The 115,343-nt window shown below is 47.8% G+C and carries 118 protein-coding genes and 1 riboswitch (2 of these 119 running past the window's edge); of the genes, 38 read left to right on the top strand and 80 right to left on the bottom strand.

The window, feature by feature from the left end; genetic code table 11:
- Positions 1-572, top strand: partial view of an MDR family MFS transporter gene (locus tag GI364_RS22600; protein WP_233095917.1) — the final stretch only. It extends 1,069 nt beyond the left edge of the window; only the last 572 of its 1,641 coding nucleotides appear in the window; its start codon lies beyond the left edge, outside the window; it ends in the stop codon at positions 570-572.
- A gap of 21 nt (positions 573-593) precedes the next feature.
- On the opposite strand, the gene GI364_RS22605 is transcribed toward GI364_RS22600, so the two are convergent.
- The 8 genes from GI364_RS22605 to GI364_RS22640 form a co-directional block, all read right to left on the bottom strand.
- Complete coding sequence (locus tag GI364_RS22605) at positions 594-1,376, bottom strand: aspartate dehydrogenase (protein ID WP_198851422.1); 783 nt, start codon at positions 1,374-1,376, stop codon at positions 594-596.
- A 17-nt stretch (positions 1,377-1,393) separates the two neighbouring features.
- Positions 1,394-2,062, bottom strand: coding sequence for a GntR family transcriptional regulator (locus GI364_RS22610; protein ID WP_198851423.1), 669 nt, complete (start codon positions 2,060-2,062; stop codon positions 1,394-1,396).
- A gap of 195 nt (positions 2,063-2,257) precedes the next feature.
- Entirely contained in the window at positions 2,258-3,352 is a 1,095-nt protein-coding gene (locus tag GI364_RS22615) for an ABC transporter substrate-binding protein (RefSeq protein WP_198851424.1), read from the bottom strand.
- 214 nt (positions 3,353-3,566) lie between these two features.
- The gene (locus GI364_RS22620; protein ID WP_233095918.1) at positions 3,567-4,403 is read right to left on the bottom strand and encodes an ABC transporter ATP-binding protein; all 837 of its coding nucleotides are present in this window, start codon (positions 4,401-4,403) and stop codon (positions 3,567-3,569) included.
- Positions 4,404-4,464: 61 nt separating this feature from the next.
- Entirely contained in the window at positions 4,465-5,298 is an 834-nt protein-coding gene (locus GI364_RS22625; protein WP_198851425.1) for an ABC transporter permease, read from the bottom strand.
- Positions 5,299-5,372: 74 nt separating this feature from the next.
- A complete protein-coding gene (locus GI364_RS22630) occupies positions 5,373-5,918 on the bottom strand; it encodes a chromate efflux transporter ChrA (RefSeq protein WP_304503169.1) in 546 nt (181 codons plus the stop codon).
- 257 nt (positions 5,919-6,175) lie between these two features.
- Positions 6,176-6,511 carry a 2Fe-2S iron-sulfur cluster-binding protein gene (locus GI364_RS22635; RefSeq protein ID WP_198851426.1) on the bottom strand — a complete coding sequence of 112 codons (336 nt, stop codon included), beginning with the start codon at positions 6,509-6,511 and terminating at the stop codon, positions 6,176-6,178.
- Positions 6,512-6,647: 136 nt separating this feature from the next.
- Positions 6,648-7,268, bottom strand: a complete 621-nt coding sequence (locus GI364_RS22640; protein WP_370541872.1) for a chromate efflux transporter ChrB — start codon at positions 7,266-7,268, stop codon at positions 6,648-6,650.
- A gap of 271 nt (positions 7,269-7,539) precedes the next feature.
- Here GI364_RS22640 and GI364_RS22645 point away from each other — a divergent pair, with 271 nt between their 5' ends.
- Positions 7,540-8,202, top strand: a complete 663-nt coding sequence (locus GI364_RS22645) for a GntR family transcriptional regulator (RefSeq protein ID WP_198851428.1) — start codon at positions 7,540-7,542, stop codon at positions 8,200-8,202.
- 69 nt (positions 8,203-8,271) lie between these two features.
- Here the strand turns inward: GI364_RS22645 and GI364_RS22650 are convergent, their stop codons facing one another.
- From GI364_RS22650 to GI364_RS22675, 6 genes are all read right to left on the bottom strand, one after another.
- Complete coding sequence (locus tag GI364_RS22650) at positions 8,272-8,904, bottom strand: GntR family transcriptional regulator (protein WP_198851429.1); 633 nt, start codon at positions 8,902-8,904, stop codon at positions 8,272-8,274.
- A gap of 120 nt (positions 8,905-9,024) precedes the next feature.
- Positions 9,025-9,405 (bottom strand): 2Fe-2S iron-sulfur cluster-binding protein, encoded by a 381-nt coding sequence (locus tag GI364_RS22655; protein ID WP_198851430.1) that lies wholly within the window; start codon positions 9,403-9,405, stop codon positions 9,025-9,027.
- A gap of 18 nt (positions 9,406-9,423) precedes the next feature.
- Complete coding sequence (locus GI364_RS22660; protein ID WP_198851431.1) at positions 9,424-9,903, bottom strand: GlcG/HbpS family heme-binding protein; 480 nt, start codon at positions 9,901-9,903, stop codon at positions 9,424-9,426.
- 31 nt (positions 9,904-9,934) lie between these two features.
- A complete protein-coding gene (locus tag GI364_RS22665) occupies positions 9,935-11,404 on the bottom strand; it encodes an aldehyde dehydrogenase family protein (protein WP_198851432.1) in 1,470 nt (489 codons plus the stop codon).
- Positions 11,405-11,490: 86 nt separating this feature from the next.
- Positions 11,491-12,213 (bottom strand): iron-containing redox enzyme family protein, encoded by a 723-nt coding sequence (locus tag GI364_RS22670; RefSeq protein WP_198851433.1) that lies wholly within the window; start codon positions 12,211-12,213, stop codon positions 11,491-11,493.
- Positions 12,214-12,338: 125 nt separating this feature from the next.
- Positions 12,339-13,109, bottom strand: coding sequence for a creatininase family protein (locus tag GI364_RS22675; RefSeq protein WP_370541810.1), 771 nt, complete (start codon positions 13,107-13,109; stop codon positions 12,339-12,341).
- A 173-nt stretch (positions 13,110-13,282) separates the two neighbouring features.
- Between GI364_RS22675 and GI364_RS22680 the strand changes: the two genes are divergently transcribed.
- Positions 13,283-13,840 carry a hypothetical protein gene (locus GI364_RS22680; protein ID WP_233095919.1) on the top strand — a complete coding sequence of 186 codons (558 nt, stop codon included), beginning with the start codon at positions 13,283-13,285 and terminating at the stop codon, positions 13,838-13,840.
- Positions 13,841-13,941: 101 nt separating this feature from the next.
- On the opposite strand, the gene GI364_RS22685 is transcribed toward GI364_RS22680, so the two are convergent.
- A complete protein-coding gene (locus GI364_RS22685) occupies positions 13,942-14,391 on the bottom strand; it encodes a hypothetical protein (protein ID WP_198851435.1) in 450 nt (149 codons plus the stop codon).
- Positions 14,378-14,890 (bottom strand): RNA polymerase sigma factor, encoded by a 513-nt coding sequence (locus GI364_RS22690; RefSeq protein WP_198851436.1) that lies wholly within the window; start codon positions 14,888-14,890, stop codon positions 14,378-14,380. The genes GI364_RS22685 and GI364_RS22690 overlap by 14 nt, the downstream gene beginning before the upstream one ends.
- Before the next feature lie 147 nt (positions 14,891-15,037).
- Here GI364_RS22690 and GI364_RS24990 point away from each other — a divergent pair, with 147 nt between their 5' ends.
- Positions 15,038-15,229: a hypothetical protein gene (locus GI364_RS24990; RefSeq protein ID WP_233095920.1), complete on the top strand. Its 192-nt coding sequence runs from the start codon at positions 15,038-15,040 to the stop codon at positions 15,227-15,229.
- A gap of 107 nt (positions 15,230-15,336) precedes the next feature.
- On the opposite strand, the gene GI364_RS22695 is transcribed toward GI364_RS24990, so the two are convergent.
- The 3 genes from GI364_RS22695 to cydD are packed head-to-tail and all read right to left on the bottom strand — an operon-like array spanning position 15,337 to position 20,434.
- Positions 15,337-16,680: a mechanosensitive ion channel family protein gene (locus tag GI364_RS22695; protein WP_233095921.1), complete on the bottom strand. Its 1,344-nt coding sequence runs from the start codon at positions 16,678-16,680 to the stop codon at positions 15,337-15,339.
- Positions 16,681-16,715: 35 nt separating this feature from the next.
- On the bottom strand, positions 16,716-18,518 hold the full coding sequence (gene cydC / locus GI364_RS22700; protein WP_198851437.1) for a thiol reductant ABC exporter subunit CydC: 1,803 nt from the start codon (positions 18,516-18,518) through the stop codon (positions 16,716-16,718).
- Complete coding sequence (cydD, locus tag GI364_RS22705; protein ID WP_198851438.1) at positions 18,515-20,434, bottom strand: thiol reductant ABC exporter subunit CydD; 1,920 nt, start codon at positions 20,432-20,434, stop codon at positions 18,515-18,517. Before cydD ends, cydC begins: the two co-directional genes overlap by 4 nt.
- A gap of 535 nt (positions 20,435-20,969) precedes the next feature.
- Between cydD and GI364_RS22710 the strand changes: the two genes are divergently transcribed.
- Positions 20,970-21,920, top strand: a complete 951-nt coding sequence (locus GI364_RS22710; RefSeq protein ID WP_198851439.1) for a glycine betaine ABC transporter substrate-binding protein — start codon at positions 20,970-20,972, stop codon at positions 21,918-21,920.
- A gap of 674 nt (positions 21,921-22,594) precedes the next feature.
- On the opposite strand, the gene GI364_RS22715 is transcribed toward GI364_RS22710, so the two are convergent.
- The 5 genes from GI364_RS22715 to GI364_RS22735 form a co-directional block, all read right to left on the bottom strand.
- Positions 22,595-23,167 carry a hemerythrin domain-containing protein gene (locus GI364_RS22715; RefSeq protein WP_198851440.1) on the bottom strand — a complete coding sequence of 191 codons (573 nt, stop codon included), beginning with the start codon at positions 23,165-23,167 and terminating at the stop codon, positions 22,595-22,597.
- Positions 23,168-23,281: 114 nt separating this feature from the next.
- Positions 23,282-23,845 (bottom strand): RNA polymerase sigma factor, encoded by a 564-nt coding sequence (locus tag GI364_RS22720; RefSeq protein WP_233096212.1) that lies wholly within the window; start codon positions 23,843-23,845, stop codon positions 23,282-23,284.
- Between the two features lie 5 nt (positions 23,846-23,850).
- The gene (locus tag GI364_RS22725) at positions 23,851-25,458 is read right to left on the bottom strand and encodes a hypothetical protein (protein ID WP_198851442.1); all 1,608 of its coding nucleotides are present in this window, start codon (positions 25,456-25,458) and stop codon (positions 23,851-23,853) included.
- A gap of 69 nt (positions 25,459-25,527) precedes the next feature.
- Positions 25,528-25,824 carry a hypothetical protein gene (locus tag GI364_RS22730; protein WP_198851443.1) on the bottom strand — a complete coding sequence of 99 codons (297 nt, stop codon included), beginning with the start codon at positions 25,822-25,824 and terminating at the stop codon, positions 25,528-25,530.
- Between the two features lie 168 nt (positions 25,825-25,992).
- Positions 25,993-28,275, bottom strand: a complete 2,283-nt coding sequence (locus GI364_RS22735) for a putative bifunctional diguanylate cyclase/phosphodiesterase (RefSeq protein WP_198851444.1) — start codon at positions 28,273-28,275, stop codon at positions 25,993-25,995.
- Between the two features lie 445 nt (positions 28,276-28,720).
- Here GI364_RS22735 and GI364_RS22740 point away from each other — a divergent pair, with 445 nt between their 5' ends.
- Positions 28,721-30,049, top strand: a complete 1,329-nt coding sequence (locus GI364_RS22740) for an LCP family protein (RefSeq protein ID WP_198851445.1) — start codon at positions 28,721-28,723, stop codon at positions 30,047-30,049.
- Between the two features lie 168 nt (positions 30,050-30,217).
- A complete protein-coding gene (locus tag GI364_RS22745; RefSeq protein WP_198851446.1) occupies positions 30,218-30,505 on the top strand; it encodes a hypothetical protein in 288 nt (95 codons plus the stop codon).
- Positions 30,506-30,991: 486 nt separating this feature from the next.
- On the opposite strand, the gene GI364_RS22750 is transcribed toward GI364_RS22745, so the two are convergent.
- The 6 genes from GI364_RS22750 to GI364_RS22775 form a co-directional block, all read right to left on the bottom strand.
- Positions 30,992-32,173: an MFS transporter gene (locus GI364_RS22750; RefSeq protein WP_198851447.1), complete on the bottom strand. Its 1,182-nt coding sequence runs from the start codon at positions 32,171-32,173 to the stop codon at positions 30,992-30,994.
- A 90-nt stretch (positions 32,174-32,263) separates the two neighbouring features.
- Positions 32,264-33,268 carry an ArsR/SmtB family transcription factor gene (locus GI364_RS22755; RefSeq protein ID WP_198851448.1) on the bottom strand — a complete coding sequence of 335 codons (1,005 nt, stop codon included), beginning with the start codon at positions 33,266-33,268 and terminating at the stop codon, positions 32,264-32,266.
- A gap of 331 nt (positions 33,269-33,599) precedes the next feature.
- Complete coding sequence (locus GI364_RS22760) at positions 33,600-34,184, bottom strand: DUF3501 family protein (protein WP_198851449.1); 585 nt, start codon at positions 34,182-34,184, stop codon at positions 33,600-33,602.
- Positions 34,185-34,287: 103 nt separating this feature from the next.
- Positions 34,288-34,722, bottom strand: a complete 435-nt coding sequence (locus GI364_RS22765) for a rubrerythrin family protein (protein WP_198851450.1) — start codon at positions 34,720-34,722, stop codon at positions 34,288-34,290.
- A 221-nt stretch (positions 34,723-34,943) separates the two neighbouring features.
- Positions 34,944-35,396 (bottom strand): Fur family transcriptional regulator, encoded by a 453-nt coding sequence (locus GI364_RS22770; protein ID WP_198851451.1) that lies wholly within the window; start codon positions 35,394-35,396, stop codon positions 34,944-34,946.
- 248 nt (positions 35,397-35,644) lie between these two features.
- Positions 35,645-36,892 carry a YeeE/YedE family protein gene (locus GI364_RS22775; protein ID WP_198851452.1) on the bottom strand — a complete coding sequence of 416 codons (1,248 nt, stop codon included), beginning with the start codon at positions 36,890-36,892 and terminating at the stop codon, positions 35,645-35,647.
- 234 nt (positions 36,893-37,126) lie between these two features.
- Between GI364_RS22775 and GI364_RS25195 the strand changes: the two genes are divergently transcribed.
- From GI364_RS25195 to GI364_RS25200, 3 genes are read left to right on the top strand one after another with little or no spacing between them, the layout of a single operon-like run.
- Positions 37,127-37,249: a hypothetical protein gene (locus GI364_RS25195; protein WP_255524520.1), complete on the top strand. Its 123-nt coding sequence runs from the start codon at positions 37,127-37,129 to the stop codon at positions 37,247-37,249.
- Between the two features lie 11 nt (positions 37,250-37,260).
- The gene (locus tag GI364_RS22780) at positions 37,261-37,494 is read left to right on the top strand and encodes a hypothetical protein (protein WP_198851453.1); all 234 of its coding nucleotides are present in this window, start codon (positions 37,261-37,263) and stop codon (positions 37,492-37,494) included.
- Between the two features lie 32 nt (positions 37,495-37,526).
- On the top strand, positions 37,527-37,661 hold the full coding sequence (locus tag GI364_RS25200) for a hypothetical protein (protein WP_255524521.1): 135 nt from the start codon (positions 37,527-37,529) through the stop codon (positions 37,659-37,661).
- A gap of 136 nt (positions 37,662-37,797) precedes the next feature.
- Here the strand turns inward: GI364_RS25200 and GI364_RS22785 are convergent, their stop codons facing one another.
- The 4 genes from GI364_RS22785 to GI364_RS22800 are packed head-to-tail and all read right to left on the bottom strand — an operon-like array spanning position 37,798 to position 39,258.
- Positions 37,798-37,992 carry a sporulation protein Cse60 gene (locus tag GI364_RS22785; protein WP_198851454.1) on the bottom strand — a complete coding sequence of 65 codons (195 nt, stop codon included), beginning with the start codon at positions 37,990-37,992 and terminating at the stop codon, positions 37,798-37,800.
- A 25-nt stretch (positions 37,993-38,017) separates the two neighbouring features.
- Positions 38,018-38,740 carry a hypothetical protein gene (locus GI364_RS22790; RefSeq protein WP_198851455.1) on the bottom strand — a complete coding sequence of 241 codons (723 nt, stop codon included), beginning with the start codon at positions 38,738-38,740 and terminating at the stop codon, positions 38,018-38,020.
- Entirely contained in the window at positions 38,733-39,146 is a 414-nt protein-coding gene (locus GI364_RS22795; RefSeq protein ID WP_198851456.1) for an RNA polymerase sigma factor, read from the bottom strand. The genes GI364_RS22790 and GI364_RS22795 overlap by 8 nt, the downstream gene beginning before the upstream one ends.
- Positions 39,100-39,258 carry an RNA polymerase sigma factor gene (locus GI364_RS22800; protein WP_198851457.1) on the bottom strand — a complete coding sequence of 53 codons (159 nt, stop codon included), beginning with the start codon at positions 39,256-39,258 and terminating at the stop codon, positions 39,100-39,102. Before GI364_RS22800 ends, GI364_RS22795 begins: the two co-directional genes overlap by 47 nt.
- 177 nt (positions 39,259-39,435) lie before the next feature.
- Between GI364_RS22800 and GI364_RS24995 the strand changes: the two genes are divergently transcribed.
- A complete protein-coding gene (locus tag GI364_RS24995) occupies positions 39,436-39,828 on the top strand; it encodes a hypothetical protein (protein WP_233095922.1) in 393 nt (130 codons plus the stop codon).
- A gap of 202 nt (positions 39,829-40,030) precedes the next feature.
- Here the strand turns inward: GI364_RS24995 and GI364_RS22805 are convergent, their stop codons facing one another.
- From GI364_RS22805 to GI364_RS22820, 4 genes are all read right to left on the bottom strand, one after another.
- Positions 40,031-40,774 carry a GNAT family N-acetyltransferase gene (locus GI364_RS22805; protein WP_198851458.1) on the bottom strand — a complete coding sequence of 248 codons (744 nt, stop codon included), beginning with the start codon at positions 40,772-40,774 and terminating at the stop codon, positions 40,031-40,033.
- Positions 40,775-41,181: 407 nt separating this feature from the next.
- Positions 41,182-41,676, bottom strand: coding sequence for a GNAT family N-acetyltransferase (locus tag GI364_RS22810; RefSeq protein WP_198851459.1), 495 nt, complete (start codon positions 41,674-41,676; stop codon positions 41,182-41,184).
- Positions 41,677-41,776: 100 nt separating this feature from the next.
- Complete coding sequence (locus GI364_RS25545; protein WP_198854171.1) at positions 41,777-41,977, bottom strand: DUF4829 domain-containing protein; 201 nt, start codon at positions 41,975-41,977, stop codon at positions 41,777-41,779.
- A 361-nt stretch (positions 41,978-42,338) separates the two neighbouring features.
- Entirely contained in the window at positions 42,339-42,728 is a 390-nt protein-coding gene (locus GI364_RS22820) for a VOC family protein (protein ID WP_198851460.1), read from the bottom strand.
- Between the two features lie 74 nt (positions 42,729-42,802).
- On the opposite strand from GI364_RS22820, the gene GI364_RS25205 reads away from it, so the two are divergent.
- The 6 genes from GI364_RS25205 (at position 42,803) to GI364_RS22845 (ending at position 47,886) form a co-directional block, all read left to right on the top strand.
- Positions 42,803-42,934, top strand: a complete 132-nt coding sequence (locus tag GI364_RS25205; RefSeq protein WP_255524523.1) for a hypothetical protein — start codon at positions 42,803-42,805, stop codon at positions 42,932-42,934.
- A 1,526-nt stretch (positions 42,935-44,460) separates the two neighbouring features.
- Positions 44,461-45,330: a glycoside hydrolase family 113 gene (locus GI364_RS22825; RefSeq protein WP_198851461.1), complete on the top strand. Its 870-nt coding sequence runs from the start codon at positions 44,461-44,463 to the stop codon at positions 45,328-45,330.
- A 167-nt stretch (positions 45,331-45,497) separates the two neighbouring features.
- Positions 45,498-45,953 (top strand): hypothetical protein, encoded by a 456-nt coding sequence (locus GI364_RS22830; protein ID WP_198851462.1) that lies wholly within the window; start codon positions 45,498-45,500, stop codon positions 45,951-45,953.
- Between the two features lie 13 nt (positions 45,954-45,966).
- Positions 45,967-46,722, top strand: coding sequence for an NAD-dependent epimerase/dehydratase family protein (locus GI364_RS22835; RefSeq protein WP_198851463.1), 756 nt, complete (start codon positions 45,967-45,969; stop codon positions 46,720-46,722).
- A 130-nt stretch (positions 46,723-46,852) separates the two neighbouring features.
- Positions 46,853-47,446, top strand: coding sequence for a YdeI/OmpD-associated family protein (locus GI364_RS22840; protein WP_198851464.1), 594 nt, complete (start codon positions 46,853-46,855; stop codon positions 47,444-47,446).
- A 65-nt stretch (positions 47,447-47,511) separates the two neighbouring features.
- Positions 47,512-47,886, top strand: coding sequence for a hypothetical protein (locus GI364_RS22845; RefSeq protein ID WP_198851465.1), 375 nt, complete (start codon positions 47,512-47,514; stop codon positions 47,884-47,886).
- A 426-nt stretch (positions 47,887-48,312) separates the two neighbouring features.
- Here GI364_RS22845 and GI364_RS22850 read toward each other — a convergent pair whose 3' ends face one another.
- Positions 48,313-48,834 carry a P-loop nucleotide/nucleoside kinase family protein gene (locus GI364_RS22850; RefSeq protein WP_198851466.1) on the bottom strand — a complete coding sequence of 174 codons (522 nt, stop codon included), beginning with the start codon at positions 48,832-48,834 and terminating at the stop codon, positions 48,313-48,315.
- Positions 48,835-48,913: 79 nt separating this feature from the next.
- Entirely contained in the window at positions 48,914-49,510 is a 597-nt protein-coding gene (locus GI364_RS22855; protein WP_198851467.1) for a TetR/AcrR family transcriptional regulator C-terminal domain-containing protein, read from the bottom strand.
- Positions 49,511-49,668: 158 nt separating this feature from the next.
- On the opposite strand from GI364_RS22855, the gene GI364_RS22860 reads away from it, so the two are divergent.
- Positions 49,669-50,376, top strand: a complete 708-nt coding sequence (locus GI364_RS22860) for a class I SAM-dependent methyltransferase (RefSeq protein WP_233095923.1) — start codon at positions 49,669-49,671, stop codon at positions 50,374-50,376.
- Positions 50,377-50,414: 38 nt separating this feature from the next.
- Here the strand turns inward: GI364_RS22860 and GI364_RS22865 are convergent, their stop codons facing one another.
- Entirely contained in the window at positions 50,415-50,618 is a 204-nt protein-coding gene (locus tag GI364_RS22865) for a helix-turn-helix domain-containing protein (protein ID WP_198851468.1), read from the bottom strand.
- Positions 50,619-51,023: a sigma-70 family RNA polymerase sigma factor gene (locus GI364_RS22870; protein WP_198851469.1), complete on the bottom strand. Its 405-nt coding sequence runs from the start codon at positions 51,021-51,023 to the stop codon at positions 50,619-50,621. It lies immediately after the preceding gene.
- 699 nt (positions 51,024-51,722) lie between these two features.
- Between GI364_RS22870 and GI364_RS22875 the strand changes: the two genes are divergently transcribed.
- Both GI364_RS22875 and GI364_RS22880 read left to right on the top strand, forming a co-directional pair.
- Positions 51,723-52,004 carry a hypothetical protein gene (locus tag GI364_RS22875; RefSeq protein WP_198851470.1) on the top strand — a complete coding sequence of 94 codons (282 nt, stop codon included), beginning with the start codon at positions 51,723-51,725 and terminating at the stop codon, positions 52,002-52,004.
- A 188-nt stretch (positions 52,005-52,192) separates the two neighbouring features.
- The gene (locus tag GI364_RS22880; RefSeq protein ID WP_198851471.1) at positions 52,193-52,621 is read left to right on the top strand and encodes an ATP-binding cassette domain-containing protein; all 429 of its coding nucleotides are present in this window, start codon (positions 52,193-52,195) and stop codon (positions 52,619-52,621) included.
- Here GI364_RS22880 and GI364_RS22885 read toward each other — a convergent pair.
- The 6 genes from GI364_RS22885 to tenA all read right to left on the bottom strand — a co-directional run bounded on the left by GI364_RS22885 (position 52,618) and on the right by tenA (position 56,898).
- Complete coding sequence (locus GI364_RS22885; RefSeq protein ID WP_198851472.1) at positions 52,618-53,091, bottom strand: YcxB family protein; 474 nt, start codon at positions 53,089-53,091, stop codon at positions 52,618-52,620. The two genes, GI364_RS22880 and GI364_RS22885, sit on opposite strands and share 4 nt — an antisense overlap.
- A 139-nt stretch (positions 53,092-53,230) precedes the next feature.
- Complete coding sequence (locus GI364_RS22890; protein WP_198851473.1) at positions 53,231-53,587, bottom strand: hypothetical protein; 357 nt, start codon at positions 53,585-53,587, stop codon at positions 53,231-53,233.
- Between the two features lie 131 nt (positions 53,588-53,718).
- A complete protein-coding gene (locus tag GI364_RS22895; protein ID WP_198851474.1) occupies positions 53,719-53,931 on the bottom strand; it encodes a hypothetical protein in 213 nt (70 codons plus the stop codon).
- 535 nt (positions 53,932-54,466) lie between these two features.
- Entirely contained in the window at positions 54,467-55,189 is a 723-nt protein-coding gene (locus GI364_RS22900; RefSeq protein WP_233095924.1) for a thiamine phosphate synthase, read from the bottom strand.
- A gap of 42 nt (positions 55,190-55,231) precedes the next feature.
- Positions 55,232-56,071, bottom strand: coding sequence for a hydroxyethylthiazole kinase (thiM, locus tag GI364_RS22905; protein WP_198851475.1), 840 nt, complete (start codon positions 56,069-56,071; stop codon positions 55,232-55,234).
- 137 nt (positions 56,072-56,208) lie between these two features.
- Complete coding sequence (gene tenA, locus GI364_RS22910; RefSeq protein ID WP_198851476.1) at positions 56,209-56,898, bottom strand: thiaminase II; 690 nt, start codon at positions 56,896-56,898, stop codon at positions 56,209-56,211.
- Between the two features lie 73 nt (positions 56,899-56,971).
- Positions 56,972-57,071, bottom strand: a riboswitch (TPP riboswitch).
- Between the two features lie 125 nt (positions 57,072-57,196).
- Between tenA and GI364_RS22915 the strand changes: the two genes are divergently transcribed.
- Together GI364_RS22915 and GI364_RS22920 are read left to right on the top strand one after the other, a co-directional pair.
- On the top strand, positions 57,197-58,543 hold the full coding sequence (locus GI364_RS22915; protein WP_198851477.1) for a hypothetical protein: 1,347 nt from the start codon (positions 57,197-57,199) through the stop codon (positions 58,541-58,543).
- A 1-nt stretch (position 58,544) separates the two neighbouring features.
- Positions 58,545-61,355: an AAA family ATPase gene (locus tag GI364_RS22920; RefSeq protein ID WP_198851478.1), complete on the top strand. Its 2,811-nt coding sequence runs from the start codon at positions 58,545-58,547 to the stop codon at positions 61,353-61,355.
- Here the strand turns inward: GI364_RS22920 and GI364_RS22925 are convergent.
- Positions 61,322-62,203, bottom strand: coding sequence for a hypothetical protein (locus GI364_RS22925; RefSeq protein ID WP_198851479.1), 882 nt, complete (start codon positions 62,201-62,203; stop codon positions 61,322-61,324). The genes GI364_RS22920 and GI364_RS22925 overlap by 34 nt on opposite strands.
- Positions 62,203-62,523, bottom strand: coding sequence for a PadR family transcriptional regulator (locus GI364_RS22930; protein ID WP_198851480.1), 321 nt, complete (start codon positions 62,521-62,523; stop codon positions 62,203-62,205). Before GI364_RS22930 ends, GI364_RS22925 begins: the two co-directional genes overlap by 1 nt.
- Positions 62,524-64,062: 1,539 nt before the next feature.
- Between GI364_RS22930 and GI364_RS22935 the strand changes: the two genes are divergently transcribed.
- The 4 genes from GI364_RS22935 to GI364_RS22950 all read left to right on the top strand — a co-directional run bounded on the left by GI364_RS22935 (position 64,063) and on the right by GI364_RS22950 (position 67,139).
- On the top strand, positions 64,063-64,650 hold the full coding sequence (locus GI364_RS22935; protein WP_198854174.1) for a DUF3238 domain-containing protein: 588 nt from the start codon (positions 64,063-64,065) through the stop codon (positions 64,648-64,650).
- Between the two features lie 67 nt (positions 64,651-64,717).
- Entirely contained in the window at positions 64,718-65,638 is a 921-nt protein-coding gene (locus tag GI364_RS22940; RefSeq protein ID WP_198851481.1) for a GNAT family N-acetyltransferase, read from the top strand.
- A gap of 12 nt (positions 65,639-65,650) precedes the next feature.
- The gene (locus GI364_RS22945; RefSeq protein WP_198851482.1) at positions 65,651-66,577 is read left to right on the top strand and encodes a TPR end-of-group domain-containing protein; all 927 of its coding nucleotides are present in this window, start codon (positions 65,651-65,653) and stop codon (positions 66,575-66,577) included.
- Positions 66,578-66,650: 73 nt separating this feature from the next.
- Positions 66,651-67,139: an NUDIX domain-containing protein gene (locus GI364_RS22950; protein ID WP_198851483.1), complete on the top strand. Its 489-nt coding sequence runs from the start codon at positions 66,651-66,653 to the stop codon at positions 67,137-67,139.
- Between the two features lie 60 nt (positions 67,140-67,199).
- Here GI364_RS22950 and GI364_RS22955 read toward each other — a convergent pair whose 3' ends face one another.
- From GI364_RS22955 to GI364_RS22965, 3 genes are all read right to left on the bottom strand, one after another.
- Positions 67,200-68,243: a DUF6270 domain-containing protein gene (locus GI364_RS22955; RefSeq protein ID WP_198851484.1), complete on the bottom strand. Its 1,044-nt coding sequence runs from the start codon at positions 68,241-68,243 to the stop codon at positions 67,200-67,202.
- Positions 68,244-68,377: 134 nt separating this feature from the next.
- Entirely contained in the window at positions 68,378-68,935 is a 558-nt protein-coding gene (locus GI364_RS22960) for a helix-turn-helix transcriptional regulator (protein ID WP_198851485.1), read from the bottom strand.
- Positions 68,936-69,237: 302 nt separating this feature from the next.
- The gene (locus GI364_RS22965) at positions 69,238-69,696 is read right to left on the bottom strand and encodes a DUF2231 domain-containing protein (RefSeq protein WP_198851486.1); all 459 of its coding nucleotides are present in this window, start codon (positions 69,694-69,696) and stop codon (positions 69,238-69,240) included.
- Between the two features lie 289 nt (positions 69,697-69,985).
- On the opposite strand from GI364_RS22965, the gene GI364_RS22970 reads away from it, so the two are divergent.
- From GI364_RS22970 to GI364_RS22990, 5 genes are all read left to right on the top strand, one after another.
- Complete coding sequence (locus GI364_RS22970) at positions 69,986-71,020, top strand: LacI family DNA-binding transcriptional regulator (protein WP_198851487.1); 1,035 nt, start codon at positions 69,986-69,988, stop codon at positions 71,018-71,020.
- Between the two features lie 23 nt (positions 71,021-71,043).
- On the top strand, positions 71,044-72,309 hold the full coding sequence (locus tag GI364_RS22975) for an ABC transporter substrate-binding protein (protein ID WP_198851488.1): 1,266 nt from the start codon (positions 71,044-71,046) through the stop codon (positions 72,307-72,309).
- A 57-nt stretch (positions 72,310-72,366) separates the two neighbouring features.
- On the top strand, positions 72,367-73,227 hold the full coding sequence (locus GI364_RS22980) for a carbohydrate ABC transporter permease (RefSeq protein WP_198851489.1): 861 nt from the start codon (positions 72,367-72,369) through the stop codon (positions 73,225-73,227).
- Positions 73,227-74,048 carry a carbohydrate ABC transporter permease gene (locus GI364_RS22985; protein WP_198851490.1) on the top strand — a complete coding sequence of 274 codons (822 nt, stop codon included), beginning with the start codon at positions 73,227-73,229 and terminating at the stop codon, positions 74,046-74,048. Before GI364_RS22980 ends, GI364_RS22985 begins: the two co-directional genes overlap by 1 nt.
- Positions 74,049-74,167: 119 nt before the next feature.
- Entirely contained in the window at positions 74,168-75,847 is a 1,680-nt protein-coding gene (locus GI364_RS22990; RefSeq protein WP_198851491.1) for a glycoside hydrolase family 13 protein, read from the top strand.
- A 28-nt stretch (positions 75,848-75,875) separates the two neighbouring features.
- On the opposite strand, the gene GI364_RS22995 is transcribed toward GI364_RS22990, so the two are convergent.
- The 6 genes from GI364_RS22995 to GI364_RS23020 all read right to left on the bottom strand — a co-directional run bounded on the left by GI364_RS22995 (position 75,876) and on the right by GI364_RS23020 (position 83,918).
- The gene (locus tag GI364_RS22995; protein WP_198851492.1) at positions 75,876-77,606 is read right to left on the bottom strand and encodes a methyl-accepting chemotaxis protein; all 1,731 of its coding nucleotides are present in this window, start codon (positions 77,604-77,606) and stop codon (positions 75,876-75,878) included.
- Between the two features lie 418 nt (positions 77,607-78,024).
- Positions 78,025-79,311: an IS110 family RNA-guided transposase gene (locus GI364_RS23000; protein ID WP_198853839.1), complete on the bottom strand. Its 1,287-nt coding sequence runs from the start codon at positions 79,309-79,311 to the stop codon at positions 78,025-78,027.
- 557 nt (positions 79,312-79,868) lie between these two features.
- Complete coding sequence (locus GI364_RS23005; protein WP_198851493.1) at positions 79,869-81,065, bottom strand: 5-oxoprolinase subunit C family protein; 1,197 nt, start codon at positions 81,063-81,065, stop codon at positions 79,869-79,871.
- Positions 81,066-81,127: 62 nt separating this feature from the next.
- Positions 81,128-82,297 (bottom strand): class D sortase, encoded by a 1,170-nt coding sequence (locus GI364_RS23010; RefSeq protein WP_198851494.1) that lies wholly within the window; start codon positions 82,295-82,297, stop codon positions 81,128-81,130.
- 83 nt (positions 82,298-82,380) lie between these two features.
- Entirely contained in the window at positions 82,381-83,148 is a 768-nt protein-coding gene (pxpB, locus tag GI364_RS23015) for a 5-oxoprolinase subunit PxpB (protein WP_233095925.1), read from the bottom strand.
- Complete coding sequence (locus GI364_RS23020; RefSeq protein ID WP_198851495.1) at positions 83,145-83,918, bottom strand: LamB/YcsF family protein; 774 nt, start codon at positions 83,916-83,918, stop codon at positions 83,145-83,147. Before GI364_RS23020 ends, pxpB begins: the two co-directional genes overlap by 4 nt.
- Before the next feature lie 214 nt (positions 83,919-84,132).
- Between GI364_RS23020 and GI364_RS23025 the strand changes: the two genes are divergently transcribed.
- Together GI364_RS23025 and GI364_RS23030 are read left to right on the top strand one after the other, a co-directional pair.
- Positions 84,133-84,831, top strand: coding sequence for a CpsD/CapB family tyrosine-protein kinase (locus tag GI364_RS23025; protein WP_233095926.1), 699 nt, complete (start codon positions 84,133-84,135; stop codon positions 84,829-84,831).
- A gap of 19 nt (positions 84,832-84,850) precedes the next feature.
- Positions 84,851-85,531, top strand: coding sequence for a YveK family protein (locus GI364_RS23030; RefSeq protein ID WP_198851496.1), 681 nt, complete (start codon positions 84,851-84,853; stop codon positions 85,529-85,531).
- 165 nt (positions 85,532-85,696) lie between these two features.
- On the opposite strand, the gene GI364_RS23035 is transcribed toward GI364_RS23030, so the two are convergent.
- Positions 85,697-85,957: a hypothetical protein gene (locus GI364_RS23035; RefSeq protein WP_198851497.1), complete on the bottom strand. Its 261-nt coding sequence runs from the start codon at positions 85,955-85,957 to the stop codon at positions 85,697-85,699.
- A gap of 438 nt (positions 85,958-86,395) precedes the next feature.
- Between GI364_RS23035 and GI364_RS23040 the strand changes: the two genes are divergently transcribed.
- Together GI364_RS23040 and GI364_RS23045 are read left to right on the top strand one after the other, a co-directional pair.
- Entirely contained in the window at positions 86,396-87,409 is a 1,014-nt protein-coding gene (locus GI364_RS23040) for an LCP family protein (protein WP_198851498.1), read from the top strand.
- A gap of 301 nt (positions 87,410-87,710) precedes the next feature.
- The gene (locus GI364_RS23045; protein WP_198851499.1) at positions 87,711-90,482 is read left to right on the top strand and encodes a glucosaminidase domain-containing protein; all 2,772 of its coding nucleotides are present in this window, start codon (positions 87,711-87,713) and stop codon (positions 90,480-90,482) included.
- A 290-nt stretch (positions 90,483-90,772) separates the two neighbouring features.
- On the opposite strand, the gene glf is transcribed toward GI364_RS23045, so the two are convergent.
- From glf to GI364_RS23090, 9 genes are all read right to left on the bottom strand, one after another.
- Positions 90,773-91,927, bottom strand: coding sequence for a UDP-galactopyranose mutase (gene glf, locus GI364_RS23050; protein ID WP_198851500.1), 1,155 nt, complete (start codon positions 91,925-91,927; stop codon positions 90,773-90,775).
- Position 91,928: 1 nt separating this feature from the next.
- Positions 91,929-93,188, bottom strand: a complete 1,260-nt coding sequence (locus GI364_RS23055) for a flippase (RefSeq protein ID WP_198851501.1) — start codon at positions 93,186-93,188, stop codon at positions 91,929-91,931.
- Positions 93,189-93,283: 95 nt separating this feature from the next.
- The gene (locus GI364_RS23060) at positions 93,284-94,201 is read right to left on the bottom strand and encodes a glycosyltransferase family 2 protein (RefSeq protein ID WP_198851502.1); all 918 of its coding nucleotides are present in this window, start codon (positions 94,199-94,201) and stop codon (positions 93,284-93,286) included.
- 25 nt (positions 94,202-94,226) lie between these two features.
- Positions 94,227-95,402: a glycosyltransferase family 4 protein gene (locus GI364_RS23065; RefSeq protein WP_198851503.1), complete on the bottom strand. Its 1,176-nt coding sequence runs from the start codon at positions 95,400-95,402 to the stop codon at positions 94,227-94,229.
- Positions 95,371-96,411: a glycosyltransferase family 4 protein gene (locus GI364_RS23070; RefSeq protein WP_198851504.1), complete on the bottom strand. Its 1,041-nt coding sequence runs from the start codon at positions 96,409-96,411 to the stop codon at positions 95,371-95,373. Before GI364_RS23070 ends, GI364_RS23065 begins: the two co-directional genes overlap by 32 nt.
- On the bottom strand, positions 96,408-97,826 hold the full coding sequence (locus GI364_RS23075; RefSeq protein WP_198851505.1) for a hypothetical protein: 1,419 nt from the start codon (positions 97,824-97,826) through the stop codon (positions 96,408-96,410). Before GI364_RS23075 ends, GI364_RS23070 begins: the two co-directional genes overlap by 4 nt.
- 175 nt (positions 97,827-98,001) lie before the next feature.
- Complete coding sequence (locus tag GI364_RS23080) at positions 98,002-98,811, bottom strand: WecB/TagA/CpsF family glycosyltransferase (protein ID WP_198851506.1); 810 nt, start codon at positions 98,809-98,811, stop codon at positions 98,002-98,004.
- A gap of 1 nt (position 98,812) precedes the next feature.
- A complete protein-coding gene (locus GI364_RS23085) occupies positions 98,813-99,925 on the bottom strand; it encodes a glycosyltransferase family 4 protein (protein ID WP_198851507.1) in 1,113 nt (370 codons plus the stop codon).
- Between the two features lie 142 nt (positions 99,926-100,067).
- Positions 100,068-101,468, bottom strand: coding sequence for a sugar transferase (locus GI364_RS23090; RefSeq protein WP_198851508.1), 1,401 nt, complete (start codon positions 101,466-101,468; stop codon positions 100,068-100,070).
- A 339-nt stretch (positions 101,469-101,807) separates the two neighbouring features.
- On the opposite strand from GI364_RS23090, the gene GI364_RS23095 reads away from it, so the two are divergent.
- Positions 101,808-102,476, top strand: coding sequence for a YigZ family protein (locus GI364_RS23095; protein WP_198851509.1), 669 nt, complete (start codon positions 101,808-101,810; stop codon positions 102,474-102,476).
- 195 nt (positions 102,477-102,671) lie between these two features.
- Positions 102,672-103,559 (top strand): UTP--glucose-1-phosphate uridylyltransferase GalU, encoded by an 888-nt coding sequence (gene galU, locus GI364_RS23100; protein ID WP_198851510.1) that lies wholly within the window; start codon positions 102,672-102,674, stop codon positions 103,557-103,559.
- 103 nt (positions 103,560-103,662) lie between these two features.
- Here galU and GI364_RS23105 read toward each other — a convergent pair whose 3' ends face one another.
- Complete coding sequence (locus GI364_RS23105; protein ID WP_198851511.1) at positions 103,663-104,337, bottom strand: hypothetical protein; 675 nt, start codon at positions 104,335-104,337, stop codon at positions 103,663-103,665.
- A gap of 303 nt (positions 104,338-104,640) precedes the next feature.
- Here GI364_RS23105 and GI364_RS23110 point away from each other — a divergent pair, with 303 nt between their 5' ends.
- Complete coding sequence (locus tag GI364_RS23110) at positions 104,641-105,264, top strand: sigma-70 family RNA polymerase sigma factor (RefSeq protein ID WP_198851512.1); 624 nt, start codon at positions 104,641-104,643, stop codon at positions 105,262-105,264.
- Positions 105,265-105,328: 64 nt separating this feature from the next.
- Here the strand turns inward: GI364_RS23110 and GI364_RS23115 are convergent, their stop codons facing one another.
- From GI364_RS23115 to GI364_RS23160, 10 genes are all read right to left on the bottom strand, one after another.
- Positions 105,329-106,168, bottom strand: coding sequence for a YheC/YheD family protein (locus tag GI364_RS23115; RefSeq protein ID WP_198851513.1), 840 nt, complete (start codon positions 106,166-106,168; stop codon positions 105,329-105,331).
- A gap of 100 nt (positions 106,169-106,268) precedes the next feature.
- Entirely contained in the window at positions 106,269-107,918 is a 1,650-nt protein-coding gene (locus tag GI364_RS23120) for a C40 family peptidase (RefSeq protein WP_233095927.1), read from the bottom strand.
- 111 nt (positions 107,919-108,029) lie between these two features.
- Positions 108,030-108,251 carry a hypothetical protein gene (locus GI364_RS23125; RefSeq protein WP_198851514.1) on the bottom strand — a complete coding sequence of 74 codons (222 nt, stop codon included), beginning with the start codon at positions 108,249-108,251 and terminating at the stop codon, positions 108,030-108,032.
- On the bottom strand, positions 108,248-109,318 hold the full coding sequence (locus GI364_RS23130; protein ID WP_198851515.1) for a hypothetical protein: 1,071 nt from the start codon (positions 109,316-109,318) through the stop codon (positions 108,248-108,250). Before GI364_RS23130 ends, GI364_RS23125 begins: the two co-directional genes overlap by 4 nt.
- 2 nt (positions 109,319-109,320) lie before the next feature.
- On the bottom strand, positions 109,321-110,016 hold the full coding sequence (locus tag GI364_RS23135) for a cytochrome b N-terminal domain-containing protein (RefSeq protein ID WP_198851516.1): 696 nt from the start codon (positions 110,014-110,016) through the stop codon (positions 109,321-109,323).
- Positions 110,013-110,255 carry a hypothetical protein gene (locus GI364_RS23140; protein WP_198851517.1) on the bottom strand — a complete coding sequence of 81 codons (243 nt, stop codon included), beginning with the start codon at positions 110,253-110,255 and terminating at the stop codon, positions 110,013-110,015. Before GI364_RS23140 ends, GI364_RS23135 begins: the two co-directional genes overlap by 4 nt.
- Before the next feature lie 2,600 nt (positions 110,256-112,855).
- Positions 112,856-113,377: a 3-hydroxyacyl-ACP dehydratase FabZ gene (gene fabZ / locus GI364_RS23145; RefSeq protein ID WP_198851518.1), complete on the bottom strand. Its 522-nt coding sequence runs from the start codon at positions 113,375-113,377 to the stop codon at positions 112,856-112,858.
- A gap of 249 nt (positions 113,378-113,626) precedes the next feature.
- Entirely contained in the window at positions 113,627-114,166 is a 540-nt protein-coding gene (locus GI364_RS23150) for a CDP-alcohol phosphatidyltransferase family protein (protein WP_198851519.1), read from the bottom strand.
- A gap of 190 nt (positions 114,167-114,356) precedes the next feature.
- Positions 114,357-115,196, bottom strand: a complete 840-nt coding sequence (locus GI364_RS23155) for a flagellar hook-basal body protein (RefSeq protein ID WP_198851520.1) — start codon at positions 115,194-115,196, stop codon at positions 114,357-114,359.
- A 17-nt stretch (positions 115,197-115,213) separates the two neighbouring features.
- Positions 115,214-115,343: the 3' portion of a flagellar basal body rod C-terminal domain-containing protein gene (locus GI364_RS23160; RefSeq protein ID WP_198851521.1), read on the bottom strand. 1,085 nt of this gene lie beyond the right edge of the window; only the last 130 of its 1,215 coding nucleotides appear in the window; its start codon lies off the right edge, out of view; its stop codon occupies positions 115,214-115,216.

Consider the following 115,343-nt stretch of genomic DNA (forward strand, 5'->3'; position numbering starts at 1 on the left):
GGATGACCATTCACACCACGTGGCCTGATGTCATCTTGAACATGGTAGTGCTCGGCCTCGGTATTGGAGCGCTCATGCCGATGATGAACGTCGCGGTCCAGAACGCGTTCCCATACAAAATGATGGGTACCGTCAATTCGACACAACAATTCGTCAGTTCTTTGGGCGGCGTTATTGCGTCTCCTATTTTCGGTTCGATTCTGGCGAAGGCCTTTGCAAATAAGCTCTCACATACGATTCCCAGTTCTCTGAAACAGTTCCAGAGCAAACTCAAAGGCATTAACCCTCAGTCACTGCTGACAACGCAGGCACAACATAAGATTGCATCAGAGTTCGACAAATTTGGAGCTGCAGGACACCAGATGTATCTGCAATTGATGGATTCAGTGAAAACATCCCTAACTTTTGGTATCCATCGTCTGTTTGAATTTAGCTTGATTTTTGCCATCCTGTGCTTTGTAGGAACGTTCTTTCTCCCAGAAACGAAATTGCAAGGAGAAGAGTACTATAAAGCCAAGGATTCGGAAGGCGATGCAAAACCGAAAGACAGAGATGCCGTAACACAGAACTGAGACTTTTCGCGGAAGTCTACATCATATCCCAATCACAAACGGGTCGTGCAAGTTGCGAAGAAGCTTCATAATGCTCATCGCGACAATCACACCCGTTTTTGGGTTTTCAGATGGAGCATTTCTGATTTCAAATGAGAACAAACCAGAGTCCCCTTGCACCGACACAACATGTACGTTTTGATGAATATCCGGATCTACCCACACTTCCACCCTGGTTTCGTCCAGCCCCCCGCCAGCGAGACCGAGTGCCGCCGAGACATTCGCGTTCTGGGGGTATTTTTGCGCCGCTTGCCTGGCTGTCCCCGTAAAGACCCGTGTTGGTACAGACAGTTGTTCCAAATCCAGGCGACTTTCCACCTCCGTTCCATACCAGGATGTCGGAGGCTTTCGCGTCTGCAACTGAACTGTCTGTAGACTGCCTTCCTTTGCCGCGCAAATGCGGTCTAATCCGCCGAGAGCACAAGATGGGAAGTATATTTTGGCGTTGTGTCTTAAAGCCTGTTGGTGCATCTGTTGTTCGAACGCCTTGTCTGTAAAAGCCCCCACACTGCAAACCGCCACTGAGATACCCCTTTGAACGAGTTGCGGGACAAAAGTACGGACCGCTGCTTGGCCTGCTGCTTCAATAACGAGATTTGGCTTTAGACTGAGAAAATGGGAGAAATCCGTCGTCATGATGGGCACGTGACTGGATCTCGTGCGACTGAATATTGAAATGAGCTCTAGACCAGGTAATTTAGCCGATTGAATCCGCTGTGCAACGTCCTTCCCAATGGCCCCATAACCTATCAATCCCACCTTCATGTTGTGTCACCTCCTATTCACTCTTGTCCCTCTGTCGGATAGAGTTTTAAGTAAGCTGTCTTTGCACCTTCTATGTGCTTCTTCGCGACGGAGATTGCTGCCTCAACATCCTGCCTGCGAATTGCGTCGACCAAAAGCCGGTGCTCTTTCATAGCTTGTGCACTTCTCCCAAAAGCCTTGTAACCCTCTTGGGCAAACAGTTGAATACTGTCAAGCAAGCTAGACAGCATCTCCAGCAGACGTTTTCTGTTTGCAGCTTCATAGACCGCGCAGTGAAACGCAATATTATAGCCAGACACCGCCGTATCGTCTCCTTGTTCCAGCGCAAGTTCCATTTTCTCCGCCAGGTCTGCAAGCTTATCAATGACTTCCCGTGACGCATTGCGAGTGGCAAGTTCGACTGCCATTGGTTCAAGGGCGAAGCGTAAATCAAAGATTTCAAAAAACTCCTGGGGGCTGATGACGCTTACAATAGGCCCCTTGTGAGTGATGTTCTTAATGAGCCCTTCGGTCTCCAATCGAATCATTGCGTCTCGGATTGGTGTTCTGCTAACACCGAGTTCTATTGAGATGTCTTTTTCAACCAACTTTTCACCGGAACGATATGTACCATCCAGGATTCGCTGACGAAGAATCATACGCACCTGTTCCCCGATGGATTCTGAAGAGATTAATACGTTTTTCATGGCAATGGCTCCTTCAGCGGCACAGTTCAAGCAGTTAGTGCAAAGAACCCAGGATGGGCCGGAATACATTCTGGTAAACACCAACTCCCCAAGCGCATTCCAACCCATCCTTGTTACCCTAATAAGCTGTTACCTCAATAAGCTGTTCTTACTTCAATAAAGTGTTACCTCAATCAAATGTTGCCTCAAGTAAACCTACGGCTTCTGGAATTTCCCAATCTTTTTCAGTGCAGCTTTGGCAAAACTCATGTTTACAATTTTTGACGCCTTCAAGCCGGTCTGTACAAACCCATGTTTGACATACCAGTTAATTTGGTTTTGGATACTGCTTGTATAAACGGTGCCATTCGGGTCCAGTTCAGGCTGGTTTTCGGCCTCAAGGATAGACACAGATGTATTGGTATCCTTAGCCATAATTTTGGCAATCTTAGCCTGATTTTTGCTTCCATAGACAAAGGCGTTGTCAAAGGCGCGTACACCTTTCAAATATGCAATCATATACCGTGTGGCGAGGCTCTTGTTTTTGAGGAGATTTTTCCCGAACTCTAGAACGGAGACTTCTTCATGGGGTGCGTATACCTTTGGTCCAATCGGGAAGGGAACGAGGATGTTTTGCTGTTTTCCTTTCGTAATCAAAGGTTCCAACTGCATTGCTGCATCCATCGCACCGTGCGACATTGCGGTGTTTAAATCCGAAAAACTGTCGATCACTTTGATATGAACGTCCTTTTCCGTCAGGCCGCCCTTTGCCAATGCTTCGTCAAGCATGAGCTCATTGATGTTTCCTTTTGAGACGACACCGATGGTTAAGCCTTTTAGGTCCTTGAATGTTTTTACTTTATTCTGAAGTTTCTTTCTAATCGTGAGTGCAAAATACGGTTTACCCGGATAGTTCCGTCCCGCGTCGGCTACAATCTGAATGCCGAAATTCTTGTGTTCCAGGTTAATTAGGCCGGCGCTGACCAGACCCTGCGCTACATCAATTTGACCGGAGGCTAACCCAGTTAATTCGTCCGATCCGCTTGAAAATTTGGTCGACTCTATCTTAATTCCTTCCTGCTTAAAGTAACCCAAGGCTTCTCCGAGGAACAAACCGGCATAAGACGGTGATCCTTCTGCAGTTGCTACTTTCACGACTTGAAGTTTTCCGGATGACCCTTTGCTTCCACCACCAGACTGTGCGCTGCCCGAACTGTTGGCAGATGCTGTGCCGCAACCCGCTATCAGTCCAGTCACAAGCAGCGGTGCTGCTGCCCACATCACGAAATTTTTCGACCTTTTTCCTATCATTACAATACCCCCTGTTTATTCTTTTCTTAGGTTGCATTGTGAGGTTAAATTCCAGATATGTAGAGCAAGCAACCCCTTCCTGAATCGGAGAACAGAAGCACCATCACCTCCCTTTCGTTAAAATTTCAACCGCAACTCTCTCAGACCACAGACTTGTTGCAAATCACCTATTGGTCCGCCGCCTGGATTCCCCTTCCCGGGCGTGTGAACGTACTTAGTTCGACAGACCTTGCTCACGTTTTGATTTATCCACTTCTTCCTTCAACAGGCCCCAAATTTCCGTGAACAATTCCATAAATCGATGACTTGCTCTCACTTCTTCGATTTTACGGGGCCTTGGGAGATCAATACTGAACGACTCCTTGACAGTGCCCGGGTGAGCCGTCATTACGTAAACCTTGTCAGAGAGAAACAATGCCTCGTCAATGCTGTGCGTGATGAACACAACCGTTTTACGCGACTCCTCCCAGATTCGAACCAGCTCCTGCTGCAACAGTAACCTGTTCTGCTCATCCAGTGCTGCAAACGGCTCGTCCATCAGGAGTATTTCCGGGTCATTGGCGAAGGCACGCGCGACACTGACACGTTGGCGCATGCCGCCGGACAGTTGATGCGGCAAAGCGTCGCCAAAGGGGCGTAACCCTGTTTTCTCCAGGTACAAGTCGACAATCTCATTCGTCTTTGCCTTCGGAACCTTTCGCATTCTTAGGCCATAACCAATGTTCTTACGCACGGACATCCAGGGAAAAATGGAGTGTTCCTGAAATACCATGGAGTTTAGCGGTTGGCTCAAGTCATCGTGCTGCATGTCCATCGTTCCCGTTGTGGGTTTCTCTAATCCGGCCAAGATACGAAGAAGGGTCGTTTTACCGCAGCCGCTTGGCCCGACAATGCACGCAAACTCTCCTTGCTTAATATCGAGATTGACCGCATCCAATGCCGTTACAATCTTCTTCTTCACTTGAAATTGCTTTCCCAATCCCCGAATAGAAATTTTATTGTTCCGATGTTCATCAATTATGGCTGCGTCACTATTCAGCACCTTACTCACAAGGCTTCACTCCTCTGACAGTTTCATAGACTTGGATTCCAAGCCAAAGTGCGTCATTACCTTATTTTTGTTTCCACGGCACAACACGGGCTTCAATTTCATCCAAAATAATGCTGAAAATATAGCCAAGGAGCGACATCAAAATGAAGTAGACAAACATGTCTCGAATATCAAAGACATCATACGAAGTCCATATGCGGTAGCCAATGCCAGCCGTGGACCCTTCCATTTCAGCCGCAACAATCAAGAGCAGCGCCATCCCGGAGCCAAGCTTGAGTCCTGTAAAGATCATCGGCAGAGAACCGGGTATAGCAACTGTTTTGTAGTAGTTCCAACGTGAGGCTCCAAAGTTCTTTGCAACGTCCATGTACGCTTTCTCCAAATTTAAGACACCTGCTGCAGAGTTAATGAGCACTGGAAATACAACACCCAAAAGAATAATCATGATTTTCTCCAGATTACCCAATCCAAAGATCAACATGATGAGTGGCAACAGAGCCAACTTGGGGATGGGATAAGTGGCAGAGACAACGGGATCGAAAATGGCACGGACGATGGGAAACAAGCCCATTGACACACCTATAATCACGCCCGGTACAGCCCCCCCAATAAATCCCCAGAAAATGCGGTACAAACTCACAACCAAGTCATGCTGCAACTGCCCCGTCTGAATGTCACTAATACCTTTTGCAATAATGGACGTTGGTGTTGGGAAGAACCTCGTATCAATCAGGTGAAATTGAGACAGGAACTGCCAGATAACCAGCAAGATGATAGGAGAGACAACAGCGAGAACTCGGCGCCTTTGGTTTTCCGTCATGCCGATTTTCACCTTTTCAACGTCCGTTCCTACCACTTTAATTGCGTGTCCAGACTCCGTCATTGGAGAACTCAAATCTCTCACCCTTTCTCAGTTTGAATAATGTATGTTGTATACCAAATCAACCAAAAATTTTTTGGTTGTAATAACTAAACCCCAAACCGAGGCAATACAATGCCTCCGTAGACAAAGGCTGCAACAATGACGAAAGCTGGGTGCCACTTCTTAAAATGAATGACCCACAACGCTACGGCTGCAATAATAACTGATTGCAAAACTCCAATGCCGTGCACTGCGTCCCGGCCAATTTCCCAGGTCAAAAGCACCATCAAAATAGCGATGACAGGTTGCACAAGGGCCGTCATCCCTTTCACCACTGACGAAGTGCGGTATTTATTGAGAATTTTCAACAACACGATGAGCCCCAAGCAGGATGGAAGAACAGTTGCTGCAATTGCGATGAAAAAACCTGCCCATCCACTGGCTCCATACCCGACAAAGGCAGCGATTTTTGTCGCAATGGGACCCGGTAAAGCATTTCCCAACGCTAATACATTTGCAAACTGCGTATTGTTCATCCAGTGATAGTGATGAACAATTTGGACTTGCATCAAAGGAATGGACGAAGGACCTCCGCCGTAGCCAAGAATATTGGCCACAAAGAAGCCCCAAAGCACGTGCAGCAAGTTCATCATATTTCCTCCTTCCATGTACATCCTGTACTTCACTGGCGTTAGGAAAGCCAAAAGTTTGACAATATGGATTGGGCAACTACTATCCATTCCCATGTTCCACTGAATATTGTATACAATATACCATTTCAATAAGTAGTATACTGTCCGCCAACACTCTGTGTCAACGCAAAATTCAGTATCTTGTCACAATTATATCTGTTTGCTTATTGACTGCTGCAGGCAGCCTCCGCAAACATTGGTGCTTTAAAATACTCATATTAAGATTTGGACTGTTCTATTCTTTTCCATGCTGGTTTAAGGGGGACAGCATCTTGCTGAATTTCAATATCACTTGTAATTTCAAGCTGGCAGAGCAAACGGTACCCTTCTGCGAGTTTGTCCTCACCAACCATCTTAATCTCCTTCCAGTTTGGTTCTGGAAGGAACTCAAGCCCTGCTAAAATTCGTGACGCGCATCGAGTACACCTACCCATTCCACAAGAATAGCGGAGCCCTTTGAACTTCCTTAGTCCGGCCAGTACAACCAGGTTACTTCCTGGTCTTACCTTCTGTTCGTACAGGCCGTCCACCCCGTGCAGGATGACGTTCACCATATGCATGCCTCCGTTGTATCCGACTTCGCTGACGACTGTTTTACGACTTCACTTGCTCCATTTACCATTTCGTTGCTGTTTCATTTCGTCATTACTTCATTTCGTTACTGCTTCATTTCGCTGTTACCTGATTTCGTTACTGCTTCATTGTGGGATTCTGCGACTCCGTTGTGCCCTTTGCCACAGACTGACTCCTGTTTTTTGTTAGATATTTTGTGAACCTAAAATGCACTGTGCCGTAGGCCAAAAACGCCAGGACAACAATCGCTGGATTCAAGTTCAGAACGGCCAAGAGCAAAAGAGCTGTAAGGGCAAATCCCGTTCCAGCCGCTTTCCCCAAGCCTTTCCAGGATTTCTTGGTAAAATCGTAGGCCATCAGGCCTAACATCACCACAATGACTGGGTTAACTGCTGCAATCATGCCGTGAACGATTGGTGATTGGCGAAACCATGTCAACGCGTTTAGCAGCAAAACCATGGCCAGGGTAGTAGGAAGAATATGAATAACCACAGCGCTAATTGCCCCTGCTGCACCCTTGACGCGGTATCCTAGGTATGCGGCCATTTTTGTGGCGATAGGACCTGGCAGAGTATTGGCGACGGCTAATATCTCACCAAACTCAGTGTCGTCAATCCACTGGTACCGGTCGACTGCCTCATAACGAAACAACGGTATAATCGCGGGTCCTCCTCCGTACCCAAGCATTCCGGTTCGCAACATGGCCAACGCGATTTCTCGGTAGGCTTTTGGATTGATACAAATCCCCCCTCTACACGCTGTGCTGTAACGTACTACCTTCGCATCATCCCCTCCCATTTAATTTGGTATACAATATACAATACAGACACAATTTTTTCAATTATTAATTTTCTTAAGTGTGCCAAGAGTTTTTCGCAGTGAGATAACTCAACCACTGGGATGGCGCGTTCTATGATGACTGAAACAACTATATTGACACGCGGATAGATGGTATACTCCATACAAAACACGACATATGGAAATCTAAGGGCAAGGGAGTTGGTGAGGAGTGGCACTTTCAACAGATTCCATCAGTGAACAAATTCGTCAGATTTTACGCGATAGAATTTTGGACGGAACGTTTCATCCAGGACAACGACTCTTAGAGCACGCTCTGGCTGAGGAATTTATGGTCAGTAGAACGCCTATCAGAGAGGCCGTTTTGAGATTGGAAGTGGAAGGACTCGTAACAACAAATCCAAGGCGGGGCATTTCAGTCAGTATGGTTAGTAAGGAACAGGTTTTGGAACTCTTTGAAATTCGGCTGTTACTCGAACCGATGGCTGTGGAACTCGCTAGTCAAAGACGCACCCAAGCTGAATTGGAGCGTTTAAGAGAAGCCCTGCAGGCAATGGACGAGACACTGTCGTCTTTGGACGACACAAAACTGGACGAACACCATGCGCAGTTTCATAAGACGATCTACCAAGCAGCCCATAGCCCAAGACTGCTTGAAATCTTATCAGGATTGCTAGGCGACATTCGACGCTTTGCACGACAAAGCTACACGTTTTTCGGACGCGATAAAGAAGCCATGCGGGAACATTGGGCTCTCCTGGACGCAATCAGCCAAGGCGACGGCCAGAGAGCCTTTCAGTTGTCAAGAATCCATATAGAACAGTCCAAGAAAGTGTATATGAAAGTGTATCAGACGCAGACAACGCAACAGTGACTCGGCGGCGGTGCCTTGCGTCCGGGTACCAACGCTACGTGGGCATCATGATTGACGAGGAGAGCGTGATTAAGACTGCTTCTTCAACTGATGACGGTAGGCATTCACTGATTGTTGGACATGCAAATGGATGTACTCTTCCGCTGCGTCCCCGTCTCCAGCCTGAACAGCCTTGATAATCTCTCTGTGCTCATGTGCAGCCTCTTCAGCGCGCCCAGGTTGCTCTCGTCCCAACCTTGCTGTAGCCCGAATCATGTCCAAGAGGCTCCTGAGCATATCGGTCAGTTTCTTGTTCTTGGCAACTTCACAAATCGCCGCAATCATTTGGGACGCATCTGTGACATCTATCTGATTCAACATGTCCTGTTGCGAAGGTGTGATTCGTTCTGCTGCCTGTCTCACCGCAAGTACTTCCAACGTTTCAAGGATGCGAAACATATCAAGAATGTCCTTGTCGGTCAATTCTACAACGATTCCGCCTCGACGAGGAATGATTTCAATAAATCCTTCAGAGTCCAGCTTTCGCAGTGCTTCCCGCACGGGTGTACGGCTGATACGCAGCCGTTCGGCCAGTTCCCGTTCAATTAGGCGTTCGCCAGCCTTCAACTCCCCCAACAAAATCTGCTCCCGAAGAATTTGATAAACTCTTACCTCAAGCGGGCGAAAATCCTCATCGAACAAACCTCCTGCATCCTTACCCACGTTTTTGTCACATCCCATTCCATTCATAATCAGCGAATCTGTCGTATGGTGTATACCTTTGTAGATTCGCGCTGCTCATATACTAGCAATGTGACAACCGAACTGCAAGAGAAAACCTTGTTACGTACCGCCAACTTGACTCTTATAACCCGTGTTTGCTCCTCTTTTCTCCCAAAATTCGCGCAGTTTCGGCAGGGGCGGGAGCTTTGACTGTTCGGGATCCCATGTCAACGTACAATCGCCATACGCATAGGTCTGGCACCCTAACCGGTACCCTTCTTTTAGCATGTCCCCCAACCTGTCGATTTCCGCTTTTCCTACGGGAGAGATGTTGTCCATGCCCTCTTCCACGTAGACTCTGCAAGTTCCGCATCGGCCGCCCGCACAGCGGTAGGGCAACCCTCCCTCGTAGCGAATCGAAGTACGAAGAATGTGTGCTTCTCCCTCGGGCCCAATTTCAATTTTGCGGCCTGATGTCTTGAAGTAGATGCGTCCAGCCATGGTTCGACGACCTCCTCTCTACATTTTTATGTCCGCTTCTGCAGTAACCTCGTAACCCTCTGATGCCAAGGATTCTGCCAAAGCCTCGAGTGCCGCGAGACCAACAGCGGTGTCCTGCTTACCATTCCCGCCACTGATGCCAAGTCCGCCAACCACCTCATTGTCAATGACAATTGGAAAACCTCCCACAAATACAGCGAACCGTCCCGGAAACATGAGTTGAATCCCATATGCTTCGTTGTTAGGGAGAACAGGGCCGTTCGGCGGTTTATTGAACAGGTGTGTAGCACGCCTGTGCCCTGCTGCTGTAAAAGCTTTTGCAATGGCGATTTCCGGTCCCGTAATTCTCGCACCGTCCATGCGCTCCAGTGCGATGAGATGCCCTCCTGCATCCACCACAGCGATGGTTTCTGCCACTTCAATTTCACTAGACTTTTCCTCAGCCGCGGCAATCAGTGTGCGAGCCTCAGCGGTTTCCAGTTGAATCGTCTTCTTCATCACGCGCCCTCCCATTGGCTTATTGAGACCCTTATTCACCGCCGTAGTACACGGTTTTGATCTGTGTAAAGAACTCCAGCCCGGTTCGACCTGATTCGCGAAATGTAGTTGTACTTGAGCGTTTGAGTCCTCCGAACGGAGCATTTATCAAGTTTCCCGTGGTTGTGCGATTAACTTTCACAGTTCCTGCTTCAATCTCTCTAACGAACAGATTCGCCTTGTTGATGTCCCTTGTCACCAAAGATGCCGACAAACCGTATTCCACGTCATTGGCCGCTTCAAGGGCTTCTTCAAGACTGTCAACCGGAATAACAGAAATGACCGGACCGAAAATTTCTTCCCTGGAAATGGTCATAGCCTGCGTTGCATCCGCAAAAATAGCCGGGGTTACGTAATATCCCTTCGCATACTCTCCACCGGTCAAATGCTCGCCCCCATAGACCAGTCGTGCGCCTTCTTTCTTACCAAGTTCGATGTATGATAACACGGTGTCCAATTGGGACTGATTTGCCAAAGGACCCATCTCAACACCTTTGTCCAGTCCATTTCCTATTTTCATGGATTTTGCGGCCTCAATTAATAATGGAAGAAACTCGTCATAGACCGACCGCATGACAATAACTCTGCTTGTACCCGTGCAGGCCTGCCCTGTAAGTCCATACCCACCTTTAATCGTCAGGTCAACCGCCTTTTCCAGATTTCCATCTTCCATCAGAATCAGCGGATTTTTACCTCCGAGTTCCATCTGAGTTCTGGTTGTCAGTGAAGCCTTACTGTGAATCGCTTCCCCCGCTCGGGTCGATCCCGTAAATGTAATGGCCCGAATTCTCACATCTGTCGTCAGTGCGGCCGACACACGCGAAGCCTGCCCCGTTACGAAATTCAATACACCCTTTGGCAACCCGGCATCATACAAGCATTCGACCAACCGCAGTGCTGTGAGCGGTGTGTCTGATGCAGGCTTAAAGACAACCGTATTGCCAGCAGCCAAAGCGGGCGCTATTTTTCGAGAGGGAATAGACATAGGAAAGTTCCACGGAGTAATGACAGCCACCACGCCCAATGGTTCACGATGGCTGAACACAAAGGCATCTCCATCGTCGCTTGGGAACGTTTCTCCCGTAAACGACAGAATTTCCTGGGCGTAAAAGCGGAGTGTGGAAGCAGACCTGGCGACTTCCTTACTTGCGGCGCCGTACAGCTTCCCTTCCTCTCGGCACAATTCCTCTGCATACCTCTCTCTGCGTTCGTCCAGCAGTTGGGCAGCTTTGATGAGGATGGATGATCTCTTGGTTGGGGACGTTTTTCTCCAATCAGCAAAGGCCAATGCCGCGGCATCCACCGCACGCACTGCATCTTCATGATTCATATTGGGGAACTGCCCCAATATGTCAGATGTGTCCGCCGGATTTATGCTTTGAAACCATTCCGACGATTGCGATTCTACCCATTCTCCATCAATCAGGCTCTTAAACTTTTGCACATCATGCACCGTCTCCATTTCCACGCCTCACTTTCATCCTCCAGTAAGTTCTTGTGGAGCGGTACAAAGCACCGCTCCACAATGTCTCATTGCCTTCGTCCCCATCAGGCGGTGACTGTTGACTCTACATCTGGTTGAACATAAGCCCGGTATAGTCCATCCATATACGCCCAGCGCATCGCAGCTCCATCGCGAATCACTTTTAGGCAGCGTTGTTGAAGCTCCGGTGTGTCAGCGTGATCGAGCACAATCTGAAATCCTCTCTCCCCGTGGATTTCATCCGAAACGATATGCAGCGAGAAAAACTCTGCCTCTTCTTCCGAAAATCCGTATTTGTCTAATAGAGGAGGAAGCTGCTTCTTGTAAATCGCCGGCACCTGCGACTCGAGTCCGACAATCAGAGCAGCACTTGCAACAACAAAGTGTTCCCGCATTGCCAGCGCATAGCACCAACTTTGCAGACCTCGAGTCGTCGGCAGCATGTTGTTATCGTCCTTCACACGGTCCGCAGTAGTGCCGCAGGCCTCAGCAAAGCGAATGAGCAAATCCGTATGACGCACGTCACTAATCTCTTCTTCGTACATGTTTTGCAGGAGAAAGTCTTTTGCCTCTTCGAATTTGTCAGATGTATTCCCGTAGATATAGCCCAAGTAGTCGGCAAAAGGACCAACATAGTGGTAGTGATTTTCTGCCCACCTTGCAAAGTGCTTTCTCTGCAGTTTCCCCTCTGCCCAAGCCACACTAAAGGGAGCTGCCTGGGAGTGGCGGCCCTTGATAGCCTCTTCCATTTGCGTCCGAAACTCTTCCTTAGAAAGCATCTCCGTCATACAACCTACCTCCTTGAATTCTTTTCAACTTGCTGGATTCCAAAATACTTCACACAGCATAAGGTATACTGTATACCAAATTGGCCCTATTATATCAATTACACACGAGCAAATCAACAGATAATTCAGTTTCTTGAAATGAAATTGGGATTTAAGTCGAAGATCTTCCTTGCCGCCTCAGCAGTATTTTTTACAGCTTCCTCCACAATCTCGCGCCCCGCTTCATAGGACCCTGCCGGCGCATTCCCGATAGCACCATTCTTCGTCATTTCGTCATAGTAATAAAACCCCTGAATCGCTTGCCCTGGACGGAGCCAGCGCCAAGGCCCCTCCTGAATCTCACCTTTGGCCAAATGGTCCTCTCGAACAATTTCCGGAGCTACATACAAGGATTCAGATACTTCACGTTCACAACTGTGACCGAACAAGTCTGAGTGAACGTGTTTCTTAATACTCTCCTTAGCAGACGCTGTGGTCTTGGTATAAGTAACGTTTACTTGAAGCTCCTGAGAAATCTGCGCTGACGCAACACTTAGCAGCGACTGGTTTCCCCCGTGACTGTTTACAATAAGGAAGTTTTCCAAACCGTGTTGCTTGAGGGACCAAATGATATCTTCCAGCACCTGCAGCAGCGTCTCCGCACGAAGGGTGATTGTCCCAGGAAAGTGAATGTGGTGCATCGACATCCCGAATGGAATGGTGGGAGCAACCAAAACACTTGGGTGAAGTTCATCGGCAATTTTCCTGGCGATTCTTTCAGCGAGTACAGCGTCACAAGATTCATGGAGATGAGGTCCGTGCTGTTCGTGTGCGCCGATTGGCAGCAGGGCCAATTTGACAGTCTCCATAGCCTCTTTCACTTGCGGCCACGTCATTTCACTCAAAACATACGCCACTATCTCAACTCCTCCCCCTCAGATTGTATACACTATACAATATAACGCTATTCTCATAGATATACTACATCTGATACGAATCCAGCGAACGAATTAACATTTTTATCTTTTTTAACCTAAATAACGAAATTGTTGTGGTATGATTCAAGTGAAAAAATACGAGGAATGGTGTGATGAGAATGAAGAAGCTGTTCATGTGGTCTGTTTTCTCTTTGTCAGTATTAGCCATGCTTGTCCCGTCTACTGCATATGCGTCACCCTCTTCATCAAGTACATTCAGTGCACCAAAACGTCTCACTAGGGTTCAGGTAGAACATCTGCAACAGAGCGGCGTGACGCCAAATCCTGTTACACATTCTCTCAATAGATTTTCTCCCATGTTCGCTGTACCAGCTCCGGGCGGTGCTAACTCATACTGGTATCATTTTGCCTCAATGAATCCGTACAGCTTCATTACGACGGAAAGCAGCAAAGACTTTGTCATAGGTAACACAGAGCCGGTTACAATCCAACTCGTTCAGTATCCGGCAACATCGGGATCGATAAATCTAGCTTACACGCTCTACCCAGTTGGAAATGGGTATGCTTCAGAAACCATCCATGTGACGAAACGCTTCACGTCCACCGATGATTGGATAACCTTCCCGAATGTTCAACCAGGTACATATTATCTAGAAGTAGACAATCTCGGCAGTGCGTATATGGACGGCAATGGTATTGTCTATTGGTAGGACACTACGGCGACCGCCGCGTCATCTCAGCCATAACGAGCAAATAAGGCAATTGCGTACGTTCACGCAGTCAAGTGACTCAGTTACTTGACTCAGTTAGCTCAGTGGTGCTGTTTGTAGAGGTCATATGTTACAAACATCCCGTCCTTCGTGATGACTTCTTTTGTCTGTGAGTTGACATTAGCAATGCCCTGCGCAATTTCCGATTTTGGAAGTTTGACAAAATGGCTAGTTTTATAGAATGTCCCGAAATTCGTATAGAGGGCACTTGTGTTCAGGTTGTCCTTTCTATTTTGTGCTTTTGTTAATGGTTTTGGAGTGGTATGCATATTGGATGTAAAATAAGCAACGGACGCGTACCCGGCTCCCATTAAAAGCAATACTCCAGGAATACTGAACCAAAGGGATTTTTTCGTTAGAAAGAAATGCCTTCGAGATGGCGGCGAAGTTTGCTCCAGAGTTGCATAAAGTTGTTGTCTAAAATCATCAACATTTACAACGTTCTGTTTATAGTGTGGCTTCGCCGAACGAATCATTCTATCCACGTTCATGCCAATCACCTCGCTTAGATAATTCCCTTTTCAAGTGCTTTCGCCCGCGAAATATGCGCACTCTGACAGTGCCATTGTCTACATTGAGCACATCCGCAATCTGTTTCGTTGAGAGGTCTTCAAAGTAGTACAGTATAATTGGTGTACGGTAAATGTCCGGAAGAGACAGGACGCAGTCGTAGATCTCCTCAGATTCGATGCGTCGCATATAGGTGTCCTCTGAACTCCTGGAGGTGTTCTCCGGAATGGACCTTGTCAGAACTTCCCGCCATCTCTTCCCTCTGAGTTTCGTTTTGCTCTCATTCATCACCATCCGCATCAGCCACGATAACTCTTTACTTTCATCTCGCAATGGACTATTGGTTCGGAACGATTTGATAAAGACGTCCTGCACGATATCCTCCGCAGTCGACCAGTTCCGAACGTATGAATAAGCAAGTTGAACAAGCTTGTTGGTATATCTGTCTATCCATAATTCTAGTCGTTCTTCCGGAGTCACTTGCTGTCCTCCCATTCAATCTCAAGACGTAACGAAACCCAAAAATGTTTCGTATCATGTTTACCAACTAACAACTATAACTCTCTGCATATGGAATTGTCATGTTCGTACGCCAAAAAAGCAGAGAAACTTCTGAGAGAAATGATGATGGAAGAGAGAGACGTCGTCGCAGAAGACTATCTGAACAAACTTCGTAGAGGCTATCGCAGGTTTATCCCGGTTTTGTCGTGGATGAATCCAGGCTCCTATAAAAGCGGCAGTACTTCAAGCAGAGCGTCTTCCAGCTTGGCTTTTGCGGAGTGCAACGTATCTCCGGAAAAGCCTGGCGTCCATTCATGAAACAACTCGTCACTCACTACCAATGCATTACACACGCGAAAAATGAAAGGACACTGGTTGACCTCTTCTCTATTGGCAAAGTTGGCTTACAGATATGGGAACGGATGTTATTTGCTCGACGATGTGTTCTTATCCGGCTCATGATGATCGGTCTCGTCCCCGGACCTGGACCTAGACATCCTTGTTCTGGACGCTGCTGCTTCTTCAGAGTGCAGTGCATCAGAGTTGGCAGTCTGAGGTGCTTTGCCAGGGCTTTGAGGTGAGTCAGAGGGAGATGAAAAAACGGGATCACGCCGCGAATGCTGTTCGCTCTCGACTTGAGTGTGCCCAGTATTCTCCTGATTCTCTTCATGACCAGCAGCCTCAGGTTGACTCTGATTCGTATGCAGCGGAGTTTCAAAGTAAACGGATTGGCTGGGAAAGGCGACCTGAACGTCCAGCTCCTCCAAAATCTCCATGATTTTAAAGTTGATGTCCTCTTTCACGACCAAATACTCAGCCCAAACTGTAGTTTTAGTAAAAAAGTACAAGAAGATATCAAGGCTACTGCTTCCATAGGTATCAAAGGCAACCATGATGGTCTCTGGATGCACACCGGGATGGTTCTGCAGCAAATTTCGAATCGCTTTGACAACTTCCTCGAGCTTATCTCTACTGGTACTGTAGGTCACACCCAGTTGAAAAGAGACTTGCCTCTTGCCCATCTTCGTCCAGTTGGTGATGGGTTCATTGGCCAACAGAGAGTTCGGTACAATCACAAGTGCTTGAGCAAAGGTGCGTACCTTGGTACTGCGAAACGTGATGTCTTCTACCGTCCCCTGCACACTGGGTGTCTTAATCCAATCATCTATTGAAAAGGGGCGTTCTGTAATGATGACAAAACCTGCAAACAAGTTGGCTAAGGAATCTTTGGCCGCAAGCGCCAGAGCCAAGCCGCCAATTCCCAGGCCAGCAACAAATGTGCCCACATTGAAGCCCCAGATATCCGCAATCATCGCAACCGCAGAAGCAACAATGATAAATCTCAAAAGTCTTGTCAAAAACGGCTTTACAATTCTGTCAAACTGCAAACGAAAACGAGTCCCAAGATTCGTAAACAAATATGCCACTTTATAGAGACCCGTGGCTACAACAACAATAAAGACACTTTGAAGTATCCGTCCAAATGCCTGTGTCGCGGCAGCGTTAAATCCAAGCGCCATCAATGCGAAGTACAAGCCTATGGCAACAATCAACCAACCAAGAGGAGCTTGAAATGCCCGCAGCAACTCATCGTCCAGTTGTGTCTTTGTTTTGCTGGTAAAGCGCAGTGTAAAACGTAGTATATAGCGGCTGAACAAGCGCCGAAACGCCAGTGCTAGCAATAAGATGACAACACTGACACCGACTCTGTGCCAGGGGATAACATGAAGAACATAGTATTGCGTTTCATGCCAGTACTGCTGCCACACGTCTTTTCCTCCGTTCAGAGAGTGTTCTCCTTATTCTAGCGGGAGGACTGAATTGTATCAACATGCAAGCGGTCGGTCTCAACCTCCCACATAGCACGATAGACTCCACGCTTTCCAATCAATTCCTCATGCGTACCTCGTTCAACAATTCGCCCCGCATCGAATACCAGAATCTCGTCAAAGGCTTCCAGCCCGGTGAGGCGATGGGTTATGAGCAAAAGAGATTTGTCTTTTGCTACGCCCTTCAGAACGCTGAGAAACTGTCTCTCTGTCAGCGCATCGAGTCCATTTGTGGGCTCGTCAAGCAGCAGAACAGGTGCTTCTTTGAGCAGTGCCCTGGCTAATGCCAAGCGCTGCTTCTCACCTCCAGAAAACCGTGTTCCAAATTCCCCTACCACAGTTTGATAGCCTTGTGGCAGTGTCCGCAGTAAGCCGTCAATCTGCGCCTGCTCGGCCGCCGCTTCCATTTGTGCATCCGTCGCATCAATTTTGCCCAACCGAAGATTCCCAGCAACCGTATCGTGAAAGAGATGCGCCGACTGTTCAACCAATGCAAAGTTGGCTCTTACTTCTTCAGCGGTCAGACCCTCCACATCCACCCCGCCGAGTTGTATGCTGCCGGCAGAAGGCTGCCACAACCTCATAATGAGATTGATCAATGTACTCTTGCCTGCACCGCTTGCACCAACAACCGCAATGTGCTTTCCTTCTGGCAAGGTAAACGTAATGTCTGTCAAGACATTCTCAGCCTGATTGGGATAACGAAAATGAACGTGATTGAGGGAGACATCAGCAGAGGCAGGGTGGTGCAAAGACTCCCCGTCCAGCAGCGGGCTGCGTTCATCTGCCAGAGCGAAAATTCTTCTTCCGGCTTCCACACATTCTCCTATTTGCTGAAAGGCGGTCGGGATTGGCATTAACGCTTCAAATGCAGACAGAGCCGCCAGCATCATCGCAGCCAACACCACCCCTTTGACCTGGCCCAAGCTGACAGCAGCCGCACCAATCCACAAAACACCCCACATGGCAAGGTGATTCAAGCCAAGCAACAAAGCACTGCTGAGGCCTTCAATGTTTGTCAGGCGAACCTGTTGGCGGTTAAACGCAGACTGCTCCTCCTCGTAGTGGTGCAGCCATTTCTTTACTTGGCCAAAGCTGATGATGTCTGCCATTCCAGCCATAGTGTCCGTCAGGCGGGTGTGAAGGCGACTTTTGCTCCTTACCAACTCGGCTCCGGCCTTCGCACTGAATTGGTGAGACAGCCACGGCACACCAATTCCAGCCAACAAGTACAACAGAACAAATGTAACAGCGGACCAGAAGTTAAAACTCCAAAGGATAGCTGCGGTAAGTATCATAATCAGCAGTGCTACTGCAAGAGGTGCTAAACCGCGCAAATATAAGTTCTGAAGAGTGTCGATGTCCCCGACAACCGCAGCCATTACGTCTCCGCTCTGTCGACTTTGCCACAGCCAAGGGACCAATGGTTCAATCTTGGCATATAACCACACGCGCATCTGTTTTAAAATGCGAAAGGTCAAGTCGTGAGACAGATACCGCTCACCATAGCGAAAAGCGGCCCGTGACAAACCGAAAAACCGCACCCCGACAATTGGCACCCATATCAGCAAAATTGTAATGGGGTGCAGGGCCGCTTTCGAAATCAGATAGCCCGACGTGGCCATCAGACCAACACTGGCACCGATTGTGGCGAATCCAAGCAGTACAGAAAGAAGTGTCTGCCCAGGATAAGGTCGCTGGAATTTCAGCAATCGCCAAATGATGGTGGAGGTTTTCAAATTCGGCTGTAAACTGTTTGAGATGTGTTCCTGCTTCACTGTGCGGCACCCCCAACGTGAGCGCGATGCAATTCACGGTACAGTCCCTCTTCATTGATTAAGTCGCCGTGCGTCCCTACTTGGACGATGCGTCCGTGTTGCATGACAACAATTCGATGGGCCTTTCGTACCGTGCTTAACCTGTGCGCGACCACAATGGCGGTCCGATTTTCTATGAGCCGCCCAAGCCCAGTCTGCACTAAGCGCTCCGTCGCTGCATCCAAGTGAGCCGTCGGCTCGTCCAACAAGACAAGCGGTGCATTTTTTAGCAATGCCCGAGCTACTGCAATACGCTGCTTCTGCCCGCCGCTTAGTCCAACGCCACCTTCGCCAATGACCGTTTGATAGCCGTGGGGCAGTTGCAAAATAAAGTCATGTGCTTGCGCAGCTTTGGCCGCCTCCTCCAGTTCTGCGCTCGCCGCATCCGGCCGCGCCATTAACAGGTTGGCCAAGACCGTGTCGGAAAAGACATGGGACGCCTGTCGCAAAGCCGCAACCTGGCTCCGCCACCGGGCGGTGTCCCACCGCTCCAGCGCTGTACCATTGGCTCGAATCGTACCCTCTGTAGGAGTGAGGAATCCTTGAATTAAATCAAGAAGGGTACTTTTGCCCGATCCGCTTGGACCCACAACAGCGACCATCTCCCCTGCCCCCACCGACAAAGTGACACCTGAGAGTGCGTTCAAGCGGCCCTGACTGTCTCCAGACGAATCGCCAGCACGGCCGTATGAAAATGAGACACTGTCCAGTTCGATGCTTATCCCCCGCACCGCTCCAGCAGGCATCATGGGATGTGCCGGAAGTCTGTCACCCTTGACTTCAACCTCATTGACGTGATTGGCTTGACCTACCCCGTCAACTTCATTCTCATTCACCTCGTTGATCTCGTTGATCTCGTTGATCTCGTTACCGATACCTTGAGGCTCAGCATCCAAAATTTCGAATATAGAACCGGCTGCCACAACTCCGTTCATGCCTGCATGGAACTCACTTCCAAGCGATCGAATTGGTTGATAAAAATCGGGAGTCAAAAGGAGAACAAAAAAGGCAATGAGGAACGAAATATGGCCCGAAATGAGTCGCAGGCCCAGAGATACAGCTACTACAGCTGTTCCGAGGGTCGCGAATAATTCCAGTAAAAATGACGACAGAAATGCAACACGCAACGTTTTCATCGTGGCAGTACGGTATGCTTCGCTAGCCTTTCCCATCCACTCAATCTGCTGACGGCTACGCCCAAACACTTTTAACGTTGTCATTCCTTGAAGAACATCCAAGAACCATGCAGCCAAAATACTCAGTTGCCGCCATTGCCGCTCGCTTGCAGACTCCGCCAACCGCCCCACCAGAATCATAAACATGACAATCAGAGGACCTGTAACAGCCAGTATCAGTGCAGTTATCCAATCCTGCGTCAACACCACAACCAAAAACGCCAAAGGCATCAGTACTGCCAAGGCCATTTGGGGAAGGTACTTCCGAAGAAAGTCCTCCAATTCTTCAATCCCATTGACAACTGTGTTCATGATTTCACCCCTTCTTATACCTGAGGTATAAGAAGGTCCTAGTCTCATCAGATGCTGAAGCACTTGGCGACGCAAATCAGTTTTGACCCGGATGGCAAGACGCGCAGCCGCTGTTTGACTCAACCAAGTCAGAAGTGAACGAATTATAATTAAACAAAGAATCACCCATAACCAGGGTCTTACAGATGAAAAGGACACATGACTTAAAAAGATGCCATTAACAACACGAGCAAGACCGTAGGCTTGTACAATCAGCAACGCTCCACTGAGAACACCAATCGAAACCGTTGCCACGAGCAGCCAGCGTACAGCTCCGACTCGATTTATCAGACGTTTTGTCAACTCATTTACACTATTAGGTGTTGCTTGGTTTTTAGATGCTTTTTCCATGCCATTATCCTAGCACTGCGAGGAACCAAACAAAAGCTGCACCGGAAACGCAGATTTCGAGTCGGCATCAAGTTGTTTAAAAGAACAAGCAACATGCATGTTCAGGGTGTGAGTCCATTCTGACGCGAGGCAAGCGAGCGACCGATAAGACGCAGTTAACCACAAACACTTTTGTGGAAATGGGGCCCAGTATGTCATAATGATTTATATTTGTCGCAATTCTGTTGCAACTACGATAGAATTGTGAGAAAGTTACATTTTTAAAGAACAAACAACAATACCCAGACAAAAGAGTTGCGGTTTGCTTTGCAGACTGACAGAGGTCTGGTGCCGCTTATAAGACAATAATCTGTAACCCAGAACCATACAGGCCAAAGATGCAAGAGTATTGAAGAACGATTTAGGAGAATGATTTAGGAGCACCCATTTAAGAAAGCCGTTCAGGACAATGATCCAGGAGAACGGCCGGAAGAAAATGATTTAAGCGATTGATTCAAGCGATTGATTCAAGAGAATGAGGAAGGGAGTCTTCTACGTGAAACGCACTATGGGGGTTGTAGCTTCAGTCACAGTACTGGCTACATTAGCTGTATCGGGTTGCGGTACGAGCACCGGAAACAAAAACCAAAACACAAGTAGTTCCGGCGCGGGCAACACCGCCAATCAGGCAACGACAAATACGTCGTCAAGTTCAAGTACCGGCGACAAAAACAAGCAGATTACAATTGGCTACATGAATTGGACGGAAGATGTTGCAGCAACGTTCTTGTGGAAGCGGTTGCTGGAGCAGAAGGGATATAAGGTAGACTTGAAACAATTGAGTCCTGGTCCCGTCTGGGAAGGTCTGTACGGAAACCAAGTCAACCTGTTTCTCGACACTTGGATGCCGTATGCTGACAAACATTATATGAACAAATACGGATCACATGTGAATGTGCTCGGACGTTGGTACGCAGGGAATACAAAGGAAGGCTTCGTCGTACCGGACTACATGAAGAATATCAAGACAGTAGCCGACCTCCGGACTCATGCCAAGGAGTTTGGCGGGAAGATTGTGGGTATATCACCGGGATCGATTGAAATGGGCCAAGCCAAAACAGCCATCCAAAAATACAACCTCCCGTATAAGCTTCAATCAAGCTCGTCCGCGGCGATGTTGACAGCGCTGAAACGCGCCTATGATAACAAGCAGCCCATCGTTGTCACATTGTGGAGTCCGCACTGGGCGTTCGCTAAGTATCACTTGCACTACATTCCTGATCCGAAAAATGTATTTGGCAAGCCTGGCGTCATCGAAACCGTAGCCACAAAAACGTGGAGCGCGAGCCATCCTACGGCCATCTCCTGGCTCAAGAACTTCCATTTAAGCGTCAAACAGCTGGGAACGCTGGAAGAAGACATTAATAATCATCCGCAAGACAAGATGGCTGGCGTCGATCAGTGGATCAGCAAGAACAAACAGCTAGTCGACGCATGGTTTAAGTAGGGTTTAAAAGACTATCGAGTAGCGCAGCGCTGCAGGCAGAAAGGGCCTGCAGCGTGGGTTGCGTGGCGCGGATTGCGCGGCACAGTGTGCCGATACCTCGAGGCGCATACCACGGCGAATGGATGTTTGGGGGATACTCGGCTGGGCGCAGACCGGCAGACCCAAATGCGGGCCGTCGGATACCCGGGGGGGTGGTATCCACAAACTGAATAAGCTCCTCTCACGCGCTTATTCCTCCATTTGTCACACCAAACCACTCAATAAGCGCTTCCCAAGCGCTTATTATCCGATTTCCATACCCCGTAGCGGTATCTACAAGCTAAATAAGCTCCTCCCACGCGCTTATTCCTCCATTTGTCACACCAAACCACTCAATAAGCGCTTCCCAAGCGCTTATTATCCGCCACTATACCTAGGGGTGGTATCCGGCGGACTCAATGTCGGCAAATTTATACCCCGCAGCGGTATACAGGAGGGTTAATGCCAGTCATCGAATACGCGGTGGGTGGTATCATCAAACTCATTAAGCTCCTCAGTGCACTTCGGAGACTCCCTCCGCCAGTCCTGTCAGCTGTCGATTCAGGCCTTCCGTGCATGCCGATTATCTGTTCACGATGCCTGGACGCGGTCTTCTAGGGTCATCCAACAACACACGATCTCATTCCCAGTTCCATTTACATTTCGTGAAAAAAGTGTTGGATAGCAAACAAATCAGGCTCGGGTACAGTTTCCTGTATCTGTGTAAAGATGACTTGTTCCTCCAATTGGACATGTCCCTTTAATAAACCGCCCAGCTTATGAAAGGTATTTAAGCTTATATTGTCTACCGATGGCTTGGGAACGGGGGTGGGTGCTGTTTGAGTACCGTGATCGCCATTTGTGTCGGCTTGATCTCTACTTTTTAGTCCCCGATCAGCCCGTTCCGCATCATCACGCACTTCCCCTTCATCACCCATACCATCTCTGATGGTCTGTACAAGCATTCGAATCTGTACGTGCTCAATGAGCATTCTGATGACATTTTCGTCATCCTGTAAATCCTTATACTTTGCGTATGTGGGTAACAACACGTCTTCTTCTTCGCGAAAGTGATGGTTGCCGCTGTCATCCCAGAATTGAATAACCTCTTGCCGCAGTTTGGTTACGTCCTCAATTTGGGCGCGTTTCAGATTCATCGCAACCACCAATGCATGGTGGTGATGACGAGATAATTCCTGAAGTGCTTCATGCCTCTTAATGCCAGCCACAGGCCGCCCCTCCTTCACTCTCTGCCTTCCTATGTACCTCATATTGTAGTCAAGTCCAGGCTGTTCCGCCAAAATGCCAAAATGCCAAAATTCCTACTACAACTATATATGACATCAAACTATCTCTTCACGTCCGGGCCACACGGTACGGAGTTTACGCAAAGCGCGGCTATAGGTGACGCGCACACGTGCCTGACTCCAACCGAGAATACGGGCGGTTTCGAGCACACTGAAACTTTGGTAAATCCGACAGAGAACGACAAGACGCATATGTTGCGGTAATTTGTCGACAAACATCCTGATGCAGGTGGATTCGTCTTGTTTGACGGTGTAGTCCAAGGGATCGACGGCTGTTTCGCTGCTCATTTTTGCAATGTCTTCCCCTTCGACATCGTCCGCCCGATACTTGGCACGACGTGACTGCTTTCGCCAATAATCTGTTATGACATTGCGCGCAATGGCAAGCACCCAAGTGCGCACACTGGATTTGCCATGAAATTGATGATAGTTTCGAGCTACCTTCACGAAGACATCCTGGACAATTTCTTCGGCATCCTCTTCTGTTTGCGCCGCACTTCTGGCAAATGCCATCACAGCAGCGTAGTGTACGTCGTACAATTCTCGAAAACAGGAGTTGGACATGGGGGTGTTCGTGTTCGATATATCAGATGATGACATATGCGTCACTGGCTGCCCCCTCCAGTCAATAGTCCTGTCAGCGACTTTCTATAGACATGAGCCGATCCCGTTACCATGACGTAAAGGGAATTATCTTTCGCGTCATACCACCACGATGTAGCATCGCGATGTAACAGTTGCATGTCCTTGCCCTGATTGACAAGCCACAAGCCAGCCGTCGTTTGCACCAAAGCACGACCGGCACCCGCCCGGCGAATGTCGATAATTCGTCCGCTCACAGATGGACCGGCGGAAATTGACGACGCGTTCACTCCAAACCAAGCGGCCACGCTGAGTTTCGTTGCTGTTTCACTGCTGGCCGGAACGTTTGCCGGACCACTGGTGGACATATGTTTATAATCAGCGGCTAGCACGTAGTACTGATTCAGCCATACGTAAGGGCCGCGGAGCTCAGGAAAAGAGCCCCAGCCCTTTGCAGCCCGTCCCGTCGTTGAAAACGCAGCCAGCCCTCTGGTTGTGACGACAGACACTTCGAACCCGTCTCTTGACCACTGCAGCACATGCCGTGCGCCGCCTGAGACATTCAGCGAGACACCTTGCACCACTGTATGCAGTTTTTTTGTCAACACATTGTACGTTACGATGGTATAGTTTTGAGGTACTTTCCCGGAATCTACAGAATTTGTGTCTGGCAGGACCGCAGCCAAGACGTCTCCGTTTGTCGGCGACCACTCGGCCGCAACCGCTTTTGCCAACCGGGGAACGACCTGCCTGTTGATGCGAACCGATGCACGGGACTTTGACCATATTTTCTCGATCCAGTTGCCGCCCGTACTTTCCTTAGCCCAAACAGTCATCGGCACGTCCGATTCATTTTGGTTGGCTGCATACTTTTTACTGTTCACTTTACTGTTTATATGGCTGCTCGCACCACTGTTTCCGTCAGGCTTTATGGAAGTGGTTTGGGGCAAGTGATGATGGGTACTTCCATAAGTTACTGCGGATTTTTGCAAGTGTTTGCTAGTTACGCCCGAAGAATTTGGTCCAATTGGGAAGTAGCGCACTTGCCCTGCACGCAGGGTGACCCTTCCTGCCTGTACATTCTTATCTACTTGTGCTGTCGCGGTATTTCTATTGCTCTCAGATTGAGATACATTACCCTGTGAGACTGCCTGACGGGCGGCGGACTGATTGGATTTTTGTGAAGTTCTCGGACCTTGAGTCGGCAAATAGGCGAGTACCACACTGCCATTGAGATCCTTCATCACAACCGCACTCGTTGGTGTGGAAGCTGCAATCCTCAATTTTCTGTCAGAGACTTTAATTTCTTGACCGCTCATGTTTTCAAGAAACGTTCCCGTCCCTGGTTTATAAAGTGCCAACCATTGTCCATTGGGAGAAGCCAGCGATTTGTGAACAGATGTATACGCAGGTGAAACGGATCCCAGTGTGGATACCTTCGTCAGTTGGAAACCCTTAGGTACCCCATTTGTCTTGGTTGTGTCTGCTTTGGACACGTGTAGGGAAGCAAAGTGACGAACATTACGTAAAGAAAACCATTTAGCAAAAACAGACTGTTTTGGTGACCCGATATAAGTCAGCAAGCCGGCAGCGACGACGACTGCCGCGACAATGGCCACAACCGGCACCACATTTCTTATCCTGCGCCGAAGCGTGGAATACAGGCCGTTGTAATTTGGAGCATGATAAAACCGGCTCTCCTAAAGTGGCGCATTTTGACGGCCGGCGTCTACAGCCTTTCCATCAGGCAATCCGCTTTCAGGTGAATCTGCATCGAGCGAAGTTGTCCTATTGTCACGAATACCGGTGCTGGAGGATTGGTGATTGGCTGATTCGTGCTCCAACTGCCTCTGAATGTTTATCCATACCCGTTCCTTTTGCATCTGGAAATTACTAGAGTATGCTGTCGTGCTGTCCTCATCAGACAATTTTTGACGGGCCTGCATCGACTTCCTGAGTTTGGCCTCCCATTCAGACGCTTTCAGCTTTTTCCTCACGTCGATACCCCTCCCGCACAAGTCTATTGTATTAGACGGTATTTGGAGGAAAAGCGAAACAACATTTTTCATCATGACTGCATCGCAGTCATCGCAGTCATCGCAGTCATCGCAGCGGGGCCAGCAGTCTCAGCCAGCGCAAGAGCTGCCATGGTCGCCCCCCAGAAATCACAGCAGAGCTTCAATTTCCTGAGGGGTTTTTGGCTGCGAAATCAAATATCCCTGAATCATGTCACAATGATGAGATTGAAAAAATACCCGCTGACTTTCATACTCGACGCCTTCTGCAATCACCTGCAGACCTAGGTTGTGAGCCAGTTGAATCATGGCCATGACGATTTGTCGGTTTGTGGCGTCAGTGTCCAAGTCTTTGACGAACGACTGATCAATTTTCAACACATCAATGGGAAACCGCTTTAGATAGGCGAGAGAGGAATAGCCAACGCCGAAGTCGTCGATAGAGAAGCTGACCCCTAAATTGCGCAGTTGGCGCATTCGGGTGGATGTACTCCGTGTATTGTCCATCAGGCTTCGCTCAGTGATTTCAAACTCAAGAACCGTCCCTTGGAGATGGCAGTTATTTAGTGTTTCCCGTACCACGGAAAAAAAGTCTTCAGACCGAAATTGCCTTGGAGAGAGATTTACCGCAACCGGAACCACACTTATCCCCTTGGTATTCCACTCCTCCAGTTGTGTACAGACGCTTCTGATGACCCAGTGGCCAAGCGGAACAATGAGTCCGTTCTCCTCAGCAATGGGTATGAATTCATCTGGAGACACTTCTCCAAATTCGGGACTCGTCCATCGCAGCAGTACTTCCAGCCCTGCGATGCTGCCTGTCCTTGTATTTACCTTTGGCTGATAGACCAGTGAAAATTCACCGCGGTGGAGTGCTCGATACATGCTGCCTTCCAGTTTCAAACGCCGCATGGGCAGTTCAATTGTATTTTGGGATTTATACCAACTCACATTGTTGCCACCCTGCCTCTTTGCCTCATACATTGCTACATCGGCCTGTCTCAGCAAATCCGCATCAATTTCGTCCGAAAATGAGAACTGGGTCGCACCTAGACTGGCTGTGACCAGAATTTCCTGACCATGAACACAAAACGGCTTGGTATTCAGCCCAGTAATGATGTCCCGCGATAACTGTTCCATCCCATCTCTTGGCTGCCTAAGCAGAATGGTGAATTCGTCCCCGCCAAGACGTGCTACAAACGCTGATGACGGCGTCAACTCACGCAACCTGTCAGCAACCTGACTTAAAAGTTCATCCCCTGCTGCGTGACCAAATGTATCATTCACAACTTTGAACCTGTCGATGTCGAGGAAAAATAGCGCTAGTTCTTCTGAGGGAGAGGCCGATTCCGTCAGACCGTTCGACTGCAAAGCTTCTTGCAGTTGTTCCACGAAGGCGCGGCGATTATACAGATTTGTAAGCTGATCGCGATAGGCCATATTCCAAATTAACTGCTGCGATTGCCTGCGCTCAGTGATGTCCTGAATAACCGCAAGAATAGCCGGTCGATTTCCATACTGAATCAAGCTTGTACGTGACTCAACGTGTATAATTTGCCCATCCAAATTTACGAGTTTCGTCTCTACCGGCGGATTAATACGCCTGCTTGAAGACAATGCACGAAGACGAGGGCGCAGACGGTCATGTTCCTCTTGCGCAATAAAATCCCACATTGACCTGCCCACCAATTGTTCCGGTTTGCTTCCGCCAATGATTTGCGCACCCGTCTGATTGACAAATACAATCCGTCCATTAACGAGGACGGTAATCAATAATGGAGAGGTTTCAACCAACGTTCTGTATAGTTGTTCACTCTCTTGCAGCTTTGCCAAAGCCGTCTTCTCTTGGGTAATATTCCTCGCAAAGGACACAACAAGAGTCTTTCCATGAACATTCAGTTTTGTTGCACTAAACTCCAGTGGTACCGTCTCTCCGGTCTTCCTAATATAGGCACCTTCGAACCTCAATTTCTCATCAGCATAGATACGGGCTAATAAATCAGGAATCCCGCTGTGCCGGCTCGTGGGGGTGATATCGACAGGACTCAATTGCAACAACTCATGTTCCGTGTATCCGAGCAGTTCACACGCGGCCGGATTTACCCGTACATAAGCACCAGGACGACCATCGTCCCCTATAGGAAAAACAAAAATGGCTTCATTGGCAAGTCTAAACATCGATTGATACAATTCGTTGTCAAACACGGAGTCCTCATCCAGCAGTTGAGAGCCTGCGTCAAACACCCTTGAGTCCTTATTGAGCAAGTTTGACGCTGCGTCAAACACTCTTGATCTGTCGTCTCCAAGTGTGAGATTGTCTACGGTTTCGTCATTTTTCTCAATGTGCAAAGATTTATGTAATTTGGTGTCCTCATTACCCTTCTTGTCTTTGGGAGGCTTACCGTTACTAAACTCGCCGTGCGTCACGACCACGCCATTCACGCTCCTTGCACTTACATTTCTGTCCGCAAAGCATTCCTCCTGCACACAAGCGAAAATAAATGATCTATACTGTAAATAGACAAAATCAAACAAATTATGCAAACATCGCGTCAACCTTCTACAATTCTCACTGTGTGGGACAACGTGGCGCAATGATGAAATCCCTTTCAAAGTGCCGGTCTGACAGCCAAACACCATGAGTAATGGAGCCCAAGCAATTACCATATATAGGTTATCAAGAGGTATGCTAAACCTCAGGCAGATAACACATGCTAAAGATGAGCCATATGAAAGAATAAACGGGATGAACGTGGCACAAGTGTATACGCCTGTGGTTCCGTCCAAACTAAACAGTGTGAAAATGTTGGCGGTAACGACTGATTGCAATGACAACTGATTGTTACACTACACAGATATACATAAGGGGCATGGGGATTTGATATTTAAACGAAGTCGCAGTCATGCTAAGAGGCAAGATGGGATAAAGCGGTGGAAATGGAGAAGCTTTTTTAAGTACAGTGCCTTGGCCTTTGCAGTTCTTGTCGGAGGAGGGCTGGGCTTTGGTACTTATCAGTATCAGCAGTTGAGTGCCGCCACACATTTTAGTAACCTGTCGGTTGTCGGCGAGCCCTTGGCCGGGAACAGCGTTGCCAACGGCACAGCAAACACCTCTACAAATGATACCGCGTCGAATCCCGTTCCGACGGTGAACCTTCCGGGAACATTTAACATGCTTCTGATTGGGTCGGATGCAAGACCCGGCGACAAAATCAGCCACTCCGATACCATGGTGTTGGTTCATGTCGATTTAAATCACCACGTGTACAACATGATTAGTTTACCGCGAGATTCACGGACATATTTTCCAGGTTACGGATATACGAAACTCACGACAATCCAGTTCATGGATGAAGACAAATATGGTGTAAACAAGGGGATTGAGCAGACCGTCAAAACCGTATCTGAAGTGACCGGCGTCCCCATTAACTTCTATGCGGAGACCAGTTTCTGGGGTTTGCAGGATATGGTGAATGCGCTGGGAGGTATTAATATTGACTTGCCCTTCACCATCAAACTCACCCATCCATGGCACAAACAAATGAAAGGTGATGTGTTTCAAAAGGGTGAGCACTTCCTTACCGGTGCACAGACAATCGAAGTTGTTCGGGAACGAGACAGTGTACCAGGAGGGGACTATGGGAGACAACAAATCCAGGAACGAGCCTTAATCGGCATTGCGAAGGAAGTGCTTAAACCCCAGAACATACCGCACCTTCCGGCTCTAGCCAAAGCGCTGCCGAAATACTTGATTTCTACGAATCTTTCCACTGAAGATTTGCTTTCGCTTGGATTAAATGTAAAGGCTGATTTTCACCCCGATGAACAAATTCACTACTTTCAGATTCCCAGCACCACAAAATACATCCGCGATGACGTGCTGAAAGCACCGAACGATGAGTTGATTCTAAACCAAAAAACGCTAAAGCAAGTCATACACAAGTACTTCCTCAGTGCGAACGACGTGCCGCCCCGTCAGAAGTCTCCTGGTCCAAACACCATCAGCAGCCCTCGCAGTGAGATTGGCAGGGCAGGAGGCATGACGGCTGGGAACACTGCAGGCTCACCTGGCAGTGCGGGCAGTACAGCTAACATCTTCCAAGGTGATGACCCGGGAAATGAGATTGTAAATCCTGGGTCAAACCCCGCTGATTTCGGACCTCTGGGGGCACCTGCACCAGGTGGAGGTGTGAAGCCTTCACGGTGAATTGACAGCCAGCCCCCATGCCGAGTCAATGCTGCAGCAGACACCACAGGTTCCCCTTACATCACAAGTGTGTCCCACAGAACATCGCGTTTACACAACCGTGCTTGACGGAATACCTGACAGACTGAGTGACGGAATGCTAGACAAAATGAGAGGAGTGCTTTAGACATGCAAGTGAACAAGGAGAACAGTCGAAATTCTGCGATGCCTATCGGTTTAACTGATAGTTCCAGGGTAAGTAACAATTCAAGCAAAGTCCATTTGGACGTGCGTGTTCAGACTTACCTTCCAACTACCTGGATGGTTGCCTACTTTGCGCTGCTTGTTGGTCTCTTTGCGCTCGCCTTATTTTGGATGGAGCGTCTCTTCCATGGCAGCATACCCCCGAATACGTGGTGGTATTATGATATTCCTTGGATTGCCCTAACTGTGGCCTCTTGGTTCCCTACATTTTAATCCCTATACTTTCGTAAAACCTTTTTGTCTGCCGATATGGACCGAGACGCAAAAACCTGTCAGCTTTCTGGTCAGCATTTTGGAGGTTCATGGAATATAAGGGATAAGGACCCGCGCAGAGCCGGTTCATCGCAGGCTGTCTCAATTACTTTAGGGGTTTTCATTCTGATTATGTTCCTCGTCGAAAGTGGAGTCAGTGTATCCACTTGGCTGATGCACTCCCCCGGCCCAAGTCCAGCAGTCAAAGCGAATGTTGTGCAGCAACTGTGTATCCCCTGGATTCTAGCCGGAATTTTCGTTCGATTTCTTCTGAGTTGGAAGTACCCTAATATCATGCTGCTGCGTCGAAACGGCAAACGACTGTGGGTACAGTTCAAAGATTAGATTCACTAAATCTGTCTCTCATATTACTCATTGTTCACCCTACCCCCCATTGACGTAACACTCGAGAGAAACCCTTTTTCTGCATCTTGCCAAGATAACTTATTACGCCTGTCGATAAACCGATATCAAGAAGGAACTCATGACACCAATCGCCGCTATTAACAGAGAAAGTCCGAAGAGAGCACGCTCCATCTGATATCCAATCAGCAAGCCGGCTATGGTTGGACCAAGGAAGAATCCAACAAAAGCGAAGGTTTGCATTACACCGTTCGCAGTACCGCGTTTGTCCTTAGACATCAGTTTGTTGATTTCTGAGGGAATTCCTGCGGTCAGGCACATAAATCCGGCGAGACTCAAAGTCGTCCCCAAAATAGTGAAGACAAGCCCATTTACTGCAAGCAGAATCCATCCGAACAGCGCGGCTGTAAATGCGGCAGATGACACCTGTACGTAGTAGCCTCTATCAGCAAGGGTTGTCGTGATTCTCATCGCAACCATGCCAAGGAGTATTGCGGGTAAAAATACAATCCACATATTCGCAGCGCCAATATCCTGGTTTAATCTCGGGGGTACAACCAGAAACAACTCCGCGTTTAAATAATTGATTGAAAATCCTGAGAGAGACAGCAATTGCACCTGCCTATTCATTAGTATTTTTGTTATTGGTGAAGCCGCTGCTGGCGAGAGCGTCTCTTTGTCAGATTTGGTTTCTGGGACAAATAGAAGAATCAATACAATGGCGGCAAAGATGAGTATAGCGCATCCCAAAAACATATCCTTTACCGATATAATTCGATACAGCAGAGGACCCGCGATGAACGCGGCGACAGCGCCTACGGCGACCATAACTCCTACAATCCCCATTGCTTTGCTCTTTTGACTGTCGTCTTCAATTCCGTCGCCAATCCACGAGTAGGCAATCGCCATTAATGCACCGCTTCCTTGTAGAGCTCGGGCAAGAATGAGCGTGAAGATATCATTTGCAAAAAAAGCAAGAACGAGTCCAGCCGCGAGTTGTGCAAGCCCCGTTAAAATGACTGGCTTTCTTCCAGAAAAATCACTCCATCTACCGTAGGGCAACTGAAAAACAGCATTTGTGAGGCCGTAGATCCCAAGTGCTATGCCGCATAAAAGTGGTGTACTCCACTTTAAGGTTTCCCCGTAAATATTGATAAAGGGATTTAACATCGTCATCGACAGTTCACGCAGTGCAGCTGCGAAGCCCAAGATTACAAGAAATTTGACCTGTAGCTTCGAAAATCTCCCTCTTTGAGGTATACCCATAATGAAAGCCACCTATATAAGATGTATATCTAATAAGATGACTATATTATATCAATGAACAATTTGATTTGGCAATATCTCGAGTTATTCCTATTTGTTGTATAAATAGCCCTTCAAGTCCGCTATGATTTTCTCAAGATTGTCTTCACTGACGCTGAAGTACTTCGTGTTCTTGTCTTTACTCTCAGTAACTAAATGTGCAGAACTGAGGACTTCCAAATGATGCGAAATGGTAGCTGTTGTGAGGTTCAGCCGATCGGCAAGAATTTTCCCATATGTAGGCTGAAGGATTAAAAGCCTGAGGATTTCGAGCCGCGTCTCATCGCTTAAAACCTTTAAAGAAGCGGAGAGTTTCTGTCGGGTTATAGCAGTGTCCCGGCTTTCTCGTCGCATGTCGTACAAGAGCAACCGAGAAGACTCATTGTAGGCCATTACATAATGTGGGTTGATATAGTGAGACGGAGCAAACAGATATTCCTCGATTGTGCCTTCCGTTCTGATACTGCGATTCATAATTTTCTCAGCTAATTCACGAGGTGAGTTTTTGGCCAAACTATTTCTCAGGACCTCCAGTGAAGCCTCATAATCCGATTTTAAATTCTGATACATTTCAGCAAAATACACCTGGTAAAGTTCTGTAATCAGTCCTGCAAAGTCCTCTTTAAATTTTTGGGTGTCATACAGAACGCTCTCAAATGCCTCATGTCCGCCGCGGTATACCCATGGAAAATTATGCAGCAGCTCACTCAGTGCTTGTCTGTCCTCCATGAGTCGAACAATTTCACTGTTCTCTAACTCTCCTCCAGTTAAAACATGAATGAATCTTCTATTATCAAAGTCGCAAACCACCTGTGTAAACTGAGATACATCATTAAAAATACGGCAGTCCAGGACAATCTCGAAAAATTCCAGCCCCTGAAACGGCATCTGCGCCATTTTTTGCAGAAACAAGCGGCTGTTCGAACTCAGTTTTTCGATCACATCCGACAGCTCATCCTGTACAGAGACATGATGTTTTGGGTCGGCTAAAACATTTGCAATCGAAATTAACTCCACAACACTGGAGTAAAACACGGAAACTTTAGGTTCTGACACATCGGCAGACACCGAAAGAGACATTTCAACTCACCGCTCTTTTCCCACAGGATTCATCCTGACTCTGAATACTCCCTGCTGAATACTCTCTTACCCTACTTACCCCAAGTTTGATTGGACGTCAAGTTGCTGTAGCAATCCACTACCACCCCATGCGGACTAAAGACTGCCAAAGCGGCCCTCCCACAGAAACAAGGAACGCAAACGCAATAGCAACATAAAAGACACCCGTTTTGCTGACAGATTTGTCAGCCGTACCAACCCGGGTGTCTTTCACTATCTTTCATAAGGCTTCTTAAGGCTTCGTAAGGCTTCGTAAGGCCGTTACAAGTTATGCCTGCAGGTCTTTGCCTAAGCTGGCAATCGTTGCAGGGTCAAGTTTCATGTCAGCCTGCAGCTCCGGATGATCCAGCACCAACTTCACAACAACGCCTGTATCCGAAGTCATAGCTTTAGCGGCAGACGGAGTTAAGGGGAACTTGAGGTAATGAACACTGGTTGTGAACTCCCTGTCATCGTGTTCTTCTTCGAACACCGCCTGTATTCGCTCATTACCAATCTGCATGTATAGATGATTTTCAATGCCTTTAAGGCGTGCGAGCATTTCCTCAAGTTTCTCTTGATTGTCCATTTCAATGAACAGGGTGCCTGAGAGCTCGTTATCGCCAGGAAGCATGGGGCTGTATATGTCGATATACTCTGCAATTTCGGATTCATTTTCCAAGTCTTCACCAAAAATCAATTCCTGTATCTGGTACAGAACCGTATCTTTGTTTTCAAACAGCAGCGATACATCTGGGGCCAGACGTACACGGCGCTGGTTTTTCTTTTCAATCATGTCCCGAATATACTGTTGCCTCTGGTTACCGTATTCTTGTAAAGATTGCAGGTCGTCACGGACAATGGTGTGTGCCACTGTATCTCCCCCTTTCATGTGGTGAAAAATGTCTGCGAAGGCACCAGAGGACAGCGGGTCCTCTGGCTCTGCCTCGCTCGACGGTTCTTTCATACAACTCTATTTAGACGGTTTCGCCTAGAGAATCAAGGAGCCGTTGGAAACGCTGTGCGTGCACGCGCTCCGCCTTCGCCATGACTTCCATCCATTCTCCGATTTCATCGAAGCCTTCGTCACGAGCAGACTTCGCAAATCCAGGGTACATTTCTGTGTACTCGTAAGTCTCCCCCGCAATCGCGGATTCTAACATTTCACGGGAGGTTTGAACCGGGTAGCCAGTAACGGGATCGCCTTCACCGTGCAAACGAATCCGGTCAAAATGGCCAAATGCGTGCTTCGTTTCACCTTTGGCGATGCTGCGGAATAAATTTGCGACATCTACTGCGCCCTCTTCGTCAGCGCGCTCAGCGAAGTATAAGTAGCGACGATTGGCTTGAGATTCACCTGCAAACCCAACCTTCAAATTTTCTGCGGTCTTTGTTCCCTTTAGTTCTCCCACTTCAAATCTCCTCCTTGTCTAGAGTAACGGATTTGGTGGACACACATCCGTCATATTTGATAATAACTATTATATAATAGTTATTCTACACAACTCAGATAGTGATGTCAACACAGTTCGTTTGAGAGGTAGACGAACTTCCAAGCATAATAAAAGAGTGCAGAAAAGGATGCGCAAATATGCAACGCATCCTTGTCATAAGACTGATGAGATTCTTCCTTCTACTGAGCTGCACAGTCGCTGCACAGGCCCGTCAACTCGATGTGCACCTCTTCCAGCCGAAAACGCGCATGTGAGGCTGCATCATCAAGATTCAATACATTTGCGGGAACGTAGAAGTCAATCCGTTTGCCGCACTTTCGGCACACCATATGGTGGTGAGGCTCAGTGTTTCCGTCGAACAAACTTGCTCCGTCACCGTTTCGAATCTCCCGAATAAGCCCTGCTTCCGTTAGACTTCTCAAGGTCTTATACACTGTCGCTACACTCATACTTGGATGTGTAGTATGAATGGATTCATAGACCTGTTGTGCGGAAAAGTGTTCTCCGGCAAGGGATTGCATCAGCTCCAAGATGGCAGACCTTTGCGGAGTAATACGCAGTCCAGCATCTTTAAGCAGTCCGGATACATCCGGTTTCTCTGCAGTATTATCCAAGTTTCTTGATGGTGCCACTTGTCTTCCCTCCCGGTCCGCAAAGTAGTTCACGGTAATTAGGTAATAATTATTATTACATAAAAACAGGTAAAAGACGACCTCTACAATCAAAAAAGAGGTCGTCAATGCTACTTAATTTAACACATTACGCGGAAATTTGCTACATTTGTCAATGTTGGCGAGCGAAAAGTTGCTACAATACGCCAGTCGTGAAAGAGACGGCAGGACGGAATTTGTCAAAGTTCGCACGGTAACTTGACCAGAACTCATTGCTTGACCTGGTTCGACAAGGCAGCCACCGGCCGAATCAACACACCGACTACGCTTCCCAACATGCCTCCAACGAGCCACTCCCATCCATGCAGGCTGAAGGAGGCAATACCGGCAAAATAGGCACCGATGTTACAGCCAAACGCAATCCGAGCACCGTATCCCATGAGTACACCGCCAACAAATACAGCCGCCAACATCCTGACAGGAAACTGGCGAAAGTACGGCCGGGGGAATCTCCCGGCCAGTCCGGCGGCCAAAAGCGATCCCAGGATGATTCCAATATCAAGCACAGTCGTAACGTCGTGAAACAGACCATGCTGAAGAGACAGTGCATGCGGCCTCAATTGCCAGTAGCCCCAGCTCGTAACGTGAATTCCCATGGCCTGTGCAATTCTGGCACCCCACATTGCAAAAGCGGACGTGACACCCCACGGTCTCCCCGATAACAGCAACACTGCGGCATTTCCTACGGCCAGCACAACGCTGCCTGCCACCCACGACCAAGGGCCGCGAAATATTGTCCTCATGGAGAAAGGCTGTTTCATCCGAATTGAATCCACGTTGCCATTCCGTCGTTTTTCAACCGCTGCCGTGATGAAGTAAACCATGGCCAGCAACAAGGCATTAAACAACAAACCCCCAACAGCACCGAAGCTCTTCACAAACGACACAGGTTGAAAATGAGGGGTGCTCATCCACCAGGTAAAGTTGACTGTACCAAGGACTGACCCCACAACGAAGCCAACCAAAGTGAGTACCCCGCGGGCGTCTCCGCCGCCTGTGTGGTATAAGGTACCGGAAGCGCAGGCATCGCCTAACTGCATTCCGATGCCAAACATGAACGATCCCGCCAGCACCGAGATCCCGACAGGAAATACATACCCGGACACACTGTGACCAAAAAATGTGCCATGAAGGATGATGGGCAGAAATAGCAGATTGGCGATGAGAAACATGACCATCTGAGCTCGTAATCCGGCTCCACGTCCTGCCACAATAAAATTACGATAGGAGGTGGTAAAACCATATCGTGCATGATACAGGCCAACGCCAAGTACCCCTGCAATCAAATACAGTACCGCCTGAGTCAGTGAAACTGTCTGTAACAAAAATACAAATCCTATGGCAAATAGAGCCAATGTGATGAAGACTCCAGGGCTCTGAATCTTGCGGTCTGTACCGCTGGGCACAGATTTCGGAGAACTCTCCAGGTTCAGAATTTGACTCTCTGTTGTGGCCATTTATGTTTCCTCCTTAAAAAACAGAATGAATGAGATAGAAATCCTACGCACACTATAATAACAGTTATCTCATCGATTTACTATGTTTTAGTGAAGAACATGCAACTCGTTGACCTCGCAGAAAAAAATGTACTGTAAAATGAAATGGTGGTGATGTAAATTGGAAGGGACTACCCTGTAGTCTTTGTTGGTCATGCCCTCTACCGGGGCCGTAAGAATATGGGAGGTGGAGAAATGGCACGCCGAGTTGAAATTGAAGGGGATTCAATTAGTGTCCATCTCACCGGACTCACAAGTCTGGCATCATTCAAGAGGCACTTCGTCATTCCGTTCGCATCTATTGTAAGGTGGCCGTAGGTCCTCCTAATTTGAACTCCCTGATACGGCTGGGTGGAACTGCAGCAGGCGACATACAGGAGGGGCATTATTGGCACGGTGATGACTGGTACTTCCTGTCGTATGAGCACCCCGATAAGGTGATTTGTCTAACGTTAAACGATTACTATGTCGGTGACAGACGATATCAAGTCGTAGCGCTCGGAGTCGATGACCCTCACGGTCTGAAACAGACAATTGAACAACGACTGAATCCTGTTGAATAGCGTCTGATCTAACAAAGAGGAGGCGAGGTATAATGTCCCAACTGATAATTGATGCGATTGTGGGATGCTGGCTCGGCACGACGGCTGTCATCACATTCATCGTAATACGGTCTCGGCGTGCGGGTCATGCAAATCCCACATGCAATTCCCGTCTGCAGCGTAAATAGCAACACACTTCAGGGTTGAGTGTCTTGAGGCGACTCGGTCATTTGCTAAGCACAAACCGAGCAGCATAATGCTAATGCCGAAAAGAATCCACCGAATTGACAACATGTAACATACGTCCCCTAAAAAGGTGATTTGTTAATCCTTCTGAACATAAATGACGGAAGCTACAAATAGATTGCCGTCAGTCGTTGATACCTTAACATCTCTAACGTTGTGAGGTTCCAGCCGTTTCAAAAATTCATTCACCTTTGCGTCCATATCTTCAGACGAACTGGATGTGAAGGTCCTTACTGTAACTGATATTCCCGTCTTAGGTCTTACAAAATCCATGTTTACTCACCTTTCTTATGCGTATTCAGTGAAGATGTTTGTTGATTCTAAACTTGACAATCGTATTACCTTTAGAATCCAATGTCTTTTGTACTGCTTCTACTGTGTCACCTTGCAGTCTCCATGTGAAGTGCATTCCACCCCAATTTTGTCCCGATGCAAATGCAGCGGGTCTTTGATTTTGTGCATTCACCTGAATTGCAAAAAGGCGTAAGGCAACAGGTTGAGTGAACCCCTTTACCCCCTCATCTAGTTCAAGGATTGCCCAGGAGTTATTTACTTTCCATTTGGAAAATTCATATTCAGTTTGATAGACTTTGTTCCCCTTGAACTTACCATATAAAGGACCAGATGCAATGACTTGATTCTGTGCATTCCTAACTTGCCATTCCCTATCTTTCCTCGCCGCCACAAAGTTAAGGCTTGTTCCGTTGGGTAAGGTGACAGAGGGTTTTAGGGATTGAAGAGTTACTAGAGCAGGCTTCGATGGAGTCTCTTTGGAGTCATTCGTCGTCAATATGAAACTGTGTTTTGACAGGGCGTAGAGACCTCCTGCGAAAACAGCCATAGCAGCTACCGCTGCCGTACTCGTTTTCACAGCATGGAAACGCCTTCTATGTCTCTTGGCAGGGAAGGATTGGGATATTCGCCGTTCTACATCCATCCAAATTTGGTTCTGTTCCTTACTGGAGAGTTCCATTTTGGATAGCAGAGCATATCTTTCAATGGGCTCATGTTTTTCACTCACTGTTGAAGTTCGCCTCCTGAGCATCTGTCGCCATTAACTCCCGTAATCGACGAATCGCTCTGTAATCTGTGGTACGAACCTTCCCTTCTGAGCATCCCAAAACTCGTGCTGTCTGCTGAATCGATAACCCTTCGACGTGTCGAAGCACAAACATCTCGCGATACGCTGTCTTGAGTTGATGCAACGACTCTTCTAAAATCATCATCGTTTCAATGGATACCTCCTCCCCGGCTTGAACCGATACTGGTATGTATTTATCCATAAACTCTCGTTCCCTGCGTTTTTTGCGCAATAAATCAAACATATAATTTCTGGCGATGCTAAACAGCCATGTCTTGGGATTCGATTCACTGCGAAAGCTATTCCAAGAACGAAATGCCCGAAACGAAGACTTCTTGAACGACATCCTTCGCATCTGTATGATTACCAAGCGTGAGTCTGGCATAGCGAAACACATCGTTTGCATAGATACAAAATAACTGTGCAACTTCCTTGCGGGACTCGTCTTGATGAGTCATGAGGTGTTCACCTCTCTACCCCCTTCGCTGGATTAGACGCTCGCCAGAGCCTTCTGTCACAGTCATGAATAAATTTTTCGTTACTACTCAATTCAGATTCGGACATCGGCGTTTACGAAGAAATATCACTCACACACGTAAAAACGTGATAACATGGGTATATATGGAAGTGATTTGATGAGAGTAAAGCTATTTTTACCAGTAGTTGCAGTGGTTCTTACCTTGACTGCTTGTTCAAGTCATAAGACGCTTTATTTTTCAGGGAAAACTAGACACTGGCAGATAAAATACCAAGCTAATATAACTTCACAAACCAGTGAATCTGACGATACTGAAATCCGGTATATCGGCAGTGGCCACCCTCCAAAGCATATCCAATTTAAAATTGGTGGGAGCAGCGGATCCATGAGTTTGCATAATGGTGTTCTCATATTATCCGGTAGTGGTTGCTCTGGATGTTCGGTGACCAGAAAAGCCGATAAAATAAGCGCAAAGATTCAGTGGGATGGCAAGAGCGAGCTGACAACACTAAAGAATGAACCTAGATTTAAGAAACCGATACCACTCTAAACACCCTAACATAATGCGTTGTAGCAACGTGGGTGGGTTCGTAGTATTTGCTTATCATAATTTGAAAATGCATAAAAATGCGGCGTTCAAATATACTCCATTCCGCGTATTCAAACATCTCTGCGCCGTGTTTCGTGCTGAATTAAAGCCCCCAATAGGTCAAGAGCGGGATGCCCGCAGACATCCGGTTGACCTCCCAGATTTATTGCACTTTATGGTTAATCCACACGTTAGGTTCAATGTATAGACCATTGTCATTCTGCAGGTCAATTTCAACGGGATTGAATGCTTGTGGAACAACGTATTGCCCAGTCTCGGGAAAAGACATATTAGTCCAATCTTCCCACTCCCGTATCGACCCGGTTACTGTCATAGAGTATTGGGCAACACAAAGATACGAGCCACCTAATCGGAAGTGTACCCGAATCCAAGGATCAAAGGATGAGCCATCATTCCTAATCCATCTCACGTATTTTTCCATCGGCGTGAGAGGGTATTTACCTTTCCACGTTGGGCGCACTGGTGCTATCAACGTCTGCAAATCATACATTTTTGCCAGATATTTCATTGTGTTAATGATTTGATAACTCAATCCAACGCTTTTATATTTTGGAGAGGTTACCGCCGCCAATGCACACAGAGTATTAGGTGTACGCCGCTGATTTAGAGATTCAAATCCATCTTCCAAAACACCGTCATAGCCAGAAGGAAGGTGTTCAACGTCCCCATCCCACTGAAGCGGAATGGCGTGACCACAGGCTGCGACACTACCATTCGAGTCACACAACGTAAACTGAAACTCTGGGTAGTATCGATATAGATTACGCCAGTGTTTCCGACTGGTTCTATCTCCTCCCAATATGAATTGAGGAAATTGATGATGCAAGTGTCCAATATCAGTTTCCAACTCCGGTCGTTCTCGAAGTGTAACGCAATCAAATTCCATATAGTAGACCACCTTTCAAATGTAGCAATACAAAAAACCGCAACAGAACCATCTCTGCCGCGGTCGGGGGGTTCCGCTCAACCTCTTAAGCACCAGTTTCGGTGTCTTTACCGAAAATGGGCATACTATCCCCCTCCCCAAATACGACACTTAAAATCACACCATACGTGAGCCAAAGGGACATGTATGCCACACCTCCCGTTCAAATAAGATAAAGTCAATATATCACATGGCGAACAGTTCCGAGACATGGTACATCTCGGTTGCCTCTAAACTCTGCTGCCTCATAAGCGTCATAAAGTCAGCGTCCTATAAACGCATGTTTATGCAAGCCACAGGCAACAACTGCCTCCGAATAGCTCACGTTTGACAGAACTCGTCCTTTCGAAACGATCTTTCATACTTACTCAAAGACTTTTTAACATGGTCACTGCTGGCAATATAGCACCATTCCAATTCAGTGATATATCTTCAGATTTATGGAATCCATTTCTAGTCCAAAAACTCAATACCTTATCGGTATAGCTGGTCACCACATCTAGTTTTATCTGCTTGCTGCCTCTGAAACTGGCGTACTCTTCAAATGCTTCGTAAACCTGTTTTCCAAGCCCTCTATTGGCATAATGCGTATGGATCATAAGCAGGGAGAGATAGCTTTCCTCATCTACTTTGAAGTCAATTATCCCAACGATCCTGTTTGTATCTTTTGCAGTGACCTTGCAGGAAGTGAATCCTAGCTTCCTCATGGATTCCAGTTCGTCGAAGACGCATTGCGCTGTAACACTGTCAGTACGCATATGTTTTACTAAAAAGTCCCTGTTTGAATTATACACCTGCACAACTGCCGATATCTCAGTTTGGCTTATATCGTCTACATAGAGGTATTCTGACTCAAAAAGCAAAATATTCCTTCCTTCAAGACAAGTCGTTGCTCAACTCTACTGCCCAAGAGGTGAAGAAGTCTTACCTAGAACAATATAGGATATTTATGCACACGACATGTTACGGTCCAGTTCCAATGGAAATGATCTTCCAAGCATCATTTTCTTTGTTCCGCCCCAAGTAAATAAATCTCGTTTGCGGTCCACTGCCTTCGGTAATGACTTTGCGATATTTAGCGTTGTAATTTACGTCTACTTGAACTTCGTATTGTACTGATTGTTTAAACGGATTTTGTGTGCCTCGGATACTTTGACTACTGATATGTTCTGTACATTGTTAAAGTTAGAATCAGACTCCCAGCGAAACGCAGAAGTGAGTTTAGAAGTAAGAAATTGCGCTGCAGTTGCATTCTTCCCGTGTTCAATGTACTTGTAGTAATCACTCACAACCTGAACAGGAGTTAAAGACGCTTTGTTTAAATTGACTTGAGTTGATTCTGACTCCTTAAGTTGAGATGTTGGACTGCCACACGCAGATACGAAAAATAAGGGAAGACATGATGTCAGTGTGAAGCCTATCGCCCAAGAGCTGAACAAGTACCACAAAACACTGACGGATGTTTGTGCACCCGTCAAATTCCATGGCGACTGTACTTATGTATTCGTCTGTCCGACATCCTCGATTATCGGTTGCGGACTCTTTTAATGATTTGTGCCTCTTCCGCTTTATCCAGATATTCAAAGAAACCAATGCGATTTCCCCACGGGTCCGAAAAAGTACCCCATTTTACATTTACTTCCTGACGGGAGTAAATTTCAAATGGTTCAACCGCCAATTCATCTATCACCCGATTTCGTTCGGCTTCAAGGTCCGTTACTCCGAGCCGAAGAGGTCCATTCCCTTCTGTGGGTGCACCTTCGGCAACCTGTAACCAGCTGCCTGGAATCAACTCCCACTCCGCAAAACCGTCATGAGGAGCGTAATCTGCTTCTCTCCTAAGCAACGTCCTATACCAGTCAAAACCCTTTTCGAAATCCGAAACTCGAACCTGTACCGTCACCTCAATGACCATGCCAACAGACTCCCCCTCAAACGAGATGTGATTTGTTATAGTATACCTAATTATCATAATTTAGGAGGGTTCAAATGATACCGCAACGTACTACTTTGATTGCGATTGGAGCTTGGGGTGTTTCAAAACTGCGAGCGTTCTACAAGGGACTGGGTTGGAAGGAAACTGATTGGAGTTCAGACAGCTACGCCGTATCCAGAAATTAAGGCTGCATGTTGAAGAAACTCAACACAAGTACCATGCATGATTCGTGCGATGAAGTTCGTTCGTTTCTTGCGGTCCGCCCTACGCGTCACCTGATTTTCCCACTACTAAATTAGTGCCAACATTTTAATTCATTGAGGCAATGACATTTCCAGCCTTGTTATAGGCCTTTATAGAGTATCCTTTATATGTAATTTTGGAAAACTTATATACCCAAATCGGTAAGGACCCTACCTTAACGAAGGAAAATGGAATTCTTTTACCGGATTTAGTGAATGCTTTGTAGCTTGTAACAGCAGCAATGTCAACCCCGCTGGTCAATCAATACTATCGCATAGCCAATTCTAAACTGTTTGCTCGGTACTCTGCTTGGTATTTCTACGAGTTTTCTAAAGGTTAGCTTACGGCTGCTTCCCTGAGTATTTTTCGCATGTATCTTTGTAACGAGTTGAGCCTGCCATCGTCCACCTTTTTGCTGGACGTAAAAAAATTCAAATTGATTGTAGGCAGTAAGAGTCTCCGTCACAATGACATACCCGTCACCTATTGCTGCTTTTCCTGGTGCTAAGATTGCACTGTCCAGCCCTTGGTTCTTATGCGTTTTTATGAAACGCTCAACAGCCTTTTTCTGGCGTATTGTTAATTATTTCTCGGTGATAGGCGATGGAGTATGTTCCCATTGTCCAAGCAAATAGCCCAATTATGAAAACTACCGATAAGAGAACTCTCCGTTTCCTACTCATTGACTCCTCCCAATAGGTTGAAGTTAACTAGCGGATTTCATAGATGACCTCTCTACCCGCTTGTCTATTGTAACTCTGTCAAAAGTTCCACTCGTAAGCATGTGAGTTTTAACTATGCCTGCGGTTCAATATTCCAGCTTTTTTACCTATAAAGCCCAAAAGCAGTATAGTGAGGCATAGACACTGCGCAACAACGACAACTTGTCCTACAGGGATGCTTTCCACGGCTCCCTGCATTGTCGATATCTGCATAGCGTGGTAAAAGCCTGAAGCGTGCACGCGTACTACATGACCGATTATTATGCTTAGAATAAGCGGACCCCAACAGACCATGTTTGCACCGAAATTCCACCATCCGTCTATTTCTCTGGGCTTTTGTTGGTATATGATATTTAAAAAGAGGAGTGGAAAACCAATTAGATTAACAAGTCCTGTCAACCACCAAAATTGATAACCTGCAACGCCCACGAGATGCCAAACCCACCCGATAATAAGTTGATAAACAATCAAAATCAGGACAATGACGCTCAGCGGCTTAATTAGACTTTGCCCACCTTCAATCTAAGTCCGAGCTCTTTTTGAACCATCGCAATTTCTTGTGGATCAGACCATACTTCCCTTTGCTTACATAAGTGTAGCACACTGGTAACGTATGAATATGCAATCTCTCTGCATAAACGGATGCGCGTTTTTGTGTGGATTTCAACCGAGAAATACAATTTCCTGTGTATTATATTGATGATGGTTACAGAATTGTAATTCAAAAAGCAATGAGGGGGCGGGGTATGGCCTTGAAAGTTAGGGGAGTCACGTACGACGTTGGTATGCCTGTCATAAAAGGTGGAATGACACGTGAGAGTTTGAGTGCAGATGCAGTCCATCGGGAAATGCAAACCATTACGCATGAGCTACATTGCAATGCCGTGCGCATCACGGGTCAGGACCTTGATCGACTGAAAATGGCAGCGGATATTGCCATACATCACGGGCTGGATGTTTGGCTGTCTCCTTCTTTTCACGACGCCAGCGAAGAAACAACCTCGAATCGGATTGTTGAAGCGGCTCGTATATGCGAAGGACTACGAGGAGAGTGTTCCAGGCACATCGTTTTGGTTCTTGGGTGTGAACTTAGCATATTTATGGCTGGAATAATACCAGGGAAGAACGGACTGGAACGTTTGGCGCTGCTGTCTGATCCGTCACGATGGACCGAGGAACTCTTTGCACTGGGATCACCCGTTGAACGATTGAATGACTTTTTGAAACAAACAGCCATCGAGGTAAGAAAACATTTTTCGGGTCCTCTAACGTATGCTGCAGGATTATGGGAAGACATCGACTGGGATGTGTTTGACTTTGTTGGCATCGATGCTTATCGTGACGCAAACAATTCCAGTCATTTTCGAGATTTAATTCAAAAATACAAGCAGATTGAAAAGCCAATTGTTGTAACCGAATTTGGATGCTGCACGTACGTGGGCGCTGATAGTCAAGGTAGTATGGGATGGCTCGTCATTGACCGAGAATCCCAACCTTGGCGCCTAAACAAATCAATTACAAGGGATGAAAACGTCCAAGCAGAGTATCTGACAGATATGCTCGCTTTGTTCGAAGATGAAGGAGTGAAAACAAATGATTTATTTTGTCGGCAGTAGGCAAGACGTGAACAATAACTATTCGTGTAATTGCACACTGGTATTTTGTATGCCTACTCACTTCGAAAGAACAGCGCTTGCCGATCTTTTCGGAATGCACGTCGAGAGTTCTGCTTTGTAGAGAAAATAAGCGCGTTCAAGTGTTCAGAAAGGAGCGAAGGTATCAAGTGAAACGAGTAACAGCTCTATTGGGATTTGTTTCAATTTTAGTACCTATCGTAACTGGATGCGGTACCCCGCATTTCGCGGTGTTGGGACCTAATCCATCGTCGATAGTAGTGAAAAGTTATATAGATCCGAACAGTACCGTACATCGACCGCAACACACTTATATTCTAACGGGATCAAAAATGACAACGCTCTACAAGTCTCTTCAACAGGCGGCCAAGCATGTGTTACCGAAACACTGGTCAGCTAGTTGTCCAACTTACACCTCAAATACGGTCGTCTGGGATTACCACATCGTTGTTCACTATGCCAATCATAATCATCGTTCTTTTAATCAAACAGACACTGGATGTAGTATCCTCAAAGACGAACAGACTGGAGCGATGGAACTGGGAGCACTGCCAGAGCTAAAACCATTTGGCAACAGCTCGCAACAGTGGCTAAACGGCGCATAGATGTTTAGTCTTCATGCACAGACATTTGGATTTAATCATAGGGGATGGTCAGCGTGAACGTGCCTTGACAGAACCTTCACGTCCTCTCAAAGAAATTGATGCGACTTTTGATGAACAAGTGCCAAAGAGAAACCTCAACAATGCTCATGATAGCTACGTCTATGATAAACAGCGCATGGAACACTGGTTGCGTCATCATCAAGAAAAGTATGGTGTCAAAATCACCGTTATTCGACCGTTGCTTCAGATGGTAGGACCCAATACAGAAGACGGGCGCTTTGCTTGGTTCTGGCTGCGGGTAACCGATGGCGGACCAATATGGTTGCCTGGTACTGCCAGACACAAGGCTGGTCCGTGTCAACTCTCCTTTTCAGGCGATGTCGCCAAAGCAATTCATGGTGCAATGAATCATGCTGCGAAAGATTATGCTGTGTATAACACTGGACAACCAGAATTGTGGACCTATGAAGAATATATTGGCATGCTGGCAGCCGAGGCTGGGCGACACACAGAAGTCTATTACGCTCCCGCAGAAACCTTGAATACGTGGGCGGGTGGATTTTATCGGATTTCACTACCGTACCCAGTAGCATTTGATGTCTCAAAAACTGAACAGGAATTGGGAGTTAAACCAACTCCGATGAAAGAATGGGTGCGGGAAACTGCAACATGGATGACGAATCATTACAGAGGTATGTCACCACGGTGGTACGAAACCAGAGAGAATGAAATCCAATGGTCGTCGTTGAATATGACTGCAAGGGGCTAGTCATTATACATAAATATGTATCACCGTTTGTCATGTTAATCTCGGACTTGGGGGCAGGATAAGCGTACTGCAAACTCCCGATAATCTTTCAAGACTGTCTCAACCAAAAAACCGAAGCGGGGTGTCCTTGATGAGAAGTAGTAAAACGAATCCCAAGGTTGATGACTTTTTGGCCAAATCCCAAAAATGGAAGGAAGAATATGAAAAGCTCAGAGAGATTGTACTGGACTGTGAACTGATTGAAGAGTTTAAGTGGATGCATCCTTGTTATACGTTTGAGAAGAAGAACATCGTTTTGATACACGGATTTAAAGAATACTGTGCACTGCTGTTTCACAAAGGTGCTTTGTTAAAGGATCCCCAGGGGATACTGGTCCAACAAACGGAGAATGTACAGGCGGCGCGCCAACTTCGGTTCACCAATCTTGAGGAAATTGTAGAGATAGAGTCGACCGTGAAAGCCTATATCTATGAAGCCATTGAAGTAGAGAAAGCCGGTCTGGAAGTGAGCCTTAAGAAGACGCGAGAATTCATGGTTCCTGAAGAACTTGAAAGTAAATTTAGTGAATTTCCTGCCTTGAAGACAGCTTTTGAAGCCTTAACACCAGGACGGCAACGAGCATACATCCTCCACTTTTCCAAGCCCAAACAATCGAAAACGCGCATATCCAGGATTGAGAAATACACCCAGTACATTCTTAATGGAAAGGGATTGAATGACTAGTTTAGCCTCTCCATCAAAGCGCGCATCAAACTTGCGAATTTTAGCAGTATAGAGGAGCGATATATGTGTCAAGGAATGTTGAGTTGACTGCAGTTGAATTGGTTCTCAAATTGTCAGGACTAACGTCCCTCGCAGCGTTGCATGGGAGCATTCATATCCCTTTTAGAGAAATTCGTGAAGTATCCACCCTTCCCTATCATCATCCCGCCGGAGCCGTAAGATTTGCAGGAACCGCGGTACCGGGAACGGGGATTATGGAAGGGAGTTTTGTACACGGCACCTCGCAATTCTTTTTGTCATTCGAACACCCGGATAGGACCATCACACTTGATGGAACTTTCCACATTGATAATCAGGCCTATGAAAAGATTGTATTTGAGGTTCCGAACCCTGAGCAACTTCAGAAATTATTGGTTCAAAAATGCCCTCATCTTCAGTGATGGGTGGGTAGAGTTGAGCTTGTCGATCTCGTTCGTCAAGATGTCCTCTGTGTTCAAGATGAGTTGAGCGATAAAGGTGTCGTTTCAACGCTTCACTCCCCCTAAAGGAGGAACTTGTTTATGAGTGGATCACGAAAGTGGGTCGGTGGTTTTGCAGTTATCATTCTTCTTTATGCGATAGCCCTTGCCTTCTTCCGACACTTTTATGGCGTGCGTGTGGCCGTCAATATTGTTTTTGTCTTGGTCTTAGTGGGGTTCGTTATATACAAAGCAACTCACATGACAGTAAAGGATTTTTTTGGCGTTCAAACGAGAAGCTGGATGGTGATTCTACTGAGTTTCTACTATATGAGACTCCCTTTTATTAGGACCTATTTTGCTGAGTCTCATCATTTCACTCCCAAAATCGAAAGTTGGACCTCAAGCTCATTTCCCCACTTGCCCTCCAGCCGCCCTTTGAGCCAACTCTTCGCGCAACGTCGTTAAGCTCTCTGATGCAGAGTGATGGGCCGTATCGATGACAATGTGGTTTGTATCCCAGCTGTCATAGTGCCTGCTCTCGACCTCATCCCAGGAGGGGAGGTTCAGTCCGGGAATATCGGAGACTCTGGAACGAATTCGAGACTTGTGTTCTTCTACATCAGAACAAATAACTTCAATTTCTACAAACGGCGCGTTAAGCGACTCAGCGACCTGGCGCCAATCCTGACGCGACTGTCCAATCGGATTGACTGTGTCAGCAACCACATCAAGTCCCAATTTGAGGTTCTGTGCCGCAAGTTCATAACAAACCATGTACCCGGCCGGTCCGTCAACCCAGAGACCCGCAGTTCGCATCGCCTGTTCGACAACATCGACTCGGATGTAAGTCGCCCGCAGCTCTTGCGCCAAGGACGATGATAGTGTTGATTTTCCTGTGCCTGGCAGCCCTCCAAAGATATACAGCATGACTTACCTCCCATCTTATAGCGACCCATGTTACGACGATGCATCTTATGGTGAACCAATAAACTCTCGTGTCAAAGCTCTACTTTTGTGCTTCTGGTGATTCCAACCCGGCAAATAGAACTCGCAAACCGTATAAAAACTGACCATCATAATCAATATTAGCAAACATCCGCCTGTCGAATGGCCCCAGGGTTTCGGCAAAGTCAGCGAATGCTTCCGGAGATGTGTTTTTAAACCGCACCTCATCAGCCACAAAGGACAGCACATAGTTATTCAGCAAATTCCCGATTGTAATAAGGTTTTTGTCTGGTATGCCCATGACCGAAAGAGCGTCAATCGTAGCCGTGATGAGTTCCATCCTCCTAGGTGTGTTGGGGATAGAATCTTCAAAGACAGGAACGGCATCCCGCGTCGAAAGCAGCATAGTTCGGTATGACCTATACATGTCTTCGAGAAAGGACTTCTCATCGACTTCTCTCTTCGGCATCTGGTACTGCGAACACAGGTACTCAGCAATTTCACTATACAACTCCGACTTCCCCCGCACGTGCCAGTAAAGAGAGGCCGCCTTTATCTGAAGTTCGTTAGCAATCGTGCGCATGGTTAAATTGTCAATCCCATCGCGATTCAGTATTTTTATCGATGCTTGAACGATTGCCTGTTTCGAGATAGCCATGTATTCTCCTCGCATTCTTGAGAAAGTCCGATAATAGCAATTGACTCAAACACCGTTAGGTGATAGCTTCTATCTAACGTTGTTAGTTTCCTGTCTTAGTCCACTGTAGCACAACCAATTTGGATCAACAATTCCGATTGAAAGTCGAGGTACGACCTATGGCCCTCATGAAAAATGCACGGAAGAAGAAAGATGTGGGGATTTATGGCCCGATGGCGAAATGGTATGACAAGAACAGCCGCAAGTCGAGACTTCAAGAAATGCACCGCTATGCAGACCTTGTGGAGACACATACGGATGCTGGTTCTGCCGTTCTGGAAGTGGCTCCTGGTCCCGGTTATCTCTCCATTGAACTGGCACGTCGCGGCTATCTTGTCAGTGGCATAGAAATCAGTGCAGATTTTGTTGAAATTGAAAAACGAAATGCACAAGAAGCGAATGTCGCTGTCAATTTCGAACAAGGCAATGCGTCCGCTCTCCCCCAACAGGACGGTACATTTGACTTTGTCGTGTGTTCCACCGCGTTTAAGAATTTTAAAGATCCCCTCACCTCGCTCAATGAAATGTACCGCGTGCTCAAGCCAAATGGTAGGGCATTGATTTTGGACATGAACCACGATGCGACAAACGAGGACATTAACAACGAGATGGAACAGTCAGGCATGAGAGGCTTTGATCGCCTCTTTGTCAAGTTTTCATTTAAGACCTTTCTTAAGAGTGGAGCGTATACAAGAGAAGGCTTTGAGGCCCTCATCGCGCAGACGGAGTTTTCCAATTATGAGATTGCCAAGCAAGGCATTGGATTGCAGGTATGGCTTACGAAGGACGAGTCAATGGTGCGACGCAGCATTCACAGTGAAAAGTAAAAGATGACACGGAAGACTAGAACTTGAGGCCCTTCGTTCTAGTCTTCCGTAAAATTCTCTCTGATGGCTATAATCAGTTTCTCTCTGATGTCCTGGGCTACGTCTTCATTGATACTGTCGCCTAAATATGCTTCTGAACGGATGACTTTTTCTAGTCTCTTCACTAGCTCTCCTATAGCTCGATTGTCCCCGTCATAAATTCTAGCCAACAGTTCGTCATTACTTAACGATTCTGGCTCCATTTATCCACTCATTGCTTTTTCACTCATTGCTTTTTCACTCATTGCTTCGCGAAGTCTCTTTATGCCCCTTGTTTTAAGGCGACTCACACTTTGCTGGCTTAAATCCAGGTTCTTCGACAACTCTGACTGTGTTAGACCTCTTACAAACAATCCGTAGATTACCCTTTTTTCCTTGGGAGGCAAATTCTCAATTAGCAACATGACGTCCTTGTTGCGTTCGTCCTTTTGAGACTTTGGACATGCTAATAAGTCCCCCCATTCACTACCGTCATCAAGTGTTCGATTTATGACTAATGCGTCACGACTCCAGCGAATGTATCGACGCTTGGCATTGATTGCTTCGCGATGTATCACTTTGAGACACCAATTAATCGCCTGTCCAGTCGTATACCTTTGCCGTGTCATAGTGACCTCTCCTACTTCCTTTCTTCCTTCAATTACGTAGATTCAAATTTCCACTGCACATCCGCTAGCGCAGACATCATATTTTCGTCAAGCGTTCATCAACTGTCTTACTCATCAATAACACCATGCCGATCACGCAGATACACCACGGCCCCGCCCTCACGGCCAGCGGGCTTTACCCAGCCGGCTTTATATTGATAGTTTGTATCGTATGGCATTTCCTTTCCGACTTGCACGACGCATGTCACTGCGATTTCAATAGAAGAATTACTTGGACTCATGCAGCGAATATGAGCACCTATGAGTGAAACAAGCTGTTCTGTGTGTTTCTTGTTATTGTTCAATCCTCTGTGCGTTGATAGGCAAGACAGCCAAACCCGGCCATAGAGCGTTGAACAATAAGATGCAAAGGATGGTTGTTATGAGTAATCGATTTGATGTTGTGTGCTCAAAGCAGGATTTAGGAGGTGGGCTGACCACTAAGGTATGCACAGGTCACCCACGATATCGATACAGGCGCAGGTATTGAGTGGGATGACACGTATATCTACCATTTTCAAGGCAGTACCTTTGAATCAGAAAGCCCACTGTCTGAATATGGAATTTCTGCGTCCATTGCGAACAGGGTCACAAATCTAAAACGCCGTCTTTGGCAGTGAGTATGTCATTTTTGGGGCCAAGGTCAACGAGTCATGGAACATGAGTTTCAATTCTAATGGCATTGATTTTTCTGTCTCCATCAGTGCAAACCTAACTGGGTGGAGCGGACAAGCGACCCCTGCTTTAGGTTGGTATAACTTCGAGGAGATGCAGGTCACCGAGACACTAGACTCAAGCACGGATAACCTCAGCGCAGTGCCACAGGAGGTACTAACCTTGTTAGCAATTGGTGTCATGGTTGCACTAGTGATTGAGTACGGAGGGGAAGTTGTCGGGGCCCTGGACGTACTCAGCGGAATTTTGTCAGCTGCCGGAGCTTAATGGACAATGAGTAGAGTGGTTCAGCAGGACCTATTTAAGGGGTTGCTTCGCGAAAATATCCAAGTTGCTGCGGACTGCTGCTAGCCTGAATGGGCTCTCCTGCTGAACCCAGTTTTTTCACCTTTACAAGCTGATTGACTGGAAATTATTATCTGTAAATATGTTATAGTCTTTTAAATCGCGCGGCCATGTCCTTACTTCGCAACCACATTGGGTACGTTTTTCAAAACTATGCTCTGATTGACGACGCCACAGTGGATGACAATCTGGACATTTCTCTTATGTATAACCGGGCGGCCAAACGCGACAAACTCGCCCTAAAACAATCTGCACTGGCGCAAGTAGAACTGCCGGATATTGATGTTTCGAGAAAGATCTATACGTTATCTGGAGAGGAACAACAGAGGGTAGCACTGGCACGCCTGTTGCTAAAGCCTTGCGATTTAATTCTAGCAGACGAGCCCACAGGTTCGCTTGACGCTGACAACCGTGCTGGTGTCATCCGTATTTTGAAACAACTCCATCAGGATGGACGAACGATAATCGTGGTCACACATGATGAAGTCGTTGCGAATGCCTGTGATAGAGCGGTTGGGCTCAGTAGTGTTTCGACTTAGTCATGTGGTTTTGGAAGCGCATTGACAAACTCTGTATACTCATCTTGGGTACTAAAAGCCCGTTTCGGAATGACCAACTCCTGGGAATTCCCTACAACGATGATGAGAAATTTGTCAGTTTCATTAACGTCTCGCACTTTGCTTAGTTCTATTGAGGTTTTTACATTGTTCGTGGTCACCAAGATGAATTCTGATTGGATTTCTATTGTTCGGGGCTCTTTAAGATTGCTGCGACCGTACGCCTTTTTAAGAAATCGGTTCCATGCAAACCTAATGAAAAGACCCACGATGACATCAAATACAACGACTAGAAAGATACTTCTGCTTTCCAGCCAAAAAATCAGGGATACGATAATGAAGAACAGAACCAGTAAAGTGACTCGTTTTGCCCGCGACTTTTGATTACTCTTCATCTTTAATGATACGTAGTCCTTAACATCCCGCTCTGACAATAAAACGTCAATCTTCACAAAATCACTCCCGCATCAGGCACTTCTCGTTCCAGTGCTTCCTCGTTTCAACGCTCCTCAGTTCCCACACTTCCCAGTTCCCACACTTTCCAATTCTTGTCCCTGCTGCCCAATTCCTATGCTGCTCGCTTCACATTCGTTAGCTTAGCTGGCTTTGATTCAAGACAGCAATATCAGACTGAGCTGAAGGTAGGTTGACTGAGTTCAAGTAAGTGAGTTTAAATAGATGTTTGTTGGAAATCCATTCAAACGTGCTGTAACTTTGCTTTGCTGTGTCAAAGAGTGCGTTGACTGTCGCACCGTCTACCGTCATTTTCTTCACAGCTTGCTTTTTGGTGTTTGTATGCCCTGATTGGGTCCAGTCTTTAGAGGAGGCCTTTTCATTATTAATGCTCTCTTGCAGGCCTTGTTGCGCGGTTTTCTTGTACCCTCCGCCATTGCAAATTCGTAGTGTGGATGTGAGAGAAGATGTCTTTACGTTAAGGTTTTTCAGCACCTGATACATCTTCTTGTTTGAGTCTGTAGATAAGGATTGAGCTCCATTCGCATCCTTATTGGGCGTAAATTTTATATACACAGACACCGGATGTTGACTTAGCCGCTTCACCGTCCCTTTGGCGGCAGAGGCTACAGGGTATTTTCTCGCATATATGAAATGGTCCACTTGTGCGGGATGACGAGACTGTTCAGCCCAAAACCAGGATTGACTTGACTGGCTATACTTGTCCTTTTTACAGAAGCTTGAGTCTGATTTTGGCTCTGATGTTGATGGGATGTACCACAACCGTAAAAGAACACCGTCCCCAATAGCAGGGCTGGAATATAAAGCTTTTGGTGCATGTTTTAAACCCTCCAATAAAGAATGACAAAATCCACTGTGCACTAGACCTCAGGCAAACTCACAAACTTAGAGCAACTGGCGACACTTCTCGATGCCGTACTGTACGTATTGATAACGACAACCAGACGGAATGTCGTGAGGAAACAGCATGAAGATACGCCGACACTCAGTTAGCAGCATGTCTACCAACCGATATCGCGTACCGCTTTTTAGTTTCGTTTACGGAACATATTTTATTCAGGCATAGCCAATGGAATACTCAAGAATAATCGTAACACATTATCCTTGGAGGCTGTTGGTGAACAAACAGGCGTTTACTGGAAACCTGCCCATCACTTTGGCGTGTAGACTTCAGTCTTGGCGCTGTGTATCCAATGAAATAGAACGCTCTGAGCGGGAATATGCCTTCGCCCTTCTTCGTACCGTCGTCTAAAGGTTCTCGAATCCACTCATCCGAAACGACAGCATGTTCCACTCAAGGACTTGATCCGCGACGGGATCCCGCAGTCATTACGAGATCCCCTTTAGACAAATTTACAATTGAGACTTTTGCGTCTCCACCTCGTGCTGATGCGATTTCCATTCATCAACCAGTTTACGGGCTTCCAACTTTGGATCATCAGCCTCTGACACTGCAGTCACCACGAAAAAACCATTGACGCCGGTCTTGGCAAGCTCTGAGATATCAGCGAGTTTAACACCGCCGCCGATGACAACAGGAATTGGACTGATTCTAGCCAGCTCGGCAATTTCGTCAAAGCTCCTGGTAACCACTTTCCCGTCTATATCAAGTCCACAGTCCGGTTTGGTTTTTGTTTCATGCAACGGCCCCGCCCCAAAGTAATCCACGTGAGTTACATCCGCCGTTTTGATATACTCAAGCAATTCATGGGTTCTGGCTGACAACCCGACGATAGCATCTGCTCCTAAGTACTCCCGACACACTTCGACCGGAATGTCTGTTTGCCCGACATGAATGCCGTCCACTTTTATTCCGCTACTTCTGGCGGCAAGAACCACATCAAGTCTGTCATCCACAAGCAGCGTGACTTCGTCCGACTTGCCAGTTTGCGCAATGACGTCGGCAACCTCACGGGTTAGCTCTATCAGTTCCCGTGCTGAGGCTGTTTTTGATCGGATTTGCACACATGTAAACCCGGCCTCAATGGCATCGCTGACAATCGGTGCAACTGGACGCCCCTTTGTATTCTCGGGCCCCACGACAAAGTAGGCAGAAATATCAAGGCGCTTCCTCATCTTGATTTGACCCTCCTAAACTCCCTTAATTTTCGAAACTCCCTAGACTTCTTCAATTTCCAAAGGATTCTCGGCAATCTCCTCTGCAGCGGCTTTATATAGTTCATCAAGGAATGCTATTTGAAAACTCGCCGGAGCGTTCGCCTTACATTCAGCTCGGCTCGCTGCAAGGTTATACACCGCAGTACCTGTAAGTGCCGCAATAAAAGGCGAGGCAACAGTTGCATAGACAGCGACGACTCCGCCCAATGAACAGCCCGCACCAGTAATCTTCTCCATAAAGTGAGAGCCTCCCAGAGAGAACGCCACTATGGAACCATCTGTGACTAAGTCTGTTTCTCCGGATACAGCCACAGCCCCACCTGTCCATTTTGCTAGTGCCACAGCCGCTGTTTTCGCTGTACTCACTGAATCTGTGGAATCGACGCCGCGAACATTAGACTCTTTCCCCCCGTCTAATCCCCATAGACCAGCAAGCGCAATGATTTCTGACGCATTGCCTCTGATGACACTTGGCTTGTAAGATTGAAACTGTTGCAGCAGCTTTGTTCTGAGTGAGCCGATGCCTATGGCAACCGGATCGAGCACCCATGGTTTCTCAGAATTGTACAAAGCTTTGGCTGTACGAGGCAGAGTCTCTTCATAAATGGGAAACAGAGTCCCTACGTTAATGTAAGTAGCCCCTCCAGCATTTGCCAGAAGTTCACCTTCATCAGGCAAATAAACCATAGCGGCGGACCCTCCGACGGCAAGTTGTGCATTGGCTACAAAATTAATTGTGACAGTGTTTGTTATGGACCCCGTCATGGGATTTGTCCGGCGTACAGTCTCAACGGCTTGAATTATCTGGCTTTTGATATTGTCCTTATTGACGGCTGCCATGTTTAACTTCCTCCCAAAATACTAGTTTTAAAAAGGCGCCAGCAAGATATCTATCCAACTAACACCACAACTGCCGATGCGATAAACAAACAGATACGCACTCAGATAAATAAAGAGTGAGTCATTTCTTGCGGCGTTTACTGACTTGTCCTTCGAAGCGCCCAATCTTCAACTTGAAATGCCATATCAAAGAATGCATATTCAAGCCAACAACTCTTCCTATAGGCAGATTGCATCGCACAGAGATACGTCTCATCTGCTGACTCGGCAAGTTCATCAACTAAGGAAGTTAATACCGACAATCCGGATACCATAGATTCACTGGAATAGAACGTGAGCCACTGGTAGAAAGGATGGTCTTCGGTTGGACGAATATCCCGCATCATCCGTTGAGCAATATCCACATAGACTTGGTGGCATGGAAGAACCGCGGCAACGATCTCCCCAAGAGTACCTGTCTGTGCAATAGACAGCAGGTGATTCGAGTAATGATATGCGGTTGGGGCTAATTCAACAGGACGGCGGGTAATTTCCGAATGGACAACACCAGCTGCTGTACAGAGGTTTTGATGAGGGATGGTCTCACCTTCCAGGAGAACTCCAATGCGGTTGAAAAACAGACGCAGTTGGTGTGGAGTGCGTGATTTGGCTAAAGCCAGGCCATAGACTCTACAATACGTATCTAAATACTGCGTGTCCTGTTGTACGTAATGAATTATTGAATTTTGCGGGAGTTTTCCGTCAGCAATCCCCTGCACAAAGGGGTGTTGATAGATTTCGCGAAAAATGGACTGTTCTTCTTGGCGAAGATAGTTAGAATACGACATAAGAATAGCCTCCTTTTGTGGTGGAGGCCGCTTCGGGGAGGTCGAACATCAAAGAAACCCATGACGATCTCTTTGGTGTACGCCGCCACTTTCCTCCGCTGGTATTATCCAGGTCAGGTACGAGGGTTCAAGGATACCTCCTTGTCTCAGCTACTGCTCCCCTAGTGGCTCCATATTCAATAATGTTCAGTCACAATTAATATATCATAGACGACACGTCTGGCATACCATAGAAAGTTTGAGTGAATCCCAAAATAGACTATAGTGGTGATAATACGTTGTATGAAAGGGACATCTCATGCAAATCACTTTTAGCATTCAAGGTGAGAAAGCCGACCTCGTATCCTACTTTTTTGGGAAACATCCTGACCATCCTTATCATCGGGATACAGAATTTGGAATCGTTGAATTTAAATTCATTGAATATACCGATGCGTTTGTAAAAGGCTTTGTTGCTTTTCATGCCAATGGACTGGCGATGACACAAGACAGCGGCTATAGAGGGCTGGAGCAATACATTACCGACAGGGAGTTTTCTCTGTCCACCATTTTTCTCACCAGCATTCGCAACAGTATTGGCCATGTGCTGAGTCCGGACTACGATAACATCGACAGGCTCTATAACGTCACTCTCGAATTTGGCCCCGTATCCACCAAGTTGTCGGACGAAACGGTGCAGGAACTTCTGACCCCCCTTGGATATGAAGTTTCTATTGAGCACATTCAATCACATTACGGATTTGTGTCAGACAGCGGTCAAGTCATGGCCATGACCCTTACCAAGGAAACGGACATTGTCTCTGTCTTCAGGCACCTGTATGTCTTAATTCCTGTCATGGACAACTACAAGCACCACCGCATTGCAACGAATGAAGTAGAAAAACTCGTCCGGTATGGCAGCGGATGGCTTGAAAGCCACCCTTTGCTTGACTTTATCCTGAAACGATATCTGCGTTATAAGGCCAATCTCATTGAAAGCACAGTTCAGCAACTTGGGGTGCCTGCCGCACAGCAAGGGACAGATTCGGCGCTCAAATCAGCCTTAAACGACCTTCGCTATGAAACGTTTTTGCGGGAAATTCAAAAGCTTGGTGTCCAGCAGGTGGTAGATATGGGGGCCGGCGAAGGCAAACTGCTTCGCCTGCTTGTGCAAAATCAGAACTTAACCGAAATCATCGCGACCGATCCCGCCGAACAAGCCCTCACCAGCATACACTACCGCCTGGCTGAATGGCACAAGGATGGATCTGGCACTGTGCTGGTGGAACCGAAAATCCTGCAAAGCTCCCTCTTCTACCGAGACGAGCGGCTCGTTGACAAGGAGTGCATTCTCTTGTGTGAAGTCATCGAACACATTGACCGCAGCCGGATAGATGAGACGATGAATCTGTTACTGACCTTTTACCACCCGCGCGTTCTGCTGCTCTCGACGCCCAACCGGGAGTACAACGAGGTGTATGGGATGGGGAGTGAGTTGAGGCATCGGGATCACCGGTTTGAAATGAGCCGACAGGAATTTCACGATTGGATAAGGATGCACAGCGAACAATCCGGATACGCCTATGAAATTAAGGGAATTGGAGATATGGACCGTGACTGTGGTCAGCCCACACAAATGGCCGTTCTCATCAGGGAGGTGAATTGACATGGAATTGGACTTTCAATATAACGAAATCATCATCTTGTCAGGGCCGTCCAGCACGGGCAAAAGCTACTTTGCCAAGTCACACTTTACGCCTTCGCAAATCTGCAGCAGCGACGAGTTCAGGCTGGCTATATCCGACGAACCCTTTCAGGCTCAAGCCCCGAGAAGCACTAGGGAAAATGACGGCGACCCCAACCGCGCCCGAACCACCTCCGCCAAAAGGTTTCAAGCCATGTCACAAGATGCCTTTTGGCTGCTGCACCAAACTGTGGCCATTCGTGCCAAGCACGGGCAACTCACGGTTATCGACGCGACCAGCCTGTACCTTGAGGACATCGAATCCTATGTGAAGATAGCTCAAACACAGCATATACCTGTCTCTGTCGTCGTGTTTAACACACCGCTGGAAACTGCCCTGAAGTATGACGCAACGCGACAGTTCCCACGGGGCGAAAAAAAGCTCAAACAACAGTTTCGCGCAATGAAGCAGCTTCTAAAACGAAAGCGAGACATGAATCAACTGGGTGTGCGGAACATTTACGTCGTGACAGATGCTGCTCACACCAGCCTGCATATCCAGCCAAACCGCCTCTATGTAAACCTGGCATCAGGCCTCGACGTGATGGGCGACGGCCACGGCTTGCTGGCATCACGAATTGCCCTAATCAAACAGGCTGGATACGTGCAGGGAGAAGACGGACTGTACCGTCACCCAGACGGACGGAAACTGGTTTATCTGAACGATGAGACCAGCCGCGGGTCGGAACCTGTCGATGCAAAAAACGTCGAATACGGGCAGTATCCATCCATTGCGATGATAAACATGATGAAGAAACACGTCGAATCAGGCTTGGCGTATGCTGTCGACTCCAACCATAACTACAAAATATGGCGCTGGCTTGAAGGCAGAAAAGTGTCCATGAAACATGGTGACGAAGTGTTTGTGAAAGAGATGGAGGCGTTCGAACAGGAGTACGGAGCAGATAAGACTGCCGTAGTAAAGAAGGAGTGGGCTCAGTTCTTAAAGTCCTTGCCGTCTCACCTGGTCATTGAGGATGACGGTCATGTTCGTGCTGTGGTTGTCCACGCGGGCATTCACGACGACATGATGGGCAAAGAGGATGAGACCGTTCGCGATTTTTGCCGGTTTGGACCGACAGATGGATTGTTGGAGAACGGGAAGCCCAACCGTCTCGATTGGACCCAAAACCACCACAACGGTGTGCTGGTTATTTGGGGACATGTCCCTCATCCTGAAGCACAGGTCGTTGGCAACACCATCAACATTGACCAAGGCGGCTACTGCGGCCATTACCTGACGATGCTCCGCTACCCGGAGATGGACATCGTCCAGGAAAAGGTTGCACAGAGTTTTGTCCCGGATGAAGATAATCCAATTTTGCAGTATTACCAAAACCGATTTGATGTACCTTTGATCCAGAAATACAATGAAGGCTTCGAGGTTGCTACCAGGTGGAAGAAACTCCGTGCTCACCCGGATTACGTAAAGTCTGCTATTGAGACCGTGAGCACACACAGCGCAAGGATCGAAGAAATGTTCTATATACCGCCAACCATGTCTCCCCCGCCAAAGACGTCTACGTTGGAGGACTATCTGGAACATCCGCAGGAAGCCTTCGATTACTTCGAATCCTTGGGCGTGAAACGCCTTATTGTAGAGAAGAAACACATGGGAAGCCGGGCAGTTCTCGCATTGTTCCGCACAGAACAAATTGGGAAACGCTACATCAACCGAGCTACACTGGGGACTATTCTCACTCGCACGAACGCTAAGTTTTTCAATGACGAAGATGAGCAGCGGATTGTTCATAAACTGGTTGCGGATTTTGCACCGTACTTCGCTGAAATGAACACGGATGTACTGCTGCTTGATGCGGAAATACTGCCGTGGAACTTGAAAGCAGCTCATCTCATTGAAAACCAGTACGGCCTTGTTGCAGACGCAGCACTGTATACACGTGAGAAGCACCTGCAGTCGCTCTCGGAGTTTAAGGAAAAACACCAGTCAGACAGGGCGCCGAACGCAGGGGCTGGTCTGGATGACAGTGGAAGGGACGGAGTGCAGAGACAGCAGGATCTGCAGGATGGGCCACAGGGCGTGCAGGGATCGCTCGGAGTGCCGAAAGGACCGCAGGGTCCGCAAGGCAGGCAAATTGATGTGGAGATTGCTGCCGCTGAGCAAAAACTGGACAACGCCCGCCGGTTTCAACGGGCCTTCACCTACTTCTGTTGGAACCTGGACAAGCCTGACGCCATTCAGATTGCCCCGTTTCACATACTGGGTTTCGACTCGACGTCACACTTCGACAAGACCCACGAATGGCATATGCAGCAAGCACAGCGGTTGGCAGCTCTGAGTGATCTCGTCATTGACACGCCATACCGTGTGGTCGAAATGTCGGATGAAAAAGCGAAAGCTGACATAATTGACTGGTGGGCGGAAACCACGTCTGAAGGACACGAAGGCTTTGTGTTCAAGCCGCTCAATTTTATCGCAACCTCTGCACATCGCGATGGCAATAAGGCTGATGAATTGATTCAACCTGCCATCAAAGTTCGCGGACGTGAGTATTTGCGTATTATCTATGGCATGGATTATTTGGAGCCGGAAAACCTCGAAAAATTAAAAAAGCGCTCCACCAAGAAGAAAATGCGGAACGCCTTGAACGAATTTATGCTGTCTATAGAGAGTGTCGAGCGTTTTTTAAAACTGGACAGAGTGGACAGAATTCACGAGTGTGTCTTAGCGGCGATGGCTTATGAAAGTGAACCCATGGATCCCCGGCTTTGATCTGTCAGTCGACCACTTTTTATGGCAATCCAACCCAGACCCGTTCCGATGGCCATGAGCACTATGGCGATGACGGCCATCGGCCAGCCCACGTCCTGTGACTGAAACAGTTGTCCTGCATTCAGCTTCACTGCCGCGATGAGTCCAACAGACAGCAGTACAGAAGCCGTCATACCCGCGAGAATGACAACCTTGGGAATGAAGAGCAGTTGCAATTCTTTCATTTTATATTCCGATCTCTTTACCACAAGGGCCTGCGCCACGGTCCCGCCGATGAGCAGCATTGCGGTTAGTACCAAGTAGCCAATCAAGTAGCTGTACACATGAACTTGTGGGTGCCAAAGCGCAACTGTACCCGTTGCCGCTGCAAATAGCAGCAAAAACAGGACAGCAACAGAGAACGGCCGCAGCACCTCTTTTTGGCGGTTTACGAAAGCCCTTTTTACTGCCGCGTAAGTGAGCGGAAGGCCAACCCCGAGAAACACGAAAAACCCGATGCAGCCAACAATGAAATTGCTGTCGTACAGCACATTGAAAGCCGGATACTGTTGTGCGGCAGCTTGGTACGTATTCGTTGGATCAGGCAGCCGCTGCAACAAACTAAAACCAACACCATAAATCATAAACGCACAGAATGCCAAGACAGTACTGCGCTTCAGCTTCTCCACCATCATGTTCACTCCGTTTCGTATACTCTCATACTCGTAATTCAAATGCGCGTCCAGCGCTCCGAACAACAGACTGATGGCAGTGCGAACAGTAACATCGTGTTGCATCAGAACTTCTGTCACTTCATCCTCATACCGATTGCGCCACTGGCGTGGATAGAGTTTTAGCATCCACATCATTAAAAGCCCTCCAGGATTTGCAAGCGGGATCGGCCCACCGATGAAACCTGTTCCAAAGTCTCCACCTGTTTTTTCAAGGCCGTTGCGCCATCGCTCGTGATTTCGTAAGGTTTCCTCCGTTCCTCAGAGTCAAGCGCTCTGATCCATCCCCGCTTTTCCAGCCGGGTGATAGCACCGTACAGTGTCCCCGGTTCCAATTGCGTACCGCTGAATTTTAGAATGTCTTCCATCATGGCATATCCATGCTTCGGACCGCTTGCCAAACTAGACAGAATTAAAAACGATGTATCTGCAAAGCGACCCAATTCACCCGATTTCATTCTCTTCACCTACCGTCTTGTGTTTGCACTTCCACGTGCTACAGCACCCGCACCGCCACTTACTAAGCAGCACGTATTAATTACTAATTACTAAGTGCAACTGAATATTAACCTACACTAGGTCAGGTGTCAAGGTCCTCGGAGGGCCAGGGGGCCGATCAGGGCGGGCTGGGCGGGCTGGGGGCTTGCGCCGGGGACGTGCGCCGGGGGCGATTAGTGCCTGAAAAGATCCCTATTCGCGGAGGGGCGATGGAATAGGGATCGCAAAGATCCCTAATGCCACCGGGCCCGAGGCATTAGTGTCATAAATGGACACTAAGTTGGGGAGCGTCGGGCGGGAGCCTGGGCGTTAGGGTGCAACGGGATCCCTATTGTAGAGGGCCTGTTGGGGATAGTGATCCCATCGATCACTATCCTCTGGCGGGTGTCGTAATAGGGAGCAAAAGGATCACTAACCACCGTGACAACGAACACATCCGACGGCCCGGCCGCCCCGCATCTGTACATTTTCTGCCAATTGCCCACTCAACGCCAGCTGCAATGGACAATGGGAACTTTTCCGCTTATCTCTATTGCCGATCCCGCTGCTGGCAGGCGAGGCTGGGGCGTGCGCCGGGGACGTGCGCCGGGGGCGATTAGTGCCTGAAAAGATCCTTATTCGCGGAGGGGCGATGGAATAGGGAGCGCAAAGATCCCTATTGCCACCGGGCCCGAGGCATTAGTGTCATAAATGGACACTAAGTTGGGGAGCGTCGGGCGGGAGCCTGGGCGTTAGGGTGCAACGGGATCCCTATTGTAGAGGGCCTGTTGGGGATAGTGATCCCATCGATCACTATCCTCTGGCGGGTGTCGTAATAGGGAGCAAAAGGATCACTAACCACCGTGACAACGAACACATCCGACGGCCCGGCCGCCCCGCATCTGTACATTTGCTGCCAATTGCCCACTCAACGCCAGCTGCAATGGACAATGGGAACTTTTCCGCTTATCTCTATTGCCGATCCCGCTACTGGCAGGCGGGACGGGGGCGTGCGCGGGGAGTCGGGAGGCGATTAGTGTCCGGAAAGATCCCTATTCGCGGAGGGGCGATGGAATAGGGAGCGCAAAGATCCCTATTGCCACCGGGCCCGAGGCATTAGTGTCATAAATGGACACTAAGTTGGGGAGCGTCGGGCGGGAGCCTGGGCGTTAGGGTGCAACGGGATCCCTATTGTAGAGGGCCTGTTGGGGATAGTGATCCCATCGATCACTATCCTCTGGCGGGTGTCGTAATAGGGAGCAAAAGGATCACTAACCACCGTGACAACGAACACATCCGACGGCCCGGCCGCCCGCATCTGTACATTTGCTGCCAATTGCCCACTCAACGCCCGTTGCAATGGACAATGGGAACTTTTCCGCTTATCTCTATTGCCGATCCCGCTGCTGGATGGGATTTTGCAGGAACTAACAAGAGTCTCCTCGAAGGACTCTTTTCAGGAGTGGCAGTCATTGGCCGGAGTTGGATCACCACTCGAAGTGACAAAGGAGACAAGTTTAATGGCTGAAATTGTGAAAATAAGGGCCAGCGTGTTTATTGGCGGAATGAACTGGCTTCCGCCGAGAGAAACTCCCGAAACGAGAGAGATTCATGAATATGCGGCAGACGGACGGTGGTTTACGGCAAATGCTGTAAATACGGGTCGATCCCGCGTTGAGCAGGAAGTAACAGTGGATTTTATGAAGCGAAAATTGTTCACATTCGCAAATACGGGAGTCACAACACTTAGGGTGACCGAGGCGGACGGTAGTCAATACTTGAAGGAGGGCAAAGCAGCTACAGACGGAATTGTCGTGAAAGAGGAGTCGTGGAGCATCCATGAGGTCTCATTTGTGATGAGGGCCAGTGCCCGCAATCCGCTTCGTCTTGATGCCCCAACTGTAGACTACGAGGTAAATGCAACGGTCCAAGAGAATGGAACGATTCAGGTTTCAGGTTCCCACGATGGTTTTCCGTGTTACGAGTTTTACAAGCAAGTAGATTTCGGAGAATTTGAATTGATATATGTGCATAACTTTCATGAGACCGGTGACACGCCGGCAGCAATGTCGGGTGATATGGAGTACCACTTTGAAAAAACCTGTTAGTCTGTCAAGGCGCGTTCGGGCGTGCAACGACGCATATGACAAGGTCATTGACAAGGTCATCGTATGAGTGACCCAACTCAGAGACGGGGAAAGGACACTGCCTGTGAATCAGCTTGATTTGTCCTTGAATGAATTGGACGCACGAGACATCCCGCAGATTGTCAGGTTGTCTGAAAGAGTTGGCTGGGACTATGACGAAGCAGAAGTGAGAACCGTCATGGTATCGGGCAAGGTATACGGTCATAGAAATTCCTCGGGTGAAATCGTTTCCTCGGCGGCCATCGTCCCGTATACGAATGGTCTCTCGGACGTGAAGTTAGCGTCACTGGGCCTGGTCATTGTTCACCCAGCGTACAGAGGCCTGGGATTGGGCACAAAGGTCACGCTAGAGTGTATGCAAGGTCTCCCGAAGACTGTACCCATCATGCTGATTGCGACGCCTGAGGGCGAACGGCTGTATCAACGGCTGGGGTTCGGACATGTTGGCAGGGTTCAGAAATTTTTATGCGATCACGTTAAATACCAACAAACTTTCAGTTCAGCCAGCACTCACTACATCATTGAACCTTACGTCCCCAGCGATTTTGCTTATGTTACCAATCTTGATGAAGCTGCTTTTGGAGCACGACGAGATACTTTTCTGTCAGTGCGTCTGCGTCAGGCGAAAGCAGCGGTTGTCGCCAAGAACAGCGCGAGGAAAATAGTCGGCTATGCTTTATCGATAGAAGGAAGTGTGAATCTGATAGTCGGTCCAATTGTAGCCCCTGACTCAGACACGGCCCTTCACCTCACAGCTTATCTTGCACACGCATCCAACAAGAGACTTCGTATTGACATCCCTGCCGAGCAAACCAAGTTCGCAGCTGCGCTGCAACAATCAGGGTTCAGACTTGAGGCCCAGCCGCCGATTATGGCTTTAAATCAGGCTAGTTTGCCGAATCGCCGCAATTCCCATTTATTCTCTATTGCTGCACAAGTATTTGGGTGAGGAGATAATCAAGTGAACGAAAATGAGTTCATGAAACAAGCTCAACAACTGATTGTCTTGGCAAGTGCGAAGGACTACTCACAAGCGCAAAAGCTCATTTCTGGCATGAAGCGGCAGTTCCCCGAGAAAACAGCTTCAATACGACTGTGGCAGGCTTGTCTCTATGCGCTTGCAACAGACTACGAATCAGCTGTCCGCGAACTGGAGGAGACAGTTGAGAACGGTTATTGGTGGAACCCGGATAGTCTTCGAAACGAGACTGATTTAGTTCCATTGCATGACGATCGCCGTTTCAAGCAACTCATTCAATTTTGTGAAACTCAGTTGCAGGAAGAAAAAAAACATGCCAAAGCGGTTGTCAAAGAGTTCGGGAACCCAACATCTGATGTCGTTGTGGTTGCATTGCACTGGCGAGCTTCAAACATTAAATCCTTCTCTGGCTACTGGCTGCATAAGAAAGCTTTAGAGGAGTACCGGTTTGTATTTATTCAGTCTTCACAGCTGATTGGACCCCACTCATACGGTTGGGATGACCGTAACATCGCAAAGAAAGATATTGCGACTTGCCTGGCTAATATGGACCTGTCAAATCGGAAAGCAATCTCTGCCGGCGCTTCCCAAGGTGCCGTACTTGCCATAGAAGAAGCTCTGGAACGCGATGAGTCGCCTGGCTTTGTAGCAGTCGTACCGGCAATTAAGGACATTGCAGAATTACGACAAAAAGCTGAGACGAAGCAGGGGATGAATAAGTCTGGATTTATCGTGACGGGACTGGAAGACCATTTCTACGAGATCTCGCGTGAAACGTCATCCGTCTTAACGAGTGTCGGCATTCCCACGGAACTGATTGCTAAAGAGGGGTTAGGACACTTCTCCCCCGCGGATTTTGAAGAAATTGAGAGTAAAGCAATTTGCAGCCTTGCAAACAGATGGGGCTAATAGAAACGCCGTCGCGGTTTATTCCGCATAATTAGCGCCGTCTGTGCAAAGAAACCAAAGGAGGGAACGACAATTGCCAATGTCCGAGTACTACAAAAAACTACGCCAGAAAATCGGAACCCAGTTAATTTTCAGCCCAAGTGTTATAGGGATTATTCGAAACGAGAAGGACGAAATTCTGTTCGTACAGCAGGCTGTTGATACAACGTGGGGGTTTCCTGCAGGCGCCATTGAAATTGGAGAGACACCCTCAGAAGCTGTCGTTCGGGAAGTCTACGAAGAGACTGGACTGAGCGTCGTACCGACAGGCCTGTTGGGAGTATTCGGCGGGGATGAGTTTCGTTGGGTGTATCCTGACGGCAATCAGGTTGAGTACCTAAACTTCGTCTTCGAATGCAGTGTAGAAAGTGGTACCCTTCAGCCGGTTGACGGTGAAATTGGAGACTATAAGTATTTTCCCGTTGACTCCTTGCCGCCGCTTCAGTTCTCCTATCCCATAGAGCTGTTCAAAGCCAGGACAACGTCACGCACATTTTTTCAGAAACCCGCAAGAAACAAATGATGCTGTTTTAACTGTTTTGACGTATGGCATCTCCCTGCCACCGATGTCTCTCTTCAAACTCTAGATATGTTCGTACACTCTGCGTAAGGGTTTGATAATTTTGTGCCGAACAATACGTTTCACTCGCCGAGGAACCGACGGTAGATCCGACTCTGCCGATGTTTCGCTGGAAGACTCACTTCCGTTCTTTTGGCACGCTTCAATCTTCTTCTCTTTATCCTTAATAATTTGTGTCTTTCTCTTATCAGCCTGACCTAAATCCGAGACTAAAGACAAGTAGAACGTGTCGCGTTCCGATGAAAGCCGGTCATCCAAAACAATGCGGTGTAATTCGTTCATGGAGTCGCGGTAATAGTCAAGGGTATAGTGGACATAAAACGGCCCCCAGGGATGGTCTTCAAAGGACACCAAATCCTTGTGAAAAACACTGATGCAATGCACCGGATGGGTTTCGATGACATACCTGTCCAAAGTATCCCACAAGTGATTGTAGTGCGGGACATCTATCTTCAACACCCTTCCGCTGGTCTCAAATTGCTGACGCCCACCGTCTTTGTTCATATACTCTCCAACGTTTCTGGCCTGGTGCAATACAATCTGACAATGCGGTACCTCTGCTTGGAGAAACGCAAACAGTTTGTCAATGGATTGTTTCCACAGTGCTAGATACTCGTCATGGTTGTCACGAAGGTTCAACCGCCTGACGTTCATATCACCGGAATTCATGTCCTGTACCATGGCTTTGTAAGAGCTTGTCTTTTGAACCATCCAGCGGTTGTCCGTGATAAATTGATTTGGCCCAAGTTGAAGGCAACCGAAGTGAATGTCCGCAAAGAAATCGAGAATCAAATACGAAGGCTGTTTGTCCTTAAGCTGTTGGAGGAACTCCTTGGAGAAATCGGTCCGAACATTCCATTCTTGATAAGCAGATAAATTGTCCGCAGCGTCCGGGACATATGGCGTGGATTCGGACATGAGGCTGATGATAGAAGACTGATTCTGTGTCAAGACACACTGGTAGAAATTCTTATAGTTTGAAACAAACTTTGAATTGAAGAGATCTCTTGAAACACAACTTCCGAGCACAGCAACATCAATCGTCATACAGAGAACACGCCTTTTAAGTAAGTTTTCACCCTTACTTCCAGTGCGACAGCCGATGGGCTGTTCAAAACTTGATGGACTGCACATGGGTTCTCTTTCGACCAGGCTTCCCAGTGGCTTCCCGGTCTGCCCTGTTACACTGCCTTTTTTCTGTACATGACATTCGTCAAAGCGATGAGCAGGCCGCTCAGAACATACCATCCTGCTACCTTTAATTCTAACGGATCGCCGCCTCTTAAAATAATATAAGCGCCAAACACATTCAATATTAAGACGGAGCCGAGATTGAAAATGTTCCACCGACGCAGATTGCGCAGGGTGAGGACATCGATGAGGGCTGTAGACATAGCGACGTGGACACCGGGATGCGTACTGTAACCGGTGGAATATCGAATCATAAGAAAGGTAATGACGAGAATCACGGGATACTGGGCGTAATTGTACAGGGTATACAGGATTTTGAGAAACATTCTGCCTGTAGATGCTTTGCGATTAGCCGCTTCTTCCGCGGGCCATAACTCATAAAAACCCAGCCCAAGCACGCGCGAAATCTGCCGCGCTGTGTCCAACGTGGGTTCAGCCCTGCCGTTCATCAGGCGACGCATCTCGCCGCGAGATATGCCTGCCTCGTGTGCCACCCAAGCCGGCTGAATGTCCCGCTCTTCCAAAATCTGCTTCAAAGTTGTTTCCATCTGTCATTCTCCTGGCGAAATAGATTTGAGCCCCTGAATAAAGACGTGTGCGAGCTTGCGGTAGTGACAACAATAGATTTCTACAGTTTACGTTAAAAGGCAGTGTTTTAACAAACTTGAAGGAGTTTTTCCTAAAAGCAAAAACGGCGATAGACTCGAGACTTGTCGAAACAGGTCCTGTTGTCATCGCCGCAGTGCACCTTTTGCTAGATTTCTTTTTTATTAGAACCAAGGTCTATAGTGAGGGCCGCGTTCATTCGTCCAGAAATTGCTGATGGGCCCGGAACGTTGCATCTTTACTGTTAACCTGTTACACCCAACGCATGGTGATAGACCATCATTCCGCCTAGGTGACCCGTTAAACTTACCATGATGACTGCTACAACTGTGAAGAAGAAGGCTGGCAGCGACACTTTAGCGTCCTCGCCTTTGTTCCACCACTTCCACGCCTGAAGCACAAAGCCGATAACAACCAAAACACCTGTGAATTCGCCGTACTTCTTATGAGTCGCGAGAATTTTTGCGACCGTTGGCGTGATGTGCGCGTATGACTCACTAATCACACCGGCAACTCCGGCAGCCAGTGTTGCCAGAATTGAGAACGCCAATAAAATTAAGAACACCCTCGGATACATGTTATCTCTTCTAAAAATCAGTCCCGCCAATCCAGCTAAACCAGCTAAGTAAATGATAGCAATGGTAAAGTGAACAACCATTGGGTGAATCGTGGCGGGAAACAGATGAATGATGGCCGAAACCATAGCCAACCTCCAGTCAATAAATTCAGGTAATGTGGGCCTTACTCTAGTGAATTAAATTCAAAGTCACTTCAAATTCTTGTTCACAAAAGGGGTCTGTTATCTCTGAATCGACAAGATTCTACAGCATAAATGTCACCAACTTTTCCAAATGATATTTTCATAGAAACGTTTTCATAGAGTTAGTATGAACTATTGACATGATACCGCTTACTGTTTATATTTAACGGCAAGAACAACTAAAATTTATTTTGAAAACGTTTTTATGAAAACGTTCAGAGGGGAGGGCAAAATGGAGGTTACCATTAAATCTGTCGCAAAAGAAGCTGGCGTATCCATCTCCACAGTCTCCCGAGTCGTGAATGCGCCTGAGGGCGTGCGGGACGAAACCAAAAGACGTGTCCTAGACGCGATGGAGAAGTTGGACTACAGGCCAAACGCAGTTGCAAGGAGCCTCAGTTCGAAAAGAACTCGCACTCTGGGGCTGATTGTCCCAAACGTAAGTGATTTTTTCGTGAGTGAACTGTACAAGGGTGTCAACAGGGCCGCAACCAGCCGAGGAATGAAAGTCATTCTGTATGATTCAGACAGTAACCAAAGCCGTGTCGTGCTCGGTGTGGAATTCATGAAGGAGCATCGAGTCGACGGCATTATTGTCTCCAGCGACTACATCCCTTCGGCTCATGACAACATGTTAAAACGGCTCAAGATTCCTGTGGTGCTCACGTTAACAGAAAGCCCTTCTGCCGAGTTGCCGTCGTTCAAGACAGATGACGTAGGTGCCGCCTTTGACACAGTCAAATACCTTGTCTCACGGGGGCACACGAAAATTGCCATGATTTCCGGTCACCTGAAGGATGAAGTTTCTGGTAAATCTCGATTCAACGGATACCAAATGGCTTTAAAACACTTCAACATCAACTATGACGAGCGCCTCGTGGCATATGGAGATTGGCGCTATCAACACGGCTATGCGGCCATGACAGATTTGTTGGCAAACCGTGCTGAAGTGAAATTTACGGCAGTATTTGCTGCCAGTGATGAAATGGCCGTTGGAGCCATGCGTTGCCTCTATGACAACAACCTCCGCGTCCCCGAGGACATTTCAGTTGTTGGCTTTGATGATATCGCTATGGCGGACATGGTTACACCTAAATTAACTACAGTCAGGCAGTCTTTCGAACAAATCGGAAGTGAAGCAGTGCACTACATCATTGATCTCTTGGAAGGTAAGAGCAGGCCAGCCAACGGCGGGAGCCACTACATTCCTTACCAGGTTATTGGAAGAGAATCAGTGACTGTCATTTCGGATGAAGCTTTAGATTGAAAACTCAGAGGGGGTCATTTTTCATGAAAAGAGTCATCATTACCGTTTCAGGCTTTCTAGCCTTAGCTACAGCCGTTACCGGCTGCGGTTCCTCGACATCGAATTCTTCTGGAAACAGTTCAACAGGGAGTTCAGGTGGAAAAGTAACCTTGCAGTTCCTTCAGAACAAAACGGAAGCGGCAGGAGAGTTTGACAAACTCATTAAGCAGTTTGAGCAAAAGAATCCGAACATCAAAATCACGCAAATTAATCCGCCAAATGCGGATACCGTTTTAAAAACAGACCTAACTAAAAACCAACTGCCTGACATCATTTCCATGGGTGCTGATTCCACATTCATTGAGATGGCGCAGACTGGTGTGCTCAAGAGCTTTGCTGGGTCGTCTGAATTGAATAACATCAACCCAACATATGTAAAAATGTTGGAGAAAGAAGTAGGTAAAAGTGATCCGTACGGTCTGCCCTTCACTGTCAATGCAGAACCCCTGCTCTACAACAAGACATTGCTGAAAAAATATAAGCTCACACCGCCAACCACGTGGAGTGAAATGATGTCTGATGCGCAAAAAATTAAGGCAGCAGGAGGAACACCGTTCTATTTTGGATTCAAGGACTCCTGGACCACAATGGTACCGTGGAACGCGTTGGCCGCCAACCTTCAAGGTCCGAATTTCTTTAAAGACCTGAAGTCTGGCAAAGCCACCTTTAGCAACTCCTATCAGACCGTAGCAAAACGTATGCAGCAGCTAGCTTCCTATGGTGAACCCGGTGAATTTGGCAAGGGCTACAACGACGCCAACAAGGCATTTGCAAACGGAAAGTCCGTGTTTTATATCCAGGGGGATTGGGCCATCTCCTCCATCATGCAGGCGAATCCCAAGTTGAAACTCGGTGCTGTCCTGTTCCCGGCTACAAACAACGCGAGCCAAACCAAGTTAGTCTCAGGTATCGACTCCGTCTTAACTATGACGACAAAGACAAAACACGCAGCAGACGCACAGAAGTTTATCGATTTCCTTATTCAAAAGAGTGTGGCACAGTCTTATTCCGACAGTCAGAAGCTGTTCTCTGCAGTAACTGGAGTCAAGGATTCCAGCAGCATCGTTGCACCTCTGCAACAGTACATGAAGGCTGGGCGTATCTCTGACTACCCGGATCACTATTATCCAAGTGCAATGGATGCGAATGTCAGCAACATGATTCAAGGTTTCTTAGTTAAAAAGACAGCCCCGGCTACGTTCCTCAAATCACTCGACAGCGCCTATCAAAAGGCGATAAAGCAGCAATAATCTCCAATATCAGCCCGGGGGCCTTGCCCCCGGTTCATTTTAGGAGGGAACAGCACCATGAGACGCTCTCTTCCATTTTACTTAATGGCCCTGCCGGCAGCTCTGCTGTTCTTTTTGTTTCATACGTACGCGGCTCTAAAGGGCATTTACTACAGTTTTACCAACTGGCACGGTTTTGGCATTATGCATTTTGTCGGCTTAAAAAATTACATCAACCTGTTTCAGGACCCGCAGGTGCTGCATTCCTATCTGTTCACCATCAAATTTGCAGTTGTGACCGTTATTTTCACGAATATTATCAGTCTGGTGATTGCATTAGGACTGAATGCGAATGTGAAAGTACGGCAGACACTTCGGGCTGTCTACTTTCTGCCAAACATCTTAAGCGTGATTGTTGTCTCGTACATCTTTAACTACATTTTTGCTTACCTGGCACCTTCCACAGCCAAGCACCTTGGGTTTACAGCGCTCGCGCAGAACATATTGGGAAGCCCTCAATATGCGTGGGTTGGAATTGCCATTGTGGCTGTATGGCAGGCAGTCGCCTTTAATACCATCTTATATCTTGCCGGGCTTCAGACCATTCCGTCCGATATTTATGAAGCATCGAGTATTGACGGTGCCAGCACCTGGAGACAATTTTGGCGCATCACATTCCCTCTCATCGCACCGTTTTTTACAATTAATATGGTTCTGGCTTCTACTCAGTTCCTGCAAGTCTTCGATCAAATCGTTGCCCTGACAGGCGGCGGCCCCGGAGACGCAACAGAATCTATCACATGGCTGATTTACAACAACGGATTCAACGGCGGACAGTTCGCATACCAGTCTTCAAACGCGGTTGTGTTCATGATTGTACTTGTGATGATTGCCATCATCCAAGTTCGATTCTTACAGAAACGTGAGGTGCAAATGTAATGAATCGAACAAAGACGAACTGGACCGTAACAGTTTTGCTAATTTTAGGGTCGTTGCTGATTTTGTTCCCTTTATATATGACTATTGCTATTGCGCTGAAGAATCCGCAGGAACTTGCCAAATCCGTGCTCTCTTTCCCTGTGCACGCACATTGGAACAATTTTAAGGAAGCCATTCAAGTGACTCACTACTTTCGCAGTTTTGGCAACAGTGCGTTGATTACCATTTCATCCGTGGTTCTCATCATCCTGACGAATTCCATGGTGGGTTACGCGATTGCGAGAAACATGCATAAACGGTTCTTCAAGTTCCTGTACTACTACTTTATCAGCGCAATGTTTATTCCATTTCCAATTATCATGCTGCCCGTGGTAAAGGAAATGAGCCAATTACACCTGGCAAATCGGATTGGCTTAATTATTCTGTACGTAGTCTACCGACTCTCGTTCAATACTTTTGTATATGTGGGTTATCTCAAGTCGATTCCGATTGAGCTCGAAGAAGCAGCTTTGATTGACGGCGCCAGTCGATGGAGTGTTTTCTGGCGTGTCATCTTCCCGCTGATGAAGCCGATTAATGCTACAATTGGTATTCTGAACGCGCTGACTGTTTGGAATGACTTCATGCTTCCTTTGGTACTCTTGTCCAAACCGTCACAGATGACACTTCCCTTGGTTCAATACGCGTTTCAGTCCAAGTTTCACACGAACTTCAATCTATCATTCGCGTCCTATTTACTGGCATTGCTGCCGATGATTCTGGTGTACATCTTCCTGCAGAAACGCATTATCAACGGTGTCGTACAGGGCAGCATCAAGTAATTCAGTATTTAGTATCGCTGACAAAAGCGGAAGCACACAGTTCAACAAGAACCATACACCTGCCCTTGAGACATCCTTCGAGACATGTAAGATGAACATCGGCATAGGGAGAGACAAACATGAGCAAAGCCTGGTGGAAACAAGCAGTCGTATATCAAATCTACCCCCGCAGCTTTATGGACTCAAATCAGGACGGTATCGGCGATCTCGGTGGCATCCGCGCCAAGTTGCACTACCTCCATCAACTGGGGGTCGATGTTCTCTGGCTCTGCCCCATTTACGAATCTCCAAACGACGACAACGGCTACGACATTAGCGATTACCAGGCGATTCTGCGTGAGTTTGGGACCATGGAGGAATTTGATGCACTGCTGCATGATGCTCATGCACTCGGGCTCAAAATCATGATGGATCTTGTGGTAAACCACACATCTGACGAACACCCCTGGTTTCAGAATGCTCGCAGTTCGAGAACGAACGCTTACCGAGACTATTACATTTGGCGTGACAGGCCAAATGATTGGACATCTGTTTTCACCGGATCGGCCTGGGAATTCGAAGAGCAAACAGCTCAATACTTTCTGCACCTATTCTCAAAGAAGCAGCCTGATTTGAATTGGGAAAACCCCGATGTCCGGCGAGAAGTCTACAATCTCATGCGTTTTTGGCTGGATAAGGGCATTGACGGGTTTCGAATGGATGTCATCAACCTCATCTCAAAAGCCTTGAAGTCTGACAACGCCGCAGGCTCCTTCAAAGGCTCTGGAGTCTCAGAAGAATACTACGTCAATGGCCCGCGAATTCACGAATTTCTGCGGGAAATGAACCATGAAGTACTCGCTCACTATGACATCATGACAGTCGGTGAAACCCCGGGCGTGAATCCGGCGGAAGCACTGCTGTATACAGGTACAGACCGACGTGAGCTAAACATGATTTTTCAATTCGATCACGTTGAGCTCGACTCCGGACCCCACGGAAAATGGGACTTGGTCCCATGGTCCCTGTCCGATTTAAAGCAGGTTATGACGATGTGGCAGGATGGTCTCTACAACCGTGGATGGAACAGTTTGTACTTAAACAACCATGATCAACCCAGAATGGTTTCGCGATTTGGCGACGACACCAACTACCGCGTTGAATCAGCAAAGATGCTGGCCACATTCCTCCATATGTTGCAGGGAACCCCCTACATCTACCAGGGTGAGGAAATTGGGATGACAAACGTTGCCTTCGAATCAATTGAAGCATACAAAGACCTAGAAACCTTGAATATGTGGAATGAACAAGTGGTACAAGGCAACGCTGATGCCAACCAGGTTTTGCAGGCTGTATATGCAAAAGGCAGAGATAACGCACGTACACCCATGCAATGGGATGACTCACCTCATGGAGGATTTACCACAGGAGAACCCTGGATTGCAGTGAACTCTAACTACACCGAAATTAACGTTGAAAAAGCCACTGCAAATCCGGATTCAATCTTTTATTACTATCAAAGACTCATACAATTACGTAAACAATACGACGTGATTACTGACGGAAGGTATGAACTCATTCTCGAGAGCCATGAGGAGATTTACGCTTACTTGCGAACACTTGAAAGCGAAACCCTGCTTGTCGTCTGCAATTTCTACGAGGGTTCACCTGAGTTCCAACTGCCTGAAAGCATTTCTTCTCATTTCCAAGGCGAGTCGGAGTTGTTGATTTCAAACTATGCTGTTGACGATGCCGCAGACATCAACAACTTCAAACTGCGTCCCTATGAGTCAAGAGTCTACTGTCTCAAGAAAGAATAAGTCGGTCTGTATTACACCGGGTGGTTGGTTACTTTACTTTGAACGTACTTATCAATTGCTGCATTTGCTCAGCCATTGTGCTTAACTCCGTCGATGACGCCGAAATTTGTTCGACAGCAGCCAACTGCTCTTCGGCGGACGCAGCCACTGTCTGGATCTGAGCATTGGATTGCTTTGATATCCCTGCCATTTCATTAATGGACGCAGTCACTTGTTCCGTCGATGCACTCATTTCCTCAGCTGCTGCAGACACTTCCATGATTTGACTTGAGACATTCTTGACGCTTTCAAGAATTTTCGTGAACGCTTGTCCTGTCTGCTGTACCACTTGAGTGCCTGTTTCCGTCTCTGTTGTAACGTGATGCATCGCAGTCACGGATTGTGCAGTGTTGATTTCCATTTGCTCCACAATATCAACGATTTGCTTCGCCGATTGAGAAGATTGCTCAGCAAGCTTTCTCACCTCGTCTGCTACCACCGCAAAGCCAGTGCCATGCTCTCCGGCCCGCGCAGCTTCAATAGCAGCATTCAGTGCCAGTAAATTGGTTTGACTGGAAATTTGAGTGATGACGTCCACCATACTCCCAATCTGACTTGACTGCTCTGCTAATTGTTCCAACTGCTGTGAAGAAGTTTGAACAGCCGCATGTATGGACTGCATTTGCTGAACCGCTTGCTGCAGAGAACGCTCTCCTGTTTCGGCTGACTTGGACACACCCACAGCAGAATGTGCAACCGAACTGGACGTTTCCGCAATGCGTTGGACACCTGCTGCCACTTCATTCATTGCATGTGCGCTTTCCTCTGCACCTTGGACCTGTGTTTCGGCCCCATCAGCTACCTCCTGGGCGGATGCTGCGACTTGATTCGTTGCCCTCGTTGTTTCCTCAGCACTCGCGGATAATTCCTGTGAAGCAGCCGCAACTTGTTCCGATGATTGAGACACCTTAGATATCAGTTGTGTCAGCCTATCCATCATGTAGTTCAAAGCGGAAGCAAGCTGACCCATCTCATCTTTGCTATTGTGACGTACGGCTTCAATCGTGAGGTTCCCATCAGCCACCTGTGTCAGCGCCTTTGTAATCTTCGGAATTGGTTTTAATAGATTTCTGATATAGACCAGCGTAAGAATGCTAAGGGCGACCACAATGGCGCCAATCACTGTCGAAATCAAAAAGCTGGTCCTCGAGCTGCTGCTTGCTGCAGTCGCATGTTGAAGGACACTTTTCTCTCCAAACTTTTTCAGTGTAAGGAGATCGGCTGTAAGATTATTTGAAGCATTTGCGTTTGATACATACATAATGTGGGCAGCTTTCGCATGGTTGGAGTAATTGTACTGATACACCTGGTTGAAATAGCCCGTGTATGCCTTCGTATCTCTCAAAGCTTTTTGAATGGTGGATTTCTCCTCTTTGGTAGCGGCGTACTTTTCAGCCGAATCCAAAGATGCAGTTATCTGCTTTTGAGCTGTTCTAACTTGCGCCAAGGTCTGTGTCACCAATGTAGAATTCTTATTCTGCTGGTACAGTCCTACCCACATGTTCGATTGATCGTCCATCGTCAGAAATGCGTCGTTGGCTTTATGTATGTACTGGCTGAAAAGCACATCCTGGCTTTTCAATGTCTTCAAGTTTGAAATTAAAGAATGAGATAAAAAACCGCTCACAACGACTTGGGAGAGTATCACCAGTATTAAGATACCCAGTAGTACTGAAATCTTTACGATAAGACTCTTATTTAATTGTACAATCCGACTCAAGTATTGGAACCTCCCACTATAAATTAATGTTTTCTCCTATTTACTCTCTTATTCTCACGATTACGCACCTTGACTATTTGAGAGAGATTACCAGAATGCTAGATGAGCGAATTTTCAAACGGGTACTCCGTAGCAGGAACAGAGATTGGTGCTGTTTTACCAATACATGGAACATAAATCTGTTCGCACATTTGGATGTCCACACGTTCCCTTGCGGTTTACCCTCCCATGTCACACTGGGTCTATGCCCTCACATTCCTTCGTACTACCTCTCAAGGGGTGGATGCCGTTTCTTGCTCCTTTACTGGGTCGTTGCCCTTATGGTGTGGATACTACGGCTTATCCGTGCTTCTGTTTGTCTTGGCGATTCATCGTGTACAAGCGAGTAAATCGAACTGACGAGTTTGATTCAAATCGGTTAAGCTGCCACCTGTAGTTGGGACCTCCGAAGTGGCCCCAGTAAATCCTCAGCGTTGTACTGAACTTGCTTTGTCCCCAATGTGTGTAGAACACGAATGAGTTTTCCACATAGTGCAATGAGCGACTGTTTCTTCTTCAAGGGATTATGTGCCCGTGTCGTGTAATACTCGTGCAGTGCCTTGAATTCAGCGTTCTTAGCTACCATCGGTAATATTGCCCGAAATAGTAATGCCCTCAGCCGAGAACGACCTCGTTTGGTAATGCCTGTTTTTCCTTTTCTTACCCCAGAACTGTTCTCTTTGAGATTCAGTCCAGCAAGCCGAATGATCTGTTGTCCATGCTCATATCCCTGTAGCTCACCGACTTCAGCCAAGAATCCAGCAAGTGTCGTAAAACCCATTCCTGGCACACTGAGCATTTCTTCTGTGCCTGGAATTTGGTTCAGTAGTTGCTCTACCTGAGCCATGATTTCATCACGCTGCCGTGTGAACATGTCGTACTGTTCCAGCAAAGCTTTCATCTCTATCCTGGCAGCTGTGAGCCCCTCTTTCAGACCAATGGACCTTTCAGCGGTACTGACAAGCCGTATGGCTCGCTTCATACCGACAGCCCGCTTCACACCATCCTTTTTCCACTGCCTCACAACCTCACTGGCGCCTAGCGAGAGTATGTCCTGCGGAAACGGAGACGTACGCAGTGTAATGAGTGACGCCTTGCCTTCCCAGTCCTTAAACACCTGGGTGTATTCCGGAAAGAAGCGATCAAGCCAGTTCTGAATCCGCATTTGCACTTGCCCCAAATTCACCATGACCTTCTCTCTGAGGTTCATGAGGATTCTTAAATCCGCATAAACACCAGTCGGGAGTTTGGGCTCGGTGTACTTGCCGTCTTTCACGAGATTGGCAATGACCTTAGCATCCTTGTAGTCGTTTTTCGTCGGTGAGTTATCCTCTAAATCTTTGCTCTTGTTGACGTGATGTGGGTTCACAAGCACGAATCGAACATTCAAGTCTTGTATGAAGGCACCTAACGGGAACCAGTAGTGTCCGGTCGGCTCGACGCCAAACACAACATCGGTTTTGCTGTGCAGTTGTTGCAACTCCTTCATCCACGTTACAAGTTTCGTTAGGCCCTCATCATCGTTACTGAACACACATTCTTTACCAAGCTCAATTCCACGAAAGTCAATGGCTCTTGCAACATGGGTGTGCTTTGCAATATCAGCACCCACAATGATGGTACAATCGGTAATTTGTTGAATTCGTTGATTTTGTTTCTGCTGCATCTTATACTTCATGTTGAGCGTCCTCCTCAATTAGGGAATGAATGTCCTGCATTCGGAACCCAGCATACAGGAGGCGCTCTTTTTTGTTCAAACCCGAAATTAATTCATTACAGGAATAGCTCCTGTTATCCCTGCCCGTTTCGCAACATAGGCTTCGTGTTTTTCTTTCCAAGCATCACTATCACTAATCTTGGTTTAGTCTCTTACAAGGAGTATACTTTTGTCAACTTATGTCGAATTCTGCCTCCAACTCCAGTCAAGTATGACTAAATATGTCCTCGAAAGATCACTATCGGCGGAGGGGCAATGCCATTGTGATCGCAAAGATCCCTAATGCGACCTAGCTCAGTACATTAGTGTCATCAAAGGACACTAATGTGGGGAGAGGCAGAATGGAACGTGGATGATAGGGAGCAAAGGGATCCCTATTTTAGACGGCCTGTTGGTGATAGTGATCGAATCGATCACTATCATGTGGCGGGCATCATAATAAGGAGCAGAAGGATCACTAACCAACGCGCCAACGATTAAATGGGCAATGGGCTTCATTTTGTTATTTAACCGCGCCAGAGAATCCGGATCATCTGCAGCCATTGATGTTGTTCAAGCAACAATGCCTGTGCCTCCCGCACAGATATTGCTTGGAAACGCACGGCATCCCCCGATCGCAACTGGGCCAATTTAGGAATATCCACCGAGACAGCGGTGGCAATCTTTGCATAGCCGCCGACGGTACGGTGATCGGCTAAGAGAACAATGGGTTCACCAGAGGCAGGCACCTGAATAGCGCCTTCAGGAATCGGTTCGGAGAGAATGTCGGCACCCAATTCATTGTGTTTGAGCATCGGGCCTTCAAGACGCACACCAACGCGGTTGGAGTTTGAAGTGGCTCGATATTCAGAGTGAAGTAAGGTATCCCAGGCTGTATCCGTGAAATGATGACGCTGAGGACCTTCGAGAATACGTACCGTAACAGGAGCATTCATGTAGGAAACGGTATCCCTGCAAAGGGTCTGTACCCGCCGCAGCGGATGAGGAGGTGTTTCATAGAGATGATTGAGGCTTGAACCGGCGTTGGCATACAGCAAGTCTCCTGCACGCAGAGCCCTTCCTGCCAGTCCTCCGACTCCTAAAGTGACGTCAGTCGAACTGCTTCCCAGTACCGCATCACCATGTAATCCACCTTGAACGCACAAATAGGCACGACATCCGACCGTTGCTGCAGTTTGGGGCTCTTCTCCGCCTACATGCTGTTGCGCCTGTTGGTTTGGTGGAGCGGTGCCCGTCAATTGAAGGACATCACCCGTGTGAATCGTGAAGGCAGACCAAGGTGGAATGCTTCTCCCGCCAACCTTCAATCCTAAGTCGGCTCCGGTCACCGCTATGCGGGTTGTCCTCAGGACTTCAAGCTCTGGTCCCAAGAGCGTCATCTCGAGGGCTGCACACCCGTCGGAGTTTCCCAGAAGTGCATTGCCTGTCTGCCAAGCCAACTTGTCCGCAGCACCGGAGGCGGGAACCCCAAAAGACTTGTAACCAACGCGCCCGCCGTCTTGTATGGTTGTGAGAAGGCCGGGCTTTCTCACCATGAAGATCGGGCTCTCCGCAGGCTGTTTTTCTACGGTATACCCAAAATGGTGCATATCGGCATGCATCTCGGAATGCCTATCAGCGCTCCCATCAGTCTTCCGAGACAGAAACGGTGTATTGACGGTGTTCGTCGATTGGGGCGGGGATTGGGATTCTTTGTTCGCCATCACTTCCCTCCTTCCATCGTCATACACGCAGATGGAGCACTCCGTCTACAACACGAACCTAATTATCTCTTTTTCACAACAAACCCAGAGATAGAAACACTGCTTTGCTGCACCTGGTAGTGCACGGTGATGTCATAGGACAATCCGTTGACTTTAACAGCCGTCACTGCTGTCATTTTTTGCAGTGCCTTGCCCTGAACATCCAACGTAACCGTAAAGTTATGAAGATAGTGAATCTGCTTCAGATTTACACCCAAGAAGGGATTGGTAGAAAGTGTGGCCGGCAGCAGTTGGTTTAGCGCCTGCGTGTCTTTGTGTGAAGAGGCATGGACCATTGCCAAATACAGTCTCACCGCTGCTGCTGAGGCTGACAGTGGTGAATTACTCTGTGTAAACTTGCTGCTTGGCGTACCGGAGTAGACTAGTTCTCCCATGGGCAGAGAATTTGTTGTCAGCGTTATCCCCTGCTTGACGATTCTCTGCGGGATGTTTGTGGTGTACTGAGTTGTGACCGAATCAGAGATACTGGGCAGATTTGCTCCATTGGGTAGGCCGCCTGTGCTATTGGCGGTCGATGCGCCTGTGGAGCCTGAGCCCGAGCCCGAATGATTCGTTGGCGCAGTGCCAATTGGGGATGAACTGACCCATTTACCGTACACCAGCAACCGATACGGCGTCAGATACAGTGCATTCGTTGGATAACACGTTTCGAGTACAATCGTTGGATTGCTGGAGTTATAGACGGGGCTTCCAGTACGAACGACCTTGTGCTTGGTCACCTCAAACGTCTGCAATCCGGTTTTTGTTAAGACATCTATTTTTGCACCTGTTTTCAGTTTGTTGATATGACGAAACCAAGTCGCATTATGAGCTGCTATCACACTGGTCCCATCTTTGCCTGGCATTACGCTGGTCTTTAAGTGACCGACCCCCACAGCCAGCTGTGTATCCGCTGTTCCTTCAACCAGAGGGGCTTTCAGCTGCAAAGCAGGAATATAGACGCGTCCCAGCAGTTCTTTCGGCGGCTTAGCGTTTACCTGTTTGTCTGTCGCTTCCGTTGTAGCTGTCGCCACAGCGCCCGTATGTGTTGGATTTAGCTGGGAAGACTCCTTCAGCAATTGGTGTCCAACGTGATTGGAATGATAATAGAAGTAAGGAATGCGCAGCAGCATCGCGCCGCCTGCTCCCACTAATAGGATGCCGCCAACGAGTGCCAATCTTCTTAAATTCATACCCCTGCTTCACCTCCACCCTATGGTATCACGGATTGAAGCCAATGCAGAAAGAAATAGCGCCGTTCTCATCCGTGACTGCCCTAAAGAAATCTTTGACAAGTGGCGACCTTTGCAGGCGTTCTCTCATTTTCCAACGCTATATGGGCATATGTCTCAGCGTCAATGGGTTGAAACCGGAGCCAGTCTCCTGCCTGTAACAGGAAGGGATGTTCCCGCCTCAAGTCAAACAGGCTGACAGGGGTTCGTCCAATCAGTTGCCACCCGCCCGGACTTTCCACGGGATAAATGCCCGTTTGCTCCCCCGCTATTCCGACCGATCCCGCTGGCACCCTGGTCCTCGGCCGCCTCAGCCTCGGTGTCGCTATGGCGGGAGACATACCTCCGAGAAATGGGAAGCTGGGAAGAAATCCGGTAAAGTAGATATAATAGTCTGGCTGGCTGTGAAGTCGAACGACCTCTTCTTGGCTGATCTCGTTGTGATGGGCCACTTGTCCCAAATCCGGTCCAAATTCCTTCCCATGAGTTCCATAGCACACAGGTATCATGACGCATCTGGAGGATGTCTCTGAGTTCCCTTCCAGCCTCTCAACGCGGTTTGTCGAAAATTGTTCAAAAGCAGATGTCAGCCGAGCACGAAGTTCGGGCTCTGTGACAATGACAGGATTGTATTCAATGAGTACTGTCGAGTACCCAAAGGACCACTCGACGATTCCGGGGATTCTTGCTTCGCCCAACCACTGGACCAAAGTCTGAACTCGGCGGCTGGTCTCTATATCTACTTGATGGTGAAACTGCACCAAGAGATTTGTGTCACCACTCGTTTTATAAATTACATTTGTTTGCGTCACAATTCATCACGCTGCTTTAAGACTGCCAGCGGCTGTATTGCAATACCTTCCCTTTCCAGGGCAGTCCGCACGGCTTTTGCCAACTCAACAGCGGTTTGTCCGTCACCGTGCAAACAGATGGAGTCGGCCTCCACCGGAATACTCGTGCCGTCTACAGCCACGATTTCATGGTTTTTTATCATATGCAGTACGTGCTGAACAACTTCACTCGAACCGGTGAGTAACGCGTCATCATAGTTGCGGCTGCGCAGTGTTCCGTCAGGCTCGTAGTTCCTGTCAGCATACACTTCACTAGCCACTGTCAGTCCTCCATCATCACCCGCTAAGTCCAGTTGACTTCCAAAGGGTGCAAGCAAAATGAGATTGCTGTCATAGTCTTTGACAGCTTTCACGACGACCTCGGCCACTCCCCTGTCGACACACGCCAGATTGTTCAGCGCACCATGGGGTTTTACATGCTGCAGCGACAGGCTATGTATACGTGTGAATGCCTCCACAGCGCCAATCTGGTAGATGATAGAAGCATAGAGGTCGTCAGGCTTCATCTGCATGGGTCGCCGCCCAAAGCCCTGCAAGTCAGGGAACGATGGATGTGCACCTACGCCGACACCGTGTTGCTTCGCGAGGTGAATGGTGTTGTGGATGACAGCGGGATCGCCGCCGTGAAAACCGCAAGCCACGTTGATGGAACTGACTAATGGAACCATGTCTTCATCTTGGCCAATGGTAAACGCGCCGTAGCTCTCACCGACATCAGAATTCAGGTCCATCCAGAAAAACCTCCTGACAAAGGATATGTCGGAAAAATCTTATACTTTACCTTACTCCAGAAATCACATATTGTGAAATAGAATAGTAGTATCAGCCTCTAGAATCCTGTCGATACAGTGTGAAGGAATTCGTCTGTTGACGTCGAATCATAATGAGATGTACTCAATAGATACTCATTCACAACCGCACCGGGTTGAAAGGGTGAAAATACCAGTGGCACTTTCTAATCGATATCCTCAGCCGATTGCACAGTCCAGTCCAAAATCACCTGTTGCAGAGGCTTTTCGCACGATACGGACAAACATTCAGTTTGCCGGTGTGGTCCAAGAGACAAAAGTTATCCTTGTAACCAGCAGCCAACCTGGAGAAGGAAAGACTTCTACGGTTTCAAACTTGGCCATTGTATCAGCACAAGCAGGCAACCGTGTGTTGCTCTTGGATGCAGACATGCGTAAACCCCAGGTTCATCAGCGGTTTCAAATCTCCAATCTGGACGGTCTAAGCAACGTACTGATTAAGGAACGAGCCCTCAAAGATTGCATCAGTACGTCAGAGACTCCTAATTTGTACCTGTTGCCAAGCGGCCCGATTCCACCGAACCCATCAGAGATGTTGGCCAGCAAGTCCTTTGCAGCCTTGGTAGAACGATGCCGTGAGGACTTTGACATGGTCTTTATTGACAGCCCCCCCATCCTGGCTGTCACCGATGCGCTGATTTTAACTCGAATCACAGATGGTACCATTTTGGTTGTAGATGCCCAGAACACGAACCGAAACAGCGCAATCAAGGCCGTCAGCATGCTAAAGCAGGTAAATGCCCGTATTTTGGGTACCACCTTGAACCGGGTTCCTCGAAAATCCGAAGGTTCCTATTACTATTATTACAGCCATGGTGTCCAGGCCAACGCGTAGACCGTCCAGGAGGTACAGAATGGAAGAACTAGAACTCCGTCAATACTGGAATATCATTCGGAAACGGATGAAGCTTGTTGTATCCATTCCGATTATTGCTCTCATTATCAGCGGTGTCTTTTCGTATTTTGTCATTACACCCAAATACGAAGCCAGTTCCACACTTTTGGTTAACGAGCGATCCAGTCAGGCGAACAACATCCAAATCAGTGCTATCGATGCAAGCCAAGCTTTAGTAAAAACCTATACCCAGATTATTAAGAGCGCTACGGTTGAAAATGCAGTCAAAGCCGATCTCGGTCTAAACCTGACGGCAGCCCAGCTTGGGAGCATGATTGCCGTTTCATCCCCAAACCAATCACAAGTGATTCAGGTCAGCGTGACATCGCCAAATGTAAAACAAGCCGTCAGAATTGCCAACAGCGTAGCGGCTGTAACACAGCATGAAACAACCAAGATTATGCATTCCAACAATGTTCAAATTCTCGATAAGGCGACTCTGCCTGCCAATCCATCACCCGTTAAACCAAACAAAAAGTTGAATCTTGCCATCGCACTGGTTCTTGGACTCATGGTCAGTATTGGTTTGGCGTTCCTCTTGGAGTACTTGGACACCCGGATTAAATCGGAAGAAGATGTAGACAGATACCTGAAGTTGCCGGTACTCGGCACTATTATGGATTACGAGAATGAGGTCTAGGCCCCCGTTGGTCTGCCGCATTCAGTACTAAGATAAGCATGACACAGGAAAGAAGAAAGCGCAGGAATCGGTCCTGCGCTTTCTTCTTTGACAATCTATGTTTCAAGCGTATAGTTTTCACGTCACAAGTTACAGTTCGTCAAATTCACACGCACCCAGTTGCTGTTATCCTCTTCTGCGAAACAGTGAAAATCCTTTTCGTTTTGGTACGCCTAACGTATGATTTCCGCTCTTACTCAACCACCTGGACCTCAGCATCTCAACTTGTTGCTCAATCTGCTTTGAACTCCATCCCTCAGCAGACTCATCTACCAGCGTAAATGAGGGTTTCCTCGCATGACAATAAGGGCATGCCGAAACCAATTCATAGGTCGCCGTGTCTCCGCCGCATGAATCACAAAAGTAGTAGTATGTCCTCGTCGCCACGAACCCTCATCCCCGTTTCCTCTTTTGCATCTGCGTTCACATGTACAGCTTACGTCTTTTTCCTTTTCACTCTATGTTATCAAGCTTTGCCGATAGAATCTAGGTGTGAGTTTGAGTGCATTTTGACATACTCTCACAGATTGTGTCGAAAACATCCGATTTTCTGGGACTGTCGGCTTGTCAAGTCTCTCGTCTGTCACAGTCTATGCGAGAGACTCCAGTTTCATTCCATCAGGTTTTTGTCACCGATTTTGTAACGCATAGACTGCACACATCGTCTAATGATAAGTGACCCTATTTTAAGACTGACGAAACCCTGGTATATTATTGAAGTATTGCAAAATGTTATTTTGTCGAAATTGGTAATTTGGTAGATTTATTTGAGTAATCATGAGAAAATAGCTAAGGCTTTGTAGAATATGCAAAGGGAGATTGTGAATGGCAAAGAAGACTGCAATGGAAAAGGGCTTTAAAAAACGGCATAGAGGCTTAAAGTATACATTAACGGTGCTTGGCGTTTTGGTTGGCGCCGGAGCTGGGTTTGGCGTGTACGAGTATCAGGCGTTGCAGCCAACAACACATTTTAATAATCTAAAAACCATTGGCGGTGCTAATTCCACCGGAAATACTGCAGGTGCAACAAAGGAAAAGGCCGGCATTTTCAACATGTTGCTGATTGGTTCTGATGCACGACCAGGCCAAAAGGTAAGTCACTCGGATTCCATGGTGCTGATTCACGTAAACCTGAACACACATCAATACAACATGCTTAGCATTCCCCGAGATACACGTGTCTATGACCCGGGATACGGCTACACCAAGCTGACCAGTGTACAGTATATGGATCAGGTCAACCACGGAACAAAGCACGGTATTGTACGAGCCGTTGAATCCATTTCACGGTTAACCGGCGTCCCCATCAACTACTATGCGGAAACAAACTACTGGGGGCTCCAGGATATGGTCAACGCCATTGGCGGCATTAACATGACGTTGCCGTTCAACGTCAAGCTCACTCACGCTTGGTATCCACAAGACCAGGGAAAAGTCTTCACGAAGGGGACTCATTTCTTCAAGGGCCGCGACGTGACAGAGGTCGTTCATGAACGGTATTCTCTGCCTGGAACGGACTACGGAAGACAACGGTTGCAGGAGGAGGCACTGATTGGTATCGCAAAGGCCATACTGAAACCGGCTAACGTGACCAAACTGCCGAAACTGGCAAACACCTTACCAAAGTTCCTGATTGCAACAAACATGACCAAGAGCGATATCATGAGTCTTGCGCTTGGCGTAAAGGGAGACTTCCACCCTCATCAGCAGATTCACTATCGACAGGTCAAGGGCAAGAGCGAAGTACTGTATAATGATATTCTGAAGGCCAAGGACGATGAGATTGTAATGAATCCGGGCCAGTTGAAGAGCGTAGTCAAGAACTATTTTACGAACTAAGCGAAACAAAATTATCCAATGCCCAATCACAGACATGGATTGGGCATTGAAACTGCTGTTATATGACCAATGGGAGTGTTTTTGAACCCCATGCTCGGACCGCATATGTTTACTCCCACTAGCATCCCCTCGTCCCGTTTTGCCCAGCTATGCCCAACAAACCTGCCACAATATTTTCAACTTACTAGCAGGAGATCGGCATATAAGAGAAGAAAAATACTCTATAGGAATATATTGCTTTTGTCTTCCGATGTCGAGCACCTATCTCCCCGAAATATTATAGCAAACAGGTGATAATTCCGTGAAAAATGCAAAACTCTCTCTTGCCATCTTAGCGTTGGCACTCCCCACCAGCGCTGCGTATTTAGGTCTGCATCCGCAAACAGCGTATGCGCAGTCCTCACCCGCGGCACCAGTATACTATACCTACCATAAACCCGGAGGCAATATCGTTGGCGTTTACAATAGTATACAGAAAGCTGTTGCGTCGTTAGCTCAGACCCCTGGGGGGATTGTGAAGAACTCTTCTTGGGCAACTCTGTACCAGCAACCCTTGTATCGAACTTATGCCAGTACATCCTCAAGCAACGTTATGGGCACTTATCCAACCCTACCCAAAGCGGCAGCAACGTTAAGCGGAACGCCGGGGGGAGTCGTTCGAGACCAACAAGGCAACGTTGTATTTAACCAACCAGATACGAGACCCCATTACTACACCTACTCCAGTGACAAATCTAATACAATAGTAGGTGTTTTCCGCAATATTCAGCAGGCAGTCAGTTCCCTGCAGGGTAAGACTGGTTACATTGTTAAGAATCAAAAATGGCAAGTTGTGTACACTCAACCGAAAACGGATAAGTATTTTACCTACCATAAGGCCAGCGGTTCCATTGTCGGCGTTTACAGTTCTTTGAACAGCGCTGTCTTATCATTGAACGGATACCCAGGCGGGATCGTTAAAAACAGTTCATGGGTTCCCGTGTTTCAGGAGCCATCGCCTTCGGCTTCACCAAAGTACTACACATATCCAAGCTCAAACAGCAACCAGATTATTGGAGCCTTCTCTTCAATAAGCGACGCGGTGGCATCACTTCAAAACAAGCCTGGCGGTATCGTCAAAAACCAAAATTGGGTCAAACTCTACACTGAACCAAATCACCAAACATATTTCACCTATGACTCTGCGTCTAGTTCAAACATAACCGGCATGTACAACACGGAACAAAGTGCAGTTGCAGTGCTGGCCAATACTCCCGGTGGAATTATTAAAAATTCCAGCTGGCAAGTCGTATACCGTCAGCCGGTGCTACCACACAGTGTCTACCTTACGTATGATAGTTCTTCAAGCAACCAGATTACCGGAATGTACCCTACTTTGGGCTCAGCAATTACTTCGGTAAGCGCACAACCAGGGGCAATCATTAAAAATCAAAACTGGGCAGTTGTATATCAACAGACAACTTACGACACCTACGCTTCACCAGATTCGTCAAAGGTCCTACAAACCTTCCCATCCAGACAGTCCGCCATCGCATCCTTAACAAATACTTATGGCGGTGTCGTTAAAACGTCGGGAGGGCAGACGATTTTCAGTCAGCCCGAAAAATATTTTACCTACTCTTCACAAAAGAGCAATACTATTTTAGGAATATATTGGAGTCTTAGAAATGCCAAGGCATCCCTTGGAAGTATCCCAGGGGGAATCGTTAAGAACGCCCAATGGCAACAGGTATACATGCAACCGCTGGGTAATTATTATGCCACTGTAGACCTGAGATTTCCAAGTCCAAAATCCGTGACGGCAGGCCAGATTAATAGTTGGCTGACCAAGAACCCCAATAGCGGAGGGAGTCCATTGCAGGGGTTGGGCAGCGCCTATCTATGGACGCAGTCGCAGTATTCCGTAAACGCCGTGTATCTCCTTTCACATTCCATTGACGAAACCGGTTGGGGAAATAGCAATTTTGCGCTTGGAAGGAACAATCTGTTCGGCTTTGCAGCCTATACAAACACTCCCGACGCGGCAGCCAGCTTCCCGTCGGCGGGATACGCTATTGCTTATGAAGGCTGGTTTGTGAAACACCAGTATCTTGATTCGAATGGTGCTTATTATTCAACGTCAAAAGGACCCACCTTGCTTGGAATGGCCCAAAATTATGCGACCGCCGGTGTTTCTGGATGGGCTGATCCCATAGCTAGCATCATGAACCAGTACGTTACGTCCACTGCCGGTCCTTCTGGATTTGTGGATTATCCGCAGTATCTAGCGAGCAACCAGCCGCCTGCACCACTTTCTACATCTAATTGGGCCCCAATATATCACTTGCAGGACGCTGTCGGTAAAATCACCGGAGGCAGCAACTACTCAAGCGTACCTATTATGCCTGCGAGCTATCAAGGCAGCCCTGGTTACCAACTGGGTGCTTCGTTGATGTATCAAGGGCCTGTGAAAGAAGGAGACATCAGTGCAGCGGTACGAGAAATGCAGACATTGTTATTAGGAGCAGGATACAGCCCGCAGGGAATTGACGGCGACTTTGGGCCCAACACCCTGAGTGCACTGCACAGCTTCGAGGCTGCTAACTCGCTTTCGCTTTCTACTGAATGCGATGCAAGCACTTGGCAAAAGCTTGTCGAAGTCTACGCTTCGAGGCAGGGAATTCCATTAAACTATCTCAATACATCTGATAGCGTGTCTATTGATGGTATTGTTCTCGGAATGGTTGGATCCCAATTTGTTCAATGGTACCACGTCCCGAATAAGGGATGGATAGACGCGCAGTACGTGTCCCTATCAAACGTACAGAAGATAGAACCTTCCTCCTATGTTGACAGTAGCGGCTCTCTCTCTGTTACACCGTCTACAGTACAAATCCCTGTGTATTCTGCGCCTGGGTCAAATGAGATTGGGACCGTACATGCTGGGGACTACGTTGTTACTTCATCGAGTTCGGCCGGATACGTCGGTGTTTCGGTAGTTAAAGACGATGGAACGGTAATTAGAGGCGTTGTTAAGAGCAACATGATTAAGATGCTTGGGCTTCCTGGAATTGCAGTTCCTGCATCAAGCTAAGATCTTTAAACACGGTGACGTGTTGTGCCAGTTTCGGTAAGAATGCACCAGTAGTATGAGTGGACCCAGGGTTAAACCCTGGGTCCACTGTGCTTGACATGTCATTGGTAGGTTTTGAAGCAATTTTAGCAGGAGTCTCATGGAACGGATCAACAGCCGTTGGCATGCGGACCTGACAACTGCAGTGATGATCCAAAACATCGTCTTGAGCCAAAGCACGGAGACGCCGATGCTATACTGCACAGGATTGACATGCTCCATTCCCCCTCAGCCATACCCGGTCAAAGTGCTTAAGAGTTGATTTTCTCCGCAAAAACCTTGAGTGCCTTTGAAACAACTGCATCCATATCATAATACTGATATTCAGCCAGCCGTCCCAAAAATATTACCTTGCGCAGATCCTTCGCACGTTGCATGTACTTCCTATAAAGAGCATGATTCTCGTCATTTTTAACAGGATAGTAGGGGATGTTCACACCTGGAACGTAACTCTGCGGGTATTCCCTCACTATTGTGGTGGAAGAACTAGTTTGCGCGGTGAGGTGCTTGAACTCTGTGATCCTTGTAAAATCGTAGTCGTTCGGATAGTTTACTGTTCCCGTGCTTTGGTAAAATTCGGTCTCATAATGCTCAAATTCAAAGTTTAGAGAGCGATACGGCAGCTCACCGAATTGATAGTTAAAGAAGCTGTCAATGGGACCAGTGTAAATTACAGTGCCTTGAAAAGGTTGGCCAAAGACAAACAAGTCGCCAGTCTCTAGATCTGCACGTAGAACTTCCTTATAATCTGTATTTAACAATAAGGAGATATTTTCACGGAAAAGCATCGATTCAAACATCTTTGTATAGCCTTTTTTAGGCATTGCTTGGTATTTGTCCTGAAAGTACCTGTCGTCCCGACTGAGATAAATCGGCACACGACTTGTAACAGTGGGATCAATCTCCTCGGGTCTAACTCCCCATTGCTTAACTGTGTAATTCAGGAAGACCTTATTGTAGATATAATCAGCCAAAAATTGAAGGTCTGCGTCCGATTCCTCCAACAACCTTAAGATTGGTATTTTTGAATTATACTGAAATTGGTGGGTTAGCTTCTCCTCTATTCGTTTGGCAAGGGCTGGAGGGAAGGTTTGATGTAAGGACTCATAATTGAATGGAATCGGAACCGTTTTTCCGTCAATGACTCCAAGAACCCGATGGTGGTACGTTGTCCAATCGGTGAATTCAGAGAGATATTCCCAAACGTGCGGCAACTTGGTGTGGAAGATATGAGGCCCATACCTGTGAATGAGAATACCGTTTTCATCCACAGTATCATAGGCATTACCACCAATGTGGCTCCTTTGCTCTATCACTAAGACCTTTTTTTTCAACACTGTGGCGATGCGCTCTGCTATTGTCGCACCCGCAAATCCCGCGCCTATCACAACGTAGTCAAATTGCATATTATCTCGCCTTTCCTGTAAATGTATTAATACCCCTGATTTGAAGAACTAAAAACATAGTTAACGTGATGACAAATTCAGAGAAGGTTACACTTATTGCCGTACCAATTTGATGAAAAAACGGGACCAAGGAAAATGACATCACTAAGTTGCAGGCCGCTCCTATGGAAATTATCACGGTAAACGGTCTCTTCATACCGTTGTTTAACATGGTTTGAATGCCGAAAATATTGCTTAAGGAAATCAAAAACGGTAGAAGAGCCAATATCCTAAGAACCCCAACGGATGGCCCATATTCGGCACCCAAAATCAGCACAATAACGGGCTTAGCGAGCGCTATTATCCCAAGACTTACGGCAAAGGTGGATGGTGCAATGATCGTAATCACCCTTCTAATAAACAATAACCCTTTCTCCAGACTGGAATGAAACAATTGGGCAACATGAGGATAGATGGCTTGAAGGACCGCATTGAGAAGCCCTTGTCCTGCGTTAATAAGTTTTTCAGCAGCAGTATAGTATCCTACAATGGCCGTGTTTGCAAACATCCCCAATATAACGGGATTGCTGGTTGTATAAAGACTAATCGAAATCGTTGATACAAACACCAGCCAACCGTCTTTTAACTGGCCTACAATGTCTCTTAAACCAATCTTCGCCAGCCTCAAATTATGCTTTGCGAAGGCTACACCAAAGCTGATACCACCGCCCAAAATAGTTGACACGGACATTATTAAGGGAACCATCCAATAGTCGCTCTGATGACGTATCAAGAGAAATACCGCCAGTGTTGACAAGGATTTGGCTATGACATTGCCGATTGTAATGAACTTCATATCTTCAATCCCCTGTAGCAGCCATATGGGGAATGCGACATCCGCCACAACATAACCAAAACTTCCAAAACTCAACAACCAATGGATGCGAACAATGGGGACGGCCAAAACGAGTCCGCAAAAGACTATAAGAGATGCTAATAACAATAGGACCTTTGAGAAAAGAATTGAAGTAACGACCCTTGAGAGTTCATATGAGTCTTGTCTTTTGATGGCAATTTGTGATGGCCCAGATATATTAAATCCATACCCAGTCAAAAGAACGAAGTACTGGGCTATGGCCTGAATGAACATTACCAAACCGTATTTGTTTGGGCCTAAGATTCTCACAAGGTAGGGCAATGTAATTAAAGGCAGTATGTAGTTAAGTAACTGGATGCTCGAGAGTGACAGAACATTAGTAACAAGTTTCCTTCGAACTGACATAGTGTTCCCCAATCCGACATGATGGTTGGACAATTCCTCTGATGTTTATGTTCCTTCACCGTTCAACGACCTCACGTCACATATTGAACCGCACGTCATGGCATATACCGATTTGGCAAGTGATGTCTGAATGAATCAAAGAGAGCAAAAAGCACCATTTGAGCGTTGCCAAGGCGGTGTTTCCCGCTCACCAACTGTCTGAATGCCTTAAGGGTGAGTAAGACAATTGGAGATGCTTTTACGAGAGCATTTTCGCCGTATTGCAGCTTAATAATAGCTGCATTCCTTAATTCATAGTATTTCTTCCAGTTGTATGTGTCATTTGGCTTTGCATTAATCATTCGATTGATTCTTGCTGATGGGATGAGGACAATTTTGGAGCCGCTGCGCTTTCTGATTCGTAGTGCATACTCCGTATCATCCCCAATTATAAAAAAGTCCTTACGAGGATAACCAACCTTTTCTATAACAGAACGGTGAAATAAGGGACCCTCGAATGACAAGTCTTCCACCTCTAAAGTCTCCGGATATTCACCTGTCTCGACGTAGTCTGTATAGATTGAAACGTCTCGAATGAGTCTTTTAAAGGGACTAGACAGGTCGTATCGTAGCGCTGGAAATTCATCTATATTCACAGTTTCTGAGACTCTCAGTGGGACCAACACGGGCCCACTCATCTTATACTTCAATAGCTGATGTAAACAGTCCCAGTCTGGAGAGACATCATCATCCATGATCCATATCCATTCATACCCATTTTCATAAGCCATTTTTACACCTGCATGAAAACCACCCGAACCCCCGAGGTTTGAAGGGAGTCTCACGTATTGTACGACAGAGGTCTGCAAATACCCGCTGTCACGAATGGTATCCTCAGTACCGTCCGTTGAAGCGTTGTCAACAATGAAGACTCTCGCAACTGGGCTTCTCTGGTCTATAACTGCTTGCAAGGTTCTCAAGAGCAAATTTTTTCTATTGTATGTCACGATAACCGCAGCTACTTGCTCTGTCATATATTAACTCCCATCTAAAGACGCATTATTTTAACAGTGTCTCGTACAGGTTGTTCATTTCAGCCACTTTCCTATCAGTATCGAATTGTTCCCTAACTTTTTCTAGAGCCTTGGTGCCAAATCTGCTCGCGCGACCATCCACTACAAATGTGAGGGCGTCTGCCAGGGCGTTTGAATCACCAGGAGGAGTGATGAGACCACTGACTTTATGGGTGATCATTTCCGGGACTCCACCAGTATCAGAAGCTATAACTATCCGACCTGCCGCCATCGCTTCCAATACCACTGTCGGCAGAGGATCAGGTTCCAACGAGGCATGAACAACAACGTCAACCCTCGCCAACACATTCGGGATTTCGTCCCGCTGCAACGGTCCAATGAATTCAATAATGTCAGTGAGTTGATACTCGGTTACCTTCTCCTCTAAAAACGAATAGTATCGAGTGTCCGCTGCAATCCCGGCAATCATGCAACGCAGTCTTTGTCTGTGCGCTTTATCCAGTTTGCTCAGTGCTTCAATAAGTATATGGAATCCTTTCCATTTCAGTATGCGGCCATACATCAATAAGATATACCCTTGCGAGACACTAACGTCTTCCGAATTTCTCAAGTCCGAGCCTACTGCAGGTTTCACACCGTTATAAATTCTTCTCTTTCTGTTGAGCGGTACTTCCGCAAGCATTGGACAGTGACTTACTGCATCGGATACGGGGACAATAGTTATCTTCTGATTAATACGCATCCCCCACTTAATGACATAGACCCAAAACCGCGAGTCTCGAATGTCATGAATGTGCCATAGCATCGGAGTTTGGGAGACAAGTGACGGCAACACACAATAGAGTCCTGCTCGCAAGGAATTGGCGTACAGAATGTCCGACTGTGTCCGTCTTAAGGTAATAGGTATCCACCATAAGGTTCTTATAAGTGAGAACAGTAGTCGCATCATAGCCCTTAAGAGTCCAGAGTCCCTATGCAACTCCGAAATAGGCGATTTGGATACGACCGCCACACCCCTTTCCTTTAGCTGCCTTTCAAATTCCCCGGGAGGAACCGCGACAATATATTGGTTCTGATCATCTGCCTCTATTAGGTCCAGTAAAACTGTCTCTGCTCCACCAACATACGCTACGTTATTTATAACAAAAATGTTTCGTGATTTCCCCATACTATCGCTCGCCCAATAAGGTCTTGTAGACATGAAGGGTTTTCTCCGCAACCGCATCCCAATCGTACTTGTTGGCCAGCGCCTCGCGGTCGGACTGCGCAGGACGTTTGCTATTTAGCTTGCTTAAGATTGCTTTGCCTAAGTCGTCCACGTCATACGGATCAATGTAGGAGGCGTTTGAACCTAAATACTGCTCTGCTCCTCCGTATTTTGTAATCACGATGTTAGCTCCTGCCAAAAATGCTTCAAGGGCTGCAATCCCCGGTGTTTCTTCTCTCGAGGGCAGACAGAAGACATGACTCGCTGCATATGCACTAGCCAACAAGGGGTCGTCATGGGTAACGGGCCCCAAAAAACTAACGTCTGCATTGACCGCTTCATCCCTACACATCTTTACGTACGCTGGATCGACACTGAGGTCTCCAATAATTATTAACTTGAAACCGAACTTTTTAGCTGCACGAATGAGTGTAAGTTGATTCTTTCGAGGCTCCAGTCTTGCAACGTTCAGAACGAAATCACCCTCTGGGAGATAGCGTTCATTGAATAGGTTCCCCTTCGAGTGCAAGAACTTGCGCTCAACGGCGTTGGGAATAATTTCAAATTTATCAGCGTCCAGGAATCTAAATGTATCTAGGACCAGTTCCTGTTCAGCAATAGTATTGGGCAACAAAAGGTTGGCTCCCCGCATTAGTTCCGGAAGCCACTTGTATCTCCCCTGAAGCAGGCGTGAAGTCCGTCCATTTCTCATGAGCGAGACCATCAGTTTTCTATGGGTCCTGCGCAATGGCGAGGTTCCAGTCGATGCATATATGGTAGATACAACATACGGAATCCCAGCGTCGATACAATAGTCTACAATTCCCTTGTATAGTGAACCGTGAGGGCCAAAAAGGTGTACGATATCCGGTGGCGGACCCTTATAAGCCGGGGTTGTAATCACGTCCACTCCCTTTCTCCTCAGAGCATCCGCCGTCTCCAAGAATTGTATTTCCCCACCCCCGAGATACATGATTGGGTGGGTAAACACTCTCACTTTCATCGAGCAACCCCCTCTTGTTCTTTATAACCTCGCTTCAGTTTTCTCAGCTTGTCAGTCCCACTAAGGGTCATCCCTATGAGTATCCAACCGATACTTGCGGCAGTATCCGTTAGCATTTCCTGAGATATCACTCCCGTAATCACTAGACTGACGACAATTGCAGCTCCCATATAGAAATTATATGGGATTCTATCAATGGTCAAAAATACCTCAATGAGCCACCACACAAAGGCTGCAAGAATCGGTAAGCCGAATTGCCACCATATTTCCAAATAGGCTCCCTCGGGTCCTCCGCTCGCCCCAACACCGTGTCCAAACGGTATCCCGAACATAGCTGGAATTTGCAAAAATGCATGTAGGTGGATCAACGTTGAACCATTTTGGAGGGTTATAGTACTTATAATCACCTTTGTGGCTGCAACGAACAGGATGCCGATAAGGGCTATAAATAACCACTTGGAAATTGGTTTCCCAATTTTCCGCCTGTAAAAGTAGTAGAACAAAAACTCGACAAATACCATAATGTAAGCCGCACGAGTGTAAGTCAGAGCTACTGCCAACAGGATTATGAGAACAGAACCCAACCAAAGTGCCTTAGAGCGATAGAAATCTCTTGCGAAGAGTGCGGCTCCAAATCCGATTGCCATACTGTAGCCTGCGGCCAGAGGGTCACCGTAAATAGACACCACTCTTCGCAGTAATTGGCCCCCATAGTTCTCATAAAAGTTTCCAGGTAAGCCGCGATATAGATACCCCTTGGGTAAATGCTTGACGTTTATCCAGTAGTTTCCCATATGCATAATGGCCCAGAAATGCCTGCCCAGGAAAAGCGCGTCGATGAGTCCAAATACCGCACCAATGGTCGACAATACCGAAACAGACACGAGAACCCTTCTCATCTCGTCCCGGGAGAAAAAATAGAGATATCCCAGAAACAGAAACACCATGGGTATAAAAACAGTTCTCAAGTTGTAGACAGCCGAAAAAAGCGAAGACCCTCTGTGTAGGGTAAAAACCACCAAGGTAGCTACAACTAGAACAAACGTGGAAATGAGAATAGCCGATCTCAGGTCAAAAACATTTATAGTGCGCAATAATCGTACAGCGAGCAGGATTATCGCTGTTAACTCGGACATTGACAGAATTACCAGCCACATCGTGCTACCACCGCCAAATGCGGAATACATGGCTGGTATCAAAGTATTTTGAACAGCTATCCACGATAGGAGTAATACGAGACTAATGTAAGAATCCAGATATATGATAACGAATGCGAGCAGAACAAAGGGGAGTACAGATAAATAGTGTGCATTGTATACTGCGGCGGCCACAAAGAGCACGCATGCAATGGCAGCTACAAATAGAAAGCGGGTGTTTCGGACCGAAGATGTGAGCAGGGAAGACGTGCTTTTCACTGTGGACACCACCTTTCACTCTCTAAGGAGTCTCTAATAGTTTTGACTAAATCTGTCACTTTGCCATTTACCATACGTAGGATCATCAGCTAAACACAGTGTTTGGCTCATTTCGTTAGATGTTTACAGATTCCGCTTAGACATTCCAGCCGTTGGCGGCTGGAATGTCCCCCTGTCAAGTCTTATCCCCCTTTACGCTCTTGATAAACGCCAGAAAAAAGTACTTAAGTATCCGGAAATCTGATAAATACCTTCGCCACAGCCTGCGTGGTTCTGTAATCAGACGGAAGAGCCACTCCAACCCAACGACCTGCATCCATTTGGGAGCACGCGGAAGCGTTCCGGCGAGAAAGTCAAAGGAGGCCCCAACTCCAATAAGAACAGGAGGTCGTATCTCCTCGCGATGTCTATCAATCCATTTTTCCTGTTTGGGAGCCCCAAGCCCGACCAATAGGACGTTAGCCCCAGAATCATTTATTTTATCGACAATTCTCGCAGATAAAGCACTGTCCATCAACTCCTCAGGAGACGGACAGTACGTAGACACAATATTAGCCCCATGCCATTTCTCCTCTGCGCGATGCTTAGCCAACTCCGCCACACCCGGATTACCTCCAAGAAAAAATATGGCGAGCCCCGCTTTTTCACTCTCTTTACAGATATCCACTACCAAGTCTGCTCCAGTGACACGCTCCGGGAGGGGGTTCCCAATCAGCCTTGAGAGCCAGATGATAGGAGTCCCATCTGGTGTAACCAACCACGCATTGTGAATAATTCTAGCCAGTTCTTTGTCACGTTCGGATTTAAGCAAAATATCAGAGTTGACCGTGACGATCTGTCCCCCACCACACGCCCCGTTCACGCACTCCGAAATAAGTTGCAATACCTCCGCCTTTGTCACCTGCGAGAAGGCGATGTGTTGGATTCTTGTAGTTTTCATCTTGACCTCTGAATAAGTGTACGACCTCTCACTACCAAAGTTCATCTCATACGACTTCCTGCACAATTTTGTCCCACGTCTTCTGAACTGACCGTTTCCAGTCAAATTCCTCCACCCGCTTAAGACCTTTCGCCCTGAACGCACGACACAAGGTCTCGTCAGTCAGCAATTGAGACATTTTCCGCGCCATGTCTGTAACGGACAATGGATCCGCGTAGAGGCACGCGTCTCCCCCAACCTCGGGCAGAGACGATGTAGCCGCTGCTAATACCGGTACGCCGCAACTCATCGCTTCCAACAAGGGAATTCCGAATCCTTCATACAGGCTCGGCATAACGAAGAGATGCGCAAACGAATACAACTCAACCAGTTCCTCATTTGAGACGAATCCGGTGAAAACAATAGCCTCTCGGCAGTTTTCTGGTATAGACAGACTGTCCATCCACCCTTTTCTCCCGACGATAACAAGTTTGTATTCCATATTTTCCTCTATCAAGATCGAAAATGCCTCAATGAGCCTCTGTAAATTCTTCCGCGGTTCGAGTGTACCTACCGCTAGTATAAAACGACTCTCGTACGCATCGCTCAGAGAATTAAGATGCGTTCGCGTCTCTCGGGGATAAAAGAGACTTGGATCGACAGCCAAAGGGAAAACGTGGATGCGGGAATCCGTAATCCCCTTGTATTTTTGAATATCCTGTTTAGAACTCTTGGAAACAGTCGCCACAAAGCGCAAAGTTCTAGACCTCAAGGCCCTGTTTAGCTGCGGCCGATAGTATAATTTCATCCCTCGGGACACAGTCTCAGGAAATCTCCATGGCGTCGCGTCATGAACAATAATGGAATGTGGAATAGAACCGTAGCCTAGCACAGGATAGGACAGCGTCATGTTATAGATGAAATCCATGTCCAACCGAAGCAAAACCAGGGGTGTCCACAATTGATCTGTCAGGATTCTGTTTTTAAACGGACTAAACAGAACTCTCATCCCAGCGCACACCGGAAGAACAAGGTCCCTCCCCCCCGGATGAGCCAATACCGTTACAGAGGAACGTACACTTTCTGGAGTATTTTTGAGAAATTCAAGTACATATTTTTCAATACCAGTAACCTTGTCCGAATCAACCACAGTTGCAACGACGCCGAAATTGCGACCCAAGACCATGCCCCCCTGCAGAATAATAAGAGTTCGAGGCATTAGAGCAAAAGGAGAGCACTATGCAGTCCCAATTGGGATACAAAAATCCAACAACCCACGAGATTTTTGCTCCACATTCATCCAGAATTGCACGTTTCAAAACCTAGAAGGCTCCATGCTTTTTGAAGATAGCGGGAATCGTTTTAAACAATATAACCACATCGCTAAAAAACGTCCAATTGTCAATATATGCGAGATCCAAACTCATCCACTGCTCAAAATCAATTTCGTTTCGACCGCTAATCTGCCATGTGCAGGTAATTCCCGGTTTGACACTCAGCCTGCGCAAATGCACATAATCGTAGTCGTCGACTTCACTAGGAAGAGGCGGCCTCGGTCCTACAAGACTCATATCGCCTTTAAGCACATTAAAGAGCTGGGGCAATTCATCAAGACTTGTTTTTCTTAAGAAGCGACCCATGCGGGTGATACGCGGATCATTTTTCATCTTAAAGACGGGACCAGACATCTCGTTGTATGCCTGCAACGCCTTTTTCCTTTCCTCGGCGTCTACGACCATGCTTCTGAACTTAAACATTTTAAAGGACTGCTTATGCAACCCGACTCGGTTCTGCGCAAAAAACACTGGCCCACCGTCGTCCAGTTTAATCGCCAAAGCGATAACCAGCAGAACCGGAGACACCACAACCAGGCCCACAGTAGCCAGAGCCACATCTGTTGCCCGCTTCAGAATCAAGCCGCTTGCTGAATGGGGAATTCCTGAAAGCACTAGCCGCGAAACTCCCATGCCGTGAACAATTTCGCTGGATGCAATCTTTGAAGATAAACCATCTAGAATGAGTTCCGTTGTGATGCCGTGCATTTCGCACACTTTAATAACCCGCTCTAAATACGGGTGGTTTGCAGGAAGAGCAATCACCACTCCGTCGACAACATTGGCTGTCAATACAGACTCCAAAGTGGACGTGTTGCCTAAAAAGAGGGAGCCGAGATTTTCGAGATCGACCTCGTCCGTGACAATCCCTAATACCCTCAATCCAAACCGGGGATTCTTCTCAACATTTTCGATATATCTCAGCGCGGCTTCACCGGAACCCACGACAATTCGGGTTCTGGCATCCCAGCCGGCCCTTCGGATCCTTGCAAGGTACAAGCTGACAAGGACTCGTGTCCCCATCATATAGATAATAGAAGTCAAAAAGAAGAGACCTATAAACAGTCGACTGAAGTGACCCAGTTTTAACACAAACGCTAACAGCGAGAAGAACAGCAGTGCTAATGCGTTCACTCGCAAGACCACCCACAGTTCGGTTTTGAATCCAAACAGCCGGCGTACTGGATATTCGCTGAACAGAACCAGGGATGACATCCACGCCAAAGACGAAAATAACAAAGTCTTAGTATAGATCGGCTCTGCGACACTAAATGGATAATTTCCACGAAGGCTGCCGAAAATATGGTAGGCGGTATAGAACGAAAATATCACGACGAGGATATCAAGGAAAAATCCCAGTCTGCGACTGTTGTCAGCCAGACGATCCAACTCGCACCCCTCCAAATAAACTGCGCAAAGGCCTCAACTCTACTCCCTAGCGCCCAAGTACATTACTATATTTTTGCCATCGGAACATCAAATATACTTCAGATGGAATATAATGTCGTCGGCCCATTCCCTAGATTCTACAATATAACACTTGCTGAAACGCCTTACAGTGACTATTTTCAACATCTATCAACTATCTTTTACATCTATCAGAGCAACAAACATTATAATAACAGGCTAATGTTAAGAATGTATTAATCCACAAGCATTAGACGAGAGTAACACAAAACTTGTTACAATAGTGGCAGGACACACAGATTGACACGGAGGGAGTATATCATGCCAGGTACAGACTCATTTCTCACCCTTGTTTCCCCTTCAGAAACTGAGGTCATCATTAAAAAGTCCCGGTTCATCGGCGGCTCCTATCCCGTTACAACGGTAGATGAAGCTGATTCAATACTGAATGAAGTCAGGACGACACATAAAACAGCAAACCACAACTGTTTTGCCTATAGCATTGGGCTCAATGTTCCCATTGAGAAATCATCCGATGACGGAGAACCGTCAGGTACTGCCGGCCGGCCAATTCTCGAGGTTCTTCGACAAAAGAAACTCAATAACGTGTTAGTTATTGTAACACGTTATTTTGGCGGCACATTGTTAGGTGCAAGCGGCCTAGTACGAGCATACACCGATACAACTGCAAAGGCTATAGAAAATAATAGTTTCGTCAGATGTTTTCTCATGTCCCGATTGCATATTATTACAGATTACACTCAGTTTGGCAAACTGGAACATGAGCTTTCTCAGGCAAATGTAGCAATTTTCGACAAACAGTTCACAGATGCCGTCAGTCTGGCTATCTACATCCCTGCGTATGATGTAAAGCACTGGCTGGAGCAACTGGCCGACTGGACAAACGGCCGTGCTCACGTCGATGTAGGAGAGCCAGAGTACGTCGGTGTAAAGGAAACCGGGGACTTTGTCTTTGGAATCTATCCATAGTAAATGCATCGTATTCAATGCACCCTAAGACTGTGCAGAAAACCAACTCAATGCTATCGGATAAATTTGTCTTTTGTTTCACAACTTTCTATATTATGATGTGTGGAATTGCACAACTATTTATTTCCTTATGCTGCAGCTGATAGAATAGATTACAATTACGTTACATAAGTTTCGTCATAGAGGTGACCTACGTTGAAAAAAGTGCGGAAAGCTGTCATCCCGGCGGCAGGGTTCGGAACGCGAATGCTGCCGGCCACCAAGGCTGTTCCGAAAGAAATGTTGCCCATTTTGAACAAGCCCTGCATTCAATACATTGTTGAAGAGGCTGTGTACGCCGGAATTGAGGAAATCCTCATTATCACAGGACGTGCAAAAAAAGCGATTGAAGATCACTTTGACAGGTCTCCGGAGCTTGAACTCCACCTAGAGCAGAGCAGGAAATCCTCTATGCTATCTGAAGTAAAGGCTATTTCCGATCTCGTTGACATCCACTACGTCCGCCAAAAGACGGCCATGGGACTGGGTCATGCAATTTTGTGTGCGAGATCGTTCATTGGGGACGAGCCCTTTGCCGTTCTCCTCGGAGATGACATTATTCAGTCTGAGGTACCTGTCACAAAGCAACTGATGGATGAGTACGTGAATACACAGTCAGCCATGGTAGGTGTACAGCGAGTGCCAAACGAGAACGTTTCGAAATACGGCATCATTAACCCCGGGCCACACTCTGAAGAGAGTCGGCACATCCCAGTGCAGACCATTGTTGAGAAGCCTGCCCCACAGGACGCACCATCAAACTTAGCGGTCTTAGGGCGATACATTCTTCCCGCCACCATTTTCAATCAGTTGGAGAACATTCCCGTCGGCCACGGCGGCGAACTCCAATTAACCGACGCCATCGCGCGCCTTGCCGAAACCGGCCAAACCACTGCCCTTCAGTTTGAAGGAGTGCGCCATGACATCGGCAATCTGGAAGGATGGCTGCGGGCCAACATGTCTTTCGCAATGGAGCGCCCAAACCTGGCTGCATCACTAATGGCACAACTGAAGAAGGAAAATTTGCAACGACGGTTAAGCTAACCGTTCGCACTTATATAACTGGTTCATCCGCTCTGAAAACTCTAATTTCATGCGTGCTCCAACGTCAAAAGAGACCCGGCATCCCGGGTCTCTTTTGCAGTCACTACATAATTCCATCTCGATGGAGCATAAAGGCAAACAACTCCGCCGTACTCTTTCGCTTGCGTACTGCGTCTGCGGACATGAGGACATCCATGTGCTGACCTGTCTCCAGTTGAATACGGCTTTTCTTGTGGCTGATAAATTCGATGGTTTGAACGGCTGTGTTGGCAACAAACCCTGTGGCGCCGTCATTGTGGTGCTGCGGAATTCGGGTTTTTACGGCGAATAGAACCAAATCACGACGGGGAACAATAACGGGGACCGACTGATACATATTGACGTAGCGCTGGAACTTGCGGCGAATTTCTGTTTCATCAATGCCGTGATAGCGGTGAATTTCTCTCTGAATCCAGGAGACCCCGCGCCCGAACACCTTCTGTGCTGCATTGTCCAACGTAATCAGCGCCGCGTTCCCATATCCCGCGAGATAGACTGGCTCACACCCAATAATATGAGGCACCCAATCTTCTGCCGGGGGCATACCGTGTGTATGCAAAAAGAGAGGTACACCTCTCGGCGGGGTGTAGACTGTCATGCGTGATGCCTCTCGCAGGTGCAGTCGATTGCCTCTTTGTACGGGGTTCACTTCATCCGAGTTCATCTCATCCGAGTTCACTTCATCCGGCTTTCTACGGCCCTTCTGATTAGGATTTCCATACCCGTCCGAACCTTCCACTAAACCGCCTCCCCATAAATATCAAATGTTTCCATTGGAGAAATCTGCGAATACTATATTACACGTTTGTGGACAAAGCAATAGCAAAGCTCTGAAACTTACAATTTGTTCAAGGACTTATCATAATCTCTTGATTTCCTGTATATGTAACATAACGTAAGTCAAGGAGTTTTCGTCATAGCGAAGGACTTGGACAGATGTCTGAGTGTTGATTCTGCCTTCGCCGACTCGTCCCCCTGGACGTATGGTGGATTTGCGCGTAATAACCAGCGAGATCGATCTCCGTCAAGGAGAATTCCGCTTATGCCTACAACAGCAGAGCAACCTGAGTTTGAAACCCGTAACAGGAGACTCGCGACACTCGTCAAAGCAGCTCAGAGTGGAGATATGGAGGCGACACAAGAACTTATACGTCAATTTCAACCGTTGATTTCGTCGTTGTCAAAGCGCTACTACAGTGTGTCTCGGGAGGACGCAGCGCAAGAGGCGTATTTGTCCCTGATGGAGTGCATCGCGCAGTTTGATGCATCGAGAGGGATTCCGTTTACGGGCTACGTGAATTTAAAGCTGCGAGGTGATGTCCGGTCTGCAATGAGGAAAATATGGCGGTATGACAGTCGAGTGGCCCTCTCTAAGGAGGATAGAGAGGGAAACGAACTCAATGCGCTGCATCATCTGGACACCGCTGTTGCTGCGTCAGCAACTGAAACGATGACGGATTTTGATAGGGCTGAATGGAGAATCCTGTTGCACAGCGCCCATCTGTCAAGTCGCGAGTGCCTGGGTATCCAGAGTCTTGCACGGGGCTGGTCCTCTACGGAAATTGCTCGAAGGGTTGGTGTTTCTCCGGACACTGTTAAGACCTGGCGAAAAAGAGCGGTTCGTAAAGTCCGCAACATGTTCTCCGAGGTTTCACATGACAAGTAGAGACTTCCTGTTTCGAGAGGACAAAGAACCGCCAGCGACTGTGAATCACTCTCGGGAACTGTCGTTAAAACAGTTCCCTCAGCAAAGCCTGACCCCTTCTGTTCCGTGTTGCGCGATGGCGATTTTGAATCTCGTCATATAAGTCTCGATTCGGAAGCTGGGCAAACAGTTCATGACTCGGACCGCCTAAAGCGTCGTCTGTGTTGACCTCAATCAGCCACAGCGACTTGTTGGAACTGAGTCCGACATCAATTCCGATATCGAAGAAATCTCTGTACTGTTCAACGATTTTTGCAATAGCGTAGCCTGTTTCCTGCAGGTTTTCAGACAGTGTTTGCTGCACTTTCTGTTTGCAATTTAGTTCGTGACAAAGCTCCTTCAGGTCCATTACATGACCGCGGCTGAGGGCGATGTTGGACACGACCGATCCCGCCCCTCCAACACGCCCGACAGCACCGCTGTAAACCCAGTCCTCCTCATCGTTTCGCTGCATCAATACACGAATGTCAAACGGTCGCTCGTCGAGGGTTGCAAGGGGTGCCCCAGCTTGAACAATGACAGGCTGGGCTGTATAGCTGGAGAGAAACCTTTCGATAACCTTACCGACGGAATCGATGTGCAAAACCTGCTTGTCGCCTTGTTTGTGCCAACGGTAGAGTACCGGATGGGAAGTGTCTACGTCGACTCTGGTAATACCGGATCCTCCCCAGGCATTGACGGGTTTAATAAATACAGTCTGGTGGTTGCGCAGCATATCTGCGAGGTTTCCGGGTGTACCAAGTTTCGTTTCAGGGATGCGAAAACTGCTGCAATCTGTTTTGTTGGAGAGGCCGTTCAGTAAAGCCTTGTGCATTTCCCATTTGTTTAACCCTTGTCGCTGTACATCTAATTGAGCTCTAGGCATAACAATCCCCTCCATCTGTTCTCACTACACCATATGGAGGGGAAAGGGTTCCGGAATAGGCTTTTGACTTGAATTGGGCAATTTGAATTTGATGGTGTCTTTAGTACATCCGGCGCACTGCAGTCATGTGTTTCGCCCAGTAACTGTTTGCACCCAGACCCAAGTAACCGCACTTACCAAGGCCTCCGCCTTCCTGAATCATGCGGTTGTTGCCAGCATAAATACCGACGTGTTTGCCTTTCTCAAAAATCAGCAAATCGCCTGGTTTCATGGCTGATTGCGGCACCGTCTTCCCAACATACCGATACTGCCCGCGGCTTGACGTTGTGAACTTGTATCCAAGCGCATGGTGATACACGTATTCCGTGTAGTTGCTGCAGTCAAATCCGTATTGGCCCCGGTCTTCATTGTGACCCCAGATGTATTTTGTCCCCAGTTTGCTTTGCGCCACAGACAGCACAGCATTTGTTTTCGCTTGGATGCTCGCATTCCGTCCAGCTTTCGGAGTAATCGACGGGTCCCACTGAACGCCCGGAGGCGGCAGTTGAATTCTAGCCGATCCCGTTGTCTGAGGCGGCGTCGCCGGAACAGGCTGCTGTATGCTCTTAGGGACTGAAACCGTCTTGGATGTCCCTGTTGTCCCCGTTTGTGTTCCTTGGCCCGTACCTGAAGTAACCACATGCGTGTACTTAGAGTCGGTCGTGATATAGACATTGCGTCCATGCCAGCGTATCTCATACCACCATTTGTTGACCTTCTTAATCAGCGGTGCCTTGTCTCCCAATTGAAGCCGTCCCAACACAGGACTGTTCAGTTTTGCCTGTGAGTGATAGCTCACCCAACCATGGTTTGCCTCGACGTACTGCTGTGTCGAATTTGTAGCCGCTGTAGCTGCTGTACCTCCAGTTGCCGCGCTCCCCTTGGTTCCACCAATGGTAGCCACATGTGTGTACTTGGAGTCAGTCGTAATGTACACATTGCGGTTGTGCCACCGAATTTCATACCACCATTTATCAGCCTTTTGCACCAATGGAGCCTTGTCACCCAGATGCAGTTTGCCAAGAACGGGACTGTTTAAACGTGGAGCAGAGTGGTAGCTGACCCAGCCGTGGTTCGTCTCCACATACTGATTGCTGCCCGTTTGGCTGCCTGTTGCGGCGGCTGCCACTCCTGCAGTTCCGACAGCTCCTGCAGTTCCGGCAACTCCTGCAGTTCCGACAGCTCCTGCAAAAACTCCGACGGACGCCTTTGCCTCGCTAGCGAGGGCCCCTACGGAACCGCCTTTGCCTCCGCCAGCAAAGGTTATGTGTACAAACCGCACTGTCTCCGTGGGATACATTGCTGTGGCGAAGTTGGAAATGGCTGCGTCACTGTTCGTGTCAATCAGGTCTTCTACTGTGCCTGTCCCGGTTTTGGAATTTTCATTTCTCCCAGATATATCCTTAACCCTGCGCACAGTGATGTACACCGTCTGTGTACTTGGGTTGTAGCTGTGGGAAACAATGCGCTGAACATGTGTGGCCGCAGCACTTTGCGACTGCGTGGTATTGTGGACATAGGTAGCTGTTTGACCGCACCCAGCCAGTGTCATAGTACCCGCCAGGACAACGGCAACCACGACACCACTTTTACGCATTGTACGCAGAACAGGCCGCCGTGCATTGATTCCGGACAGTGTCTGCGAACCCTTGGAGCCATCGCCTGATAAAGGGCGGTTGATCTCTTTACATACTTGATGGTTTCGCGCCAATTCGGCTCCCTCCTTGTTGTTTATGAGGGTCTCCAACCTGGCAGCGAATATGTATAGGGAGTTGGCCTTGTTGACCAACTCCCCAGTGTTTCATCTGTCTCTTAGCAGCAACTATTTACGCCGCTTGTTTTTGGCTTCCCGGCGAACGTACTGAGCATAAGCGAGAGGTGTTCCTACCACAATGACTGCAGCAGTGAGCAGGACAGCTCCGATGAGCCCCATAACCACCCATCCTTTTGTAAATGCTCCGTACAAAAGCCTCATCCCAATGATTCCAACCACACTGACAAGTGCTGCGAACCAGAGCGGTGGAATCCCCCGGTTCCGGTTCATATTTTCGTCCCCTTGCCAGCACTGTTATTCGGATCCGAGTGACCATTACGGCGACGTAAGTCACGGTAGTAGTCCCGCCAAATCAGACGGTAGATTTTCAGTCCTCGCGGTATGGAACGCAGCCCCGGAATAAACGGAATGAGCATCAAAATTAGTGTTACAAGGAACGTAGCAAGAACAACCCACAAGTCGGCGGAATCTGATGAAGAAAAGGGAGGAACTTGGTACAAAAGTGTGTAGTACCAGAGCCACACTGCACCCGGGTAGTTCCCTGTTTCTTTAATGACGCCCCATTCATCACCGGTCATGTTCAATTTGTCAGCGTAATTCGCATCGGGAACATCCTGCAACAACAGCAAGGAGTCCATTCGGTTAATCAACGGCATGGGACCGCTCTCGCCGTCGATTGCCGCTTCCAGTAGCCCACTGTTCCCAAGGCCAAGGTAAGCGTCCATCAGTTTCGGTACCGGCCCATACCCCGCCGATGCCGCTGGCAACACCAACTTATTACTGTTCACGCTCCCGTGCTTCAAACCAGATTGAACATGCTTTACCCAGGCAGCCTGCTGGCTGGGTGTTGCGCTGTTCCACTGTGCCAGACTAGCCTTGAGGGCCGGATCAACATTGGTGATTTTCTCAAGCGGTTGAATTACATTCGTCTGCTCAGAATTCACCGGCAGCGTCACTCCAACCCAGCGTTGAGGTGAGAGGAAACCAAGCTTTTGGGCAGCCCCTTTAGTGTGGCTGTAAGGCGGCCCATAGGTACTGATAGCGTCAGTCTTCGTCAGGTCCTGCAACGCAGTCTGAACCAACAGCTTCGGATTCTGCTTCACTACCTGCTTGGCAGACAAGGCCGGTACATCCGGCGTAGAAAATACAGCAGCCAGCACCAACACCAAGGCGCCGATGATGCCGAGGGCGATGAACATTTCTTTGACGAGATCGTACGACTGTTGCGGAAAGCGATGATTTCTGTTGTATCCCCGCACATTTGCTGCAAGGCTGTGGGCCGAACTGCCTTGACCCGAGGTGCCTTGACCCGAGGTGCCTTGATTAGAAGTCGCCACCTTTACTCACCCCCTCTCTGCGAAACACTTGCATCAGGGTTCGCTGATGACTGGTTTACGCTTGCTTCGTCGTGCAGAGCGGGATCGTGCTCATCTTCAAAAGGCTCAACCACTCCATGTTTCCGTACGAGGAAGAGGTGCCCCATAAGTAAAACCACAAGCACCATCGGAATCACAAAGATGTGCAGACTGTACATCTGGCCAAAGTTAAGCAGGTTAAAAAATCCGCCAAGACCAGTCGAGTTAATGGCGTCCTTCCCTTGCAGACCAATCCACTGTGAGTCAAAGTTGTTCTGTGAAAGGTATCCCGTCAGCCCGGCCACGATAGAGACGAGAAACAGAACCCATCCGCCTATCCAGGTCCAATGCCTTCCCCCGCGCCAAGAGGCCATCAAAAACTGGGCCCACAGATGCAGCACCATAAAGAAAAAGAAGGCCTGTACAGACCAAAAATGCATACTGTTAAAGAAGTGTCCAACGGACGAAACATGCCACCAATCCGGTCCAAATATGGCCAGCACGGTGCCCGTTATAATGAGCCACAAAAAGGATGCCAAGGTTAAAATCCCAAACAAGTATACGTACGAGTGAACGTAGGTTGGAAGGGTATCAGGCAGGAGATTTTCCATAGGAATGGTCCGGATGAGCCAATCCCGCATCCCGCGAGTCCAGTTCTTGCTCTGTTTGTCGGAACTCATGAAAGACCACCTCCGTTGGGCTTATCATCGCTGGATACGGAGGCCCTATCGCCATGACCCGGCTGTTCATCCGACACCTCTGTTATTTGCTCCTTATGCCCAGGAAACGGGAGAAGTATAGCGAGGGCAAAGACCACAATCATAAGGCCAACAACAATCATGTCTGCGACAGACAGGTTAAGGAAGTGATACTGCCATGCAGGACCTGCATGGATTGGAGGTACAAGCTGATGTTTCAAATGAAGACTCCTCTCTGAATGTAGTTACGAGCAAGGCTGCCCTGTTGCCGGTCATCCGTGCAGCATTGGCCCCCTTCTGCATACGTTCTGCGTAGAGCACAATGCACACTTGCAGTACACATTGATCCCTTGTTCGGAAGATGTAGGTCGCGGCTATTTTCTGCAGATTTTGAGAAATAAGCAGGTAGCTGAAAGGACTAAAGAAAATTCACACCATAGCCCGGACTACCCAAGACGACTCTGTTTGAGCTGTGACAAACCGAGACGTAGCGACACAAACTCAGAGACGTCCGGAACAAGGAACAAGGAACAAGGGGCAAAAGAAGGGACACAAATAGACTGTACCCCAACGAATATTCGGACTTATCCGATACCAGATGTCCGCTACTCGGTGGTACAAGCTTGCCTCCTTCCAGACTCGCTTACGTTGAAACCGGCTTTCGTCCGCAGGTGGGAAAAAGGTGCTTAATGTGGTACCACAAGGATCTGTTTACATTTATGATAATAATAAGTTGCACGAAATATTTCAAGAGTCCCTTTTTTGTCACATTTGTATTTTTACCATGTGTGTGACTTTATGGATGTGACTGGAGAGGGCTGGAGGGCTCAAAGGCTCAAAGGCTCAAAGGCTGAAAGGCTGAAATAGGGGGGGCGCGGGCAAACGGGGCACGGGGGCGAAATAAGGATCCCAGACGAGCTTATTTCTGCAGGGCACGATGCGCGGCATTAAATAAGCTCCCGAAATGAGCTTATTTGCGTCAAAATGGCTCTTTCGCAGCCAAATTGGGAGATTAAGCACTTGGGAAGGGCTTATTCACGTCGATTTGAGGCCATAGTTGCAAATAAGCGCTTCAGGGATCTCTATTCGCAGGCCTGCCTGCCCAAAACCCCCAGCCCGCATCCTCCGGGTCCTTCGACTTCGTTTTAGGTAGTGGATAAACGGGTCACCCCGTTTATCTTCCTTCTATGGTTCTTCATTTGTCTACTCGAAGACCGCGACCTAACCGCCTCGAATGGTGCCGGTTTAAGGGGATTCGGGGCGCGGGCACACGGGGCACGGGGGGCGAAATAAGGATCCCAGACGAGCTTATTTCCACAGGGCACGAGGCACGGCATTAAATAAGCTCCCGAAATGAGCTTATTTGAGTCAAAACGGCTCTTTTGCAGCCAAATTTGCAGATTAAGCACTTGGGAAGCGCTTATTTGCGTTGATTTGAGGCCATAGTTGCAAATAAGCGCTTCAGGGATCTCTATTCGCAAGCCTGCCTGCCGAAACCCCCAGCCTGCATCCTCCGGGTCCTTCGACTTCGTTTTAGGTAGTGGATAAACGGGTCACCCCGTTTATCTTCCTTCTATGGTTCTTCATTTTGTCTTACTCGGAGACCGCGACCTAACGGCCTCGAACGGTGCCGGTTTAAGGGGATTCGGGTGCGCGGCACAGCGGGGCACCGGGGCGAAATAAGGATCCCAGACGAGCTTATTTCCACAGGGCACGAGGCGCGGCATTAAATAAGCTCCCGAAATGAGCTTATTTGCACCAAAACAGCCTGTTTGCAGCGAAATTTGGAGATTAAGCACTTGGGAAGCGCTTATTTGCGTTGATTTGAGGCCATACTCGCAAATAAGCGCTTCAGGGATCTCTATTCGCAAGCCTGCCTGCCCAAACCCCGGGCCCGCATCCTCCGGGCCCTTCAACTTCGGTTTAGGTAGTGGATAAACGGGTCACCCCGTTTATCTTCCTTCTATGGTTCTTCATTTGTCTTACTCGGAGACCGCGACCTAACCGCCTCGAACGGTGCCGATTTAAAGGGATTCGGGTGCGCAAATAGGGGCTGGCCGCGGCGGGGTAAGGCACACGGCGCACGGGGGGCGAAATAAGGATCCCAGACGAGCTTATTTCTGCAGGGCACGATGCGCGGCATTGAATAAGCTCCCGAAATGAGCTTATTTGCGTCAAAACGGCTCTTTTGCAGCCAAATTGGGAGATTAAGCACTTGGGAAGCGCTTATTTGCGTTGATTTGAGGCCATAGTCGCAAATAAGCGCTTCAGGGATCTCTATTCGCAGGCCTGCCTGCCCAAACCCCCGGCCTGCATCCTCCGGGTCCTTCGACTTCGTTTTAGGTAGTGGATAAACGGGTCACCCCGTTTAGCTTCCTTCTATGGTTCTTCATTTGTCTTACTCGGAGACCGCGACCTAACGGCCTCGAACGGTGCCGATTTAAAGGGATTCGGGTGCGCAAATAGGGGCTGGCCGCGGCGGGGTAAGGCACACGGCACACGGGGACGAAATAAGGATCCCAGACGAGCTTATTTCTGCAGGGCACGAGGCACGGCATTAAATAAGCTCCCGAAATGAGCTTATTTGCGTCAAAACGGCTCTTTTGCAGCCAAATTTGCACATTAAGCACTTGGGAAGCGCTTATTCACGTTGATTTGAGGCCATAGTCGCAAATAAGCGCTTCAGGGATCTCTATTCGCAGGCTGGCCTGCCAGCCGCATTCGCCGGTCCTCATCCACCCCAGCCTGCAGCCACCCCAACCGCATCCCCGCGGCCTGCCAGCCGCATCCCCGCGCCCACCCTGGCCCGCATCCGCTCAAGTCAGCCTAACGCGAAGACGATGCTTCCTTCGCACACCACTTCATCGTTCACTTTTGCAATGCCGTGACCGCGGCCCATGGTTCCGCGCAACCTGTCGATGGTTACTTCCATATCAAGCTTGTCCCCTGGGCGGACCTGCCCGCGAAAACGAATGCTGTCAAGACCGGCCAACATTGGCATCTTGTTCTTCATCTTGGGCAGGGTGAGTACGGCAATGCCGCCCAGTTGTGCCATTGCTTCCGTTATGAGGACTCCGGGCATCAAATTGTATTCTGGAAAGTGACCGGTGAAATGGGGTTCATTGGCTGTCACAAGTTTGTAGCCGGCGGCGTGTTTGCCTGGGGTCAGATCGGTGACGCGATCGACCAGGAAAAACGGGTACCGGTGGGGCAAGATCTTCCGGAGGTCTTCAGCGTAAAGGGGCAACTGAATTTGTGGTTCGGGCGTGGGTTCCACTGCCTGCTCGGCGCCCTGATATGTACTTTCTGCTGTGTCTTCGGACGTGAATTTACCTTCAGACATAAAAAAACTCCTTTGCATAGGCAATTCGCTTAGCAAATGATACCGACATAACTCTAAGCGTTCCGTCGCACAATACGACTACTCCTCGCGCGCCGGCGGTAAGACGGGGTTAGGATAGGTGTTGGGCTGTCTGGCAGAATCTTTCACCACCCGGCGAGAGCGGTTCGGGTTTCCTGTCACCAGGTGAAAGTCATCGCAGGCAGCTACAACACCGATTGGTTCAAACAGTAAAAATGCAGTCACAGTGCTCTACAAAACTCTTCTCCGCACATCAATAATTTGCATGTTCGTCAAGTACACAAACATTGCGAAGTAGGAGAAGATAAGGGTGATAATCAGCAGCCAGACAGCAACGGTGGCACTAGGCCACGCCAAAATGACTGCACATATGCTCATATAGTATAAGACCGTTGTAATTTTTCCCCAACGATTCGCTTTAGGTACCGCCCTCTTGCCTTGAAAATAGAAAAATGTGGCCCCTACAATCATGGACGCATCCCGCAGCAAAAGCAATCCGGCGATAATCCAAGAGACACGGTTGGACTGAATCAATGAAAATAGCACGGCTACCATCATGAGTTTGTCCACGAGCGGATCAAAGAGTTGTCCCGTTTGTGTGACAGTACCCGTGCGCCGCGCAATGTATCCATCCAAAATATCTGTTAGGCCTGCAAGCAACAGGATAAGCAGTGCGCCTACCTTGTGCTCGCTGGACACACCGTAGAATGCCCACAAGTAAAGCGGAATTAGTATAAAGCGAAACAGGGTTAGCGTATTTGGAAGATTCACTCTCCCCAGCCCCCTCACTCTGCCATGGAGATTATACCGCCTAGTCGAGAATAGGCGCAACCTCTTGTACCTTTCGCGATCCGGCCGGACCATCCGGCACACCCAGGCTACGAGTGGTATAAGTATATCATGCGCGACCCCTTGCTCGCCGTCAACCACAGCTGGTAAAATCATCCGAAATACTACAACATTACCGAATTGTGGCTGCTATCTGCATCATTTGGCTGCTAAAACCTACAGCTTTACTGTTTAGGTCAAACATGTGCTGGGCCTGCAACATATTCACCATGGCTGTTGTCAGGTTTACGTTGCTCATTGCCAGTGATCCCTGCTTGATCCGAGATTGACCCGCCGCAAGCTGTCCGTTCGCACCGTTCCCGAGAGCCTGTCCATTCACCAGCCGCGGCGACGCTCCTGCGCTTGCAGTATAGGTGTTGTTGCCGGCTGAACTGAGCGACTGTCCTGGGTTTGCAATATGCACTAATGCAATTTTGGGTCCCCCAACCGTCTGACCGTTCCCCGTCGTAAATGTAACCTGCCCATCAGAAGACACGTTCATCGTTGATCCCGGTGCCGCAGGCTGAAGAATCGCCTGTCCCTGCGTGTCGAGGACTGGTTTCCCGTCCGTGGTACTTAAGGCATAGCGGCCGCTTGGTTGGCGACTCCAGATGAAGTTTCCAGCCTTTGTATATTCTGTTTGACCGTTGTGACCCGCAACCTGAAAGAATGCAGAACCTTGAATCGCCAGGTCTGTTGGATTTCCGGTTTGCTTCAGGGACATTTGAGAAAAGTTGTTGCCTGTTGACGTGGCCATCACGCCCGTCCCGCCGTTCCAGCCTTGGGGCGTGTACCGGCTTGCAACGCTTGGTGCCGTCGCATTTCCGGATACGGCTGATGTCAAGGTATCTGCGAACGATCCCGTTTGACTCGCATACCCAGGCGTACTCTGATTGGCAATATTATTCCCAATCCGACTCATCCATTCATTGCTGGCGTTGAGTGCAGATAGACTAGACCATATGGCTTGCATGCAAATCCTCCTTTGTGCTACAGCTTGACCTTGCCGATTTGCGAAACAGCTTCATTTAACATCTGGTCTTCTGCCTGAATCATCTTCTGGTTGGCCGTGTCCTGATTGACCAGTTGGATCATCTGTGTCATCACTTGGGTGGGGTTG

Origin of the sequence: Alicyclobacillus sp. SO9 (genome assembly GCF_016406125.1) — a bacterium.
Classification (GTDB): Bacteria; Bacillota; Bacilli; order Alicyclobacillales; family Alicyclobacillaceae; genus SO9.

What these genes read in the sequence shown, in the direction of transcription:
- GI364_RS22825 (WP_198851461.1), top strand. Translation starts at nt 44,461, where the DNA reads ATGGCCTTGAAAGTTAGGGGAGTCACGTACGACGTTGGTATGCCTGTC.
- GI364_RS23095 (WP_198851509.1), top strand. Translation starts at nt 101,808, where the DNA reads ATGCCAGGTACAGACTCATTTCTCACCCTTGTTTCCCCTTCAGAAACT.
- GI364_RS22860 (WP_233095923.1), top strand. Translation starts at nt 49,669, where the DNA reads ATGGCCCTCATGAAAAATGCACGGAAGAAGAAAGATGTGGGGATTTAT.
- GI364_RS25195 (WP_255524520.1), top strand. Translation starts at nt 37,127, where the DNA reads ATGGCACGCCGAGTTGAAATTGAAGGGGATTCAATTAGTGTCCATCTC.
- GI364_RS23060 (WP_198851502.1), bottom strand. Translation starts at nt 94,201, where the DNA reads ATGACAGAGCAAGTAGCTGCGGTTATCGTGACATACAATAGAAAAAAT.
- GI364_RS23135 (WP_198851516.1), bottom strand. Translation starts at nt 110,016, where the DNA reads ATGAGTTCCGACAAACAGAGCAAGAACTGGACTCGCGGGATGCGGGAT.
- GI364_RS22660 (WP_198851431.1), bottom strand. Translation starts at nt 9,903, where the DNA reads ATGAAGAAGACGATTCAACTGGAAACCGCTGAGGCTCGCACACTGATT.
- GI364_RS22775 (WP_198851452.1), bottom strand. Translation starts at nt 36,892, where the DNA reads ATGGCCACAACAGAGAGTCAAATTCTGAACCTGGAGAGTTCTCCGAAA.
- tenA (WP_198851476.1), bottom strand. Translation starts at nt 56,898, where the DNA reads ATGTCGTATTCTAACTATCTTCGCCAAGAAGAACAGTCCATTTTTCGC.
- GI364_RS23155 (WP_198851520.1), bottom strand. Translation starts at nt 115,196, where the DNA reads ATGCAAGCCATATGGTCTAGTCTATCTGCACTCAACGCCAGCAATGAA.
- GI364_RS22925 (WP_198851479.1), bottom strand. Translation starts at nt 62,203, where the DNA reads ATGATGTGGATGCTAAAACTCTATCCACGCCAGTGGCGCAATCGGTAT.
- glf (WP_198851500.1), bottom strand. Translation starts at nt 91,927, where the DNA reads ATGCAATTTGACTACGTTGTGATAGGCGCGGGATTTGCGGGTGCGACA.
- GI364_RS25200 (WP_255524521.1), top strand. Translation starts at nt 37,527, where the DNA reads ATGTCCCAACTGATAATTGATGCGATTGTGGGATGCTGGCTCGGCACG.
- GI364_RS23115 (WP_198851513.1), bottom strand. Translation starts at nt 106,168, where the DNA reads ATGCCTAGAGCTCAATTAGATGTACAGCGACAAGGGTTAAACAAATGG.
- GI364_RS22965 (WP_198851486.1), bottom strand. Translation starts at nt 69,696, where the DNA reads ATGGTTTCGGCCATCATTCATCTGTTTCCCGCCACGATTCACCCAATG.
- GI364_RS22720 (WP_233096212.1), bottom strand. Translation starts at nt 23,845, where the DNA reads ATGTCATCATCTGATATATCGAACACGAACACCCCCATGTCCAACTCC.
- GI364_RS22630 (WP_304503169.1), bottom strand. Translation starts at nt 5,918, where the DNA reads ATGATGAACTTGCTGCACGTGCTTTGGGGCTTCTTTGTGGCCAATATT.
- cydD (WP_198851438.1), bottom strand. Translation starts at nt 20,434, where the DNA reads ATGGAAAAAGCATCTAAAAACCAAGCAACACCTAATAGTGTAAATGAG.
- GI364_RS22855 (WP_198851467.1), bottom strand. Translation starts at nt 49,510, where the DNA reads ATGGCTATCTCGAAACAGGCAATCGTTCAAGCATCGATAAAAATACTG.
- GI364_RS23055 (WP_198851501.1), bottom strand. Translation starts at nt 93,188, where the DNA reads ATGTCAGTTCGAAGGAAACTTGTTACTAATGTTCTGTCACTCTCGAGC.
- GI364_RS22820 (WP_198851460.1), bottom strand. Translation starts at nt 42,728, where the DNA reads ATGGTCATTGAGGTGACGGTACAGGTTCGAGTTTCGGATTTCGAAAAG.
- GI364_RS23010 (WP_198851494.1), bottom strand. Translation starts at nt 82,297, where the DNA reads ATGAATTTAAGAAGATTGGCACTCGTTGGCGGCATCCTATTAGTGGGA.
- GI364_RS22610 (WP_198851423.1), bottom strand. Translation starts at nt 2,062, where the DNA reads ATGAAAAACGTATTAATCTCTTCAGAATCCATCGGGGAACAGGTGCGT.
- GI364_RS22915 (WP_198851477.1), top strand. Translation starts at nt 57,197, where the DNA reads ATGCAAATCACTTTTAGCATTCAAGGTGAGAAAGCCGACCTCGTATCC.
- GI364_RS25205 (WP_255524523.1), top strand. Translation starts at nt 42,803, where the DNA reads ATGATACCGCAACGTACTACTTTGATTGCGATTGGAGCTTGGGGTGTT.
- GI364_RS22605 (WP_198851422.1), bottom strand. Translation starts at nt 1,376, where the DNA reads ATGAAGGTGGGATTGATAGGTTATGGGGCCATTGGGAAGGACGTTGCA.
- thiM (WP_198851475.1), bottom strand. Translation starts at nt 56,071, where the DNA reads ATGGCAGCCGTCAATAAGGACAATATCAAAAGCCAGATAATTCAAGCC.
- GI364_RS22615 (WP_198851424.1), bottom strand. Translation starts at nt 3,352, where the DNA reads ATGATAGGAAAAAGGTCGAAAAATTTCGTGATGTGGGCAGCAGCACCG.
- GI364_RS22960 (WP_198851485.1), bottom strand. Translation starts at nt 68,935, where the DNA reads ATGGAAACAACTTTGAAGCAGATTTTGGAAGAGCGGGACATTCAGCCG.
- GI364_RS22975 (WP_198851488.1), top strand. Translation starts at nt 71,044, where the DNA reads ATGAAAAGAGTCATCATTACCGTTTCAGGCTTTCTAGCCTTAGCTACA.
- GI364_RS22750 (WP_198851447.1), bottom strand. Translation starts at nt 32,173, where the DNA reads ATGGGTATACCTCAAAGAGGGAGATTTTCGAAGCTACAGGTCAAATTT.
- GI364_RS22985 (WP_198851490.1), top strand. Translation starts at nt 73,227, where the DNA reads ATGAATCGAACAAAGACGAACTGGACCGTAACAGTTTTGCTAATTTTA.
- GI364_RS22665 (WP_198851432.1), bottom strand. Translation starts at nt 11,404, where the DNA reads ATGGAGACGGTGCATGATGTGCAAAAGTTTAAGAGCCTGATTGATGGA.
- GI364_RS22635 (WP_198851426.1), bottom strand. Translation starts at nt 6,511, where the DNA reads ATGGTGAACGTCATCCTGCACGGGGTGGACGGCCTGTACGAACAGAAG.
- GI364_RS22970 (WP_198851487.1), top strand. Translation starts at nt 69,986, where the DNA reads ATGGAGGTTACCATTAAATCTGTCGCAAAAGAAGCTGGCGTATCCATC.
- GI364_RS24995 (WP_233095922.1), top strand. Translation starts at nt 39,436, where the DNA reads ATGAGAGTAAAGCTATTTTTACCAGTAGTTGCAGTGGTTCTTACCTTG.
- GI364_RS22870 (WP_198851469.1), bottom strand. Translation starts at nt 51,023, where the DNA reads ATGACACGGCAAAGGTATACGACTGGACAGGCGATTAATTGGTGTCTC.
- GI364_RS22800 (WP_198851457.1), bottom strand. Translation starts at nt 39,258, where the DNA reads ATGACTCATCAAGACGAGTCCCGCAAGGAAGTTGCACAGTTATTTTGT.
- GI364_RS22930 (WP_198851480.1), bottom strand. Translation starts at nt 62,523, where the DNA reads ATGAAATCGGGTGAATTGGGTCGCTTTGCAGATACATCGTTTTTAATT.
- GI364_RS23030 (WP_198851496.1), top strand. Translation starts at nt 84,851, where the DNA reads ATGGAAGAACTAGAACTCCGTCAATACTGGAATATCATTCGGAAACGG.
- GI364_RS22670 (WP_198851433.1), bottom strand. Translation starts at nt 12,213, where the DNA reads ATGACGGAGATGCTTTCTAAGGAAGAGTTTCGGACGCAAATGGAAGAG.
- GI364_RS22795 (WP_198851456.1), bottom strand. Translation starts at nt 39,146, where the DNA reads ATGTCGTTCAAGAAGTCTTCGTTTCGGGCATTTCGTTCTTGGAATAGC.
- GI364_RS22835 (WP_198851463.1), top strand. Translation starts at nt 45,967, where the DNA reads ATGCACAGACATTTGGATTTAATCATAGGGGATGGTCAGCGTGAACGT.
- GI364_RS22680 (WP_233095919.1), top strand. Translation starts at nt 13,283, where the DNA reads ATGAGAATGAAGAAGCTGTTCATGTGGTCTGTTTTCTCTTTGTCAGTA.
- GI364_RS22865 (WP_198851468.1), bottom strand. Translation starts at nt 50,618, where the DNA reads ATGGAGCCAGAATCGTTAAGTAATGACGAACTGTTGGCTAGAATTTAT.
- GI364_RS22805 (WP_198851458.1), bottom strand. Translation starts at nt 40,774, where the DNA reads ATGGAATTTGATTGCGTTACACTTCGAGAACGACCGGAGTTGGAAACT.
- GI364_RS22990 (WP_198851491.1), top strand. Translation starts at nt 74,168, where the DNA reads ATGAGCAAAGCCTGGTGGAAACAAGCAGTCGTATATCAAATCTACCCC.
- GI364_RS23040 (WP_198851498.1), top strand. Translation starts at nt 86,396, where the DNA reads ATGGCAAAGAAGACTGCAATGGAAAAGGGCTTTAAAAAACGGCATAGA.
- GI364_RS22920 (WP_198851478.1), top strand. Translation starts at nt 58,545, where the DNA reads ATGGAATTGGACTTTCAATATAACGAAATCATCATCTTGTCAGGGCCG.
- GI364_RS23110 (WP_198851512.1), top strand. Translation starts at nt 104,641, where the DNA reads ATGCCTACAACAGCAGAGCAACCTGAGTTTGAAACCCGTAACAGGAGA.
- GI364_RS23070 (WP_198851504.1), bottom strand. Translation starts at nt 96,411, where the DNA reads ATGAAAGTGAGAGTGTTTACCCACCCAATCATGTATCTCGGGGGTGGG.
- GI364_RS22685 (WP_198851435.1), bottom strand. Translation starts at nt 14,391, where the DNA reads ATGAACGTGGATAGAATGATTCGTTCGGCGAAGCCACACTATAAACAG.
- GI364_RS22955 (WP_198851484.1), bottom strand. Translation starts at nt 68,243, where the DNA reads ATGACGATTGATGTTGCTGTGCTCGGAAGTTGTGTTTCAAGAGATCTC.
- GI364_RS22935 (WP_198854174.1), top strand. Translation starts at nt 64,063, where the DNA reads ATGGCTGAAATTGTGAAAATAAGGGCCAGCGTGTTTATTGGCGGAATG.
- GI364_RS23080 (WP_198851506.1), bottom strand. Translation starts at nt 98,811, where the DNA reads ATGAACTTTGGTAGTGAGAGGTCGTACACTTATTCAGAGGTCAAGATG.
- GI364_RS22655 (WP_198851430.1), bottom strand. Translation starts at nt 9,405, where the DNA reads ATGGCTGGACGCATCTACTTCAAGACATCAGGCCGCAAAATTGAAATT.
- GI364_RS23065 (WP_198851503.1), bottom strand. Translation starts at nt 95,402, where the DNA reads ATGTCTACAAGACCTTATTGGGCGAGCGATAGTATGGGGAAATCACGA.
- GI364_RS22880 (WP_198851471.1), top strand. Translation starts at nt 52,193, where the DNA reads ATGTCCTTACTTCGCAACCACATTGGGTACGTTTTTCAAAACTATGCT.
- fabZ (WP_198851518.1), bottom strand. Translation starts at nt 113,377, where the DNA reads ATGTCTGAAGGTAAATTCACGTCCGAAGACACAGCAGAAAGTACATAT.
- GI364_RS23005 (WP_198851493.1), bottom strand. Translation starts at nt 81,065, where the DNA reads ATGGCGAACAAAGAATCCCAATCCCCGCCCCAATCGACGAACACCGTC.
- GI364_RS22900 (WP_233095924.1), bottom strand. Translation starts at nt 55,189, where the DNA reads ATGAGGAAGCGCCTTGATATTTCTGCCTACTTTGTCGTGGGGCCCGAG.
- GI364_RS22840 (WP_198851464.1), top strand. Translation starts at nt 46,853, where the DNA reads ATGAGAAGTAGTAAAACGAATCCCAAGGTTGATGACTTTTTGGCCAAA.
- GI364_RS22980 (WP_198851489.1), top strand. Translation starts at nt 72,367, where the DNA reads ATGAGACGCTCTCTTCCATTTTACTTAATGGCCCTGCCGGCAGCTCTG.
- GI364_RS22850 (WP_198851466.1), bottom strand. Translation starts at nt 48,834, where the DNA reads ATGCTGTATATCTTTGGAGGGCTGCCAGGCACAGGAAAATCAACACTA.
- GI364_RS23125 (WP_198851514.1), bottom strand. Translation starts at nt 108,251, where the DNA reads ATGAACCGGAACCGGGGGATTCCACCGCTCTGGTTCGCAGCACTTGTC.
- GI364_RS24990 (WP_233095920.1), top strand. Translation starts at nt 15,038, where the DNA reads ATGGAAGAGAGAGACGTCGTCGCAGAAGACTATCTGAACAAACTTCGT.
- GI364_RS22875 (WP_198851470.1), top strand. Translation starts at nt 51,723, where the DNA reads ATGAGTTTCAATTCTAATGGCATTGATTTTTCTGTCTCCATCAGTGCA.
- GI364_RS22895 (WP_198851474.1), bottom strand. Translation starts at nt 53,931, where the DNA reads ATGCACCAAAAGCTTTATATTCCAGCCCTGCTATTGGGGACGGTGTTC.
- GI364_RS23020 (WP_198851495.1), bottom strand. Translation starts at nt 83,918, where the DNA reads ATGGACCTGAATTCTGATGTCGGTGAGAGCTACGGCGCGTTTACCATT.
- GI364_RS22785 (WP_198851454.1), bottom strand. Translation starts at nt 37,992, where the DNA reads ATGGATTTTGTAAGACCTAAGACGGGAATATCAGTTACAGTAAGGACC.
- GI364_RS23000 (WP_198853839.1), bottom strand. Translation starts at nt 79,311, where the DNA reads ATGCAGCAGAAACAAAATCAACGAATTCAACAAATTACCGATTGTACC.
- GI364_RS22745 (WP_198851446.1), top strand. Translation starts at nt 30,218, where the DNA reads ATGCAAGTGAACAAGGAGAACAGTCGAAATTCTGCGATGCCTATCGGT.